Source organism: Chitinophaga arvensicola, from assembly GCF_900110835.1.
In the GTDB taxonomy this organism is placed as follows: domain Bacteria; phylum Bacteroidota; class Bacteroidia; order Chitinophagales; family Chitinophagaceae; genus Chitinophaga; species Chitinophaga arvensicola.
The window spans coordinates 1,243,007-1,358,349 of the sequence record NZ_FOJG01000002.1 but is presented as its reverse complement, the minus strand read 5'-3'; the positions used below and the strand labels follow the sequence as shown (position 1 = coordinate 1,358,349).

The 115,343-nt window shown below is 47.3% G+C and carries 99 protein-coding genes and 1 tRNA gene (2 of these 100 running past the window's edge); 68 read left to right on the top strand and 32 right to left on the bottom strand.

Translation table 11 applies throughout. From position 1 onward, the window contains the following. Positions 1-80, bottom strand: the 5' portion of a protein-coding gene (locus BMW79_RS22845; protein ID WP_089898426.1) for an AraC family transcriptional regulator. 799 nt of this gene lie to the left of the window's left edge; the window shows 80 of its 879 coding nt (coding positions 1-80); it begins with the start codon at positions 78-80; the stop codon falls past the left edge of the window. 169 nt (positions 81-249) lie between these two features. Here BMW79_RS22845 and BMW79_RS22840 point away from each other — a divergent pair, with 169 nt between their 5' ends. From BMW79_RS22840 to BMW79_RS22820, 5 genes are read left to right on the top strand one after another with little or no spacing between them, the layout of a single operon-like run. Further along, the gene (locus tag BMW79_RS22840) at positions 250-1,020 is read left to right on the top strand and encodes an SDR family NAD(P)-dependent oxidoreductase (protein WP_089898424.1); all 771 of its coding nucleotides are present in this window, start codon (positions 250-252) and stop codon (positions 1,018-1,020) included. A gap of 12 nt (positions 1,021-1,032) precedes the next feature. After that, positions 1,033-2,373, top strand: coding sequence for an alpha-L-fucosidase (locus tag BMW79_RS22835; RefSeq protein WP_089898422.1), 1,341 nt, complete (start codon positions 1,033-1,035; stop codon positions 2,371-2,373). 1 nt (position 2,374) lies between these two features. Next, positions 2,375-3,616: an enolase C-terminal domain-like protein gene (locus BMW79_RS22830; RefSeq protein ID WP_089898420.1), complete on the top strand. Its 1,242-nt coding sequence runs from the start codon at positions 2,375-2,377 to the stop codon at positions 3,614-3,616. Further along, the gene (locus tag BMW79_RS22825) at positions 3,613-5,235 is read left to right on the top strand and encodes a sodium:solute symporter (RefSeq protein ID WP_089898418.1); all 1,623 of its coding nucleotides are present in this window, start codon (positions 3,613-3,615) and stop codon (positions 5,233-5,235) included. Before BMW79_RS22830 ends, BMW79_RS22825 begins: the two co-directional genes overlap by 4 nt. A 12-nt stretch (positions 5,236-5,247) precedes the next feature. Next, positions 5,248-7,707, top strand: coding sequence for a glycosyl hydrolase family 95 catalytic domain-containing protein (locus BMW79_RS22820; RefSeq protein WP_089898416.1), 2,460 nt, complete (start codon positions 5,248-5,250; stop codon positions 7,705-7,707). A 247-nt stretch (positions 7,708-7,954) separates the two neighbouring features. On the opposite strand, the gene BMW79_RS22815 is transcribed toward BMW79_RS22820, so the two are convergent. From BMW79_RS22815 to BMW79_RS22780, 8 genes are all read right to left on the bottom strand, one after another. Then, positions 7,955-8,767 carry an enoyl-ACP reductase FabI gene (locus tag BMW79_RS22815; RefSeq protein ID WP_089898414.1) on the bottom strand — a complete coding sequence of 271 codons (813 nt, stop codon included), beginning with the start codon at positions 8,765-8,767 and terminating at the stop codon, positions 7,955-7,957. 100 nt (positions 8,768-8,867) lie between these two features. Further along, on the bottom strand, positions 8,868-9,614 hold the full coding sequence (locus BMW79_RS22810) for a DUF2625 domain-containing protein (protein ID WP_218150416.1): 747 nt from the start codon (positions 9,612-9,614) through the stop codon (positions 8,868-8,870). Further along, on the bottom strand, positions 9,614-10,795 hold the full coding sequence (locus tag BMW79_RS22805; protein WP_089898412.1) for a hypothetical protein: 1,182 nt from the start codon (positions 10,793-10,795) through the stop codon (positions 9,614-9,616). Before BMW79_RS22805 ends, BMW79_RS22810 begins: the two co-directional genes overlap by 1 nt. A gap of 136 nt (positions 10,796-10,931) precedes the next feature. After that, complete coding sequence (locus tag BMW79_RS22800) at positions 10,932-12,641, bottom strand: GMC oxidoreductase (protein ID WP_089898410.1); 1,710 nt, start codon at positions 12,639-12,641, stop codon at positions 10,932-10,934. 11 nt (positions 12,642-12,652) lie between these two features. Next, positions 12,653-13,204 carry a gluconate 2-dehydrogenase subunit 3 family protein gene (locus BMW79_RS22795; RefSeq protein WP_089898407.1) on the bottom strand — a complete coding sequence of 184 codons (552 nt, stop codon included), beginning with the start codon at positions 13,202-13,204 and terminating at the stop codon, positions 12,653-12,655. 130 nt (positions 13,205-13,334) lie between these two features. Next, positions 13,335-14,051 carry a hypothetical protein gene (locus tag BMW79_RS22790; RefSeq protein ID WP_089898406.1) on the bottom strand — a complete coding sequence of 239 codons (717 nt, stop codon included), beginning with the start codon at positions 14,049-14,051 and terminating at the stop codon, positions 13,335-13,337. A gap of 29 nt (positions 14,052-14,080) precedes the next feature. After that, positions 14,081-14,542, bottom strand: a complete 462-nt coding sequence (locus BMW79_RS22785) for a hypothetical protein (protein WP_089898403.1) — start codon at positions 14,540-14,542, stop codon at positions 14,081-14,083. 7 nt (positions 14,543-14,549) lie between these two features. Continuing rightward, the gene (locus tag BMW79_RS22780) at positions 14,550-15,071 is read right to left on the bottom strand and encodes a DinB family protein (RefSeq protein ID WP_089898401.1); all 522 of its coding nucleotides are present in this window, start codon (positions 15,069-15,071) and stop codon (positions 14,550-14,552) included. Between the two features lie 235 nt (positions 15,072-15,306). Here BMW79_RS22780 and BMW79_RS22775 point away from each other — a divergent pair, with 235 nt between their 5' ends. The 19 genes from BMW79_RS22775 to BMW79_RS22685 all read left to right on the top strand — a co-directional run bounded on the left by BMW79_RS22775 (position 15,307) and on the right by BMW79_RS22685 (position 41,283). After that, on the top strand, positions 15,307-15,945 hold the full coding sequence (locus BMW79_RS22775; protein ID WP_089898400.1) for a GntR family transcriptional regulator: 639 nt from the start codon (positions 15,307-15,309) through the stop codon (positions 15,943-15,945). A gap of 519 nt (positions 15,946-16,464) precedes the next feature. Continuing rightward, positions 16,465-19,542 carry a SusC/RagA family TonB-linked outer membrane protein gene (locus BMW79_RS22770; RefSeq protein WP_089898398.1) on the top strand — a complete coding sequence of 1,026 codons (3,078 nt, stop codon included), beginning with the start codon at positions 16,465-16,467 and terminating at the stop codon, positions 19,540-19,542. 18 nt (positions 19,543-19,560) lie between these two features. Beyond that, entirely contained in the window at positions 19,561-21,024 is a 1,464-nt protein-coding gene (locus tag BMW79_RS22765) for a RagB/SusD family nutrient uptake outer membrane protein (RefSeq protein ID WP_089898397.1), read from the top strand. A 28-nt stretch (positions 21,025-21,052) separates the two neighbouring features. After that, complete coding sequence (locus BMW79_RS22760; protein WP_089898395.1) at positions 21,053-22,312, top strand: glycosyl hydrolase family 28-related protein; 1,260 nt, start codon at positions 21,053-21,055, stop codon at positions 22,310-22,312. A gap of 53 nt (positions 22,313-22,365) precedes the next feature. Beyond that, complete coding sequence (locus BMW79_RS22755) at positions 22,366-23,682, top strand: aspartate aminotransferase family protein (RefSeq protein WP_089898393.1); 1,317 nt, start codon at positions 22,366-22,368, stop codon at positions 23,680-23,682. Next, on the top strand, positions 23,679-24,857 hold the full coding sequence (dgoD, locus tag BMW79_RS22750) for a galactonate dehydratase (RefSeq protein ID WP_089898391.1): 1,179 nt from the start codon (positions 23,679-23,681) through the stop codon (positions 24,855-24,857). The genes BMW79_RS22755 and dgoD overlap by 4 nt, the downstream gene beginning before the upstream one ends. 20 nt (positions 24,858-24,877) lie before the next feature. Then, positions 24,878-25,645: an SDR family NAD(P)-dependent oxidoreductase gene (locus BMW79_RS22745; protein ID WP_089898390.1), complete on the top strand. Its 768-nt coding sequence runs from the start codon at positions 24,878-24,880 to the stop codon at positions 25,643-25,645. 17 nt (positions 25,646-25,662) lie between these two features. Further along, positions 25,663-27,051, top strand: coding sequence for a neutral/alkaline non-lysosomal ceramidase N-terminal domain-containing protein (locus BMW79_RS22740; protein WP_089898388.1), 1,389 nt, complete (start codon positions 25,663-25,665; stop codon positions 27,049-27,051). Continuing rightward, positions 27,048-28,619: an SLC5 family protein gene (locus BMW79_RS22735; RefSeq protein ID WP_089898386.1), complete on the top strand. Its 1,572-nt coding sequence runs from the start codon at positions 27,048-27,050 to the stop codon at positions 28,617-28,619. Before BMW79_RS22740 ends, BMW79_RS22735 begins: the two co-directional genes overlap by 4 nt. A gap of 19 nt (positions 28,620-28,638) precedes the next feature. Next, positions 28,639-29,877, top strand: coding sequence for an Nramp family divalent metal transporter (locus BMW79_RS22730; protein WP_089898384.1), 1,239 nt, complete (start codon positions 28,639-28,641; stop codon positions 29,875-29,877). 13 nt (positions 29,878-29,890) lie between these two features. Next, on the top strand, positions 29,891-31,453 hold the full coding sequence (locus BMW79_RS22725) for a PQQ-dependent sugar dehydrogenase (protein ID WP_218150415.1): 1,563 nt from the start codon (positions 29,891-29,893) through the stop codon (positions 31,451-31,453). Positions 31,454-31,457: 4 nt separating this feature from the next. After that, positions 31,458-32,816 carry a putative oxidoreductase C-terminal domain-containing protein gene (locus BMW79_RS22720; RefSeq protein WP_089904108.1) on the top strand — a complete coding sequence of 453 codons (1,359 nt, stop codon included), beginning with the start codon at positions 31,458-31,460 and terminating at the stop codon, positions 32,814-32,816. A gap of 19 nt (positions 32,817-32,835) precedes the next feature. After that, positions 32,836-33,864, top strand: a complete 1,029-nt coding sequence (locus BMW79_RS22715) for a Gfo/Idh/MocA family protein (protein WP_089898382.1) — start codon at positions 32,836-32,838, stop codon at positions 33,862-33,864. Positions 33,865-33,897: 33 nt separating this feature from the next. Then, positions 33,898-35,238, top strand: coding sequence for a Gfo/Idh/MocA family protein (locus tag BMW79_RS22710; RefSeq protein WP_089898381.1), 1,341 nt, complete (start codon positions 33,898-33,900; stop codon positions 35,236-35,238). Positions 35,239-35,265: 27 nt separating this feature from the next. Next, positions 35,266-36,624, top strand: coding sequence for a sugar MFS transporter (locus tag BMW79_RS22705; protein ID WP_089898379.1), 1,359 nt, complete (start codon positions 35,266-35,268; stop codon positions 36,622-36,624). 88 nt (positions 36,625-36,712) lie between these two features. Then, positions 36,713-37,729 carry an NAD-dependent epimerase/dehydratase family protein gene (locus BMW79_RS22700; RefSeq protein ID WP_089904105.1) on the top strand — a complete coding sequence of 339 codons (1,017 nt, stop codon included), beginning with the start codon at positions 36,713-36,715 and terminating at the stop codon, positions 37,727-37,729. A gap of 24 nt (positions 37,730-37,753) precedes the next feature. Continuing rightward, positions 37,754-38,827: a dihydrodipicolinate synthase family protein gene (locus tag BMW79_RS22695; RefSeq protein ID WP_245752638.1), complete on the top strand. Its 1,074-nt coding sequence runs from the start codon at positions 37,754-37,756 to the stop codon at positions 38,825-38,827. Then, the gene (locus BMW79_RS22690; RefSeq protein ID WP_089898377.1) at positions 38,820-40,007 is read left to right on the top strand and encodes a M20 metallopeptidase family protein; all 1,188 of its coding nucleotides are present in this window, start codon (positions 38,820-38,822) and stop codon (positions 40,005-40,007) included. The genes BMW79_RS22695 and BMW79_RS22690 overlap by 8 nt, the downstream gene beginning before the upstream one ends. 226 nt (positions 40,008-40,233) lie before the next feature. Continuing rightward, the gene (locus BMW79_RS22685; RefSeq protein ID WP_177192292.1) at positions 40,234-41,283 is read left to right on the top strand and encodes a cyclic nucleotide-binding domain-containing protein; all 1,050 of its coding nucleotides are present in this window, start codon (positions 40,234-40,236) and stop codon (positions 41,281-41,283) included. A 189-nt stretch (positions 41,284-41,472) separates the two neighbouring features. On the opposite strand, the gene aspA is transcribed toward BMW79_RS22685, so the two are convergent. Both aspA and BMW79_RS22675 read right to left on the bottom strand, forming a co-directional pair. Beyond that, positions 41,473-42,882, bottom strand: a complete 1,410-nt coding sequence (gene aspA / locus BMW79_RS22680; protein ID WP_089898373.1) for an aspartate ammonia-lyase — start codon at positions 42,880-42,882, stop codon at positions 41,473-41,475. A gap of 157 nt (positions 42,883-43,039) precedes the next feature. Beyond that, positions 43,040-44,047: an RNA ligase (ATP) gene (locus BMW79_RS22675; protein WP_089898370.1), complete on the bottom strand. Its 1,008-nt coding sequence runs from the start codon at positions 44,045-44,047 to the stop codon at positions 43,040-43,042. A 97-nt stretch (positions 44,048-44,144) separates the two neighbouring features. Here BMW79_RS22675 and BMW79_RS22670 point away from each other — a divergent pair, with 97 nt between their 5' ends. Beyond that, on the top strand, positions 44,145-45,245 hold the full coding sequence (locus BMW79_RS22670; protein WP_177192291.1) for a glycosyltransferase family 2 protein: 1,101 nt from the start codon (positions 44,145-44,147) through the stop codon (positions 45,243-45,245). Here BMW79_RS22670 and BMW79_RS22665 read toward each other — a convergent pair. Beyond that, positions 45,238-45,609 carry a DUF1801 domain-containing protein gene (locus BMW79_RS22665; RefSeq protein WP_089898369.1) on the bottom strand — a complete coding sequence of 124 codons (372 nt, stop codon included), beginning with the start codon at positions 45,607-45,609 and terminating at the stop codon, positions 45,238-45,240. The genes BMW79_RS22670 and BMW79_RS22665 overlap by 8 nt on opposite strands. Before the next feature lie 100 nt (positions 45,610-45,709). Between BMW79_RS22665 and BMW79_RS22660 the strand changes: the two genes are divergently transcribed. The 4 genes from BMW79_RS22660 to BMW79_RS22645 all read left to right on the top strand — a co-directional run bounded on the left by BMW79_RS22660 (position 45,710) and on the right by BMW79_RS22645 (position 49,798). Next, complete coding sequence (locus BMW79_RS22660; protein ID WP_089898367.1) at positions 45,710-46,459, top strand: type 1 glutamine amidotransferase domain-containing protein; 750 nt, start codon at positions 45,710-45,712, stop codon at positions 46,457-46,459. A 105-nt stretch (positions 46,460-46,564) separates the two neighbouring features. Continuing rightward, the gene (locus tag BMW79_RS22655) at positions 46,565-47,575 is read left to right on the top strand and encodes an LLM class flavin-dependent oxidoreductase (RefSeq protein ID WP_089898365.1); all 1,011 of its coding nucleotides are present in this window, start codon (positions 46,565-46,567) and stop codon (positions 47,573-47,575) included. Between the two features lie 73 nt (positions 47,576-47,648). Continuing rightward, a complete protein-coding gene (locus BMW79_RS22650) occupies positions 47,649-48,590 on the top strand; it encodes a DUF6515 family protein (protein ID WP_089898363.1) in 942 nt (313 codons plus the stop codon). A 143-nt stretch (positions 48,591-48,733) separates the two neighbouring features. After that, entirely contained in the window at positions 48,734-49,798 is a 1,065-nt protein-coding gene (locus tag BMW79_RS22645; protein ID WP_089898361.1) for a 3-oxoacyl-ACP synthase III family protein, read from the top strand. A gap of 21 nt (positions 49,799-49,819) precedes the next feature. Here the strand turns inward: BMW79_RS22645 and BMW79_RS22640 are convergent, their stop codons facing one another. Beyond that, the gene (locus BMW79_RS22640) at positions 49,820-51,766 is read right to left on the bottom strand and encodes a lectin-like domain-containing protein (RefSeq protein WP_089898359.1); all 1,947 of its coding nucleotides are present in this window, start codon (positions 51,764-51,766) and stop codon (positions 49,820-49,822) included. Positions 51,767-51,895: 129 nt separating this feature from the next. On the opposite strand from BMW79_RS22640, the gene BMW79_RS22635 reads away from it, so the two are divergent. From BMW79_RS22635 to BMW79_RS22615, 5 genes are read left to right on the top strand one after another with little or no spacing between them, the layout of a single operon-like run. Beyond that, a complete protein-coding gene (locus BMW79_RS22635) occupies positions 51,896-52,321 on the top strand; it encodes a hypothetical protein (RefSeq protein WP_089898357.1) in 426 nt (141 codons plus the stop codon). 45 nt (positions 52,322-52,366) lie between these two features. Next, positions 52,367-57,394 carry a DUF4132 domain-containing protein gene (locus BMW79_RS22630; RefSeq protein WP_089898355.1) on the top strand — a complete coding sequence of 1,676 codons (5,028 nt, stop codon included), beginning with the start codon at positions 52,367-52,369 and terminating at the stop codon, positions 57,392-57,394. A gap of 29 nt (positions 57,395-57,423) precedes the next feature. Beyond that, positions 57,424-58,335 (top strand): hypothetical protein, encoded by a 912-nt coding sequence (locus tag BMW79_RS22625; protein WP_089898353.1) that lies wholly within the window; start codon positions 57,424-57,426, stop codon positions 58,333-58,335. Positions 58,336-58,360: 25 nt separating this feature from the next. Continuing rightward, a complete protein-coding gene (gene rluF, locus BMW79_RS22620; RefSeq protein WP_089904097.1) occupies positions 58,361-59,107 on the top strand; it encodes a 23S rRNA pseudouridine(2604) synthase RluF in 747 nt (248 codons plus the stop codon). Continuing rightward, positions 59,082-59,774: a 4'-phosphopantetheinyl transferase family protein gene (locus BMW79_RS22615; RefSeq protein WP_089898351.1), complete on the top strand. Its 693-nt coding sequence runs from the start codon at positions 59,082-59,084 to the stop codon at positions 59,772-59,774. Before rluF ends, BMW79_RS22615 begins: the two co-directional genes overlap by 26 nt. Here the strand turns inward: BMW79_RS22615 and BMW79_RS22610 are convergent. Continuing rightward, a complete protein-coding gene (locus tag BMW79_RS22610; RefSeq protein WP_089898349.1) occupies positions 59,755-60,234 on the bottom strand; it encodes a hypothetical protein in 480 nt (159 codons plus the stop codon). The two genes, BMW79_RS22615 and BMW79_RS22610, sit on opposite strands and share 20 nt — an antisense overlap. Positions 60,235-60,332: 98 nt before the next feature. Between BMW79_RS22610 and BMW79_RS22605 the strand changes: the two genes are divergently transcribed. After that, a tRNA-Lys gene (locus BMW79_RS22605) sits at positions 60,333-60,405 on the top strand. Between the two features lie 263 nt (positions 60,406-60,668). After that, positions 60,669-61,904, top strand: a complete 1,236-nt coding sequence (locus tag BMW79_RS22600; RefSeq protein WP_089898347.1) for a site-specific integrase — start codon at positions 60,669-60,671, stop codon at positions 61,902-61,904. Positions 61,905-62,512: 608 nt separating this feature from the next. On the opposite strand, the gene BMW79_RS22595 is transcribed toward BMW79_RS22600, so the two are convergent. The 4 genes from BMW79_RS22595 to BMW79_RS22580 form a co-directional block, all read right to left on the bottom strand. Then, positions 62,513-62,932, bottom strand: coding sequence for a hypothetical protein (locus tag BMW79_RS22595; RefSeq protein ID WP_089898345.1), 420 nt, complete (start codon positions 62,930-62,932; stop codon positions 62,513-62,515). Beyond that, a complete protein-coding gene (locus BMW79_RS22590; RefSeq protein WP_089898343.1) occupies positions 62,916-64,058 on the bottom strand; it encodes a nucleotidyltransferase domain-containing protein in 1,143 nt (380 codons plus the stop codon). The genes BMW79_RS22595 and BMW79_RS22590 overlap by 17 nt, the downstream gene beginning before the upstream one ends. Continuing rightward, the gene (locus BMW79_RS22585) at positions 64,058-64,867 is read right to left on the bottom strand and encodes an SMODS-associated NUDIX domain-containing protein (protein WP_089898341.1); all 810 of its coding nucleotides are present in this window, start codon (positions 64,865-64,867) and stop codon (positions 64,058-64,060) included. Before BMW79_RS22585 ends, BMW79_RS22590 begins: the two co-directional genes overlap by 1 nt. Positions 64,868-65,572: 705 nt before the next feature. Then, complete coding sequence (locus tag BMW79_RS22580) at positions 65,573-65,986, bottom strand: helix-turn-helix transcriptional regulator (protein WP_218150413.1); 414 nt, start codon at positions 65,984-65,986, stop codon at positions 65,573-65,575. 182 nt (positions 65,987-66,168) lie between these two features. On the opposite strand from BMW79_RS22580, the gene BMW79_RS22575 reads away from it, so the two are divergent. The 4 genes from BMW79_RS22575 (at position 66,169) to BMW79_RS22560 (ending at position 69,133) form a co-directional block, all read left to right on the top strand. Further along, a complete protein-coding gene (locus BMW79_RS22575; RefSeq protein WP_089898340.1) occupies positions 66,169-66,639 on the top strand; it encodes a hypothetical protein in 471 nt (156 codons plus the stop codon). After that, a complete protein-coding gene (locus BMW79_RS22570) occupies positions 66,636-66,869 on the top strand; it encodes a hypothetical protein (protein WP_089898338.1) in 234 nt (77 codons plus the stop codon). The genes BMW79_RS22575 and BMW79_RS22570 overlap by 4 nt, the downstream gene beginning before the upstream one ends. A gap of 137 nt (positions 66,870-67,006) precedes the next feature. Beyond that, on the top strand, positions 67,007-67,549 hold the full coding sequence (locus BMW79_RS22565) for a hypothetical protein (protein ID WP_089898335.1): 543 nt from the start codon (positions 67,007-67,009) through the stop codon (positions 67,547-67,549). 636 nt (positions 67,550-68,185) lie between these two features. Then, positions 68,186-69,133 carry a tetratricopeptide repeat protein gene (locus tag BMW79_RS22560; RefSeq protein WP_089898333.1) on the top strand — a complete coding sequence of 316 codons (948 nt, stop codon included), beginning with the start codon at positions 68,186-68,188 and terminating at the stop codon, positions 69,131-69,133. Positions 69,134-69,227: 94 nt separating this feature from the next. Here BMW79_RS22560 and BMW79_RS22555 read toward each other — a convergent pair whose 3' ends face one another. After that, positions 69,228-70,361: an NAD(P)-binding domain-containing protein gene (locus BMW79_RS22555; protein WP_089898331.1), complete on the bottom strand. Its 1,134-nt coding sequence runs from the start codon at positions 70,359-70,361 to the stop codon at positions 69,228-69,230. Between the two features lie 782 nt (positions 70,362-71,143). On the opposite strand from BMW79_RS22555, the gene BMW79_RS22550 reads away from it, so the two are divergent. The 6 genes from BMW79_RS22550 (at position 71,144) to BMW79_RS22525 (ending at position 74,981) form a co-directional block, all read left to right on the top strand. Continuing rightward, a complete protein-coding gene (locus BMW79_RS22550) occupies positions 71,144-71,491 on the top strand; it encodes a hypothetical protein (RefSeq protein ID WP_143059256.1) in 348 nt (115 codons plus the stop codon). A gap of 65 nt (positions 71,492-71,556) precedes the next feature. Further along, positions 71,557-71,928, top strand: a complete 372-nt coding sequence (locus BMW79_RS22545; protein ID WP_143059255.1) for a hypothetical protein — start codon at positions 71,557-71,559, stop codon at positions 71,926-71,928. Positions 71,929-72,764: 836 nt separating this feature from the next. After that, positions 72,765-73,172, top strand: a complete 408-nt coding sequence (locus BMW79_RS22540; protein ID WP_089898325.1) for a hypothetical protein — start codon at positions 72,765-72,767, stop codon at positions 73,170-73,172. Positions 73,173-73,640: 468 nt separating this feature from the next. After that, the gene (locus BMW79_RS22535; RefSeq protein WP_089898324.1) at positions 73,641-73,991 is read left to right on the top strand and encodes a hypothetical protein; all 351 of its coding nucleotides are present in this window, start codon (positions 73,641-73,643) and stop codon (positions 73,989-73,991) included. 293 nt (positions 73,992-74,284) lie between these two features. Continuing rightward, on the top strand, positions 74,285-74,638 hold the full coding sequence (locus tag BMW79_RS22530) for a hypothetical protein (RefSeq protein WP_089898321.1): 354 nt from the start codon (positions 74,285-74,287) through the stop codon (positions 74,636-74,638). A gap of 43 nt (positions 74,639-74,681) precedes the next feature. After that, positions 74,682-74,981, top strand: a complete 300-nt coding sequence (locus BMW79_RS22525; RefSeq protein ID WP_089898319.1) for a hypothetical protein — start codon at positions 74,682-74,684, stop codon at positions 74,979-74,981. Here BMW79_RS22525 and BMW79_RS22520 read toward each other — a convergent pair. Next, a complete protein-coding gene (locus BMW79_RS22520) occupies positions 74,978-75,307 on the bottom strand; it encodes a hypothetical protein (RefSeq protein WP_089898317.1) in 330 nt (109 codons plus the stop codon). The two genes, BMW79_RS22525 and BMW79_RS22520, sit on opposite strands and share 4 nt — an antisense overlap. A gap of 153 nt (positions 75,308-75,460) precedes the next feature. Between BMW79_RS22520 and BMW79_RS22515 the strand changes: the two genes are divergently transcribed. Beyond that, positions 75,461-75,970, top strand: coding sequence for a DinB family protein (locus tag BMW79_RS22515; RefSeq protein ID WP_089898315.1), 510 nt, complete (start codon positions 75,461-75,463; stop codon positions 75,968-75,970). Here the strand turns inward: BMW79_RS22515 and BMW79_RS22510 are convergent, their stop codons facing one another. Continuing rightward, a complete protein-coding gene (locus tag BMW79_RS22510; RefSeq protein ID WP_089898313.1) occupies positions 75,971-76,960 on the bottom strand; it encodes an erythromycin esterase family protein in 990 nt (329 codons plus the stop codon). Positions 76,961-77,201: 241 nt separating this feature from the next. Here BMW79_RS22510 and BMW79_RS22505 point away from each other — a divergent pair, with 241 nt between their 5' ends. The 15 genes from BMW79_RS22505 (at position 77,202) to mug (ending at position 99,313) form a co-directional block, all read left to right on the top strand. Beyond that, positions 77,202-77,810: an RNA polymerase sigma-70 factor gene (locus tag BMW79_RS22505; RefSeq protein WP_089898311.1), complete on the top strand. Its 609-nt coding sequence runs from the start codon at positions 77,202-77,204 to the stop codon at positions 77,808-77,810. A 152-nt stretch (positions 77,811-77,962) separates the two neighbouring features. Further along, positions 77,963-78,919 carry a FecR family protein gene (locus BMW79_RS22500; RefSeq protein WP_089898310.1) on the top strand — a complete coding sequence of 319 codons (957 nt, stop codon included), beginning with the start codon at positions 77,963-77,965 and terminating at the stop codon, positions 78,917-78,919. Between the two features lie 73 nt (positions 78,920-78,992). Further along, positions 78,993-82,433: a SusC/RagA family TonB-linked outer membrane protein gene (locus tag BMW79_RS22495; RefSeq protein WP_245752636.1), complete on the top strand. Its 3,441-nt coding sequence runs from the start codon at positions 78,993-78,995 to the stop codon at positions 82,431-82,433. 13 nt (positions 82,434-82,446) lie between these two features. Then, entirely contained in the window at positions 82,447-84,360 is a 1,914-nt protein-coding gene (locus BMW79_RS22490; protein WP_089898306.1) for a RagB/SusD family nutrient uptake outer membrane protein, read from the top strand. A 31-nt stretch (positions 84,361-84,391) separates the two neighbouring features. Then, a complete protein-coding gene (locus BMW79_RS22485; protein ID WP_089898304.1) occupies positions 84,392-85,570 on the top strand; it encodes a DUF5000 domain-containing lipoprotein in 1,179 nt (392 codons plus the stop codon). Between the two features lie 18 nt (positions 85,571-85,588). After that, the gene (locus BMW79_RS22480) at positions 85,589-86,725 is read left to right on the top strand and encodes a DUF4998 domain-containing protein (protein ID WP_089898302.1); all 1,137 of its coding nucleotides are present in this window, start codon (positions 85,589-85,591) and stop codon (positions 86,723-86,725) included. Positions 86,726-86,801: 76 nt separating this feature from the next. Then, positions 86,802-87,743, top strand: a complete 942-nt coding sequence (locus tag BMW79_RS22475) for an NADP-dependent oxidoreductase (RefSeq protein WP_177192290.1) — start codon at positions 86,802-86,804, stop codon at positions 87,741-87,743. A 92-nt stretch (positions 87,744-87,835) separates the two neighbouring features. Beyond that, positions 87,836-88,684, top strand: coding sequence for a hypothetical protein (locus tag BMW79_RS22470; protein ID WP_143059254.1), 849 nt, complete (start codon positions 87,836-87,838; stop codon positions 88,682-88,684). Positions 88,685-88,828: 144 nt separating this feature from the next. Beyond that, complete coding sequence (locus BMW79_RS22465) at positions 88,829-89,833, top strand: substrate-binding domain-containing protein (RefSeq protein ID WP_089898297.1); 1,005 nt, start codon at positions 88,829-88,831, stop codon at positions 89,831-89,833. 125 nt (positions 89,834-89,958) lie between these two features. Continuing rightward, a complete protein-coding gene (locus BMW79_RS22460; protein ID WP_089898295.1) occupies positions 89,959-93,042 on the top strand; it encodes a SusC/RagA family TonB-linked outer membrane protein in 3,084 nt (1,027 codons plus the stop codon). Positions 93,043-93,064: 22 nt separating this feature from the next. Beyond that, positions 93,065-94,780, top strand: coding sequence for a RagB/SusD family nutrient uptake outer membrane protein (locus tag BMW79_RS22455; RefSeq protein WP_089898293.1), 1,716 nt, complete (start codon positions 93,065-93,067; stop codon positions 94,778-94,780). A 28-nt stretch (positions 94,781-94,808) separates the two neighbouring features. Further along, complete coding sequence (locus BMW79_RS22450) at positions 94,809-96,185, top strand: sugar porter family MFS transporter (protein ID WP_218150412.1); 1,377 nt, start codon at positions 94,809-94,811, stop codon at positions 96,183-96,185. Positions 96,186-96,206: 21 nt separating this feature from the next. Next, a complete protein-coding gene (locus tag BMW79_RS22445; protein ID WP_089898289.1) occupies positions 96,207-97,682 on the top strand; it encodes a family 43 glycosylhydrolase in 1,476 nt (491 codons plus the stop codon). A gap of 14 nt (positions 97,683-97,696) precedes the next feature. Continuing rightward, on the top strand, positions 97,697-98,665 hold the full coding sequence (locus BMW79_RS22440) for an ROK family protein (protein WP_218150411.1): 969 nt from the start codon (positions 97,697-97,699) through the stop codon (positions 98,663-98,665). Positions 98,666-98,725: 60 nt separating this feature from the next. Further along, positions 98,726-99,313, top strand: coding sequence for a G/U mismatch-specific DNA glycosylase (mug, locus tag BMW79_RS22435; RefSeq protein WP_245752634.1), 588 nt, complete (start codon positions 98,726-98,728; stop codon positions 99,311-99,313). A gap of 87 nt (positions 99,314-99,400) precedes the next feature. Here mug and BMW79_RS22430 read toward each other — a convergent pair whose 3' ends face one another. From BMW79_RS22430 to BMW79_RS22410, 5 genes are all read right to left on the bottom strand, one after another. Then, positions 99,401-100,000: a YceI family protein gene (locus tag BMW79_RS22430; protein WP_089898285.1), complete on the bottom strand. Its 600-nt coding sequence runs from the start codon at positions 99,998-100,000 to the stop codon at positions 99,401-99,403. A gap of 157 nt (positions 100,001-100,157) precedes the next feature. Next, a complete protein-coding gene (locus tag BMW79_RS22425; RefSeq protein ID WP_089898284.1) occupies positions 100,158-100,907 on the bottom strand; it encodes a LytR/AlgR family response regulator transcription factor in 750 nt (249 codons plus the stop codon). A gap of 3 nt (positions 100,908-100,910) precedes the next feature. Next, positions 100,911-101,981 (bottom strand): sensor histidine kinase, encoded by a 1,071-nt coding sequence (locus BMW79_RS22420; protein WP_089898282.1) that lies wholly within the window; start codon positions 101,979-101,981, stop codon positions 100,911-100,913. Positions 101,982-102,124: 143 nt separating this feature from the next. Then, positions 102,125-102,448: an EF-hand domain-containing protein gene (locus BMW79_RS22415; RefSeq protein WP_089898280.1), complete on the bottom strand. Its 324-nt coding sequence runs from the start codon at positions 102,446-102,448 to the stop codon at positions 102,125-102,127. A gap of 303 nt (positions 102,449-102,751) precedes the next feature. Further along, positions 102,752-104,374, bottom strand: coding sequence for an NADP-dependent glyceraldehyde-3-phosphate dehydrogenase (locus tag BMW79_RS22410; protein WP_089898278.1), 1,623 nt, complete (start codon positions 104,372-104,374; stop codon positions 102,752-102,754). A 189-nt stretch (positions 104,375-104,563) separates the two neighbouring features. Between BMW79_RS22410 and BMW79_RS22405 the strand changes: the two genes are divergently transcribed. Next, positions 104,564-105,400, top strand: a complete 837-nt coding sequence (locus tag BMW79_RS22405; protein WP_089898276.1) for a hypothetical protein — start codon at positions 104,564-104,566, stop codon at positions 105,398-105,400. A gap of 75 nt (positions 105,401-105,475) precedes the next feature. Continuing rightward, positions 105,476-107,083: a hypothetical protein gene (locus BMW79_RS22400; RefSeq protein ID WP_143059253.1), complete on the top strand. Its 1,608-nt coding sequence runs from the start codon at positions 105,476-105,478 to the stop codon at positions 107,081-107,083. A gap of 61 nt (positions 107,084-107,144) precedes the next feature. Here the strand turns inward: BMW79_RS22400 and BMW79_RS22395 are convergent, their stop codons facing one another. The 4 genes from BMW79_RS22395 to BMW79_RS22380 all read right to left on the bottom strand — a co-directional run bounded on the left by BMW79_RS22395 (position 107,145) and on the right by BMW79_RS22380 (position 110,648). Next, positions 107,145-107,336, bottom strand: coding sequence for a hypothetical protein (locus BMW79_RS22395; RefSeq protein ID WP_089898272.1), 192 nt, complete (start codon positions 107,334-107,336; stop codon positions 107,145-107,147). Positions 107,337-107,366: 30 nt separating this feature from the next. Beyond that, on the bottom strand, positions 107,367-107,693 hold the full coding sequence (locus tag BMW79_RS22390) for an import component protein (protein ID WP_089898270.1): 327 nt from the start codon (positions 107,691-107,693) through the stop codon (positions 107,367-107,369). Positions 107,694-107,787: 94 nt separating this feature from the next. Next, a complete protein-coding gene (locus tag BMW79_RS22385; RefSeq protein ID WP_089898268.1) occupies positions 107,788-108,411 on the bottom strand; it encodes a response regulator in 624 nt (207 codons plus the stop codon). Next, positions 108,408-110,648 carry an ATP-binding protein gene (locus tag BMW79_RS22380; RefSeq protein ID WP_089898267.1) on the bottom strand — a complete coding sequence of 747 codons (2,241 nt, stop codon included), beginning with the start codon at positions 110,646-110,648 and terminating at the stop codon, positions 108,408-108,410. Before BMW79_RS22380 ends, BMW79_RS22385 begins: the two co-directional genes overlap by 4 nt. Positions 110,649-110,769: 121 nt before the next feature. Between BMW79_RS22380 and BMW79_RS22375 the strand changes: the two genes are divergently transcribed. Further along, positions 110,770-111,252 (top strand): LIC11966 family surface protein, encoded by a 483-nt coding sequence (locus tag BMW79_RS22375; RefSeq protein ID WP_089898266.1) that lies wholly within the window; start codon positions 110,770-110,772, stop codon positions 111,250-111,252. 90 nt (positions 111,253-111,342) lie between these two features. On the opposite strand, the gene BMW79_RS22370 is transcribed toward BMW79_RS22375, so the two are convergent. Next, positions 111,343-111,876 carry an NAD(P)H-dependent oxidoreductase gene (locus tag BMW79_RS22370; RefSeq protein ID WP_089898263.1) on the bottom strand — a complete coding sequence of 178 codons (534 nt, stop codon included), beginning with the start codon at positions 111,874-111,876 and terminating at the stop codon, positions 111,343-111,345. 146 nt (positions 111,877-112,022) lie between these two features. Between BMW79_RS22370 and BMW79_RS22365 the strand changes: the two genes are divergently transcribed. Further along, entirely contained in the window at positions 112,023-112,400 is a 378-nt protein-coding gene (locus tag BMW79_RS22365; RefSeq protein WP_089898262.1) for a winged helix-turn-helix transcriptional regulator, read from the top strand. Between the two features lie 50 nt (positions 112,401-112,450). Next, positions 112,451-113,176, top strand: a complete 726-nt coding sequence (locus tag BMW79_RS22360) for an ATP-grasp domain-containing protein (RefSeq protein WP_177192289.1) — start codon at positions 112,451-112,453, stop codon at positions 113,174-113,176. Here the strand turns inward: BMW79_RS22360 and BMW79_RS22355 are convergent. Further along, a complete protein-coding gene (locus BMW79_RS22355; protein WP_089898260.1) occupies positions 113,171-114,895 on the bottom strand; it encodes a GMC oxidoreductase in 1,725 nt (574 codons plus the stop codon). The genes BMW79_RS22360 and BMW79_RS22355 overlap by 6 nt on opposite strands. 185 nt (positions 114,896-115,080) lie before the next feature. Between BMW79_RS22355 and BMW79_RS22350 the strand changes: the two genes are divergently transcribed. After that, positions 115,081-115,343, top strand: the 5' portion of a protein-coding gene (locus BMW79_RS22350; RefSeq protein WP_089904088.1) for a sugar phosphate isomerase/epimerase family protein. It continues 679 nt past the right edge of the window; 263 of the gene's 942 nt are visible here — the first part of the coding sequence; it begins with the start codon at positions 115,081-115,083; the stop codon falls past the right edge of the window.

Genomic DNA, 115,343 nt, shown 5'->3' with positions numbered 1-115,343 from the left:
AAGGGTTGTGTTATTTCCTTTATCAGGTACACACTTTGTTCCAGGGCTTTATCGCCCGGTATAGCAAAAAGAGGCTTCATATTGTCCGACTAAAATAGTTAAAATAAAGAATAAAGTCAAAATAGTGTTGATTTAAGTCAATTTCACCGGGATGATCTACCTTTTCCCGGCTTACTTTTGGAAACAGGTGCAGCACAGTCACCCGTTTCACGTATGAAATAACGATCCATTATCCACGGAAAAAGAAACATGATGATACTGAAAAACAAAATTGTCCTGATTACAGGTGGCGCCTCCGGCATAGGCCAGGCCTGTGCGGAAGCATATGCGCAGCAAGGTGCAGTAGTAGCGGTGATAGATAAAGATGAAGCAGCATTGCACCGTTTGCAGGAAAAACTGGGCGCCCCGCATAGCTTCCTGTCGGCAGATCTGAACAACAGCAACGATATACAGGCCGCCATCGGCAAAGTGCTTCAAACCCACGGACAACTCCATGCCATTCACAATAACGCAGGTGTGGCCAGTCCCTCGAAACCTTTGCACGAAACCTCGGAAGCCGAATGGGAGCAGGTGATGAATGTAAATGTGCGCGGCATTTATTACACCACCCGTTATGGCATCGCTGCCCTGAAGGTCACCAAAGGCTGCATTCTCAATACCAGCAGTATGGTAGGAGACATAGGGCAGGAGAACCATGCCGCCTATGCCGGCAGCAAAGGCGCGGTGAATGCACTCACCAAAGCCATGGCGCTGGACTATGCACCTTTCGGTATCCGCGTGAATGCGGTAGCACCCGCAGGAGTATGGACACCCATGCTGCGCCGGTGGAGCCAGGAGCAACCGGAACCTGCCAGGATTGAACAATATCTGGACCAGATCCATGCACTCGGCTATTGCCCCGAAGCTACGGAGATTGCCGACGTATGTGCGTTCCTGTTATCCGAACAGGCCCGTTTCGTAACAGGCTGTATTATGCCCGTGAGTGGCGGCGCTGAACTGGGATACAAACATTCGCTATAAAAGAACAGAACAATGAAAAAAATTGCCACCTTATGTTTACTGCTGCTGGCATTGTATGGCCATGCGCAAACAAATGCGGAACTGCCGCCGGGCATCCTCACCAGCAAAGCGGTGATGGACAGGTTCATGAACCTCCGTTTCGGTATGTTCATTCACTGGGGCCCCGTTACCCTCCGGGGTACGGAAATAGGCTGGTCCAGGCACCGGGAAGTGCCCGGTGCGGATTACGACACCCTGTACCGGCAGTTTAATCCCGTGAAATTTAATGCGGATGAATGGGTGAAAACAGCCAGCGAAGCGGGGATGAAATACCTGGTCATCACCGCGAAGCACCATGATGGCTTCTGCCTGTGGCCATCTGCCTATACTGATTATAATATCATGGCTACTCCCTTTAAAAAAGATGTAGTAGGTCTGCTGGCCAAAGCATGTAAAAAGTATGGCATTCAGTTCTGCATTTATTATTCGGTGCTCGACTGGCATCATCCCGAATATCCTACCGATAATATTTACGATACAACGGGAGCGGGTATACGAAAAAATGCACATATAGAAAAATATGTGGCCTATATGAAAAACCAGCTGAAAGAACTCGTGAGCAATTACGATCCTTATATGCTGTGGTTCGATGGTCCCTGGGAAAGTGTATGGACCAAAGAAATGGCGCTGGATATGTACGCATATCTTAAAACGCTGAAAAAGGACCTGATCATCAATAACCGCCTGGGTAAAGCGTTTTCAGGGGTCGATGCTTCCGGTACTGCTACCTTCCTGGGTGATTATGATACGCCTGAGCAACGGATCGGCGACCTGAATATGAACATGCCCTGGGAAACCTGCATGACCATCTGCGAACAATGGGCCTGGAAACCCAATGATAAAATGAAATCGCTGCGCACCTGTATCGAAACACTGGCCAAAGTAGCCGGTGGTAACGGTAACCTGTTATTCAACATCGGCCCGCGCCCGGACGGCGCCATAGAACCGGAACAGGTAGTCCGTTTAAAAGAAATGGGTAGCTGGTTAAAGCAGTACGGCGCTGCTGTGTACAATACCCACGGCGGACCTTACGAACCTAATCCGGCGTATGCGGCTACACGCAGCGGGAATAAAATATACCTGCATGTTTTTGAGGCCGCCAAAGGGAATCTCACGATACCTGCCCTGCCAGGCGTGAAAATAAAGAAAGCATACCTGCTGAAAGGCGGGGCCGTAAAGCTGACTGTCACCGCTGATCAGCTCATCATACCATTACCTGCGGTATTACCTGATCCTAACGATACCGTAGTGGTATTGGAAACAGATAAACCCGCCATCAGTATTGCACCTATAAAAAACGATAAGAAAAAATAAGATGATCACGAAGATAGTTGTTAAAGATGCCCGGTTTCCCCTCACAGGCGGCGCCGGTAGTGATGCAGTGCATCAGAATCCCGTATATTCCTACACGGTAGCCTGCCTCTATGACGATAAAGGCAATTGCGGTACAGGCCTGGCTTTTACGCTCGGCGCAGGGAATGAACTGGTTTGCGCAGCAGCCAGGTTCTATGGCGAAAAACTGGTAGGAAAGGAACTCCCCGAAGTAATGGCTACTTTCGGCGACTGGTTTAAGCAGCGCTCGGACGAGCAGCAGTTCCGCTGGCTCGGGCCTCACAAAGGCGTAGTACACCTGGCGCTGGCTGCGGTCACCAATGCCTGTTATGACCTGTGGGCCAAACAACAACAGGTGCCGCTGTGGAAACTGTTGCTGGATCTCACACCTGAACAGGTGGTGAATACCCTCGACCTGTCGTATCTCGAAGAAGTACTCTCCAAAGAAGAAGCGATACAGATGTTAACGGAGATGCAAACCTCCAGAACGGCAAGAGAAGGCGTACTGCGCACGGGTTACCCGGCCTATGATACTTCTGCCGGCTGGTTTAATTACCCGGATGAACAACTGGAAGCCAACTGCAAACGCGCATTGGACAATGGTTTTAAAGCATTGAAATTAAAAGTGGGCGCCAAAGACCCGGACACGGATATACGAAGAGCGCATATTGTGAGGAATGCTGTCGGCCCGCAGATCAAAGTAATGGTGGATGCCAACCAGCAATGGAATCTGCCGCAGGCAATTGCTATCGGGAAAAGACTGGCAGATATTCAACCTTACTGGATTGAAGAACCTACGCATCCGGATGATATCCTGGCGCATAAAACGCTGGCCGACGCCCTGAACCCGCTGAAACTGGCACTGGGCGAACATGTACCCAATAAAGTGATTTTCAAGAATTACCTGCAAACCGGTTGCGCCGGTTTTATACAGGTAGATGCCGTAAGGGTAGGAGGTGTCAGTGAATTCATTACCGTGAGCCTGTTGTGTAAAAAGTTTGGCGTGCCCGTAGTACCGCATGTGGGAGATATGGGACAACTGCATCAGCATCTTGTTTTGTTCAATCATATCGGTATGGGGCATGATGCGCTATTCCTGGAACATATTCCGCACCTGCGTGCGCATTTCACCCACCCGGCGCAGATTACAGACGGCTTTTACCAGACGCCTGAGGCGCCGGGCAGCAGCTGTGACCTGCTGGCCCTTAATACTTTTGCCGGATGATTTCCACTACAGATATAATTATCAGCATTTGCTATATCGCCTTTATTGTGGCGCTGGGCTTCTGGGCCGGACTATCCGGCAAGAAGGACGGCGCCGCTGCCGGCGAATATTTCCTGGCGGGAAAATCGCTCAAATGGCCCATGATAGGCATGGCGTTGTTTGCCACGAATATCTCCTGCCTGCACCTGGTGAGTCTTGCCCAGAGCGGATTTGATACGGGGCTGCTGGCGGGTAACTTCGAATGGATGGCGGCTTTTACGCTCATTCTCCTGGCCTTATTCTTTATTCCTTTTTACATCCGTTCCGGTGTGGCCACCCTGCCGGATTTCCTGGAACGGCGTTACAACCGGGCCTGCCGCGACTGGCTCGCCGTGGTGTCGGTGGTATCGGCGGTAGTGATCCATATTGCCTTTTCGTTCCTGGCGGGTGGTATTGTGCTGGAAACGTTGTTCGGCATCAATATGTTTACCAGCATCATCGCCATTGCATTGGTCACAGGCGCTTACACCATTGTGGGCGGCCTGCGGGCGGTAGTGGTCACGGAAGCCGTGCAAACCATTGTGCTGCTCACGGGTGCGGTGATCATTACGGTGTTGTCGTGGTGGAAAGTAGGCGGCTGGCAACCCGTGATGCAGGTATTGCAGGACGGCGGGCAACTGGATAAACTCTCCATGCTGCATTCATCCGGCGATCCCAGCGGATTGCCCTGGTATGCGGTGTTCCTGGGGTATCCCGTGATCGGTATCTGGTACTGGTGTGCAGACCAGACCATTGTGCAGCGCGTACTCGGTGCAAAGGATGAAAACCATGCCCGCACCGGCGCTTTGTTCTGTGGTTTTATCAAAGTGTTGCCCGTATTCATTTTTATTCTCCCCGGTTTACTCGCCTACGTGTTATACAAACAGGGCCATCTCGACCTGGAAGTATTGCGGCAGGCCGATGGACAGCTGCATACAAAGGGGATCTATTCCGTGATGATCACGAAGCTAGTACCTCCCGGCCTGGTGGGCGTACTGGTAGCGGCATTGCTGTCGGGGCTGATGAGCCAGATCTCCGGCGCACTCAACTCCATTGCCACGCTTGTGAGCTATGACCTGTACAAAAGGAACCGTCCGGAGGCGACTGATCAACAACTCGTGAAAACTGGCCGTATTGCGGCCGTTTTAGCGCTTTTATTGTCGATTGGGCTCCTACCCCTGCTGAACAGGTACGAGAGCCTTTTTAACGGCATTAATGATGTGATATCGCATATTGCACCACCTATCACCTGCGTGTTCCTGTTGGGCGTATTCTGGAAAAAGGCCTCTTCGCAGGCGGCGCAATATACCTTGTGGATAGGATCCGCACTGGGTGCGGGTGTATACCTGCTGGGTAAGTTATACCCGATCAATATCCCTCCGCTGATGGTGGCGTTTTACCTGTTCGTAGTGTGCGTGGTATTACAGGTGATGTTGTCTTTTGCGTTTCCGATGCAGCATACCGCTGAAAGCAACCGCCTTTACTGGGAAAGTCCGCTGGCGCCTTTACGTGTGAAAGGCTGGCCCGGACTGGCCAACTATAAAGTATTATCCACTGTATTACTGCTGATGATGGCAGTATTGTACTGGGTGTTCCGATAATAATTTCCCGTTATGAAGAAACTGTATGGTATTGTACTGGCTGCACTCTGTAGTCAGGTCCTGGATGCACAGGCGCCGCTGTCTGCGGAGCAACTGGCCGCAAAACATGCGCTGGTGTACAACAAGCCCGCTCCCGATTTTTTTGAAGGCGCCCTGCTGGGCAATGGCGGCATGGGCGTGGTGGTGACCACCCGGCCCGATGCCGTGGTATTGTATTTCGGACATAACAACGTCTGGGATATCCGCATCGCGGAAAATCACCGCGACTCGCTCCGTGATTTCAACTATGTGTTCAACCGCGTAAAAGATATTCCCGATCTGGCCGGAGATACCTGGTACCAGCAGTACAATGCCATGGCGGCAGATAACTATCACCAGCCTTATCCCCGGCCCTTTCCCTGCGGGTCGCTGGTGCTGGGATTCGACCGCCGTACCGCAGAACTCATCGGGCACACCCTGGATATTTCCAGGGGCGTGTGTACCGTGAAATTTTTAATGGAAGATAAACGCACCGTGTTGCTGGAGTTATTTACGGACATGCAGCACGATCAGCTCTATATGCAGCTGACCGATGCTGCCGGCAAACCCGCCGCCAATATTTTTAACCGCGTGAAAGTGATGACGGATCCTTCCACGCCGGCGGAGTTTCCCCGTCATACCACCGCAGAGGAGCTGGCTGCCGGTAGTTTGTCTTTCCGGCAGATATTGCCCTCAGAAGAACCCCGGAAATACAACCCGGTGACCGGTGCGCCCAAAGACAAAGCATTTCGTTTAACCGTACAGGTGAATACATCGCTGAAAAAGACCTCCCGCATCAACTGGAGCGGCGACCGCGAAGAAATGGGCGCCCTGGAAGCTGCGCTGGCCCCGCAGAATAATTTCAATGCCGTGGTAACGCTGGAAGAAGGATTAAACAGCAAAGTGAGTAAAGCATTAGCCACTGCTGCTGCGCCTACCGCAAGTGCTTACCAGCAGGCCGCTGCGGAGAGTCGCCGGGTATGGTCTGCCTACTGGCGCAAATCTGCCGTACAACTCGGCGATGCGTTCCTGGAAGAACTCTGGTACCGCAATCTTTATTTCCTGAACTGTGCGGCCAGGGAAGGCGTTACCTGCCCCGGCCTGTTTGCCAACTGGAGCTACAACAAAATAGGTACCGCCTGGCACGGCGATTACCATATGAATTACAACACCCAGCAACCTTTCTGGGTTACTTTTTCCAGTAATCATACCGAGAAAAACCTGCCCTATGTGCAGCTGATCGAAGACCTCATGCCGGTAAGCCGGAAATGGGCACAGGAATATTATCATCTGCCCGGCGCTTATTTTCCGCACTCCGCCTACCCGGTGGAAATGACCATGAATCCTTACCCGGTGCCCGACTGGGGCTGGGAAGTCAGTGAAACACCCTGGGCTGTACAGGGTTTGTGGTGGCACTATCTTTACTCCGGTGATACCAGTTTCCTGCGCAGCAGGGCCTATGAGCCGATCCGTGCAGCAGTACAATTTCTCGTGGCTTATATGAAACGCCCCGATGCGCATGGCGGCTCCCGCTGGAAAGACGACCGCTATCACATTTTCCCGACCGTACCGCCGGAGTTGTATGCACTGCGAACCGGCTTTAAATACAACTACGATTGCACCGTTGATCTTACCCTCACAAAATTCATCTTTCATGCCTTTGAACAGGCAACAACCATAATGGGTACTACCGCTAACGAACAAACGTTATTGACTGATATCCGCGACATACTGGCGCACTACCCCGATTATCCTACGGCTATGTCGCATAAGTACGGCAAGGTGCTGGTATCTGTACCGGAAGAACATGACCAGGTAGTATATAATCTCCCAAACCCACTGGTAACAGTATTCCCGGGCGAAGAACATGGATTGCACACCACCGGCGAAACCGCTGTATTATTAAACAACACCTTCCTGCACCAACAGAATGAAGGTGGCAACGACCTCGTGATGCAGCACCTGCAGGCCGCCCGTATAGGCCAGCTGGATCTCGACCGCTTTAGCCGTCAGGTACGTTATTCCCTGCTGCCAAACGGTACCGCCACCGATATGGTAATGCAGACAGGCGGCCGCTACAACGATCAGACGCCTTTTAACTACATGGCGCCCATGGGCATCTGGTTTGAGAATTTTGCACTGCCCGCAGTCGTCAATGAATGCCTGATGCAGGGCTACAATGGCACCATCCGTTTATTTCCCAACTGGTCGAAAACCAAAGATGCTGCCTTTGACAACCTGCGTGCCGCAGGCGCTTTCCTGGTCAGCGCCCGGCAGGCGAAAGGACAGGTGACTGCGGTAAATATTCTCAGTGAAAAAGGACATCCATTGAAAGTAATGGTACCCTGGGGCGCAAAAGGAAGTTATACCAACGCCAGCGGGAAACATGCCATTACAAAAGGAGTACTGGAGTTGAACACTGCTCCCGGAGAGCGGATCAGTTTAAGGCCGTAGGATATTTCGTTTCCCATACATCGTCTAAATAATCTATTGTTTATTGCCAGATAAACCATATATTATGGAGGTGCTTACATAGGGCTTATGTACGGGGGAACAGGGACTGACCTGGGACTGAGGCCATAATTTTGTTATATGGCAGACCGCCTGAATGGGAGGTAAATGCTGTAAAAAACAACGAAGCCGGACGAGTATAACCCGTCCGGCTTCTACAGGAATGCATCCCTGTCAATTATATTGTTTTCTATTTAGACATCTGTTGAATGACTGCTTCTGTTACACCGGTACTGGAAAAACCACCGTCGTGAAAGAGATTCTGCATAGTCACCATTCTGGTGTAATCGGAGAAGAGGGAAACGGTAAACTCCGCGCACTGGTCGGCGGTAGCATTTCCCAGTGGCGACATTTTTTCGGAAAAGCTCACAAAGCCATCGAAGCCGGAAATCCCTTGTCCTGCGGTGGTCATGGTGGGTGACTGTGACACCGTATTGATACGCACATTCTTTTTCATGCCGTACTGGTATCCGAAACTGCGGGTAATGCTTTCCAGCATCGCTTTGATGTCGGCCATTTCGTTGTAGTTGGGGAATGCCAGGTGTGCAGCGATAAAAGTCAATGCCACTACGGAGCCCCATTCATTGATGGCGTCGTGCTTAATGGCGGTTTGCAATACCCGGTGAAAGCTCATGGCGGAGATATCCACCGATTTATGCATGTAGTCGTAGTTCAGATTCGTATAGTCGTTGCCTTTACGTACGTTCACACTCATACCGATAGAGTGCAGGATAAAATCCACACCGCCACCGAAATGTTCTTTTGTTTTGAGGAACAGGTTGTCCAGATCGTCCATATTGGTGACGTCTGCACCAATTACGGGCGCCTTGCATTGCTCTGCCAGCTTGTTGATTTCACCCATCCGGATGGCTACGGGTGCATTGGTTAAAACAATTTCAGCACCTTCTGCTACGCAGCGCAGCGCTGTTTTCCAGGCAATGGATTTTTCATCCAGCGCACCAAAAATAATTCCCTTCTTACCTTTTAATAAATTGTGAGACATGACTAAGTTTTAGTGTAAGGATTGATTAGCTACAGGCAGCTAATGTAGGGTAATTAATGTTGCAGAAAGAGCGCCGGATAAATTTTAACATTTTGTGATATCAGTGGCCGAATTGTTTTTGCAGGTCCATTTGTAACGACCATAATTCCTGCACTGGTACGGCCTTTTTACTCACGTTGTACAGATCTTTCCCTTCTTTGGTAAACAGGAAAGGCGCAAAGCTGAAGGCCTGTGTGCCATTCAGTTTTTCTACTTCGGCCTGCCATCCTTCCCAGCGGAAAGCGCCGTAGAAGCCATCTATATCGCCGGAGCAGCAGAAGGAGATAAAATCACTGTAGTTGATCTCCATGTTTTCCCATTCCAGGGTATCGGGTGCAAAGTAAAATACGCTGCCAATGCCTTCCTGTGGTGCAAGTCCACCGGCATTGATGGCAAAGAAACCACCGATCACATCGTCGGCGATGAGCAGGAACGCCGGAGGATCACCGATGTTGTCAAACGATTTTCCTTCGTTCCATCGCGGAAGGGTGCGGTCCAGTTTTTCGGAGCCGGAGCCCAATACCCTTATCCATCCATGATCTACGAGCAAACCACCGGTTTCATAGATAATGGCGCCCATAGGAGAACGGGTGCTTACCTGTGTTTCATATAAAGTCTGCTCTGCACGGGCACTATCTTTCGGAAGAATTTCAATATGGTTTTTACCATTTTTAATCCAGTCCTTTACCAGGTCCCAGCCTGGTTCTTTCGTATTGATCAGTTCATTGACAGGTTTCATAGCTGCAATATTAAATAAAAAAGCGGTGACACCGGATGGCGCCACCGCTTTTATGCCGGTAACGGGCATTATTGTTTTTTAATGAGACTTTTTAATTCATTGATCTCTTTTTGTTGCTGGATCAGGTAGAGGGTCAACTCCTCGACTTTTTGCAACAGCAGTTTATTCATTTCTCCCACATCCACACCATTCTCTTTCACCTCCGCAGCAGTAGGGATTTCCGGCAGGTGGCCATTTTTTTGAATGAATTGTTCTACAGCGGATAGTTGTGGCAGTTGATAGTCGGGATGAAATACAAAATCAGCCCAGTTGCCCTGCTGGGTAATTTTTAATCGACGCGCGCCCAGGGCGCCTTCTACAACTAATCGATAGTTGTTGTTGGGATTGGTTCCTATCCCTATGCTTCCATTGTTGTTGATGATCATATGATATCTGAGCGGTGCTAACGAGGTGTCAGAATCGGAGGAGAAGAAAGTGAGCAAGCTGTCGAAAGATGCACCAATGCCAAATTTCTTCATGCCTGCTTCCAGTTCAAATGATTGCGCCCGACCAAGTTTAATAGCTTTGCCCCAGCCGGCAGCTGTCCATGGAGCGGATCCGGCAATTTCCAGTTTAGCCGTTGGCGATGGAACGCCAATGCCTACATTGCCGTAAAAGTAATTAATCGGACCCAGTGAATAGGTGCTGCCGGAATAGGTGGAACCATTTGTATTAACGTACCAGTCGGCGGTCGTTTTGAAAGTATGGGTCGTACTGCTTAATGGTTCTGTGTAAGGAAGGGGGCCGTTTGCGGAGCCATCATAAACAGAAACTTTATCATTGTACCTGGAACTAAAGCTATAACTGGTGTTTCCCCTTAGCCAGATGATAATAATCTTTGCATTATTCACACCTGTGGCATCTTTCCAGCCAGCTACGAATTTATTATAATCATAGGGAGCAACTGTATTGATGTACTGGCGGATATCTGCATCAATAAAATGGGAGCCACCGCCCCAATTTGTAGTGTGATACCTGAAGGTAGCAATAATCGAACCCCACCAAAGACCGTTCTGATGAACATAAGACCTGCCAATCTGTAGTTCCGAAACGTCATTGTGGTCCCAGGCAGAATCTGTAAAAACAACGGGGTAATATTTGGTGATATCACCACCAACAGAAAAAGCGCCTTTTACCTGCGCATGACCGGCTACCGTCATAAAGGTTAAGAAACAGCCTATTACCAGGCGTGCTACATGGATGAATTTCATATGTATAGGTTTTAAAAAGGTAAAAATAGAAAATTATTGATGCGATGGAAATAGCATCTTCATGGCAGGTGCCAAAGAAGAAGCCCTTCTGCAGATACACTTATCTGCAGAAGGGCTTCTAAAAATATAACTGAATTTAAATTTCTCCTTTCTTGAGTTGTTGCACGGCGTAATCTACAGCCCTGGCGGTGAGCGCCATATAAGTGAGCGATGGATTCTGCGTAGAGGTGGAAGTCATACATGCACCATCTGTTACGAATACATTGTTGCAGGCATGCATCTGGTTCCATTTATTGAGCATGGATGTTTTGGGATCATTGCCCATACGCACCCCGCCCATTTCGTGAATATCCAGTCCTGGCGCCTGTTTGGAGTCGCCTGTGGAGATATTGGTGAAACCGGCTTTGGTATACATTTCAGTCATCTGCTCGAAGAAATCTTTCAGCATTTTTTCATCGTTATCGTCGTAGTCTACGTCGATATTGATGATGGGAATGCCCCATTCGTCTTTCTTCTGTGCGTCGAGTGTAACGGTGCTCTTTTCTTTGGGAATGGTTTCTCCCATCATGTGTGAGCCAACATACCAGCCTCCGGTTTCGCTGTTGAACAGCTGATCTTTCAGCGTGGTGCCAAATCCATCGGTGTTGGTATGTGATCCTCTACCGGAAGAGAAACCGGCGGCATAACCGCGCAGGAAGTCTGTTTCCTGCTTCTGTACGTTCCGGAAACGTGGCAGATAGGCGCTGGTAGGGCGACGGCCATCTGTGGTGGAGTCTTTGAATCCTTCGTATTGTCCGCCGATATGTCCGCGATAATTGTGGAATGCGAAGTATTTACCGAGCACGCCGCTATCGTTGCCAAAGCCGTTAGGGAAGCGATGGGAAGTGGAATTGAGCAACAGCGCATTGGTGTTTACCGCAGCGGCGTTCACAAAAATCACTTTGGCATAATACTCCATCATTTCTTTGGTGTTGGTATCGATAACGCGCACGCCGCTGGCCTTTCCTAATTTTTCATCAAAGATGATGGAATGTACAACGGAGAAGGGGCGCAGGGTGAGGTTACCGGTTTTTTCTGCCCAGGGGAGGGTAGAGGAGTTGCTGCTGAAATAGCCGCCAAACGGACATCCACGCTGACAAAGATCCCTTTTCTGGCACTGGCCTCTGCCCTGGTCCAGGTGCACTTGCTGCGGTTGCGTTAAATGGGCGCAACGGGCGTAGATGACCTGTCTGTCTTTATAATTGTCTTTTACAAAATCCTTGAAATAATTCTCTACGCAGGAGAGTTCCATGGGTGGCAGGAATTCGCCATCCGGGAGATGTGCCAGGCCGTCCTTATTACCGGAGATGCCCACAAATTTTTCGACATAGCTGTACCAGGGTGCAATGTCTTTGTAACGGATGGGCCAATCGGTGGCAAAGCCGTCGCGGGCCGGGCCTTCAAAGTCGAAGTCGCTCCAGCGCTGTGTCTGACGCGCCCACATCAGCGATTTACCGCCTACCTGGTAACCCCGGATCCAGTCGAACGGTTTCGGTTGTCCGTATGGATGATCGGTGTCTTTCACAAAGAAGTGCATGGCATCTTCTTTATAGGCGTAGCAGCGGCTGATCACCGGGTTCGCAGATTTGATGGCTTCCGGTACCTGGCCACGGTGGGGGAATTCCCAGGGGAACTGGCTGGTAGTGGGATAGTCTTTTAAATGCTTTACATCACGGCCTCTTTCCAGCACCAGTGTTTTCAGCCCTTTTTCTGTGAATTCTTTTGCTGCCCATCCGCCGCTGATGCCGGAGCCAATAACAATGGCATCGAACGTACGGTTTTGCAGACTGGTATTATTGGTACTCATATCGTTGATCGTTAGGAAAGCTTATGGGTAAAAGGTTTCAGCGGTACACATCCGTGGTAGCGTGCAGGTACCAGTTCGTAGACATTTACGTTTGTCAGGAAATATTTGGAACTGGTATAGGCCTGGATGGTGAGTCGTTTGGTAGTCCGGTAGAAAAACGCCACATCGTCTTTGTCATCTTTGGCAGCTTCCATGGAGGTGAGTAATGCGGCGCGTTGCGTAGCATTGCTTTCCAGGAAACTTTTTCCATTCATTTTTTTACTGGCGGCTTCAAAATCTTCCATGCCTTTCAGCCATTTTTGCTGGTCTTCTTTATTGTAGCAGTCGTCCAGCATCAGCAGGGTGAACAAATGGGCAGAAAGCTCTTTGGCGCCTGGGGTGCTGGTAGCCGGGATAATCGTTTCCACGAGTTCTGCCAGCATTTTTCCCTGCTCTCCATCTACCTTGATATTTTTAATCTCCAGGGAAGTTCTGCGGGTGTTCTGAAGACAGGCAGGTAATAACGCCATGCCTGCCGATACATACAGCAACTGCTTTATAGCTGATCGTCTGTTCACTGCCATTGATAGGAATTTTGTGTAATTAAACGGGAATTGGTCTGCATTATTTTGAATCTTAAGCCTCCGCAAAAACGTTATTCATCAGCGTTTCTGACTTGAAATAAGGACTAAATATAAACGAATCCGGGAGTTTTTACAAGGTTTTTTGTAGCAACGGGAAAGTGGTAAGGGCAACCGGTGGTGGCGGGTTTTGTTTTTTAAAGGAAAAATTGACGATGGGGGTAATCCGTTTACCGATGCGGTTAAATAGTCCCAGTTGCACCAGCTGGCCGCCTTTGCTGACATTGATCAACCCTATCTGTAAACCTTTGCCGGTAGTGGTTTTATTACGTAACCCGGCGATGATCACGCCCCGGAAATCATAATGGAGGTTCATGATACCGGATATTTCCAGTCCGCGTACATGAGGGGCCATAGACACCAGGCCGTTGACGCCAATGCCATCCAGGTTAGCCATCAGGCCGCCTCCGCTCAGGGAAATGCCCCTGACGATGGCGCCGTGACCGCTGCTGTCGTTGGGAAAAACATGCGGACTTCCCATTTCACCGAATGGTTCCACCTTTTTTTTGTTGCCGAAGGGAGAAAGTACCACGCCCATTACTGCGTAAATGCTCGCGAATGTGGTAAGGGGATTGAACTCCAGGTTCAGTCCATTTACCTGCAGGGTGTCGGCTTTTTTCCAGGGCAGTGTAATCAGGCTCAATGCATTACCGTTGATGGTGGTGTTTCTGGCTACAGGGGCGGTCCAGATAATGGGCCGCATGTAATGCTTTTTAGGAAGGCTGTCCTGTGCAAAGGCAGGAGGAGCGAAGTACAGGAACAGGAGGCACAGTGTTACAATACGTTTCACGGTAGTGGGATTTAAAACGGGAAAATCGTTTATTTTTTAACCAGGTCTATTAATCCACCGACGATGACAAAGGCAAAACTGCTGAAAGGTACAGTAACTAAGGCTGCCATCAGGTATTGCCCGTCAGCGCGGTTCCATGCTTTGTGATAAGAAAAAATATAAAAAACAAATGGGTGAATGATAAAATACAGCAGCAACATCAGCAGCATGATTTTCCCGCTGCTGACAGGTTCGCCGGGAAGGGTGGATGACCGGATCAGGAGCATGCCAGGTATCAGTATGAGGAGCAGTATGCTACCCAGCAAGCCGATTGTCAGCAGTTGCAGATGGTTGTCTGTTAAGCCTTTTACGATATTACCTGCCAGTTTTTCCATCGGGAAAACAGGTAGTACCGCAATGGCAGGCACAATAATCGTAGCTACCAGCATCAGAGAAACAGCAGTAAAAAGGGCCCCGATGATGAGGCCTTTACGTTTCGGATTTATTTTCATAATTATTTTACTTCACGCCTTTCTCCGGATTCCAGTTACCCCGCATTTTCCGGATGAAGATAATTTGCCCGGTATGATATGCATTATGCGTATTCAGGTCGGCAATGGTGGCATAATTGGAAGATAGTGTTTTTTCATCTGCCTGCGCTATGGCATTCTCCCAGGCAGTGAGTACACTGTCGATGCGTTTCACGGAAGCCTCCCATTGGGCCGCAGTAGTAGCGGAAAAAGTTTCATCATTGTTGCCATTGAACGGGGCGGGTGTTTTACCGTTGAACTTTTCGAGCAGTCCCAGGTCCCAGAAAATGAGGTGATTCAGCAGTTGCGCAATGGAGTGGTTACCGCTGCTGTCTTTCCAGTTGGCCTGTTCTGCCGTCAGTCCTTCTACGGCAGTATTAACCGGCACAAACCATTCCGCTTTGTTATGCGTTGTTTTCAGTTGTTGCAGCAACACGGATTTCAGGGTGGGGGATTGACTGAAGCTACGCAGTGGCAACAACAGGAACGGCAGTACGAAAATTACTTTCATGACGATACAGATTTTGGTGAGGGGTGATGAAACCAAATATAATTCCTTTGAATTGGAAATGCGATGTGGGTCTGGTATATTTATTATGCTGTAAAATTGAAAAAAGGTCAACCACATTAACGGATCAGGTAAAACCTTCCGGCTCCTGTAAAATTATTGCTATTTAAGAAGGGTGTTTATAGGATCGCTAAAAAATGTTTACTTTTGAAAAAATATTTCGTTTACATTATTTACTATGAAAACAGACTCTTTAGCTAATAAAGTATATGTAGAATTACGCCGCAAGATCCTTTCCAACCAACTGGTGCCTGGCATGCGGCTGAAAGAAGACGTATGGGCGAAGAAGATGGAAGTGAGCCGTATGGCGGTAAGAGAGGCGCTGACCCGCCTGCTGGGGGAGAACCTGGTTGTTTTCGGAGAGAAAGGCGGCTACTTTGTGAAGTCGATGAATGCAGATGATATCCGCCAGATCCGGCAGTTAAGGGAACTGTTGGAACTGGGCGCATTACGCCTGGCGGTGCAGCGCAGTGAAGACAGCCATATCCAGGCCCTGGAGAAGATCTGTGACGACTTTACCAATATGGTGCAGAATGGCTACCTGGGCGGCGCCTGTGAAGCCGATATGAAGTTCCATGAAACCCTGGTGGCCAGCGCCTGCAATGATAAGCTGATGGAGCTGTATCAATCCAGCAATATCCCCCTGTTCCATATGAAACTGGGTAAGATGCTGCAGCAGATGGACGACTACGGAGAAACCGATGCAGAACACCGCCAGATCGTTGCCGCCCTGAAAAATAAAGACTTAAAACTCGCGGAAGAAGCGCTGGTAAAGCATCTTGTACGTGGCGAAATTACCACCCTGGAAGTAGAATAACCCCCATTTTCCCAATGCCCCGCTACACGGAATAATTTAATTGGTGAAATTGTTGAGAATATTTTTTTGTTTACAAAATAAATCTATATTTGTAAACATAATCAACGCGCACCTATTAGATCGTGTTTGTGGGTATTGGACTTGCCTTGTGAATGCCGACTGAATAATTTCTGACTTTTCCGGTAAAACCGGCAACTGACAGCTATTGTCGCTGAACGTCCAACCTGTGTCCCGTTCTTTCTATAGGAACAACCGCCTTTTGATTTACCCTCCGTTTAGAAATCGAAAATGTAAACAATATAACGGACTGCTGTAGGAGCAGATCCGTCACGTAAGAAGAACCGCCTGTAATCATCCGTGCTTGCCGGCATAAAAGAGAAAAACGACTACACTTCGCAGGAAGTGACAATGACACGCAGATTAAATGAAAAACGAACGCTGATGGCTAAAGGCCGGCGGCAAAAAAATCAACCTGTTTCGACGTTACATTATCTAAACATTTTATCTAACCAACGAATTATGAAAGGGAATCACCTCTGCCTGTTCGCATGGCTGCTCTTAACGGCCATCTCCCTCTGCCCTCCGCAGCTGCTCCTTGCCCAGGATGCAAGGGAAATCAAAGGAACTGTACTCGATGCGCAAAGCCAGGTACCACTTCCCGGCGTTACTGTACTTGTAAAAGATAGCAAAAACGGCGCGGCTACCGACGCCAAAGGACACTTTACCATCCGTGCAACGGAAACGGATATACTTATTTTCTCCTTCATTGGTTATGATAAAACCGAACAAAGGGTGGGCAACAGCAATCAGCTCTTCGTTTCCCTGCAACCCTCCAAAACAACACTGAACGAAACAGTGGTGATTGGCTACGGTGTGGTGAAAAAGACCTCCGTCACGGCTTCTGTATCCAAAGTAGAAAATACCATCCTCGACCAGGTTCCTGCCGGTCGCCCGGAAGCCGCACTGGTAGGCCGCCTCGCTGGTGTAAATATTTCCCAGACCCGGGGCACCGCCGGTACCGCTCCGTTAATCCGTATCCGTGGCGCCGGTTCCATCAGTGCCGGTAACGACCCGCTCATCGTGATCGACGGTATCCCCGGCGGCAACCTCGGTAGCATCAATATGAACGATGTGCAATCCATAGAAGTACTGAAAGATGCTTCCTCCGCCGCTATCTACGGTTCCCGTGCAGCCGGTGGCGTTATACTCGTGACCATGAAAAAAGGCATGGCAGGTAAAGCGAAATTCAATTTCAACGGGTATGCCGGTTTGTCGAAAGCCATTGTACACAACGACTGGCTCACCGGTCAGGAATATTACGACTATGCCGTGAAATACCAGAACCGCGAATTCGCCTGGGCGGGTGGTGATGTATCCATCCCGGTATGGGGCGATCCAAGAAGACCCGCCGCCTACCAGGTAAGTGATACCATCCGTAAAGGAAATGCCGTAGTATGGCAGGATGCCGTGCTGCAAACAGCGCCCATCCAGAGTTACAACCTCTCTGCCAGCGGTGGCACCGACAAAGTTTCCTACTATGTTTCCGGTACCTATAAAGATGAAAAAGGTACCCTCCATAATACCTGGTTTAAAACCTATGGCGTAAGAGCCAATGTGGATGTGAAAGCCAGCAAGGTGGTGAACGTGGGCTTCATGCTCAATCCCTCTTACTCCAAACGCCGCTTTGCGTCTGTAGATGTAGCCAACTTCTCCAAGTATCCCAGCTTCGTTCAGATCCAGCGTGCCGATGGTACTTATCCCAAGGCGCGTGACTACTGGGGCGCCGTCGTGAGTGGTCAGCTCAATCCTATGGCTACGCTCAATGGTACCGAGTATTACGGCAGCACCTTTGGCAACATCAGCGATATGTACCTGAAACTGAACCTCGCCAAAGGATTATCCTTCCGTTCTTCTGTAGGTACCAACATCGCCTTTAACCAGACCGACCGCTTCCAGGCTTCCTGGGCCAATGGCGGCGGCCAGAGTTCCGGCGGACAGGATAAATCGTCTACCATCAATATCATCAATGAAAATGTACTGAGCTATAATACTACTTTTAAAGGTGGTCATGATCTCTCCGCTATTGCCGGTATGTCGTTCCAACGCAATGATGGCGAGGCATCCAGCTTCTCCGCCACACCGGGTTCCTATAATAACGATATTATTCATACCCTCAATAATGCACTCATCAATCCCGCCGCCACGGTGGTGAGCAAATCCAGCTGGGGACTGGTATCTTATTTCAGCCGTGTGAACTACGCGTATAAAGATAAATACCTGTTGTCGGCCTCCATCAGAACAGATGGCAGCTCCCGCTTCGGTCCCGACAGCAAATGGGGGTACTTCCCATCCGCTTCCGTGGCCTGGAGAGCAAAACAGGAAGACTTCATGAGGGATTTCAAACCCGTGAGTGATCTGAAACTCCGCGCCAGCTACGGCGTAACGGGTAACTTCAATATCGGTGATTTCGCTTATCTCGGTAAGATGAAGGACGCCATCTATGCACCCAACAACACCATCGCCAAAGGACAGGCACAAGCGAACTATGGTAACCCCGAACTGGGCTGGGAAAAAACAAACGGAATCGATCTGGGTATAGAACTCGGCGTGCTCGATAACCGCCTGAGCTTTATATTTGATTACTACAACAAGAAAACAAACAACCTGTTGTATGAAGTGTCCGTACCCATCACCACCGGCTTCTCCAGCGGTTTATCCAACATCGGACAGGTAAGCAATAAAGGGATCGAACTGGAAATTACTTCTAAAAATATCATCGGTAAATTCAACTGGTCTACTTCCTTCAACTTCTCCAAAAACAAAAACAGGGTAGAAGACCTGGGAGGTGTAAACGAAAGAATTACCACCGACCAGTTTGGTATGAGCTGGATTCTCAGGGTAGGAGAGCCGATGTTTTCTTACTATGGCTACAAAACGACCGGTGTGCTGAAAGACGCCGCAGATGTAGCTAACACCCCGGTGCTGGCGGGTTCTAAACCAGGTAATCCAAAATACCAGGATACCGATGGCAACAAAGTGATCAATGCCAACGATAAAATTATTCTCGGCAACTTCCAGCCGAAAGCAATATTTGGAATGGTGAACAATTTCTCCTGGAACAGCTTCGACCTGAGCGTTGCCATCCAGGCTTCTGTAGGCGCGAAGATCTACAACTTTGAAAATGAATACTACCAGGGGGCCCTGGTAGGCGCTATGCGCCGTTCGCTGGTAGAAACACAGTGGTGGTCGCCTACCGATCCCGGTGATGGCAAGATGCCCGCCAGCGCATTGAGTACGCTCAATTACCAGGCAGGTTCCGATGTGTACATCGAAGATGCTTCTTTCCTCTCCGTACGCAATGTGAACCTCGGCTACAACCTGCCGGAAGCACTGATCCGCAAGCTGAGAATGAACAACTGCCGCGTGTATTTCTCTGCCAGCAACCTGATCATGCTGACCAAAAAAGGATTCCACGGTTATAACCCGGAAGGCTACACGAATGGAGAGATCAGTGGTATCAACAGTAAGCCCGGTTACAACACCGGTTCTGAGCCACTGAACCGCACCTATGCACTGGGCTTCAACTTTAATTTTTAATCCGCAAAAGAAACAGAGATGAAAAAGACCTTCATTGCCGTACAGATGCTGCTTTTGCTGGGAATGACCGGCTGCACCGATAAGCTGCTGAACCTGAAACCGGATGATACTTTAACCACCGGTAACTTCTACAAAACTTCCAACGATATTAACCAGGCCACCCTGGGTGTATATAACAGCCTGCAACAAAGAAAGCAGAACGACTACCTTATCATGGAGGTACCCGGCGATAACCTGTATATGTCTGGTAACACCTCCGTAGCCGGCGCCAGCGATATGGACATGCTGGCCGTGAACCAGGATAACAATATTGTAGCCGACTTCTGGGAAGCGACGTATGTAGGCATCGGCAGAGCCAATGCCCTGTTGCAGAACATCGACAATCCGACCGACTACGCCGCCAACATGAAAGACCAGTTCACCGGTGAGGCAAAGTTTATGCGGGCACTGTTTTACTTCGACCTGGTAAGGCTTTTCGGTGGCGTACCTAAAGTCACTACTTCGCTGTCGATCAACGAAGCGAAGAACATGCCCCGCGCTTCCGCAGACGATATCTATGCACTGATCATCAGTGACCTGAAAGACGCTGCAGACAAATTGCCGCTGCCTGCTGGCATTGCCAAAGGCCGTGCAAACAAAGCCGCTGCACTGGGCATGCTGGGTAAGGTATACGTTTACCGGAAAGACTGGGCCAATGCGAAAATCTGTTTTGACAGAGTGAATACGGAGTTCAGTTATAAACTGGAACCGCAGTTCTCCACGCTTTGGAGCCTGGCCACAGAAGATAATAACGAAGTGATCTTCACCATGAAGTACATTGAAAATACCAGTGGTCAGACCTTGTCAACTTCGTATACCCCTAACGGTGGGTTATTCGGTATCGTAGACAGGGGTAATGAAATAGCACTGCCTTCCTGGAGCCTGGATAAATTATTTGTGCCCGGCGACAAGCGCAAAGCGAATACCATCTCCGATATGTATACGCCTGCCAATGGCGCTGCCGCCACCTTCTATCCTTATGTAAACAAGTATGCGGTAAAACATACCATCAACTCTTCCGGCCTGGATATCCCGGTACTGCGGTATGCGGATGTGGTACTGCTCTACGCAGAAACCTTATACAACCTGAACGATAAAGGCAATGCGCTGAAGCAACTGAACCTGGTCAGGGAGAGGGCTTTCGGTGACGCTTCACATGATTATGTGGCCGCAGACATTGCCAGCGCAGATGATTTTCTCAACAAGCTGTTACTGGAAAGACAACTGGAACTGGCCTACGAAAATGAACGCTGGATGGACCTGGTGCGTACCGGTAAATTCCTTACCGTAATGACTAAAGAAGAAAGGCTGTACAACAATGTAACCGGCGTTCCGATGTCCGTTACCTTATCACCAAAGGCTTATATGGCAGTATTCCCGATTCCGAAGAGACAGATTGATCTCTATACGCCGGGTGTGCTGACACAAAACGATCAATATTAATTTTTAGAACAGATAAACAGGGAGCAGTATGTTAAAAAGGTCCGGGATGTTGTTAAAGATGATGGGAGTATGCATCATGATGTTGTGCAGTGGCGTGGCATCCCGGGCCCAATTGACAAAGGGCACCAACGTAAAATCATTTGGTGCAAAAGCAGATGGAAAAACAGATGACATACGCGCCATTCAGGCAGCCATCGATAAAGCAAAAAAACAAGGCAGCCGTGAAACGTTTATACCAGCAGGCCATTATCTCATTTCCCGGGCTATATGCCTGCCTTCGGACTTTACGCTCACCGCAAGTGCCGGCGCTTATATAGATCTCAAAAAAGGGTCCAATGAATATTTGCTGAGAAATGAAGATCTGGTGAATGGTAACAGGAATATCACCGTAACCGGTGGTAAGTGGAACGGTAACGGGTACACACAAAAGCGTACCCTCGCCGCTACCGTGGAAGATTCCCGTTTTTGTTTCGGCTTCTTTTTTTATAAAGTAAACCGGCTGAAAGTAGCGGCATTGCAGATCGACAGCACCCGCAGCTGGGGCATTGCCTATATGGAATGCGATACAGTACATATTCACGACATTCATTTTCAACAGAATCCTTTCCGTGATACCAAAGGCACCAGTGCCCTCATGAACAACGGAGATGGCGTAACTGGTGGCGGAAACCATGTTTTAATAGAAAATATTTCAGGCTTTACCAACGACGACCTGGTAGCCTTTGCAGCTGGCGGCGCCTGTTTCCAGGGAAAGATGGCGCCTTTTCCGGCATACGATTATCACGATATAACGGTAAGGAATATATTTCCGCAGATGGCTTACGATTCTGTTCCCACCTTGAAGGCCGTTGCCTTCTATACTTTTGAGGGCAGGACCGTATCAGATATTACCATCGATCAGGTGCAGGGAAATACCGCTGTCGCATCCGTCTTATTCTACAGCCTGTTCGATAAAGTGGGTTACTTCAATAATGTAACCGTGCGCAATGTCAGCGGTGCCAATGTTTATTCACGGGCGGAGCATCCCGGTTTTCCCACGCTCTATGCGGTGATCAGCGTAAAATATTCGAAGGTAAACCGCATTTCCTTTGAACATATACAGCGTACGGAAACCAGGTACACCAATTCACAGTTCTGGTTCGACGACCAAACGGTAATCGATACCCTGGAGATCCGGCACGTGGATATCAAACATAAAAACATACCGGGCAATCTCTTTATCAATGCGCCTGGCGCGATGATAAAGAACAGCCTGATCTCAGATATACAAATAACCAATATAGAATAGCAGCGCAAGTACGCTGATGAGTATTTCATCAAAAATCTTAACAGTATCTCATTATGAACGCATGGCCCAAATCATCAGCGCTGTTGAAGAGCAACGAACAGTGGATCCCCGGTGGTGTAGTATCGCTGAACCGGAAATCAGACCCTAATATTTGTTTTGAAAAAGGAAAAGGTAGCCGGGTGTGGGACCTGGAAGGCAATGAATACATTGACTACCAGGCGGGGTTTGCAGCGGCATTCCTGGGGCACAATGATCCCGATGTAAACGAAGCGGTACAGCAAACACTTGGCGAAGCCACCTTACTCATGGGTGCCGGTCCTACCAACCTGGAAGGTGAATTTGCACGCCTGTTCTGCGAATGTGTGCCTACGGCAGATAGCGTACAGATTACAACCACCGGTTCTGAAGCCACCTATCATGCCCTTCGTATAGCCCGTGCCGTTACTGGCAGGGATCATATCATCGTTATGCAGGGTGGATACAATGGCTGGCACAACGACGTAGCCTGCAACGTAATCAGCTCCCTGGCCGATGTAGGCGAAAGGGTAAGTCCAGGTGAATATCCGTTCGATTCCTTATCTGCCGGTATTCCCGCACAACATAAAGCACTGGTGCATGTAGTCAATTACAACGACATCGCCTCGGTTGAATATATCATTAAGCGTTACCCGGTAGCGGGCATCCTGCTGGAGCCGATTTTGCAGAATGTGGGTATTGTAAAACCACTGCCCGGTTACCTGGAGTCGCTGCGTAAGCTGGCGGATGAAAATGGTTTCCTGCTCATCTTTGATGAAGTGAAAACCGGTTTCCGTCATGCGCTGGGCGGCTATCAGCAGCTTTGCGGTGTACGCCCGGATCTGAGTACTTTCGGAAAGGCAGTGGCCAACGGTTATCCCATGGGCGTAATTGCCGGTAAAAAAGAGTACCTGGATTATTTTGTACATCCGGAGAAAAGTAAAAGGGTATTGATCGCCGGCACTTTCAATGCACATCCTTTAACGACTGCCGCAGCCATCGCTACGCTGCGTAAGTTATCTGCCGGAGGCGTATATGAACATGTCAATAAGCTGGGGCAGCTGCTGGAAGATGGGTTAAATGATATCTTTTCAGCTACCGGCAGGCCGTTTAATGTGGCCCGCCAGGGTTCTGCTTTCTGCGTATATTTCATGGATCATGCACCGGTAGATTTTCACGATATTGCTACGCATCACGATTTTGCTTTCGATAAAAGTTACAGACTGAAACTGATTGAGCAGGGCATCTTTAATTTTCCATTGCCAATCAAACAAGGAAGCATATCTTTCGCACATACCGTGCAGGATATTGAAGAAACATTAGCCAAAACCAACATCATTGTAGACCAGTTATGAAAATTACAGCCATAGAAACACAGGTATGTCATGCCCGGATGCGCAACTGGATCTTTATCAAGATAGTGACCGATCAGCCGGGATTATGGGGATGGGGTGAAGCTACGCTCGAATGGCACACGCGTGCCGTAGTGGGAGCAGTGGAAGATATCTCGCAACTCCTTATCGGAGAAGATCCGCGCCGTATTGAACACCTGTGGCAGATGATGTACCGCCAGCACTTCTGGCATGGCAACGGTATTGTGCGGGGTACTGCTATCAGCGGTATCGATATTGCCCTCTGGGATATTTTAGGAAAGATACATAACGTGCCCTGTCATGAATTGTGGGGTGGAAGGGTGAGAGATTATATCCGTTTGTACTGCCACCTCGGCGGCGGAAAGATGGAAGACTTTTACGAAACCCGCCCGGATGATGCCGGCCGCTTTGGTGAACTGGCACAACGTGCGGTAGAAGACGGGTTCACGGCCTTTAAATCGATGGCCGTGCCGGAAACCATGCCACTCGAAGGTTTGAAACCGATCCGTTATGCAGAAGCCTGCGTGAAAGCCATGCGGGATGCGGTAGGGGAAGACATCGACATCATGGTCGATTGCCATGCCCGCCCCAGTCCTTTGATGGGGATGCAGTTTGCCAAAGCGCTGGAGCCCTATGGCCTTTACTTCTTCGAAGAGCCTTGCTGGCCTGAAACCATGGACGATATTGCGCTGATCCAGCGCGCAGTGAAAACGCCTATTGCCAGTGGAGAGCGCCTCGTAGGACTGCATGCATTCCGCGATTTGCTGGAGAAGCGTGCGGTGAGTGTGATCCAGCCGGATATTACGCATTGCGGCGGACTTAGTGAAGCACGGCGCATTGCTACGCTGGCAGATGCTTACCGTGTTGCGGTGGCGCCGCATAACCCCCAGGGACCGGTGAGTACCGCCGCGTCTATTGAACTGGGTTTTGCTACGCCTTCCTACGCAATTTGCGAAAGTGTGCACAATGACGTCCCCTGGCGCGACGAGGTAGTGAGCGAGGGCTTTACTGTTGAGAAAAAAGGACGTATTGTGCGTCCGAATCATAAGCCGGGATTAGGCATCGAAATCAATGAGGCGGAAGTAAAGAAGCATCCGTTTCAGCAGGAAGTATTACAACGCACGTTTTACAAAGACGGCAGCGTAGGTGATTGGTAACTATTAAAACAGGACCGGGCATGAAAAAATTATTTGAACAGAAGACTGTGCTGATCAGCGGTGGTTTGGGAGATATTGGTCGCGCTGTGGCGATTGCTTTTGCAGCCGGAGGCGCCAATGTAGCCATTGGCGATGTGCAACCGGCCGCTCAGGCGGCTGCCTTACTGGAACAGCTGGGTCAGTATCCCGTAAAGTGTCACTACACCTGCGTGGATGTATCCGATGCGGCAGCAGTAGATGCCTGGATCACGGAAGCGGAAACGCAGCTGGGCATTGTTCATATGGTAGTAGCCAATGCGGCTACGGTAACGATTGCCGGTTTGTATAAAATCACCGCGGAACAGTGGTCGAAGGAGTTGCGGGTAAATCTCGATGGCGCATTTTATGTGGCCAGGGCGGTAACCAGCAGGTTACTATCGCTCGATATGACCGGCAGTGTGGTGTTTGTAGGCAGCTGGGCAGCAGAAGCAGTACATGCAAATATTCCTGCCTATGCAGTTTCCAAAGCCGGTATGCGGATGCTTTGCCAGTGTATGGCACTGGAACTGGCTCCGCATGGCATTATGGTGAATGAAATTGCACCGGGCTATGTGGATGCCGGTGTAAGCAGGCAGGTATGGGACCAGGCGCCTGATCTGCGCGAAGAGGCCCGTAAAAAGGTGCCGGTACGCGCGCTGATCACTCCGGAAGAAGTGGCGCAACAGGTGGCCCGGCTCTGCGATCCGGCCAATAAACATATTACGGGCAGTATCCTGCTCATGGATGGCGGTCTTTCATTAGTGAGGTAGCAAAAACGCATTTTAGCATGAAGCAGCAAACATATGCCCCGTTCAGAAATCCTTCCTTCAAAGGATGGATAGGAACCGGGAGAGAAGATATCACACCGCCTGCAGGCATCTATGCCCGCAACTGGGGCGCTGCAAAACATGAGGTGGCTGCCGGCATTCATATGCCGCTTACCCTCACCGCTTTCTCTTTTCAAGAGCAGTCGTCCGGCGAGCCGCTGATCCTTATTTCCGCCGATCTGGGCTGGTGGAAAAGCGCTGCCGATGAACGACGACTGCGCGAAGGCATCCTCGCGGCATTATCGTTACAGCCGTATCAGCTGATGTTTTGCTTAACGCATACCCATGCCGGTCCGAGTACCTTCACAGAAGATGTAAATAAGCCCGGTGGTGAGCTGATTGCACCTTACCTGGCACTGGTACAGCAGGCTGCCGTGAAAGCGGCTGAAAATGCCCTTAAAACGGCGACAACGGCTACCCTTACCTGGCATTACGGCAAATGTGATCTGGCCTGTAACCGGGAATTACCGGAAGCAGGCAGCGACCGTATTATTACGGGCCTGAACCCGCAGGCTGCCGCAGATGACACGTTGCTGGTGGGACGTATAACCAGTGAAGCTGGTGTGGTAACAGGTACGATCGTGAATTATGCCTGTCATCCTACTACGCTGGGTGCTGCGAACGACTTGTTATCACCCGATTATATCGGCGCCATGCGCGCACTGGTAGAGCTACATACCGGCGCCAGCTGTCTCTTTTTACAGGGTGCTTCCGGCGAACTGTCGCCGGCGGAGCAATACAGTGGCGATACTTCGCTGGCCGACCATTACGGCCGCCAGCTGGGGTTTGCGGTATTGTCGGCCCTCGAAGCCATGCTGCCGCCCGATAAGGAATTACAGTTTACTGGTGTCGTAGAATCAGGGGCTTCACTGGCCATGTGGGCCAAAGCATGCTACCATCCTGCCGGAGTAGTACAAGGTGAAATGACACGGGTACCGCTGCCGCTGAAAGCGCTGCCTTCCCTGGCAGAAATAGAAGCGGCCTGGGAAGCCTGCGAAGATCATGTGATCAAAGAACGGCTATGGCGGCAACGTGGTATCCGTAAAACCATCGGTGATGGCGAGGTATCGGAGATGCCGCTATGGGTATGGCGACTGGGAGATGGTATCCTCATAGGACAACCCAATGAAACGTATTCTGATTTCCAGCAGGAACTGCGGAAGTTATTATCGCCCGCAGCCGTAGCGGTCATGAACATCGTAAACGGCTATGCCGGGTACCTGCCGCCTGAAACTGCGTATAGCCGGCAAAGTTATGCCGTATGGCAAACGCCTTTTGCGCCCGGTGCGCTTGAACTGCTGACTGCATCTGCCACAGCTATTTCCCAACGATTGATCCTGTCTACATGAATCTGAACCTTACTGCTTTAGATGCTGTTATTTTCGGCGTTTACATATTAGGTGTAATCGGCCTGGGGTTGTATGCTTCCCGTAAGGGCACCAAAACCAAGCGCGATTATTTCCTGGCAGGGGATAAGCTCCCCTGGTGGATGATCGGTGGCAGCATCATTGCTGCCAATATCAGCAGCCACCACCTGGTAGGCGCTATGGGCGTGGCTTACAGCCGTGGCTTCGTAGCCATTGCCATGGAATGGGGTGCTATCCTCATGGGCTTTAATGCTTTGCTCTGGATCTTCCTGCCCTTCTATATCCGTAACGGATTTTATACGGTACCCGAATTTCTCGAACGGCGATATGGTACTGCTGCCAGAACTACATATGCGGCCCTGATCCTGCTCACCTATGTACTGGTGGAAATCAGTGCGGTGTTGTACCTGGGCGCTTTATCACTGCATTCCCTGCTGGGCATTTCTGTGATGACCAGCGTCATCATCCTGGCCGTTATCACCGGTATTTACACGATTGCCGGCGGTTTACGCGCTGTGATCTGGACAGAAATGTTGCAGCTGGTCGTACTCGTAATGGGCGGCATTGCACTCACGGTAGCCACGGTGAATGCCGCTGGCGGTGTATCTGCGATTACGGATACGGTGAAGGACTGGGACCTGATTCTGCCCGCCAATGATCCCGATTTTCCGTGGACCATGTACCTGGGCGGCGTGTTGTGTATCAGCGTTTTTTACTGCGCTACCAACCAGTTTATCGTACAACGCGTGATGGCATCCAAAAATGAATGGCATGCCCGCATGGGCGTGGTGTTTGGTGATTACCTCAAATTCCTGGTACCGATCATTATCACGGTACCCGCACTGGTAGCACCGAAACTTTTTCCAAACCTCGAGAAGCCGGATCTGTTGTTTCCCACACTGGTGGAAAAACTGCTGCCTTCCGGTCTCGTAGGCCTTGTGATGGCGGGTCTGATTGCCGCCGTGATGTCGCATTTATCAGGCGCCATTAACTCCTGCACTACTATTCTTACGGTAGATATTTACCTGCCGTATTTCCGCAAGGAGGCAACCGAAGCCCAGGCTGTGCGTTTTGGGCGTATAGCCGGTACCGTAATTATTGTATTGGGTATTCTTTGCACCAGTTTATTCCTGACACATTCAAATAAACCGGTGTTCCTGTACCTGATGAATGCTTACGGACTATTTACGCCGGGTATTGCAGCCATGTTCCTGCTGGGTATTCTCTGGAAACGGGCTACCCACGCCGGTGCGCTGGCGGCAGGCATACTGACCATCCCGATGTCCATTGCGATGGAAATGATTTTTCCTGCTATGCCTTTCTTTAACCGGACCGGTATTGTTTTCTGGAGCTGCATGGCATTGTGTGTGGTGGTAAGTCTGCTCACCAAACCTAAGCCGGAAGCAGAACTCGCCGGGCTTATCTGGAACCGCGCCAGCTTATCGCTGCCGCCGGAGCAGAAAGCACAGCAGCAGGGATGGCGTAATCCTACTATCTGGTGGGCGCTCATTACGGCCATTGTATTATTCTTCTATATCCGATTTGCATAAGCTCCTTATATATTCAGTTATGTCAACAACCGCATTCGAAACAAAAACGACCACTACTACCAGATCACGCGCCTGGCTGCAATCGCTCGGGCCCGGCCTCATCACGGCCGCACTGGTATTTGGTCCCAGTAAAGTGACCATTGCCTCCATCATGGGCGCCTCTTACGGCTTTTCCCTTTTATGGATTGTGGTGGTGGCTATCTTTTTCATGATCATTTTTACTACGATGGCAGCCCGTGTGGGAATTGCGACGAGCCAGTCGTTGCTCAGCACCATCAGCGACAAATGGGGTATGCCTGCGCGTATAGCCATTGGCGTTGGGGTGTTCCTGGTAACGGCCTCTTTCCAGGCAGGGAACTCTGTGGGCGCCGGTATTACATTGGCAGAGGCCACACATAGTTCCAAGGAAATCTGGATAGTGGTTTGTAACATAGCAGGGATCAGCATCCTGTTCTTCCGGGGATTTTATAAAAAACTGGAGAAGATCATGATTGCGTTGATCATCATGATGCTGTTTGCCTTTATCGTGACCATGGCCATGTCACAACCTTCTGTGACAGGCATTGCTACCGGCCTGGTACCATCTGTACCGGCGGGTTCGCAAAAGTTGGTGATTGCGTTTATGGCATCCTGTTTTTCTATTGTGGGAGCTATTTATCAATCGTACCTGGTGCAGGAAAGAAAACGCCTGCGGCCGGAGGTAAAGCAAACCGGGAAGGAAACGTTGCCGGGTATGCTCATCCTGGGATTTATGAGTGCTACGGTGATGATCTGTGCGGCTACGGTATTGCATCCTGCCGGTATCAGCATTACCTCAGCCACTGATATGGCGAAGGTGCTGGAACCGGTATTTGGTAATGCGGCGGCGGGTTTATTTCTGGTAGGCCTGTTTGGAGCTTCTTTTTCTTCCCTGCTGGGTAATGCCGCTTTAGGTGGTACTTTATTGGGAGATGCCCTCGGCTTTGGTGGTATGCTGAGTTCAAAAATGGTACGTTTATTCATTGCCGTTATCATGCTCATCGGCGCCACAGTAGCGATTGTTTTTGGCAAGCTGCCGCTGGAACTGATTGTGCTGGCGCAGGCGGTCACCATCTTCATTGTACCCTTTATAGGTATTGCCCTGTTTTTTGTGGCCAATGATGCAAAGATCATGGGGTCTTTGAAAAATAATCTCTTTACCAATATCGCCGCAGGCATCGGTTTACTGATCATGCTCGGTCTGGCGGTAAGTAATGCCATTACTTTATTTTTTAGCTGATAATACTGGTTGCATGAAAAAGTTGATGTCGGTGTTGTTGTTAATTTTATTGCTCGCGGCAGGCGGCTACCTTTTCTTCCGGAACGCCCGGAAGCCCGCTGCCGTGCAGTTTCCGGTGGAGGCGATATTAGCGTTGGATACCACCCCGGTGGGCATCAGCACTATTATATCCGACCTGAATGTACCCTGGGAAATAGCCTGGGGGCCTGACGGGCAGATCTGGTTCACAGAGCAAAGCGGTACCATCAGCAAGGTAGATCCACAAACCGGCGTCAGGAAGTTATTGCTGACTATTCCGGATGTATACCGGCAACGCACGCTGGGATTGCTGGGCATGGCGGTATCTGACAATAAACTGCTGCCTTATGTGTTCGTGGACTATACACATCTGAATAAAGATTCTTCCATCGTATCGCGCCTGGTCAGGTATACCTATACCGCCGATACCCTGAAAGATCCGCTGGTACTGCTGGAATTGCCCGGTAATACGGGGCATAACGGCTCCCGGGTAGCCATATCTCCCGATGGTAAAATTATACTCTCTACGGGCGATGCCGCCAATGGCGAAAATGCACCAGACACGGCTTCTATCAATGGCAAAACATTACGCCTGAATTTCGATGGCAGTATTCCCGCCGATAATCCGTATCCCGGAAGCCCGGTGTGGAGCCGTGGCCACCGCAATATCCAGGGACTGGTATATTCATCAGCCGGACACTTATTCGCCTCCGAACACGGAGATGCGACTGATGATGAAATCAATTATATACAAAAGAAAGCTTTCTACGGCTGGCCACGGGTAGAAGGGTTTGCGGACCGTGCCGATGAAAAGGCATACGCAGACTCGTTCCCCTTCACCGCGCCGCTGAAAGCCTGGACGCCTACCATTGCACCGGCAGGGGTGGACTATTACGCTTCCAGCCGCATTCCGGAATGGCAAAACAGTATCCTGATGGGTACACTGAAAGCTGCCAGTCTGCGTGTACTGCACCTCAATGCTGCGCAGGATGCTGTCACTGCAGAGGATATTTACTTCTCCGGCCACTTCGGCCGTATCCGCGATATCTGTGTGTCGCCCGCCGGCGATGTGTATATCGCTACGAGTAACCGCGACTGGAATCCGGGTAAGGGTTTCCCGCTGCCACACGACGACCGGATCATCCGGCTCTCCGCGCTGGACCAGCATGCTGTAACAGCTCCCGGTATTCCTGTGCTGAAAGCTTTACCCGCAGCGAAGCCTGCTGCTTCCAGGGGAGCCGCTGTTTATAAAAATTACTGCGAAGCCTGTCATAAGCCCGATGGAAAAGGCGTACCAGGCTCCTTCCCTGCGCTGGATCAGAACACATTGGTAAATGGTTCCGTAGCGCCATTGATCAGCACCATTGTAAATGGACGCAAGGGCGCAGCAGCAGGGGAGCAGATGCCGGCCTTTGGTTTCCTTCCGGATGAGGACCTGGCCGCCGTAACATCGTATATCCGTAGTAGTTGGAATAATCATACAGACAGCGTACCGGTTTCCGGGGTATTACAGGCCCGGAAAAAAATGACCGGTAACGTTCTCAATGAAAAAAAGTAACCGGATGAAGCAAAACATTATCTTTAGCGCTATGGCAGCAGCTTTGTTGTTGTCTTGTTCCCATCCATCTAAAATGCAGCCACCCATGCAGCTGATTGCACTTGATCCTGGTCATTTCCACGCTTCACTGGTACAACAACAGATGTATCCGGGAATAGATACCGTGATACAGGTATACGCACCGGAAGGGCCGGAAGTAAAGCAGTATCTGCGGCAGGTAGCCGCGTTTAATGAAAAGGATAGTCCTACGGTACACTGGAGCACCAACGTGTATACCGGTAACGACTATCTGCAGAAGATGCTTTTATGCCAGCCCGGAAACATCGTGGTGCTGGCAGGTAACAACCGCCTGAAACCACACTACATCCGCAGCGCGGTACATGCCGGCATGCATGTACTGGCAGATAAACCGATGGCAATCGATGCGGCCGGTTTTGATTCCCTGCAGGCAGCTTTTAAAGAAGCAGCTGTCAACAAAGTGCAGTTGTATGATATCATGACAGAGCGTTTTGAAATCCATAACGCGCTGCAGCGGGAGCTTTCCCTACTGCCGGAATTGTTTGGTACCCTGCAAACCGGTACTGCTGCCGCACCTGCCGTGATCAAGAAAAGTGTGCATCATTTCAAAAAAACAGTGGCTGGGAAAACTATGATCCGGCCTTCCTGGTACATGGATGTAAAGCAGCAGGGAGAAGGCATCACGGATGTAACCACTCACCTGGTAGATCTCGTGCAATGGACCTGCTTTCCGGAACAGATACTCGATTACAAAAAAGATATTCATATCGACGCAGCTACTACCTGGCCTACGGTGATGAGTTTGCCGCAGTACAGCGCCATTACCGGTGAACCCCGGTTCACCCCGGCCTTGCAGCAGGAGCTGACACCCGATAGTATGCTGAAAGTATACGCCAATGGTGCGTTTGATTATACGATCCGTGGTGTACATGCCCGCATAGAAGTGCAATGGAATTATGAAGCACCCGCCGGCACAGGGGATACACATTATTCCCTGCTGCGTGGCAGCAAAGCGGAACTCGTGATCCTGCAGGACAAAGCACAGCAATACAAACCGGTACTGTATATCCGGCCGCTTACCACGGATACGGCTACACTGAAAGCGCAATTCCAGACGCTGACACATAAATATCCCGGTCTTACGCTGAAAGAAAGCCCGGAGGGATGGGAGGTAGTCATTCCGGAAGCATTGGTGAAAGGACATGAATTATTGTTTGCAAAAGTGATGCAGCAATTCCTGGGGTATATTAAATCGGGTGAGATGCCCGCCTGGGAAGTACCTGCGATGCTGGCAAAATATTACACCACCACACAGGCTTTATCCGTTGCGAAGCGATTGGAATAATGATATAAAAACACATTTCATGACCACCCATTATAACAGACGGAAATTTATACGCAATGCTGCCATTACCGGCATAGGAGCGGGGTTGCTCAGCAGCTTCAGGCCCCTGTATGGTAGGGTGGCGGAAGATGTGATCAGGATCGGTATTATTGGTCTTGATACCACGCACGCCGTTGCATTCACCAAAGCATTCAATAATGCTACACCTGTAGCAGGACTGGAAAATATGAAAGTGGTGGCCGCTTTTCCACAGGCCAGCCCGGATATTGCGCTGAATCAGCAACGCTTACCCGGTTTTACGGAGGATATCCGGAAGATGGGTGTGGAGATCGTAGATTCCATGGAGCATTTGTTGAGCAAGGTGGATGTGGTATTACTGGAGTCCAACGATGGACGGCCTCACCTGGCGCAGGCTTTACCGGTGATCAAAGCAGGAAAGAAATTGTTTATTGATAAGCCGCTGGCGGCGTCTTTATCTGACGGGATGAAGATTTTCAACGCGGCAGCACAGTATAACGTACCGGTGTTTTCGGCGTCTTCCCTGCGTTTTATGGAAAGTGCGCAGCAGGTGGTGCGGGATCATGCCATTGGTAAAGTGCTGGGTGCAGATACTTATAGCCCGGCTGCAACAGAAAAAACGCATCCTGATTTTTTCTGGTATGGCATCCATGGCGTAGAAACATTGTACACGGTGATGGGTACCGGTTGCCGGACCGTCACCCGTTTTCATACAGCCGACACCGATGTGGCAGTAGGTATGTGGAGTGATGACCGCATCGGTACTTTCCGCGGTACCCGCAGTGGTCCTGACGATTTCGGGGGCCGTGTATTCGGTGAAAAAGGCAGTATGGTATTGGGACCATTTAAAGGATATGAATTACTGCTGCAACAGATTGCTACTTTCTTCAGAACGGGTGTGCCACCGGTAAAGCCGGAAGAAACACTGGAGATACTGGCTTTCATGGAAGCCGCAGAAGAAAGTAAGCGAAGAAACGGCGCGCCGGTAAAACTGGAAGAAATGTATAAAAGGGCCAGAAAACATTTATAGGCCACATTCCGCAACCAAAATAATTGTATAGCTATGTCATCTTCCCGCAGAGATTTTATAAGGAAAACCGCCCAGGGCACCGCTGCTATCGCTATCAGCAGCTTTCTGCCGGGCATGAGTGCAAAAAGTTATGCCAGCATTATGGGTTCCAACGATAGGATCCGGATTGGTATGATGGGAGTGAATTCCCGTGGACTGGCGCTGGCCAATAATTATGCAAAACAGGCCAATTGTGAAATAGTTTCGGTATCAGATGTAGATAGTCGCGCTGCGGATAAGTGTATAGAAAGTGTATTCAAAATTCAGCAGATCCGCCCGAAAGCAATACCTGATTTCAGGAAAGCGCTGGAGAACAAAGACATGGATGCTTTGGTAATTGCTGCTCCGGATCACTGGCATGCACCTGCCGCTATCCTGGCTGCCAAAGCCGGTAAACATGTATACCTGGAAAAGCCCTGTAGTCACAATCCGCATGAAGGCGAACTGCTGGTGAAGGTAGCCGGGAAATATAAGACGGTGATCCAGATGGGGAACCAGCGCAGATCCTGGCCCAATGTAGCCGCTGCAATCCGGGAGGTGAAAGAGGGAACCATTGGCCGTGCCTACTTTGCGAAAGGCTGGTACACCAATAACCGCGAATCCATTGGTTTTGGAAAGGAAGCGCCGGTACCGGAATGGCTGAACTACGACCTGTGGCAGGGGCCGGCGCCACGCCGTGCCTTCAAAGATAACCTGATCCACTACAACTGGCACTGGTTCTGGAACTGGGGCACCGGCGAAGCATTGAACAATGGCACACATATGATTGACCTGATGCGTTGGGGCCTGGGCGTGGATTATCCGACCCGTGTCACTTCTTCGGGGGGACGTTTCCGTTATAAAGATGATTGGGAAACACCGGATACCCAGGTGATCAACCTGGAATTTGCCAACAATACCATGATGACCTGGGAGGGCCGCAGTTGCAATGGCCGCAATGTGGAAGGCAATTCTGTGGGCGTGATTTTCTACGGGGAAAAAGGTTCGCTGGTGATCGACGGTAACGCCTACACGATTTACGACCTGGACAACAAAGAAATAAAAACGGTAAAGAACGAAGTGATCATTGATCCGCGTAACCTGACCAACCCGGCGGAGACGCTGGATGCGTTGCATATCCACAACTTTTTTGATGGTATCCGTAATGGCACTGCACTGAACGCCGATATCCTGAGCGGGCACCAGAGCACGCTGCTCTGCCAGCTGGGAAATATATCACTGCGTTCCGGCAATGCCCTGCATATAGATCCTGCCAATGGACATATTCTGCATGATAAAGCAGCGCAGCAGCTCTGGCAACGCGAATACCAGCCAGGATGGGAACCGAAGCTCTAGTATATACGAAGCAATAAAAATATAACGATGAAACAGACAGCCACCGTAACAGCAGGATCACTCAGCAGGCGAGACACGCTTATTTCCATATTCATTGTGGGACTACTCTTTTTTGTATTTGGTTTTGTGAGTTGGGTCAATGCCATCCTGATCCCTTATTTCAAAATCGCCTGCGAGCTGAGTAATTTCCAGTCTTACCTGGTGGCTTTTGCTTTCTATATCTCTTACCTGTTCATGCCTGTACCCGCCTCTTACCTGCTGAAAGCAGTAGGTTTCAAAAAGGGGATGATGACGGGTTTCTGGATGATGTCGCTGGGAGCCTTGATCTTTGTACCCGCGGCGTATACACGCACTTACGAAATTTTCCTGGTAGGATTATTTATTATCGGGCTGGGACTGGCGGTATTGCAAACCGCAGCCAATCCCTACATCACGATACTGGGGCCGAAAGAAAGTGCTGCGGCGAGGATCAGTATTATGGGTGTGTGCAACAAGGGCGCCGGGATTTTAGCGCCATTGATCTTTGCTGCGGTGATCCTGCGACCTACAGACGGAGAGCTTTTCAAGCAACTGGCACATATGACAGGCAGTGCGAAAGAAGCCGAACTGGATGCCCTGATCCAACGGGTAATTGTGCCGTATGGCGTAGTGTCTGCGGTATTGTTTGCCCTTGGTTGTATGGTGCGTTTCTCCCCTTTGCCGGAAATAGACACGGAGCATGAAGATGCGACGGTAGCCAGTGCAAACGCTACTAAAACGAGCATCTTCCAGTTTCCTCACCTGGTGCTGGGGGCCTTTGCGATTCTGCTGCATGTAGGTACACAGGTAGTGGCGATAGATACTATTATCGGTTATGCGGTGTCTATGAAAGTACCGCTGCTGGAGGCTAAAACATTTCCTTCGTATACCCTGTTCGTGACCATTTGCGGGTATTTCCTCGGTATCTCGCTGATACCGCGTGTGATCAGCCAGGTAACCGCATTAAAGATCTGTACGGTGCTGGGCGCGATGTTTACATTGGCCATTGTATTTGTGCATGGGGAAAGCAATTTACTCGGACATGCCACAGATGTTTCCATCTGGTTTGTGGTGATGCTGGGCTTTGCCAATTCATTGGTATGGGCGGGTATATGGCCATTGGCACTGGATGGATTGGGGCGTTTTACAAAAATAGGTGGCTCGCTCATGATCATGGGACTTTGCGGCAACGCACTGTTGCCCGTGGTATACGGACTGGCGGCAGATCATTTCAACGAGCAACTGGCTTACCTGGTGCTGTTTCCCTGCTATCTGTACCTGATCTTTTACGCATTTTACGGACATAAACTGAGAAGCTGGCGCAAGCAGCTGCGGCCTGAACATAGCGGCAGTATAAAAAGTATATAAACACTATAAAACGAAACACATTTCCCGATGCATGCAGCGCCGGCAGGCTTTCTGCGTCCATCATCTCCCGAAAAAAATAACAGAACATATGAAAAAACTGGAAGCTTTGGTGGACAGCCTGTTGCTGCCATCTGATGCCCTGGTGGCAGATATTGCCGCTATGGAAGGAGACATCCTGATTCTTGGTGTGGGCGGAAAAATAGGCCCCAGCCTGGCCAAACTGGCCAAACAGGCGGTAGACCGCAGTGGGGTAAAGAAACGGGTGATCGGCGTATCCCGCCTCACTGAACCCGGACTGAAAGAACAGCTGGAAGCTATGGGGGTAGAAGCCATTGCGGCGGATCTGCTGAACGAAGCAGACCTGCAGGCATTGCCAGACGTGAAAAATGTACTGTACCTGGCGGGCACCAAATTTGGCACCACCGGTAAGGAAGCCTTTACCTGGGCCATGAATACCTATCTGCCGGGCAGGGTGGCGGAGAAATTCAGGCACTCCCGCATCGTGGTATATTCTACCGGTAACGTATATCCGTTTACACCGGTGATATCCGGCGGGGCTGATGAAAGTGTGGCAGCGGCGCCTATCGGTGAGTATGGCCAGTCCTGCCTCGGCAGGGAGCGCATTTTCCAGCACTTCTCCGGAAAGTATAATACGCCTGTACTGGTATATCGTCTCAATTACGCCAACGACCTGCATTACGGTGTATTGCTGGAAATTGCCAAAGCGGTAAGGGAAGAGCGGGCCATCGATATCCGTATGGGGCATGTAAACGTGATCTGGCAGGGCGATGCGAATGAAATGGCGCTGCGTAGTTTACTGCATTGCAGTACGCCGTCGAAGATCCTGAACATCACCGGCCCGGAAACCGCGCCTGTAAGGTGGATCGCCAAAGAATTCGGGAAGATATTCGGTAAAGCACCGCTGTTTTCCGGAGAAGAACAGCCAACTGCGCTGTTGAGTAATGCCGCCGAGAGTTTCCGCCTGTTTGGTTATCCGAAAGTATCGCTGCTGCAAATGATACAGCTCACGGCTGCCTGGCTGGAAGAAGGGGGGCGTACTATCCAGAAGGCTACTCATTTCCAGGAACGCGAAGGCCAGTTTTAAATTCTTCTATTAAAAAGTATGATGATGGAATCTGCAGTTGAACAATTACTATATAGCGGCACAATTATTCCCGCACATCCGCTGGCGCTGGACCAACACCGCCGGCTAAACGAAAACAGGCAACGCCTGCTCACCCGCTACTATATTGCCAGCGGGGTAGGTGGTGTGGCGGTGGGCGTGCATACCACCCAGTTTGCCATCCGCCGCCCGGATATTAATCTCTATGAGCCGGTGTTGCGGCTGGCAGCAGAAGAGATTGCCGCTGCAGGGCTGAGCAGACCCTTTATCAAAGTGGCGGGCATCTGCGGGCCTACGGAACAGGCGCTGAAAGAAGCAGAAATTGCGCTGAAATACGGGTATCATATCGGGTTGCTGAGTTTGGGCGGACTACAGGCACAGACGGAAGAGGCGCTGTTGACGCATGTGCGGGCCGTGGCGGAGGTGATTCCTGTATTCGGGTTTTACCTGCAGCCGTCTGTGGGCGGCCGTATTTTCAGTTACGACTTCTGGGCGCAGCTGGCAGAGATCCCGGGTGTAAAAGCCATCAAAACAGCCCCTTTTAACCGTTATCAGACACTGGATGTGGTTAGGGCAGTGGCGTGTTCCTCCAGGCGCGAAAAGATCGCCTTATACACGGGGAATGACGATAATATTGTGGCGGACCTGCTCACGACCTATCGCTTCCGGGTAAATGGTGAAACCGTGGAAAAAGGGTTTGCCGGAGGCCTGCTCGGGCACTGGTCGGTATGGACCGAAAAAGTAGCAGGTCTTTTCGACCGGATAAAAAATTGTATACTTGAAGATTATAAAGGGGCAGGGGAGTTGCTGAAAGAGGGCATTGCCGTAACAGATATGAACGCGGCGATCTTCGATCCATCCCATGCTTTCCGGGGTTCCATTGCGGGTATCCATGAGGTATTGCGCAGACAGGGACTGATGGAAGGTACCTGGTGCCTGGAAGATCATGAGGTATTGTCGCCCGGGCAAACGGAAGAAATAGACCGCGTTACCGCCGCCTATCCGCACCTGACAGACGATGAATTTGTAAAAGATTTTTTATCAGAAGCGCATAATAAAAACTTACTGTTACATGCTTAAAGAGAGAATACGGCAATTAGCCAGCGGACTGCTGGAGGAGGCAACGGCCAACCGCCGCCACCTGCACACCCATCCGGAACTTTCCTACCGGGAGTACCAGACGGCACTTTTCATTGAAGAGAAGTTGCGCGCCCTGGATATTCCTTTTGAAAGGATGGCTGATACCGGTATTGTTGCTTTATTGCAGGGAGGCGCCGCTCCATCGGATAAGATAGTGGCCCTCCGGGCAGATATTGATGCGCTGCCCATTTTTGAACTCAACCAGGTGCCGTACCGCTCTCAGAACGAGGGAGTGATGCATGCCTGCGGTCATGATGTACATACAGCCTCGCTGTTGGGCGTGGCGGGTATTCTGAGCCAGATGAAGCCTGAGTTTTCCGGCACGGTGAAGTTTATTTTCCAGCCGGCAGAAGAGGTGATCCCGGGCGGCGCCAGCCTGATGATAAAGGCGGGCGTACTGGAAAATCCGCGTCCGCAGCATATCCTGGGGCAGCATGTAATGCCGGAACTGGCGGCAGGCAAGGTGGGATTCCGTTCCGGGCGCTATATGGCCAGCAATGATGAAATTTCCATTACGGTGAAAGGAAAGGGTGGTCATGGCGCGATGCCCCACCTGGGAATAGACCCGGTGGTGATTGCCTGTCATATCGTGATTGCCCTGCAGCAGATTGTGAGCCGCCGGGCCAATCCGCTGCTGCCATCGGTGCTGTCGTTTGGTAAAATGATTGCCAACGGCGCCAGTAATGTGATTCCGGATGAAGTGAAGCTGGAAGGCACTTTCCGCTCGCTGGATGAGACCTGGCGCAGTGCGGCACATGAAAAGATTAAAAAGATGGCCATCTCCATAGCAGAAAGTATGGAAGGCTCCTGTGATATTAAAATAGAAAGAGGATATCCTGTGTTAATCAACGAAGATAAAATCACCGCTGCGAGCAGGGCGCATGCCGAAGACTATCTCGGTGCGGAACAGGTAGAAGAACTGGATATCTGGATGGCAGCAGAAGATTTTGCTTCCTATTCCCAGGTGGCCGATGCCTGTTTTTACCGGTTGGGTGTTCGTAATGAAAGCAAAGGAATGGTATCGGGTTTGCACACGGCTACTTTTGATGCAGAAGAGCAGGCACTGGAAACCGGCGCCGGACTTATGTCTTATCTCGCATTAAAAACGCTGGGCAACTAATCAAGTGTGGGTTGCACGCTTATTAATTTGTTAATGGGCGGTTAACAGCGGCCGATTCTTAGCATTCACGGACAATAATTATGCGTTCACGAAATAAGGTGGGCAACTAACGTGGATGAATATATCTTTGTTTCAGGTTTTTCATAGGATATGGTTAAAATATTAAGGGGAGGTATTCTTACCACCCCTTTTTTTATGCATGAATGTTTTCCCGTATTTTTATAACATGCAAAAAATTCTGTTAATCGGGAACCTCCGGCAATTGCCTGAAAATATCGCGGAACTGTTGCAACTCAATCATTATGAGGTAATAACCGCTGCGAATGGTAAGGATGGCATTGCCCGGGCACAGGAGCAGCATCCGGATATGATCCTCTGTGAAGCGAATATGAACGGTATAGACGGATCAGGTGTCATTTGTACACTTCGTAAAGATCCCCTGCTGGAAAATGTGCCGGTGATTCTCCTGGCAGACAAATACAACGCCCGCAATTTCAGGGCAGCCATGAACCTGGGCGCAGATGATTACCTGATTTCCCCTTTTTCCAACAACGATTTACTGCTCACGATAGAAAACCGTCTGCAGCGATACCAGCGCCCACTGGCTGCTGCTACGCCAGCACCGGCGGAAGACGCGCGGCAGGACCTGAAGGCAATGATCCGTGAGTTTACCGAGAACCGCAACACGGTGCAGCTGACCCCACATGAAACGGTGTACAGGGAAGGCGGTAATCCCCGTTTCCTGTATTATATCCGGGAGGGAAAAGTAAAAACGGTAAAAACACATGAAGACGGGAAAGACCTGGTGATCGGTCTTTACCGCAAAGGGGATTTCTTCGGGTATGTGGCCATGCTGGAAGATACGCCTTACAAAGCCACTGCTATTGTGATGGAAGACGCCGAAATTGTATTGATACCGAGAAAAGATGCAGAAGAGATATTTAACAGTACCCCTTATCTCATCAAACAGTTTGTCCGTTTGCTTGCACAGAATGTTACGGAAAAAGAAGAGCGGTTACTGGGCATTGCGTATGATACGCTGCGGAAGAAAGTGGCCAGTGCATTGATCCACCTCCGTAATAAGTACCAGCAGCAGGATAGTGGTGATTTCACGATCAACATCACGCGCGACGAACTGGCTGCTGTGGCGGGTACGGCTACGGAGTCGCTGATCCGTACCCTGGGCGATTTTAAAAGCGAAAAACTCATTGCTATCCGTAACGGGGGCATTACGATCCTCGATGCCGCCCGGCTGGAGGAACTGGCTTTCCATTAATGCAAAAACCGGTACACTTCCGTATACCGGTCTGCAAGCACTCCTGCATCATTCTCACGGGCCTTTTCTCTCTGTCACCCGCAGGTTATGCCATTTATCTACTATGAACAAGCAAGTTTTTGAAGGTTGGTAATCCCCGCCTCCTTGCGGAGGCGGATCATACCTTATAGGATGCTGGTTAAGCCATGTTTAATTCAGGTATTGCGGGTGGATCATATTCTCGAAGGAATAGATTTCGTCCCACTGTGCCTGTGTGATATAATGTTTTTCGGTGACGGCGATGTCGTGTACGGATTTACCGGTACTTAAGGCTTCTTTCGCAATAGCCGCGCAGGTTTCATAACCCAGTAACGGATTCAGGGCGGTCACAATACCTACACTGTTCATTACCATTTGCCGGCAGGCTTCTTCGTTGGCCGTAATACCATCCACGCATTTTTCGCGGAGTGTATCGGCGGCATTTTGCAGGTAAGTCAGCATGTTGAACAGGCTGAAAGCGATCACCGGCTCCATGACGTTGAGTTGCAGCTGTCCTGCTTCTGCGGCCATAGTGATGGTAAGATCAGCACCTATTACATAGTAGGCGGTCTGGTTTACCACTTCCGGAATCACCGGGTTTACTTTACCTGGCATGATGGAAGATCCGGGCTGCATCTGTGGCAGGTTAATTTCGTTTAGTCCTACCCGTGGTCCGGAAGATAACAGCCTTAAGTCGTTACATATTTTCGATAACTTGATGGCGGTTCGTTTGAGCATACCGGATACCAGTACAAAGGCGCCGGTATCGGAAGTGGCTTCTATCAGGTCTTCCGCGAGTACAACCGGCAAGCCGGTGATTTCGCCGAGGTATTGTGTCACCAGTTCAGGATAGCCTGCCGGTGCATTGATAGCGGTACCGATGGCGGTAGCGCCCATGTTTACCTCAGTGAGTAGTGCCTGTATTTCCCGGAGTCGTTGTACATCTTCCCGCAGGGTAGTGGCGAAGGCGTTGAACTCAGCGCCAAGGCTCATGGGAACGGCGTCCTGTAACTGGGTGCGGCCCATTTTCAATACCTGTGCAAACTCGCTGCCTTTGCGGGCAAAAGATTGCTGTAATTCATCGAGTGCGGCAATGAAGCCGTTGATCTTAAAGTATAAAGCTATACGGAAGGCCGTAGGATAAGCGTCGTTCGTGCTTTGAGAGCAATTGACATGGTTGTTGGGATGTAAGAATTCGTACTGTCCCTTTTCATGTCCCATGTATTCAAGGCCGAGGTTGGCGATCACCTCATTGGCGTTCATATTCACGGAGGTACCTGCACCACCCTGGATCATATCGGTGGGGAACTGGTCCGTATAAGCGCCGTTGATCAGTTTGTTGCTGGCGTATATAATAGCATCTGCCACATCGGCGGGAATAACGCCCAGGTCTTTATTGGCCATGGCGGCCGCTTTTTTTACATAACCCAGTGCCCTGATAAAAACAGGTTCATTGGATACCGGCATACCGGTGATATGGAAATTTTCAATGGCACGCAGTGTTTGAATACCGTAGTAAACGCTGTCATCGATGGCTTTTTCGCCTAAGAAGTCGTGTTCTATTCTGAATGCCTGGTTCATATGATGCGATTTTTTTTGTGGAGTAATTGTTTTTCATTCAATCTTACTACACAAAAGTACATCCAGGCAAAGAGGTGGGAAATGACGATGGTCAGGGATGGGATGATCCTGGTCAGGCGGGCTGTCGTGTTTTACGAAACACAACAGCCGCCGGCAGTTACGCCTCTCCGAGCAGGAATTTGTTGGAGATAACTTTGAAGGATATACGACGATCGGCAGAGCGGATCACCAGGCCTTCCCGTTCTACTCTTTTGTTGGCTGGCGACAACAGGGCTGCACCTTCTGCGAATGACAGCAGTTCGCCGATGGTATCCGGCAGCAGGAATGTTTCTTCCAGCACTGGTACGTGTTGCAGTGTAAGTTCCTGCATCAGTGCCAGGAATGCGGGCATCGACAGGTATTCTCCTGCGTTGATATTGAACGCGTTGAAGAAGTAAACCGTTTGTCCGCGCAGATCATAAGGATTGCCTTGTATGCCTTCGCCGATCAGTTCACCCTGCACGGCGATGTTGCTGCCAAGAGCCGCCAGTTTACCGGGAATATCCAGCTTTCTGGCTACTTTCCACAGGGTATTATCATCACTTTCCCGTAGTTCCAGGTTGCGGGAACATACGCCAAATTCGCCATCACGGTGGTAATAAGTCACGGAAGAACCATCCAGTTTTTCTGTGACGTAACAGGGATGGGTACGGAAAGTATCATATTCTCCGCTGAGATTCTGTATTCTTTCTTCATCTGTTTTAGGGATAAAAGAAGGAAAGCCACCTTTCATAATCCCCGCCAGGCTGGCTGGTATCGGTGCTTCGTACTTGATAATGCCCAGTTTGGCCGTAACATCTTCTCCCAGCGTGTGGACGTGGCCGTTAAGCATATCTACCGGCAGCAGGAGGCCCTGGGAGATCTGTCCGCGCAGCTTCAGGGTTTTCAGGCGAAATCCTTCTGTATCGCCCATTTTGCGGTAAGAGCTTTTCCGCAGGAATTCAAAATCAGGTGTAACTGGCAGAAAGGAATCTATTTCACAATAGATAGCGGCGTCGCCAGGTTGGTATTCCCCTTTTTTGATCACCAGTTTCCAGCCTTTAACAGTGGCTACTTCTATGAGATCAGCGCCGGGTATTGGCGCTACGTCGTCTATCACAACGATAGACGCCAGGATTCGTTCCATTGGGTGTAGTTTTTACGGGTTAACAAATAAACGGCTGCAAATATATATTTTTTTTGCTTCGCGAAACACACTGGAATGTTATTTATCTTCGCGCCCTATGTTGATGTCTTCTAATTCTATTGATATTATTATTCCTTCTTTCCGGTTGGATGAACAATATTTATTGCCTTTATTTCATTTGCCAAAGCCTGCCGGCTGGCGGTTTAACTACTACGTGATTGTAGATAATCCGACGGTGCAGCCTGGCCAGGAAATACTGCGACTGGCAGCATCAGGCGAAATTCATCTTTTTATAAATCCTGAAAATCTGGGAGCGGCAGAAAGCCGGAATAAAGGTATTAATGCAGGTAGTGGAGACTGGATGTTATTCCTGGATGACGACATTGTAGCAGATGATGACATCTTGTTTCAATATGTGAAAGCCATCGAGGCCCATCCGGGATCGATTGGTTTTATTGGGCTGACGGATTTTCCTGCGCCCATGAATACTTTTACACGGGCGTTAACCGCTGCCGGACTTACTTCTATCTTTACCATCGCCAACAGAAAGGATGAGTTTATGTGGGGCGTTACGGCCAACATGATGTATAACCGTGCGGCCATGCAGGAACTACGTTTTTCTGCCATTTTCCCGAAGAGTGGAGGAGGAGAAGATGTTGATTTGCCCGCGCAGATCTGTCTGCGTAATAATGCCCGTTTTATTTGTGTAAAAGAAGCCAGGGCAGTTCATCCCTGGTGGCACGACGGGCAACCTCATTATAAACGTTTTGAACGTTATGGAGAGGGCATGGCGCTGTTGCTGCCCCGCTTTAAACAATTTACCTGGTACGCATTTCCCAACCCCGTGGAAGGGTTGTTACTGGTGTTGTTAAGTGCCCCGCTGTTTTTTTTATATCTCAGCTGGGAAAAATGGGTGATCCTGTTACTGGCTATTCCCCTGATAGATATGGTGATTAACTATATTCGCGCTTATGGTATGGGATTCCGGGAGTTGAAAACCGGGTATTATATGACTTTGCTGCGATGCAGTAACGAATGGGGTTTGTTCAAAACGATCATGCGTGCCGGTAAGCCGGGTTATTTCCTGAAACGGATCAATATTGACTTTACGAGACCCCGCCATTTCCGCACCAACAGGTGGCGGATTATTAAACTGGTGATCTACCTGCTGTTAATAGCCGCCCTGATCTTTATTTAAGTCGTTTCTTAGCGGCTGTTTCGTACCAGCGCAGCATTTTATCCAGGATTTCCCGGAGGGTATCCATCGGCAGATCTGCTGCAGGGGAGAGCGGGAGAATACTCATGCGTGCCCGTTCGCCGGGTTGCAGCAAGGGGTGGTGAATGTTTTTACCTTCTACTATACCGAGATAGGGCTGGCCGGTTTTTTTATCTGTCCACAGATAACAGCACATTTTTCCATCATAGCAATAGAAAGGCATGCGGTATTTCCAGGCTTCTGTGATATGGGGATTGTAATGGACGAGCAAGGTGCGCATAGCGAGCAGACAGCCTTTGGCGGGCTCAGATTTATTTTCAAACCATGCGTCTATGTCCCGGAGCATATGTGAAATTATGTGATGAAATTAGCCAATTACTAGCAGCAGACTACTTTTTTTCCTATCTTTCTTTTCTTGTTACTGCCTGCACATTAAATGTTCATGAATGAAGAAAGTCCTGGTGCCATTGCCTGATTACGGCTTCGATCCTACAGAAGCGGCTATTCCCTGGCTGTTGCTGACTGCGAAAGGATATGATGTGCAATTTGCCACCCCAGGCGGCTACAGCAGTATGGCAGATCTACGCATGCTGAGGGGAGAAGGTTTAGGTATCTGGAAATGGTTGTTGCAGGCCCGTGCAGATGCAGTGGTTGCTTGTCACCAGATGTCCAACAGTGAAGCTTTCTGTAATCCCCTGAAATATTCTGATATCCGGACAGATGATTTTGATGCATTGTTGTTGCCCGGCGGCCATGATAAAGGGATGCGGGTATACCTGGAGTCATCGTTGCTGCAGCAGGCAGTTTCCCGCTTTTTTATCCGGCAGAAGCCGGTGGCGGCGATCTGTCATGGCGTGGTACTGGCAGCCAGGAGTAAAGATCCGGTTACCGGCTTATCCGTGTTGTACGATTACAAGACCACTGCTTTACTGGCCAGCCAGGAGCGCACGGCTTGGCAGCTGACGAGGGCCTGGTTGAAAGACTACTACCTGACCTATCCCATTACCGTGCAGGCCGAAGTAAGCGGGGTGTTGCGGGAACCCGGGCAATTCCTTTCCGGTCCGTTACCATTGCTCCGCGACGATCCCCGGCACCTGGAAAAGGGCTTCACGGTGCAGGACCGTCATTATCTCTCCGCCCGGTGGCCCGGTGATGTGTATCGTTTCTCTGCGGAGTTCATCAAAATGCTGGGTTAAAAGTCCTCCTTAACGCCCATTCCTCCTGCATCCGGCATTTCCAGGTGCTTACCTAAAGGTTATCAGTCCGGTTTCCGTCGCCCACATTGTAGTAAATTTGTAAACATGAGTAAGCATGGAATAAAACGGCCGCTGTCAGTGTTAGACCTGGCACCGGTATTGGAAGGAAATACGCCTGCAGATGCTTTCCGGAACAGTCTGCGGCTGGCACAACACGTAGAAAAGCTGGGATATAAACGTTTCTGGATGGCAGAGCATCATAATATGGTCAGCGTGGCCAGTTCAGCTACTGCGGTGTTGCTGGGATATATTGCCGGTGGCACGCAGAGCATCCGCGTAGGCTCCGGCGGTATTATGCTGCCTAATCACGCGCCACTGGTAGTGGCAGAGCAGTTTGGCACCCTGGCATCGCTGTACCCCGACCGGATAGACCTCGGACTGGGCAGAGCGCCGGGTACAGACCAGGTAACCGCCCGTGCCTTGCGCCGCGACAGGCTTGGGGCCGGTCACGATTTTCCGGAGCAGGTACAGGAACTGCAACAATACTTATCGTTTGATAATCATACGAGCGCGGTGCGCGCCATTCCGGGAGAGGGCCTTGATATTCCTATCTGGATCCTGGGCTCCAGCACCGACAGTGCCTACCTGGCAGCAGCTATGGGCCTGCCTTATGCCTTTGCCAGTCACTTTGCGCCGGCACAACTGCACGCTGCCCTGAAAATTTACCGGCAGCATTTCAAACCCTCCGAATTTTTATCAGCGCCCTACACGATGGCCTGTGTAAACGTAATTGCCGCTGGTACAGATGCAGAGGCGAACCGCCTGGCGACTTCCTTTTACCAGCTGTTCCTGGGTATTATACGTGGAAAACTGCGCCGGCTGGGACCTCCCATCGATTCAATGGAGGGTGTGTGGAATGAATATGAAGCTGCGCATGCACAGCAGATGTTGTCGTGCTCCTTTATTGGCAGCGTAGATACCGTAGAAAAAGGATTACAGCGTTTTGTGGATGAGACGCAGGTAGATGAACTGATGTCTACCGCACATATCTACGACCAGGAAGCCCGTTTGCTTTCCTATGAGCTGTTAAAGGGGATTGCGGACCGGCTGGTATAAACACAGAACAATCCTGCATAGCCGCGTGTTAGGTGAGTAATAGTTGTTGTTATTTACCTATAAACGCTGAGCTATGCATTTTCCCTCATTCAGGCAATTTACCACGGGACTATTCCTGTTTTGCTCCCTGCATTTTTCCCACGAGTCTTTTGGCCAGCGAGGTGGGCGGGAAAGACCTGCCAGACAGGCGAACCGTCCTGCACCCGCGGCGAGACCCGCGCAGAACGCCCGTCCTGTAAACAGGCCAGGTGCGGCTGCACGTCCTGCAAATAATCAGTTGAACCAGACGCGGAATAATAATGAACGGATTAACCGGAATAACAATGCGCAGATTAACCGGAACAACAATGCGCGCGTCAACAACAATAACAACGCAAGGATCAATAACAACAACAGGGTCAACGTTAATAAGAATAACAACGTCAATGTTAACCGCAACAATAATGTAAACGTCAACCGTAATGTCAATGTGAACCGCAATGTAAATGTGGTGAACCGCAACGTAACGGTGATTAACCGTCCGGCTTACCGGGTGTATCCGGGCCGGTACAACTACTACTATCATCCTTACCGGCCTTATACCAGCTGGGGGCCGGTGTGGCATCCGGTTGGATTTCTGATCACAACACTGGCAGTAACCGCTATCGTGGTATCGGTGAATAATCAGAAATATCATTATGATCAGGGTGTTTATTACGCTCCGGCGCCTTCGGGCGGTGGGTATACGGTAGTACCGGCTCCTCTTGGTGCGGTAGTTACGTCGCTGCCTTCGGGTTATACCATGGTCCCCGTCTCCGGGAATAATTACTATTACTATGGCGGCGCGTTTTATTCAAAGTCAGGTTCTTCCTATACGGTGGTGGCTCCGCCGGAAGGCGCGATTGTTTCACAGATTCCTTCCGGCGCGAAAGAAGAAACGCTGGATGGAAAAAAGTATGTGGTATACAATGGTACGTACTATCAGCCGTTTTCGGATAACGGAAAGAATGCCTATGAAGTAGTAGCGGCGGAATAACGTGAACGCGTAAACGAGCTTTTGTGTGCCCCGCAGGATATTCTCCACTCAGCTGCCCGGGTATATGCCGGGCAGCTTTTTATTGTATCTTTATAGTATAGGTGGTCAGGTGGCAGCCTTAAAATCAATCTATGATTCAAACAATGCGAACAGTTATAACCGGTACTGGTAGCTTCATTCCTGCCAACAAAAAACTAAATAATGATTTTTTGCAACAGGAGTTCTACAGCGAGCGGCAGGAGCGGATACCTTCGGAAGGAGCGGACATTATCCGCAAATTTGAGGAGGTAACAGGGATTTCTGAACGCAGGTATGCAGATCTGGACATGAATGCTACGGAAATGGCCGTAGCAGCGGCCGTAGCAGCCATTAAAGATGCAGGGACAGATCCGGAGACGTTGGATCAGATTATTGTAGCACATAATTTTGGTAACGTATTAACAGAGACTATCCAGTCGGATGCCGTGCCATCGCTGGCATCCCGTGTGAAACAGGCTTTGGGGATCCGTAATCCTTCGTGTATTCCATATGATATTTTATTCGGTTGCCCGGGTTGGATCCAGGGTTTGATCCAGGCAGATGCGTTCTTTAAGGCTGGTCTGGCGAAGAAGTGCCTGGTGATAGGTACAGAAACGCTGAGCAGGGTAATCGACAAGTACGACCGTGACAGTATGATTTTCAGTGATGGTGCGGGCGCTGTGGTAGTAGAGGCGGTGGCTGAAACGCAGGCCGGGATCATCAGTGCCAGCGCGCAATCATACGCTATGGAGGAGCTGAACTATATTTATATGGGGAAATCCTATGCACCGGAAGCAGATAAAAGTGTACGTTATATCAAGATGCTGGGCCGCAAGGTGTACGAGTTTGCCCTGAAACGTGTGCCAGAAGCGATGAAGGCTTGTCTGGATGCAGGAGGGATTGATATTGCGGATGTGAAAAAGATCTTTATCCATCAGGCAAATGAGAAGATGGATATTGCCATCATCAAGGCATTCTACTTACTATACGGCATTAAAGATATTCCTGCAGACATTATGCCCATGAATATTCATGTATTGGGCAACAGTTCCGTGGCTACGGTGCCTACCTTATTTGATATGGTGAGGAAGGGACAGATTGCCAACCAGGAGGTACATGCCGGCGAGGTGATCCTGTTTGCTTCTGTTGGAGCGGGTATGAACATCAATGCGGTTTCTTACCGCGTATAGGCATAGGCGTAATGAAGTCATTTATCGTATAAGCGTTACCGTTCCTTTCCTGCTGAACCGGCGTCCGGTATAATCCACGCCCTGCACCATCCACACATAGGTGCCGGCAGGAGAGGGCTGGCCCTGCCAGGTGCCATTCCAGCCACCGGGGAGTTCTGCGCTGCGGAATACTTCCTGTCCCCAGCGGTTCCAGATAATAAAGAAGTCGAGTTTGGGTACGCCGGCGGCGATCACCCTGAAAATGTCGTTCCTCCCATCGTTGTTGGGCGTAAAAGCATTGGGGACGTAGAACTCCGGACCTTCATATACTTTCACATTAATATCATCTTCACTGCTGCAGCCTTCCGGAGAAGTAACCCGGAGGCGGTAGGTCTGGTCTTTCTGCAATACAGCCGTGGGGTTGGATACATAGGGGTTATTAAGACCGGTAGCGGGCGACCAGGCGTATTGTACCCGGTCGTTGAGCCATCCTGATTGCAGTTGCAATGGTTGTCCTTTTGCAACGATGGTGTCTTTCCCTGCCTGTGCAAATACGGAAGTAACCCTGACGGGAACATCTACGGTGGGGGATACGCACCCGTCGGCGCTTACGGCGTATAACCGTGCGGGATAGTAACCTGTATCCGCGTAGCGGTGGTTGTCGTTTTGTTTGATGAGTGTGGCGCCGTCGCCCGCGTCCCAGCGCCATTGTGCCAGCGGAATGCCGGGAGTGTTGTTGCTGCCGTAGAACCGGGTGGCAACGCCGAGGCACACATCTTCCCCGATACCGCTTACCTGCGGTGTTTCACTCACCAGGATGGATTTGGTAGCATTGCCGCTGCAACCCTGTGCAGAGGTGACGGTGAGTTGTACCTGCCGGTATCCGGGTGTGGTATAGGGCGCCATCGGATTTTTACCGGTGGCGGTAGCGCCGTTGCCAAAGTCCCATTCCCATTGTTGTGCGGAACCAACGGCGATGGTAGTACGATCTTCCATCTGCATTTTTGCATCCAGGCAGAGGGGATCCGGGCCGAAGTCTACAACGGGGTAGGCACCTATGATAAAAGGTGCTTTCAGGGTGTCTGACATGCAGCCGCTGTTATCTTCGATCAGTAGTTTCACCTGGTAGTTGCCGGCGCCCGGATACCGGTGTGCGGGGGGCTGTGGGGCCGTAGAAGTAGTGCCATCACCGAGGTCCCACCACCAGCGGGTAATGGCGCCAAAAGAGCTGGAATTGTCCTTGAACTGGATGGGGGTACCATCGCAGAATATCTGTTGCGGGTTAAAATCAAATTCGGGCCGCAAAGCGGCGCAAAATTCCTGTTTATTGGAGCTACCTCCGGTGGCGCCGGCAAATCCCCAGTAAACTTCCGGATCTCCGCTGAAAATATCGGTAACGAGGTCTTTGTCGAGGGTTAAACGGAGTTCATTGTCTATACTCACTTCCATGTGTTGCAGGGTAGCATCCCATTTTATACGGAACAGGTGCCAGTTGCAGTCTTCAATATTGGGACTATTGGCCAGTGCGGTTACGGGCGCAGTGAGGTTCCCTACGGGAGCAGCATGGTCTGATACGCCATTCATCTGGATGGCCACATGATCGTAGGGCGGATCATTTTCATCGAAGTTCTGCCAGGTATCTATAATAATGCCGAGGGAAGGTGAAATGCCTTTAAAACCGATGCCCTGGCCTGTAGCACCGAGGTTGGTGCCTTTGGTTTGCAGTATGAAGCCGATGCCATCTGCACCGTTATCATCTTTACAACCGAGGTTTACATCAAAAACATAGTTGAATGACTGGCGGAGATTGATTTTGTTCTTGTTCCATACGGTTCCGCTGACGAATTGCTGATCCGGGGTAAGTACATAGCAATTGCATGTACGCTGTGTGGCAGCGCCATTCAGTATGTAAGGGAGCAGCGTTTGCCCCGTCAGCCGGAAAGGGTGCAATAGCAGCAGACCGATGAAGAGGCATAGTAGTTTTTTCATATAGGGGAACCGGGCAGGTAGACAGATTGCCGTTAACAAGTTACATTCTTCGTTATTAAGATCAAAGCTAATTATTGGGAGACATTGCCTTTTTCTTTAGTTTTGCCCGGACCCAAAAGTGATGTTGACATGCAAATAACGATCAGTGTAAAACAACCCGGCAGGAAATATGCGCTTATAGACAGGCAGTTACTCGAAGTGGATGATATAACAGATAGCCCTTCTCTCCGTGAATTGCTGCAGGCTGTTGTAAAACAACAGGTAGCCGCCTATAACGATAAGCCACTTGAAAAGAACCTGCTGCCTTTTCTTTCTGCTGAGCAGACAGACGACCGGTTAGCTACCGGAAAAGCCGGTTTTGGTAGCATCTACAACGAACATAAAGCAGATGCGGTGAAAGCGCAGGAAACAGCCCTGCAGGCCTTTGAGGACGGCCTGTTTGCGGTGTTTATAAATGACGAAGAAATGAAGCATTTACCGGATAAAATTTCGTTAAATAACGATACAGTGATTACCTTTGTAAGGTTAACCTTTCTCGCCGGCAGTATCTGGTAGAGAGACATTATTTTAACCCGTCACGATTAGTAAAGACCTTTATTTATGGACGCAAAACAATTCCTGGAAAGCCGGGAACTCCCTGATTATTTCAAGAAAATAATAGCGGAGCTGGAAGAAGTACATGCCAGCGGCACCACGCATCGCTTGTTAACCAAAGATATGGCAGCATTAGGTTTGCTGTTATTACTGGAATCTCCTGAAGAAAAGAATGAACCCAACTTCGGCTATCGCAGACCTGTAACGTATAAGAATACACGTTATGACCGGATAGCTGCCTTATTGCCTGCACAGCAATGGAATGATCCGGCAGCATGGAACCTGCTGGTATATCTTTTCGGCGAGGAAAAAGCCGCTTATGTAAAGTATGCCTGGGAAAGGATTCCTTACCAGATGTACCAGGTAAATACTGATCGCCGCTCTTTTACCGCTCCCCATGATCCTGAAGTATATTTTGTTAACCAGTTAAACTTTCTCATCTACGCGGTACCGCAGACCTTCCAGGTAGTATACGTTCCAAAGACCCAAACCATCTGTTATGACCTGAGCATCACAGAGCAGATCCGCTATGATCAGGCCCTGAACAGTCACTATCTGTACCGGATCTGGGCAGCGGCTATCGACCTGGGAAATGAGGCGGTATTCCAGCTGATGGAAGATATTATTTTCAACAAGGACACGATTGGTAAGGTAACCCGACCTATTATCAAGGCATTGCTGAACAGTGAAAAACAGCAGGCCTGGGAACTGGTGGAGAAGTTATTACTGGCCGCGCAACGCCAGGAAGGCCTGCGGCAGACCATCCTGGAGTCGTTGGATGAAACCAGCACCGGTGCTTTGAAGTACATGATCAAAGTGCTGATAGATCATAAGATGACCCGCTTCTCTTCCGTGGTGCGTGCGGTGGATGTATGGGCCGGTCTTGGCTGGGATGCGGAAAAAGAATCTACGGTAAAAAAATTCCTGGAGAAAGCGCATGAATATCTGGAAACGCCGGCACTTATTCCTGCTGCGCTGCAAAGCCAGCATAACATGGAAGTATACATGGCACTGTGGGCCCAGGGGGTATATGATGTGGCTGTCACGAAACCTTTGCTGGAAGAGCTTTTTACTACCGGCAATACGCAGAAGCGTTGCCTGGCGCTGAAGTTTGCCCGGGAAACGAAATATTACAATATAGACATGCCCCTGCTTTACAGGGCATTGAAAGATAAAGAGGAAGTAGTGTTAGGTGCGGCCGTAACGGGCATCAACCAGTTGCTGCACGGACGTCGTGATCATTACAACCAGTATTTCCCCGAACTGTTCAGCCGCCTGCATGCTATTGCAGAACGCAGCAGCGGTAAGGAGAAAGTATTTACCAGCCAGGTGTTTTCCTGGATGAACATTACTTTCGACAGGAATGATGTGTGGCAGGCAATGCTGCACCTGATCGGTGATCAGCAGGACCGGCTGGATATCATGATGGGATATTATGATGAGATGAACCTTTCCCTGAGGGAGCAGTTGGCGCGGCAGATTTTTCCGGAACATGCTGCCTGGGGATGGAATGAGCAAACGTCGAAAGTAGCAGCGCTGACTGCCTTTCAGCGGAACTTCGCCATCCGTCTGTTAAAGGACCGGGGAGAATTTGTAGTGGATGTGGCTTTCCGGGCATTGAGCAAAGAACAGTTTGCTGTAACAGAGATGCCGGTATTTGTGGAGTTACTCAAGCGCAAAAGCGCTGGTGGCAGAAGCAAGGCCATTGCGTTGATCCTGCGTCAGCAGGAGGATGTAGTGGCAGCGGTGACTACGCAACTGCTGGAAGGGGATGCAGAACAACGTTTAGCCGGTCTCGATATAGCGGTGCAACTGAAAAAGGGCAACCGGTTGGTAAAAGAAATCAACGACTGGCAGGCATCGTTCAAGGAAAGAAAAAATATCTCGCAGCGCGAAGAGATGTTATTATTACAGTTATCCGCTGACAATGAACAGGGGAATTACACCGGGGAAAACGGCTATGGTTTATTTGACCGCGCGCTGATATCCCCGGTGGTAGCGCCTGTGGCGGATGCGGATGATTACTATGCGCAATGTCTGCAAACCGGGGAGTATGGTTTTTCTATGCCGGTAACGCAAATGCAGGAAGCCCTGAAAGCTTTGTACACGCTGATTCTTGAGAATGGTGATCATGAATACGAGGCAGAATCGTATGACGGGAGTCGCAGGAAAGTGCTGATTGCAAACGAGTTTTCGGCTAACAAGCCTTACTCGTATACCTTTGAATCACCGGAAGCGGAATATGCAGCTTACCCTTTGCCGGAGGTATGGGAGCAATGGTACCAGGAACACCATATACAGCCACGGGATATTTTCATACTGAATACGTTGTTACTGGATAAGCAGGAGCAGGGCGAAACGTGGCAGCAGTTAACAGCGGCCTACTATCCTGCTTTTGAATTGCTGATACCGGAAGCATGCCGTACAAAGCATACTTACCGGTGGTCCAATCCTTTGATGCGGGTGTTAACAGCTTTGCAGCTGATCCATCCGTTTGCGGAGCGGAATGCGTTTCTGCTGGGTGCAACCCGGAGGTTGTTTGCCTCTTTTACGCCGGAAGTATTATCGTATCAATCGGATGGTAAACAATATCCGTATACCCGTGGAGGTTGGCAAAAAGTAGGCGTATTGAATAAGCTGCCGGATCTGGTGAATACAGGTAAGCTGGCAGGCGATGAAATAGCGCAGGCATGGCAATTGTACCACTGGCGGCAGTTTACAGGTATTGAGGTAATAGAGGAGCTGCCACCGTTGACATTGTTTTGCAGCGCTTACGAGGCAGGGTTAATTTCTGAAAGTGAAATGTACCGTGGATTGATCAGCAAGGATAATCTGCGGCTGTTGTCGCAGACGCGGCAACGCAAGGATGCATTTGATTATTTCGGGCAATTTCCTTTCCTGAAAGAAATGTTTATCCGTGTGCGGGAACATTTCCTGGATATAGAATTGAAGCGGGGTGATACCGCTACAGCGGTAACGAAATTTGTTCCGCAGCTGGAAACTGTATATGGTATCAACCGCCTGGCAGAGATCCTGACGGGATTGGGTAAAACAACGCTATACCGGGGTTATATCTATGGTGGTTCGGATGATTTTACGCGGCAGCAGCAGTTTAGCACGTTATTGAAGAAATGTTTTCCTGCACCAGAAGATACGCAGGAGCTTTTTGATAAGACTTTGCAGTCGTTGAAAATCAGTGAGGCGCAGTTGATAGAAGCGGCGGTATATGCGCCGCAGTGGCAACAATTTGTGAGCAAATATCTCAACTGGAAAGGGCTGGATGCCGCGATCTGGTGGATGCATGCACATACGAAATCGTCTGGCGCGGCAGAGCAGAATGCAGAAGCAGAAAGTGAAATAGCGCGTTACAGTGCGGTAGACCTGGCCGATTTCAAGATAGGTGCGGTAGATAAAGACTGGTTCCTGAAAGCCTATAAAGAAATAGGAAAGGCCAGGTGGCAGATTGTGTATGATGCGGCCAAATATATCAGCGACGGGAACGAACATCGCCGTGCGCGTTTATACGCTGACGTTATTACGGGCGACATCAAACTAAAAGAAATTACGCAGAAAATAAAAGAGAAGCGTGACCAGGATTACCTGCGGATGTATGGCTTAGTGCCGTTGAGTAAAGCGAACCCGGATAAAGATGTGCTGGGGCGTTATGAATATCTTCAGCAGTTTAAGAAGGAAAGCCGGCAGTTTGGTGCGCAGAAGCAAACCAGCGAAGCGCTGGCTATCCGGATTGCACTGGAAAACCTGGCCCGTAATGCGGGATATGCTGATCCGCTCCGTTTAACCTGGGCGATGGAAACCCGGCAGGTACAGCAAATTTTGTCGAAGGAGACGCAGGTGCAGTATGACGATGTGAGCATCGGACTGGTGATCGATGCCACCGGAATGGCCGATGTGGTGGCGTTTAAGGGAGATAAACCCCTAAAAGCGATTCCGCCGAAATATAAGAAGGATGCGAAAGTAGAAGAGTTAAACGATTACCGTAAGATATTAAGGGAGCAGTTCAGTCGCTCGAAAAAATCGCTGGAAGATGCCATGGTAAGAGGCGATAGCTTTTTATACACGGAGCTGGCGAATTTATTTGGCCACCCGGTAATTGCGCGGCACCTGGAGAAGCTCGTATTTGTAGCGGGAGAGAAGCATGGTTTTTATCATGACGGTACCTTACATGCGCCGGGAGATCGGGAATTTGTGCTGAATGCCGATGACCAGATTTTTGTGGCGCACAGCTCAGACCTGTATCGTTTGAAGGTATGGAGCGATTATCAGCGTTATGCGTTTGAGAAACAGTTGCAGCAGCCGTTTAAACAGATCTTCCGGGAACTGTATGTGCCGCTGGCAGATGAACTGGCGGAGAAATCCATTTCCCGCCGTTATGCGGGGCACCAGGTACAACCCAGTCAGACCGTGGCTTTGCTGAAGAACCGGCATTGGAAAGTAGACTATGAAGAAGGGTTGCAGAAAGTTTTCCATAAAGAGGGCTTTGTAGCAAAAATATATGCGATGGCCAATTGGTTTTCCCCGGCAGATGTAGAAAGTCCGACGTTGGAAACGGTGATCTTCCATGATCTTAAAACGCATAAACCGGTGGCATTTGAGCAGATTTCCCCGCTGATATTCAGTGAGGTGATGCGGGACATTGACCTGGTGGTGAGTGTGGCGCATGTGGGTGGCGTGGATCCGGAAGCGAGTCATTCTTCCATTGAAATGCGGCGGGTGTTACTGACGGAAACGCTCCGGTTGTTTAAGATCGATAATGTGACGGTGAGTGGGCATCATGCCCGCATCAAGGGCCAGCATGGGGAGTACAGCGTTCACCTGGGCAGTGCTGTTGCGCATCAGTTGCCCGGTAAGTATTTGTCTGTGTTGCCGGTACATTCGCAACACCGTGGCCGTATTTTCCTGCCGTTTATCGACGATGATCCGAAATCTGCGGAATTGATCTCCAAGGTACTGTTACTCGCAAGGGACCAGGAGATCCAGGATCCGACGATATTATCGCAGCTTAGCATGAACTAACCAGTTATCTATCTCCCGAAAAAAATTAAATGGAAGTTATTACAGATTTTGAAAGCAGGCAGCTGTTTCTTTCCCGTAGCGGGGAAAAGACAGCTGCTCCGCTGTTATATAACAGCAAGGATGAACAGGTGCAGCAATGGCCGCAATATCCCGGCTACAGCGTGATTGCCTGGCATCCTGCTACCCGCAGGCTGGTATTGAATTCTCAATGGATCAAAGGATCCAGGAAGCTGGTGACGCGGCTGGTGGTGATGAATATTGATACGCAGGAAGAGGTGTACAGCACGGAACGGCATATGTACTACAATGCGCTCTTTAACGGGGCGGGTACGCATCTGCTGCTGGAAGCCTATAACCAGAAACCGTTGTGGGTGGATCTTCTTACGGGAGATGCCATTGCCGTACTGCCATCAGAAATCAGGCTGGCAAACGGTACTTACAACCCGGAACAGGACGTGTTTTATTTTCCCCTGGAAAAGAAAAAAGCCTATCTGCGTGTGGACGGGGCTGATTTCAGTAGTTCACTGGTGAAAACGCCGTATTCTGATAAAGTTGACCAGCTTGTTTTTACAAACGGGCAATACCTGGTGCTGACCGAAGGAAACCTGCTTTTTTGCTGTGACCAGCAGTTCCGGCCTATCTGGCAGCGTAATTTCTCGGATATGGGTGGCGACAGCGGCAGGGTCACCGGTACGGGTTTAGTAGTAACAGAAGATGATCAATTACTGTGTATCAGCGCCAGTTCAACCGAAAGCAACCGCTGGGGAGTGGAATATATTCTGTACAAACAAACCGGTGAGGTAAGGAATACCCTTCCCGGAGAGCAGGGGCGTGGGAGAGTAGCTGGTGGTTATTTCGATCACCAGGTGCTTTTGTTTACCATGAAGCTGCTGGATCTGCAAACGGGAGCGGTCGCGGACTTTTTGCCGGGTTTTAAGTAATTTGCAGCTGATTTCAAAGGTATATATGGATATAAGCGTTAACAAATACATCAGTGAAACAGGCTTTTGCAGTCGCCGGGAAGCTGATAAATATATTGAACAGGGCCGGGTGACCATCAATGACAACATTGCGTCTAAAGGTAACCGGGTGAAAGATGGAGATGTAGTAGAAGTAGACGGGGAGCCGTTGAAGAAGAAGAAGTCGACCGTTTATATTGCACTCAACAAGCCCAAGGGGATCACCTGCACTACGGATCTGAAAGACAAAACCAATATCATCGACTACGTCAACTTCTCTTCCCGGATTTTCCCGATAGGGCGGCTGGATAAGCGTTCTGAAGGACTGATCTTTTTAACCAACGACGGTGATATTGTGAATAAGATCCTGAGAGCCGGTAATCAGCATGAGAAAGAATACATTGTTACCGTTGATAAACCGTTTGACCTGGAGTTTCTCAAAAACATGCGCAGTGGTGTCCGTATCCTAGGTGTGATGACGCAGAAATGCTTTGTACAGCAGGAGGGAGCCAATCGTTTCCGTATCATCCTGACCCAGGGCCTTAACCGGCAGATCCGCCGGATGTGTGAAGCACTGGGCTATGAGGTAGTGGCGCTGAAACGTACCCGCATCATGAATATGACTACAAAAGACCTTGCACCAGGCAGCTGGCGGTATTTTACCAAAGAAGAGGTGAATAATCTCAACGCGCTGGTAGCCAACAGCAGCAAAACAGCAAAAGGAGGCAATGACCAGGATGGAATGGACGAATAGCCGATACCTGACCCTTCCTGTTACCCGGAATGAACAATTGGTTCCGGTGGTACTGGCTGTGACTTCGCTGCCTTTATTGGAACCTATCGGTTTCCTGCATCCGGAAGAGCATACCACCCTTACCGGTGAAGCATTACAACATTACTTATCAGGCCGCCTTGCTGCAAAGCTGGCGGCTTCTCATTTTACGCAGGTGCCAGCTGCTGAAATCTGCATAAGGACCGGTGTTTTCGGTCAGCCATTGCTGTATTGCCCGGGGCATTCCAATATACAGGTGAGCATTGCTCATAGTGGTAGTCATGCAATAGCAGTGGTGTTCCCGGAAGGACATCCGATGGGAGTGGACATAGAAGATACGCGTAATGCGCGTTTATTGTCGCCTTTAACGCCCGCTGAAGCCACGTTGGCAGCTGACCCCCTGCTTCTCTGGACAGCCCGCGAAGCGCTGTCTAAAGTACTAAAGACGGGATTGACCATTGACCTGGAGTTGCTGGCCGTGGCAGCGGTATCTTTTGAGTCCGGATTTCTGATTGTTACCTTCGCCCATTTTCCGCAATACAAAGCCATCAGCTGGATGGCGGGGCCTATGGCCTGTTCCCTCGTACTGCCGCTACGGAGCGAAATAGATCTGGCAGTATTGAAAACACTTACTTATCCTGTTTCCTGATATAGCTAAAGGAAGAATCCTGCCGGTTATAAGTGAAAATGAACTTACCTGTTACATCACGGCCCGGTAACGTTGTGCGGCCGATGCGCTGCTCATACACCGGTTTATGCGTGTACCCGACTACAAAAGAATCGACCAGTACATAATCGAGGTACAGATCCGTGAATCCGAGTGATTTCATATCCTGGAACGCGTTGCGGCTTCTGTCGTTCATATTTTGCAGGCTCCACATATCCTGCGGGAAATGGTGAAAGCTGCGGCGGAAATCTTTTACTGACTCTACAAATAAAATAGTGGGCTGTACAGCGGCGCGTTTCTTTTTTGTTTTCCAGGGGATGGTGAAGCCGTCATCGTCGCGTTGCTGCTGGTATAAAAGTCCGTCGGCACCACGGGTGTAGGTGTATGATTTCTGGGAGCTACAGGCGAGCATAGGTAATGCTAAGAGGAGGTACTTTTTCATATACTTCCTGAAGTTATTTTTATTTTTTCTGAAAAAAAATTTGGAGGATTGAAGGGATTTTCTATCTTTGCAACCCATTAAGAATGAACGTGGTAGCAGATTCCCTAGCTCAGTTGGTAGAGCAATACACTTTTAATGTATGGGTCTTGGGTTCGAGTCCCAAGGGGATCACGAAGGAGCGTAAAAATAGGTACGCTGACGTAATTAAAACCTTGTAGAAGCTGATTCTACAAGGTTTTTTTGTTTTTAGTGGTAATTGTGTGAAAAGATAAGTAAGGATAGAAAAGTGAGCGTTGAGGTTAGCAATAGATTCATTAAATTGTGCTAACCGTCACTGGCCTTAAATGCTATACTGTATTGCGTTTGATCAATGTTAAGTGATGTCAGGATAAGTGCAATTGAAACAATTTTGGTTAACTTAAAACAAGTGTCGTATGACCAGCTTTTCTGTTCTTTTCTGGCTCAACAAGAGCCGTACTAAAAACAATACGCCCGCTATCTATCTTCGCGTCAGCGTAGGCGGCAAACGTGCAGAACTTTCCACGTATCAGTATGTAACCCCGGCATTATGGAATGCCTCCGCTCAATGTGTTAAAGGAAACTCCGAAGAAGCACAGGCGATTAACCGACAGTTACTCACCCTGAAAGCCAATCTACACAAGCATTACAGCCTTTTAGTTACATCGGGTGAACCGGTAACCGCTGCTGCTGTTAAAAATTCTTTCGCGGGAATTACGGAACACTCCCGGACTTTATGCGAAGTGATAGACTTCCATAACCGCCGGTTTGCAGAGAAGGTAAAAGCCGGGAAAAAATCCGGGCGAACGCTGAAGCGCTTTGAGATCACTAAAGAAAAGGTGATCGCCTTTCTGAAAGCCCAGTACCATGTATCAGATAGACCATTATCCGAAATTCGTTTTTCTTTTGCCCCGGATTTTGAGCATTTCCTCACTACGGTGCAGGAAATAGGAGCCAACACTGCTATGAAGTATGTGAAGATTTTAAAGCAGATGCTTAAATTAGCTGTAGATCAGGGCTGGTTAGTCGTTAGCCCGTTGGCAGGGTTTAAATGTACCTATGAAGATCCGCAGCGGGAGCGGCTTACGATGGATGAAATTATGGCCTTGTATAACAAACAGCTGATTCCACGATTGGCAGAGGTACGCGATATTTATCTGTTCTGCTGCTTTACTGGCTACGCCTACACAAATGTATTGCACCTTACACCAGATAACCTCGTGATTGGCATTGATGGCGAAAGATGGATAGTGAAGGATAGAGAGAAAACCCAAACAGCCGAGCGGGTGCCGTTGCTACCTATTCCGTTGGAGATAGTAAACCGATACAAAGAATCCCCGTATTGCCAATTACATCGCCGTTTATTGCCCGTTAATAGTAACCAGCGGTATAATGCCTATCTACAGGAAATAGCCACGCTATGCGACATTAAGAAGCATTTAACGACGCACACAGCGCGGCATACTTTTGCTACCACAGTGACGCTGGAAAATGATGTGCCCATTGAAACGGTGAGCCAGATGTTAGGGCATAAATGTATCCGCACTACACAGATTTATGCGAAGATCACACAGCAGAAGGTTAGTAATAATATGCGGGCGTTGCGGGATCGGTTGGCTGCTCCTGGAGTAGGATTGCAGAGGACAGTTTAACCTGGTGTCGCTGCTGCGGGCTTGCGCCTTATAAACAAATGTTTTTTCAACGGTAGATCACTACAGGGCTTCATGAAAAAACATTTGTTTATAAGGCGCTTTTTATTTTCGCGGGTATTTTTTTTTCACCGGCATGTTATAATGTGTTAGAGGTATTCTGTCAAATTGTCCCTCAATTTCCAGCTTCGCAGAAATTAGCAAGATAACAGGTTGTATCACAACCTGCCTTTTTAGCGCTTTCCCTCCGAAGTCGGGCGCTGGTTTTAACCCCTTTAGAATTTTTAGGGGTCAAGGTTATTACTCAACATTTAATTGGTTTTGGATAGATAGTTCCACGCTTCGACCTTTATTTAGGAAACCCGAGTTAACCCGAAAGGCCCTTTACAAAATGCAAAGGTTTGTCAATGGTTCCAGGTTACAAAGCCAACCATCCACACATGGGTTAAGAGTGTGGAAATTCGTCACTTCAAAGTCAAATCCCGTGTTTTCTTCCTTCAGCAGGTGAATATTTGTCGGGAGTTTACTTTATGCTGATTTGAATATTAAAGGATCACTTAGGTTGATGCCAATTGTCTTTAATAGAAAAACGGCACCCCAAAAGCTGCATTTTAATGAGTGGTTCCTCCGCCCAACCATGATCCGGTGCTATCATTTACAGAGAGTTCATAATAATACAGCCATAATGTAATCCATGGGATAATCGTATCACCCATTAACTTTGAACTATTGAACTCTTCAAAGTCTGGAAAGAACAGGCAAAGCTTTTCACCATCGTAGGTATGGTGCAATTTTTTGAGGTTCTTATTTAGGATTAGCTTCGGAGATGTAATTTTTACCTCTGGAATTTTACCAGGAATGTACTTTATTGTAAAATTATATTGCTGACTCCGAGCCGTTGGCTGGCAGTAACCTTTTATGTGAAGTTGCCCTTTTTCAACGTAAGCTTTGAATTCAGGGTACTGTGATTTGATGTACGCCGCCTGCTCTCCAAGATTTCTTCCTTTAATTTTATTATATTTTCCTCCCATCAAAAGTGTTTTTAGGCACCGGAATTGTGCCTGCGACACTCGCGCTGGTCAAGATCCCTGTCTTTTTTTCCATCAGAAGTTTTTGATTAGCACGATATTTTTCTACCAGCTCTGCTTGTAGGCGAATCGCTTTATCGTAAGCGGCATCTCCGAACAATGATTTTATTAATTCATCTTCCTGTAAAATGGTCAACCTTCCGGTTTGTAGTTCCGACCATACGGAATTGAAATGATTGACAAAAAGCTTGAATTGAGTATAGTGCTTTTTATCATTGTTCCATTTATCGGTAAATTCTTCTGTGATATCAACTGGATTGTAAAGTTTGAACTGCGAATCCTTACTTGATGTAATTAGTTGACTTATTCCTGTCATTATCCCCGAAATTGCGCCGAAGATCGAGTCATCATTTTGATAATAATGCCCTGCTAGCGTAGTTAGTATGATGCTCGATGGTGCATAGTCTTCATCGTCATCGAAAAATACATCTCTCGCTTTTTTTATCAATTGAACTGCCCGTTGTAGCGGTTTTTTGTCCATAAACGAGTCTGGAGGTAGGTCTTCTAGTGAGTATGCCTTTTCCAGAAGGGATGTTTCAATTGAATTTGCCCTATCAATAAACCATTTGGCATAAGCACGGGGGCTACTTGGCGTCCATTTTCCCAATGCTCTGTCAGGAACCAGTATTCTATCCTCATCAGAATAAGTCCGCTGGCAACCAGGTAGAATATCCATGTGGAATTCGCCGGCATAGTTGAGTCTGATGCATCTGTTTTTTAGTTCAATCATCTCTGCATATGTTCCCGAAGCCATAAGGCGACGTTTCAGCTGATTGTATATATACGAAGGGGTATGCTTCTGCCAATCAAGTTGGAGGTGGACAACTATATCTAAATCAAATTCATCACCTATATTAGGTCGGATCGTCGTGCCTGTCTTAACCGAACCCTGAGGATAAACTTCAAAATCGACATCCTTGAAGAATTCATCATCATCTTTCAGCCAGTTGCAGACGGCTGCATACGCTTCTTCCATCTTCTCTTTTCTCGTCCTGTTTAGTTGGATGCTTTCCGCCATCTTATCCAACAGGTCATCGAGTTGTGTATTTTTTTCTTTAAATATTAACATTACAGGATTTTTTTACTGTGTTCTAGAATTACTTTCCCGCTAGCGGTATAACCCGTCTTGATTTCATCAGCGGTTGCAAAAATGTATTTTTCACTTTCCTCATTGAGCAACTTTTCAAATGCAGCTTTTTGCTCTTCATTCTCCCAATTAAGCTCAAAAATATCAGCATATAGAAACTCATCTACTGGCCACTTTTTTGAACGTTGAATTGATGTCATGTTTTTTTTGATGAAGTCGTACTGGATATATGGAAAGGTGTTCGCAGAAACCAGTCCCTCTTCAACAAGTTCCTCATGAAACTCCCGGTGGGGATCAATTTCACGGTTTTTTCTAGATTCAAACCATGATAAAAAGCGCCTCAACATTTTCCGCTTCTTTATAATCAGACGGAGGTCATTTCGGCTATGGGCAGCCACTTCCATGTACGTACAGGGGATCGCGTCGATTTCAGTAAAATCGTGAGTAGTTCCTTCCTTTGAATAACGATAAACGCCTCCGACAGGCTGATAACCCGGTTGATCCCTATGGTTTCGTACTAAAAAATATTTACCATTAATAGAGATTCTAAATAAATAAGCTATTGATACTCGTATCTCACTGTTGGGGTTAATAAACGTGGTAGACAAGATAAGTTTGATTTTCTTATGATTCTCCCAGATGTAGACGACAAATTCAATTAGTGACGCTGATAGCAAACCAAGATCGAACTTTATCCATCCAGCCCTATCTGAAGGCTCCTTTATTAGCACAAGTGTTAATATAAATGCTACACACGCGGCTAAAAATTGTATTATACTTTTTTTATTCATTAATGAAATTATTGATTTGGCGATCTTTTGTCAAAATGCAAGCCATCCATCAATTCTAACATATTATTAACAATTCATTAGTAATTTTGTATGTAAATAGTTGGTTATCAATATATGACAGTTTTGTCAGTGATTTGTTATGGCTAAATCGATATAGCTGACCTTGTTTCTGCCACAATTACATTATGTAATAATTTAATATTTATATATAATTAAAGATTAAATTATTAATTTTTTTTAAAAAATAACTCTTTTGTGTAAATATGTCAGGCCGAACCTGATCTGTATGATATCTCGCTGTAAATAATATTAACCTTTGTTTTCATGTTCTGTTCCAAAAAACAGGATTTTTTTAAATTATTGATTATCAATTTAAAATAGCCGGTTTTTTGTAAAGTAGAAATTTTTTGGAATAATTATAACGGGTGGAAGTGCTGTCGGACAGGAAGATTATACAGACGGCCTTGCCGCCTGTATGCGATGACTGAAAGGGCCGCCTTCGGCATCCCTTTCTCGGATTCGAAACGGGCTTCGCTCCGTTAGCAAGCGGTGTTTTTGCTTCGCAAAAACCGCTTGCCCTTCGCTCCCGGTGGTCGCAAAGGGGTAAATACAGCGGAGATTTAAGGGTAGATTGGGGCCGGTGAAAAGAAAAAAGCCACTGCAAAAGCAGTGGCTTAGATGTATGGATAGAGTACTATCGTAATGTTATTTCTTTGGTTGCTTGCCCTGTAGCAGCTCGTTTTTTTCTTTTTCACTGGCAAGCATCCGCTCGTAGAGTTCTATTTTCTCATCGTACAGTTGCACGATTTTGTCGATTGGATTAAAAGTAGGATTGTTATTTACTATGTAAGCACCTGCCTGTTGGTTATGTGAAAATGTGTTGGATATAATATTGATTGCTGCTTCTTCATTGAAGTTTTTAATAGCTTCGGGAGATACTTTCAATATCTTTGCTACTTGCTCTAATATCTCTTGTTCCACTGTTTCTTTCCCTTCCAATAGGGAAACTTTCTTCTGATTCCAATCATCTCCTAATTCAAAAGCCAGTGCATCCTGCTTCATGCCTAGCATCTCGCGGAAGCGTTTAATATTCTTTCCTTCGTGTACTTTATTGGGCATATCAGTGTTTATCATAGCTACAAATATAATGGTTTTCAGAGAAGCTAAAATAGGCAATATCCGGCATAAAATATCTGTATAATATTCCTTTTTCTTTCCAAGATAGATGTTTAAAGTATTGAATATGAGGTGGCTGTTCTGGACCTTGTGCTGGTCATTTTGATAATCATAAAATCAAAGCTATGGAGCAAACCAAAGAAATTCTCAATACACCTTCCTTTAATGAGGGGGAATGGTTAAAGCTACTTTTCCTCATAAGTGATACGCAAGACTGGCTTAATCATCTGGCTTACGGAGCCATGCTACAAATCCCAATAAGAGATAGGAGGCAATTGTTCAGAAAAACTTATTATTTGAGTGCAGCCGCGCTGACCCACATCATAGAGCGGCATTACTACAAAATACTGCGATATCCCGCTGCCAGCAAGTTTACCATTCCGGTTATAGAAATACTATCAGTCTTACGGGATGCCAGTTCTGCGCCTATAGAATACGTTCCGGGGTCTATAAACATTCAACGGACTGCTGATACAGGTCGAATTATCGGGGTTGATCGGGATGACCTGCCAACGAGCTTAGTTACAGTCGTTACAGATGGAGGAGGTCGCATAACAACGGCTTTTCCGGGTAACCTTAAAAAGATGATCGTATGAGTACCAAACTAAAGATCAGTAAGGAACTGGAAAAGCAGTTTAATGAATTTTTGGAATACCACCCTGCCAAACGTGTCAATCGTAGTCTACGCGAGGTTTTCATGACCTATGCGTCCTATTCATTAAACGTTGTTCCACTGAATATGGAAGAAATTATTTGGGATATGCAAAGCCTGATGGAACTATTTGATATGGCAGAGGATGAAACAAAGGACTGGCCGGAGAAATGAATTTTGAATGCGAAGCATGAGAATTTAAGGGTTTGGGTATTACCAAAACATAGCTGGCTGTACGTAGTAGATAGCCATTAGTCCTTTTTGATTAAGAGCTTATTTTTCTATAAATTGACCTAAATACTCTCGGTACCATGGGTAGACAAGTGACTTTTTTTCTTCATCCAGATGACCAAAAGGATTTCGATACTCTCCTAAAATCGTTTGGAGAGGTTCAGATTCTTTCATATTATCACTATGATAACAAAATTTCAACAGTGGATGATACATTAATCAAAGGATTAGGAAAACAGGCGAATCGGGTGTATCTAGTCAGGCCACAGGATTTTGAGTTAATGAAATTATCGCATATTGAGAAGTTTGGCTATTGGCTCCTAAAAGACAATGAGTTGCCTGTCTTACATTTTGACAGATGTAGTTTTGATGGGAATGAACTTCACCAAGGACGTTTGTATTTTCAGCCCCGGTACGCTGAAAGTATGCAAATAGTCAATAAATCAGAGGATTTTATAAAATGGGCTGATAGTATTATTAAGGTGGTTAGACGGAAGTTGAAAAAACATAAATTTGATATGGACGGTTGGGATTATACCGACCACGTAGGGAAAAATGCTTTAAACTGGATAGAAAGTAACAACCCGAAATCTTGTGGAGGAGGCTCTAGTCTTAAAATTTAAAGTATCGATAGTAAGTTATATCTTTAAATAGATTTTTCATATATTTACCTATCATTACCCTGACTATAACGTTTACACGTAATCAGGTTAGCATAACGGTTAGCAATAAACGCTCACCACTATCAAACACTCATTCTACAAGACATTACGAACATACGTGCTACTCCCAAGGGGATCACAGAAAATTTTCAAAGCTCGCGCTGGTCGCGGGCTTTTTTTTGCGCTCTAATTTACGCCATAATGATTGCGTAAAGTGATTGGGATTATGCGGCTTTACAAGAGCAGAACCGAATTTCATTTAGTGGTACATCCCGTTATGGGGACAGTTGAAGGCATTTACTCTATGCTGGCAATCTCGCGGAGAACTTTAAGCCAGAACTGGCGGAAACTCAGATCTTAATTTTCTACCACAAAGGCTAATTAATTGAAAAGGTAAAACATCCTATATAACCTCGATGCACTTTATAAAGTAGCACACCTCCTGCATCAGCATACATTTGCGAAATTCTTAGAAAGAGGCTGAAGAAATCAGATAAATTTACATAGGCTGACAGGAGTACCGGATATCTACCGATAGATAACCATAAAGCAGGAAAGCTTAAAAGTAGTATATTGGCTGTAGTTTATTCTTTATCTATGAAATCGTTCTTACTAAGCCTCCTATTAATAATAACATTATCCGCCTATGCTCAACAAAACAGGCAACCTTCCGTTCCATTATTCGATCAGGCCAGAGAGATGTATGATGCCGGAAAATATGACGAAGCATTGTTGTTGGTGAATCAATTATTGGCTAATAATATGGTCAGTGAAAAGGTTTTCGATTTGAGAGGCGAAATTTACCTGGCTAAAGGTAATACAGATTCCGCGTTGGTGAATTATAATACGGGCTTACTATTAGCCCCAACTGATCCGATGCTTTATCTTCACCGTGCATTTGCCTATTGCAGGATACACATGTATGATGAGAGCATAGGAGATTATAATACTTCCATAAAGTATGCAGGCAGTGATGCTGTAAAATATGCTATTATCGCCAACAGGGGAATGGCGCGTATCATGAGCGGAGATTTTACGGAAGCCTATAACGACTATAAAATGGTGCTTGAATTCGATTCGACCGATGTTATGGCATTGGTGGCTATGGGTTCCGTACTTAGAAAATTAAAAAGAAACAATGAAGCTACCTCGTGCTACGAAAAGGCAGTTAGTCTTGTCCCGAATGAGATTGTTGCTGTCGGGGATTTAGGGTTTCACTATATGAGTATGGGAGATTATCAGAAGGCCATCAGACAGTATGTCAGAGTACTTGAAATAGATCCCGATAATGCCCTTGCATACAATAATATGGGTCATGCAAAATATCAGCTGAAAGATCTGAAGAATGCTTTGAAAGATATCCAGCGATCTGTTGCTTTAGATCCTAAGAACTCCTACGCCTACAGGAACAGAGCTTTGGTATATCTGGCGATGAAACAGGTTGATAAAGCCTGTGAAGACCTTCATCAGGCAATTGATCTTGGTTATATTGCCATGTACGGAGACGATGTGCTGCTGTTACTCGAAAAGCACTGCGGCTTATAAACTGGCTAAACGTAATCCCAGTAGGATCACATAAAACGCTCAATCTTCTGGTTGAGCGTTTTTATTTCTAACAAATCCAAAAGCAACGTTATGCTTACAATTTGAGAAATTCAATCAACTCTTTCGCAGCAGCCCGGCCAGCACGGTTGGCTCCAATAGTGGATGCAGACGGGCCATAACCGGTTAAATGAATCCGTGGATCTTTGGCAACTTGTGTCGCTAATCTCCCGGTCATTTCGATTCCGCCTTTATCATTCATCAACTTTAAAGGAGCAAGATGGTCTAAAGAATGACGAAAACCTGTATTCCAAAAAATAACATCGGCATCGAGTATCGTTCCATCTGCCCATCTGACACCTGTTGCCGTAATCTCCTCGAACATGGGTTTCCGATCCAAAACTCCTTTCTTCAGCATTTTTTCAATGGCAGGAGTGATTGGCAATCCAGTTACAGATACTACTGAATCTGGCGGCAATCCGGCCCGCACTCTTTTTTCCACCATCGCAACAGCCTCATGTCCCAATTCAGGTGTAAATTCATATTTCCTGAAATCAGGAGGGCGACGGGTTACCCACGTGGTTTGGGTTACCTCAGAAACTTCTCCCAATAATTGAATAGCTGAAATTCCACCACCTACAATAATAACGTGCTTTCCGGCGAATTCTCCGGCATTTTTGTACTCACCCGTGTGCAGCTGCCTTCCCTGAAACTTTTCCCATCCGGGATACCTTGGACAGTTTGGCGTTTTCCAGGTACCTGTAGCATTAATCAATCCCCGTGCACTGAATTGGATTCCATTTGTCCGGATGATAAATCGTTCGTTTCTCTCTGTAACTTCGCTCACTCTTACAGGACGAATTACAGGAAGTTCAAAAGTTTTTTCATATTGCTCATAATATTTTGGAATTGCAATGTTTGCCTGTAATTCTTTATCTTTTGTATTTACAGCATCGGCAAAGCCCATTCCAGGCAGGTCATTGATACCGTTAACATTACTCAGCGTTAAAGAATCCCAACGATGTTGCCAGGCCCCACCAGGGCCGAACTCATCATCTAAAACTACAAAGCCCTTTCCAGGTTTTATGCCCTCTCTTTTAAGATGGTATGCTGCGGATAAACCCGCTTGTCCGGCACCGATCACAAGAATATCTACCTTGTAAAATATATCAGGCAGAACTTTATTTAATGCTAAAGAATCGGTATGATGTATGTCTTTATCAGGTTCCATTTAAATACATTTTTGCGCTTTGCCTGGCAGTTTCCCACCTTATTTTTACGGACTGCATGTTACCCGCAATTTAGGGAATGTATCCGTTACCTGATCTTGTACTTCATGTTTTTTTTAGTTGGAAGTTCCTGGCAGTAATTGTTTAAACTTCTGTAGCCTCGGTTTGTATAGTTTTAAGCTAAGCTATCTCTGGTACAAGGAGTATAACAAAGCGTTAAATGAATTAATTACCAGGTATCAACACTTTTGATTAACGACTTTTAGGGCTTTTACAGATAAGTTAAAGAACTTTAAAGCTACTTATAATACATGGCTAGCTTCGGTTCGAAAAAAAATTGCGGCGCATATTCATGTCAATTTCAATGACTACTAAACGACGGTGACGGATTTTAAAAAGGAAGATCCGATTGGAATTATTTCGGCCTTTCTTGATCTATTGATTCTAACTTCAACAGTTCACGACTAAAATATTACCAGAATCGATAGATAAGTATAAGATGCTGATTTCTTAAAAACGGAGGCAACTTATCAATATTTCAATAAGGAATGTCAGAAATAGTGAAAGAAATAGACATTGCAAAGGTTTATTTTGAGGAATTGTGCCATCTGCCGGCTGCTAAACTGCTGGATGGATTGGAATAGATTGAAAGGGCTGCAGTCAATCAGATTAGCACAGCCGCTAGCAAACATGTAAGTTTTAGTTTCTCAGGTAGAAGTTGTCAATAGCCTATAAACTCAACCATAAATAGCTTATTTTGGCATAAGTAAATGCAATGGTCAACATGGATAAACTTTCACAAATAGAATGGGAAGATAAGATTTTACTTCCTCAAATTTATAAGGATTTTTATAGACGTTGTTCTCGTTCTATACCGGCAGGTTTAGTAGGAACAGACCTACGCAATTATTATCCCGACTTGAACAAAGGGGCAATTGAGCTTTTAGAAGACGATGGAGCCGAAATCTTTCTGGATAGTAATGACTTTGTTTTTATGATGCATCAAGGGTACATGTTTTGGTACTTCAAAGCCGATGGTAATCCTGATCCGATTGTATTTGGGTACCATGAAAATCGGTTAGAACCGGATAATATGGGGTGTTTTTCCAATTTCATCAAAGAGTTTTTGTAGTTGATCAAATTCATGTAATAATAAAATAGTGCGCTGTATTGGTAACCCAAATCAATGTGATACTAATGATTGAATTAATTCAGGCTAAGATAACAACGGCTGTAAAGGGTTGGAATACTGACTTGCAGAACTTGGCTAATAGTAAAGAAATAATAGCTATAAATTTCGGAGCCCAAAAGGTATACAATGGATTTGAGCTTTATCTTTCCGGACATATTTGGTATGATGAGCACAATTTATGGTTATTGGATAAAATGTGGTCTCCAGATAAAGACTATATTTCATTGGGTAGGGAATCATTAGAATTTGATAGGCTTATAATTTTAGAGGAATATGAAAATATTTTGAAGAAAGAAATTACTAGTTCAAAAGATTTGTATCGGGATTTTATTGTAGCTGTAGGTCTCGTTGATGGTGAAATTAAGCGACTAAAGTAAATTTGAACACGAAAACAAGATATTACCCAGGAATTGACCTGACGAAAGTCTAACCTTTTCGGCCTTCGTCTGCGCCGTTTTAAGTTGATAGTTAACTTCGTCAAACCCATAGCGCTATTTTTATTCAAAAAATTTCCACATTGATTATATAACATTGATACATTTTAATTAATCTGGGTTAACACCGTTTGTAACAGAATGATAAAATAAGCGTCTGGAGCCTCATCATGTTCAGGTGGGCAGAGATCACTTGTTTAATCTCCAGTAGGCACATCACATGTTGGTAAGACAATGTAAAAGAAAGGCATGCACTACCGACTCCCATCACTGGAAGCATAAATATTTTAAATGTCTGGATCTCACCTATCATTCAGACAAGGGTATTCAATATTGTTGTAAAGACTATGTAGATTTACTTACCGAAAATGATATCAATATCAGTATGACATAAAACGGTAGTCCATATGAGAATGCGCTCGCAGAAAGAGTCAATGGTATTATAAAATAAAATCAGGATTTACATGACAGACTGTAAAACGATATCAGGATTATTTCTTCATCTGTATAGCTATATCAGGACGAGACAAGGACGAGACAGTGCTGGCTTAATACTAGTGTAGAGCTAGTGTAGAGCTAGTGTAATGCTAGGTTCACTTGCCTATAACTTACTTATAAGTTGTAAATAAACCCTGGATATCCCATATCAGATAAATACAGGTTATGTATAGGTAACAGGTATTTGATGCCCGTTTTTATACTATCTTAACAAACTGGCAAATTGCGCCAAATCCAAAAGATCGCTTGGCTTTTTCTTTATCACTCTAAATGGACGGAAAATGTATATAACATTATTAGATGTCAAAAATGAGAAGGAATACCCTATAGAAGGTATTACATATCAATATCTTTATTCTGTATTTTTCTTATTAGAATACGAATTTGACTTGTATCTTGAAATTGATAAACCCGTTTCTTTTTCTGGTAGAATGCTGGATCTTTTATATGATCGAATAAAAGAGCAAATGTGTGTGTTGATTAACACGCTTTATAAAGAGCCTTCTAATAAGCTTATGAGTAAGCATCCTGGATGGTTCATTAAGTTTCAGTTCGATGATAAGAAGTTTATTGTAGATTATACTACTTATGCCCCAGGGAAGTTAATGTATATACTAAGTAGTAGGTTAGATTTTATTAATTCGATTAGGATGTCAGGAGAAGAGTTAGTGATAATTGCTAAAAAATAGTTGCTACAGACTGTATATTAAAGTAAATGGTCTGCCATAATTGTCAGGTCATTTATTTTAGTATTACTTGTAATTTAGATCTGGCAAGGAAAGCATCCAGAAGGGTCTTTATCTTTATCAGGGAGGTCGTTAATCTCTTAAAGCCGCTTCATCATCTTGGAATCTTTAAGTATGTTGGCATCATTGGTTTCTCTTGGCCAATGTCAACAGTTGTATCCAGGGTAAATGCCAGTATTCTAACGACATCAATGAAGGTAGTCTCTTATCATGTTCATAGCGACCAATCACAATATGAACGGAGCCTGATTTTATAGGGTTTACCAAAATTATGAAACGTATGCGGTACCATGATCTTGGAAAAGATAAGGATGGGGAGTATATTCGGGTAGATAAATGTGACGACAAAGTTATTGAAAAGGATTATAGGAATAATAAAATTAAGGTCTTAGGGCCTGCGGCAGAAATTGTATGAATGTAACTGAATTTAGAGCCCGGTTATTGGCTATTGCTGGTCTGTATCCCAATGATGATAACTCCTGGATATACGAAATGTATCTTCCCGGTTTAAAAAGTGATAGCATTAAAGAAACGGGAGATTTATTGAATGACCTATTCAATAACTTAGATCTGTCTAATCTGAATATTACAGCAATTAGTTTTTATAATAAGGTTAGTGAAGATGCTAATTTTTATCATATTGGTTTTATTGATACGGGTAAGATTATTATTGATAAAAAAGCAAAGAAGTGTTGTTGTATGAGGATGGAGATCTGCTATTCCATCTGGCAGTGGACCTATTGGCTTATCTTGAAATATTAATTTTACTTTCTGCATATAGCATACAAGGTTATTTTGGCCATGTTTTTACAAAAGAAGAGAAAGAATTAGTATTAATGCAATGTAAAGATGTTTTAAGAATAGAAAAGTATTTTCCATATTATGAAGTGTATTTTTCTTAGGAAGGATTTAACTGGTATAATATAAATGATAAGTGGGCGCCTCAGTACTGTGAATGCCAAAAATGCTTTTTAATAACAGCAACCACAGGTACTATTCAGTCTACGCATTAGTCTGGAACAGCATCGCATTAATTAAACGAAATAGAAATATTCATGAAACTAATTAACAGCAAAGCTGAACAAGACTTCCGGATTGAGCTTATTAAATCTAAGGACTCACTATTTGGTTTTGGCAGTCGGTTGCTACCAGTATTAAAGAAGATTCATCCACAGATGACAACCGCATATATCCTTGATTGGATTCCTGAGCAGGGTGAAGATATATATACAATACTAATTGATGATGCCATTATCACTACTATTGAATTAGAGAAAAATGGTGCTGTTGAGCCTATCATAGAGATAGCAACAGTTGTACAATACCTAGATGGTCTCGCCAGGCGAAATCAAATTCAGCTGGCGGTAGCTCTTGATTTGGTTCGGGATGATATGCTAGGGAAGATGTGAAAACGGTGAGTAAACGCTTGGGATTGCGCCTTAAAGAAAGAATTTGCTGCAAATATTCTTACATAAAAAAGCAATTGCTGTTTCCGGCGAAGGGCTGGATTTATACAAAGATTATCTGCGGGGGCTGGTTGAAGCACAACCATGCCCTCCTTTATATGAGTTGGTAACCATGTTGCTGCATCAACAGGATTATTGGGCCGTTAATTTCGAACCTGAGTACGATGGCGTTGAGGTGATACAGGCCGGAACGATAGGGGATGTGATAGACGGAATTGATTACTCGTTCAAAGTAGTGGAAAGAGGATTTTTCCTGTGGAAAGAAATAAACAATAACTCTTTTTAATACCTTTCTCCATATTTAACAACTCCAATCCTGTCAAATACCATCATTTTTGTAAAATCCAGGTTACTAAGCGTTAGATTATTCTTTTGTAGCGGTTCCCGAATTGTTTGAGCGGCAGTTGCTGTTGGCGTTAGAAATGAATGATGGCGGTCTATCACCAAATAGATTGTTGAATCGGGGAAGTGTTGCGCGATAATTTTGTTAACCTTGTCTTCGTTGTAGTCGTCGCCAACCCCAATGTAACTCCATTCATTTCGGTTGTGCATCACCCATTTAATGCGGCCTGCATAGTGACTACAGGCGATGAATATATTTTTCGTATCCATTTTTGATAACCTGGTTTAAAGATACGGTGCAAAACTGAGATAGAGAGCGTAGATACCGTACTAATGTATGGCCACGCTTCATTTCTGACCTGAAATTGTTAAATTGAGATCATTGAAAGACCACTAAATTGTTAACACAAAAAATTTAACAGCATGCTCCTCCAATCCTTACTCGCAGAATTTGAACAGGAAGTAACCAGCACCCGGAAGATGCTGGAAGCCGTTCCAGAAAAGGACCTCTCTTACAAACCGTCTCCGATTTCCTGGTCCATGGGCGAACTGGCGCAGCATATAGCTACCATTTACTACTGGTATGTAGGCACCTTAACGAAGGATGTGTATGATATGGCTACCGACAAACTGGACCGTGGAAGCCCGGACGATATCAAGGCTACGCTGCAGTTGTTCGAAGACAATGTACAGAAAGCCAGAACAGCTTTACAACAGACAACGGAAGAGGGGCTTAGCAAACAATGGACGATGAAGGTGGGGGAACACACCGCGCTCGGCCCGCTTCCCAGGGCGGTAGTAGTACGCAGTTTTTTATTCAATCACGTTTACCATCATCGCGGGGAAATGGTAATTTATCTGCGTGCTACCGGCAATAAAGTGCCTGGGATGTACGGACCCACCTACGAACAAAGCGTTGGTGCCAAACAGTAGCTATTTGTCTGCGGCCATAATATTTGATGCAGTCGTTGTTTTTATAAACAGCACTGCATCAAAATCTGCACCCGGAATCATGGGCAAAGTCCTTCTGGGTGTCCAGTTGGCATAGATGTTCGTGATATTATTTTTTACACCCGTAAAAGGATTGGGTGTTTTGTGAAAAGGAATGAATAGCATAGGTTGATTTGCTGTTGCGAATATTTCAGCAAACGATTCTTTTTGCATGTCAAAGTCTTTTGCCGCCAATCCATTCTCCGTGATAACAGTCACCGACCCCTTGAAAGTATCAAAACCCAGCACATAAAAGTTATGCTTGAATGCCTGCTGCAGGTAATATCCCATTGCTTTAAATTGAGCCATGGTAGTATCTTTGGCAATATGTACATTGTGTGCCCAGATAATTGTTTTAAGCGGATGTGCTGCCTGATCCGCAATAATATTATCCGCCATAAACTTATCCCGGTTAAACGGATCGCCGGCGTATTCCTCCCTGTCAAAGCCAAACAGGTTGACTTTTTCGGAAGCAGGCTGCCCATCATTGTACCGTTTTATAAACTGGAAAAGGTCATAAATTTCAGTTGTGTTATAAAGCATCATATCTTTCATCAGGGTTTTCAGATCGCCGGTACCATTGATGACGTATTGATTGAGCGGATCGATATAGCTACTGTTGAATTCAAAGCCCAGTCGTTTGTAATTGAGATGAACAACCAGGTATGCTACGATTCTGCGTTTCTGGTTGAAGAACTCTTTGGTACCATGAGAGGCTTCCCCCAGTCCAAATACAACATTGTTTTTTAGCTCGCCGTCAAGGAAGTGAAGGTCTGCGGTAGACGAGGTGGTATCAGCTGCTACCACATAGGCGTTTTCATTGATCCATTGTGTACGGGCATCCTGCGAATATCCTGTGATCACATGCGTCAGCAACAGCGCGCTGACAGTAATCAGTTTTTTACCGGACATCCTTACTGGTTGATTTCTCATTTTGGAAGGGTTTAATGATTCAAGGATAGATGCAGACCTGTGCCGTTTCCATAAAAGTATTTTTTACACTACCCTCCAGGCGCTATACGCGGGTTTACTTTAACTATTCATTTACAAAAAAAAATACGACTTTGGTTGCCGGGTTCCGAAAGAAATGACTGGAATAATCTCACATAATGTACTTTAGCTGTTAAATAAGACCAAAACGGGACGTAGCATACAAAATTGATTTCTACAAAAAATGAAGCTGAATAGAAGAAGAGATTACGCTAATCTAAGCGAAACTGACCTTGCGCAATTGATGGTGGCAGGGGAAGACAACGCTTTTACAGAAATTTATTCCCGGTACTGGGATAAATTACTTGCCATCGCCTTCCAGCTAACCAGGGACCAGGTACAGTCCGAAGAGATTGTACAGGAAGTGTTTGTAAGCCTGTGGGATCGCCGGAAAGAATTCATCATACATTCGCTGAGCGGTTATATGGCTACCGCTGTCAGGTATTCCGTCTTCAAAAGTGTATGCCGCCACCGCCGCCGTGATCAGATTATACGCGAGAATTGTGAGCTGTCCTTTAATATAGAAGAACAGGAAGAAGAAATCTTTGCCCGGTTTCTGAAAGAGTATCTAAGTAAGGTGGTGGAACAACTTCCTGAAAAATGCAGACTGGTATTCCAGTACAGCCGGAACGACGGTATGACCATTCCTGAAATAGCCAACGCTATGAATATCTCCCCGAAAACTGCAGAAGCCCATCTCACAAAAGCTTTAAAGTCAATACGGCTCCACCTGAAAGATTATACACCACTATTAATTAAATGTATGATTTTAATGAACGCAGGAAAGCTTTAAAAAATAACCTGAACCATCCTGTACTATCCTGCACTGTCCTGTTCCATCCTGCCTGTAAATAAGGCGTTCACTTGTTTTTTTAAGAAAATTTTTATTCAGAGTAAGGGTTACGTTTTAGTTGTGGTACATGCATATGCTAAACTAACTTTGTTGTGAAAGATAATACGCTATTATCTCTGATAGAAAAATATTTCCTGGATACCGCTACGCCTCAGGAAACAGATACCTTAATGGAATGGTATCGTCATGAAACAAACCCGGGTGAAAGCCTTACCTGGCCCGGTACAGAAGAACCCGGCGTGATTCGCGACCGCATGCTGATGAATATCAATAAAAGAAGGAAACGTTTATCCCTTTACCATGTTTTTCTTAGTCGTTTAAAATATGCTGCTGCTGTATTGCTGTTACTGGGAGCTGGCATATTGATAAAGTTTTTTTTACTACCCCGTCACCTCCCTGTACAACAAATAGTATGGACCACCCGCTCAGGCCAACGAACCATTTTCACACTTCCTGACAGTTCCAGGGTATGGATGTCGCCTAACACGGAGATCAGGTATGATGACGCTTTTGCGGAGGGTAACAGGGTCGTACAGCTTTCCGGAGAAGCCTTTTTTGAAGTGGCTCCGGATGCGAAAAAACCGTTTCTCGTTCGCACAGGACTGCTAACCACTACCGTGCTTGGTACCAGTTTTAATGTAAATGCATACCCGCGCGATACTATCTCGAAGGTTACTTTACTGACAGGAGCAGTACTGGTAAATGATGGACAACATACCCATACGCTTTTACCGTTACAACAGGCCGTTTATAATAGTAGCAATAATAGTCTTACCAGCCAATCTTATCCGCAGGCAGCGCTGATGCTGCAAAGAAGAATGGGTGAAATAGAATACCAGGGGAGCCATTTAAAGGAAGTAGCGGCGGACCTGGAGCATATTTTTAATATCCGCCTGACTATCAGCGACCACATTCAACACCTGGTTTTTTATGGGAGAATACGTCCCGATGAAGATGTAGATACTTTCCTGGAAAAACTGAAAGTGGTACTAAAAATTAAAATCATCAGACGAAACGACGATTATATCCTGACATCAATTAATTCCTGACTTTTCAATCCCGTTAAAAACAAATCAACCAAATCATAATTCTTATTCATTAACATCTAAATACAGCTACTGTATGACAAAAACGTATGCCTTTCTACGTAAGGGGGGAGTATTGTGCCTGAGAAAATTCCACCTGGTCCGTTTGAAAATATTCTGTGCAAGTGTCCTGGTTACTTTTTTTATGACTGTTACCGCGCAAGGTCCTTTGAACAAGCGCATTTCCATCAACCTGAATAATGAGCCTTTAACTGCCGCTATAAAGGAAATATCGAAGGCTGCGGGCGTCAACTTTACATTTGGTGGTGATGTGGCTGCCAGCAATGTACGTCTGACGGCAAAAGCAGAGAATGAAACCCTGAAAGATTTCCTTAACAGGTCATTCCTGCCCAAACAGCTGACCTATCTTTTGATAAAGGATGAAATCGTGATTTCCCTTTTAAAAGAAGAACCGCCTGTGCGTCAGCAACGCATCCTGACCGGCCGGATCTATGATAATGAGAACAATCTCGCGGGAGCGACCGTTCAGGTAGAAGGAACCAGCCGGGGCGCAGTTACAGACCAGGATGGTAAGTATACACTCCAGATCAATAACGATAACGAAGTGCTCATCTTTACATTTATAGGCTATCTCCAGCAAAAAATGACGGTAGGTAAAAGAACGACCCTGGACGTGAAAATGGGCCCCGATCCAACTAAGGCATTGAATGAAGTACAGATCGTAGCTTTTGGTACGCAAAAGAAAGAAAGTGTGATTGGTGCTATTACCACCATCAATCCCAAAGAACTGAAAGTGCCGTCGAGTAACCTTACTTCTGCACTGGCAGGACGGCTCGCGGGTATTATTGCTTATCAGCGCAGCGGCGAACCCGGTGCAGATAATGCGGATTTCTTTGTACGTGGTATCACTACCTTCGGTAACAATACCCGTCCGCTGATCCTGATAGATGGTATCGAATTAACCACTACCGACCTGGCGCGTTTACAACCCGATGATATCGCCAGCTTTTCTGTGATGAAAGATGCCACCGCCACGGCGCTCTATGGCGCAAGGGGCGCCAATGGCGTTATCCTCGTTACCACGAAGCAGGGAGCTGTGGGAAAGGCGAAGATTTCTCTGCGCCTGGAAAACTCTGTGTCTACGCCCACTAAAAATATAGAACTGGCAGATCCTGTAACGTTTATGAAGCTGCATAACGAAGCAGTGCTTACAAGAGATCCGCTGGGTACATTGCCCTATACGGAAGAGAAAATCGCCAATACCACCGCAGGTAAAAACCCGCTCGTATACCCGGCTAACAACTGGCGGGAGATGTTGTTTAAGAACTATACCATGAACCAGCGTGTAAACCTGAATGTGAGCGGCGGAGGTGGAGTGGCCCGGTATTATGTGGCGGGTTCCTTCAATAAGGATAACGGTATCCTGAAAGTAGATAACCGCAACAATTTCAATAACAACATTGATCTGAAAAACTACTCGCTGCGTGCCAATGTGAACATAAATGTCACCAGTAGCACCGAACTGATTGTCCGGCTCAGTGGCAGCTTCGATGATTATAAAGGCCCTATCGACGGCGGCAGCACCATGTACCGCAAAGTAATGGCAGCCAACCCGGTGTTATTCCCTGCTTATTTTCCGCAAAACGAGAAAACGAAGTTTGTAAGACATATCATGTTCGGAAACTTCGGCGACAACGGCGAATACCTGAACCCCTATGCAGATATGGTGAAAGGGTATAAAGATCAGTCGCGCAGCCAGATGCTCGCGCAATTTGAGCTGAAGCAGGACCTTAGCTTCTTCACAAAAGGGCTGTCGTTCCGTACCATGGTAAATACCAACCGTACTTCCAATTTTGAAGTAAGTCGTAACTACGATCCTTTCTGGTACCGGATCAGCAACTACGATGCGCTGACAGATGAATACAGCGTATCCCGCATCAATCAGAACGGCACAGAATACCTGGGTTACCGGGAAGGCGGTAAAGTGCTGAACTCCACTTTCTACATGGAGTCTATGATGAACTACAACCGGGAGTTTCAGAAACACGGCGTGAGTGGCTTGCTGGTATTTATCACCCGGCAAAGCCTGAACGCCAACGCAGGCGATCTGCAGTTGTCGCTGCCTTATCGTAACGTGGGACTGTCGGGCCGCGCTACTTACGCCTACGATAACCGGTATTTTACCGAATTTAACTTCGGATACAATGGCTCCGAACGTTTCTATAAAACAAACCGCTATGGCTTTTTCCCTTCCGGCGGTGTGGCATGGGCCATTTCCAACGAACGCTTTTTTGATGAGTATAAAAACACGATCACGAATCTGCGTCTCCGGTATTCCTATGGTTTAGTGGGTAATGACCAGATCGGCAGGGCGGAAGACCGTTTCTTCTACCTATCTAACGTAGACATGAACAACGAAGGCCGGGGGGCCACTTTCGGCCGTGATAATACCGAATACAAAAGAGGCGTCTTTATTTCCCGGTATGCCAATGAACAGATTACCTGGGAGAAGGCAACCAAGCAGAACCTCGCATTGGAAGTGAACCTTTGGAGCAAATTGAATTTTATTGCAGAATACTACACGGAATACCGCCGCAATATCCTGATGGACCGCAGTTCTATTCCTACCACGATGGGACTGTCGTCCGGTATCAAAGCCAACCTGGGTGAGGCTTCCGGAAAAGGAGTGGACCTATCGCTCGATTACCGTGAAAGCTGGTCCAAAGACCTCTGGGCATCTGTGCGGGCCAACTTTACGTATGCTACCAGCAAATACCGCGTGTTTGAAGAACCGCAATATGCAGAACCCTGGCGTTACCGTGTAGGTACGCCCCTGAACCAGAACTTCGGATTCATCGCAGAGCGGTTGTTTATCGATGATAAAGATGCGCGGAATTCTCCCCGGCAGGACTTTGGCGCCGAATACGGCGGTGGCGATATCAAATACCTGGATGTAAACGGTGATGGCCGTATTACCAATGCGGACCAGGTGCCACTTGGTTTTCCATTGGTGCCACAGGTGATTTATGGCGCCGGTTTCTCCGCAGGATATAAACAATGGGATATCTCCGCCTTTTTCCAGGGAGCAGCTAATCAGTCGTTCTGGATTGATCCGGTGGCTACAGCGCCTTTCAAACAGGATGGTGGCGTAAGTGGAAAGAATAACACCCAATTGCTGAAAGCCTATGCCGATAGCCACTGGTCGGAGGATAACCAGGATATATATGCGATCTGGCCACGACTGAGCCCTACCGTGAATAATAATAACACGCAGCCGAGTACCTGGTTTATGCGCAACGGATCTTTTGTAAGATTGAAGCAGGTGGAAATCGGTTATTCCTTTTCTGCGAGACTGCAGCGCAGGTTGCACACCAACCAGTTAAGACTCTATGTGAATGGTACCAACTTACTGCTGTTCAGCAAGTTTAAGTTGTGGGATGTAGAAATGGCGGGAAACGGCCTGGGCTACCCGATACAAAGGGTATTTAACATCGGTGCAAACATTGTTTTTAATTAAAAAAGAGGATGTAATGAAGAAAGTCAACTTATATATACAACTCCTTACCTTATTTGTGGTGATCCTGGCAACAAGTGCCTGCCGCAAATACCTGGATGTGGTGCCGGATAATATTGCCACGCTTGAAAATGCTTTTACGATGCGTTCGGAAGCCGAAAAATTTCTCTATACCTGTTACTCTTATATGCCCCGGGATGGAAACCTCGAACAGGACCCGGCTATGTTGGGCGGAGACGAAATGTGGGCGATCAACAACGCCGGGTTTCCTGAGTTCAATCACACGATGTTCGGCATCGCCCGAGGCTTGCAGAACCTGGTCAGCCCCATTGCAGACGATACCTGGAACAATATGTACAAAGGCCTCCGCGATTGCAATATCTTCCTGGAAAATATCAGTAAGGTGCCCGACCTGGAAGATAAGGAAAGGGCACAATGGATCGCAGAGGTGAAGTTTCTCAAGGCCTACTATCATTTTGTACTGCTGAGAATGTATGGCCCGGTACCGTTAGTGAAAGTGAACCTGCCTATTGATGCCAGTCCGGAAGCAGTAAAGGTATCCAGAGATCCGGCTGACTCCTGTTTTGCCTATATCGTATCGCTGCTGGATGAGGCAAAACCCGGATTACCGCCTATCATCAATAATCCGGCAAAAGAACTGGGACGTATTACACAGCCGGTGGCTTATGCCTTAAAAGCCAAGGTATTGGTTACCGCTGCCAGTCCGTTGTTTAATGGTAACAGCGACCAGGCAGGGTTGAAAAACCGCGACGGCAAACTCCTTTTCAACAGTACCATTCAGCCGGAGAAGTGGACAGTGGCAGCTACAGCCTGTAAAGAGGCGATCGACATCTGTGAGCAGTCCGGGATGAAACTCTATAATTACAACCCGGCCTACCAGCAGTATAAATTAACGGATACCAGCAGGGTGCAATTAAGCATCCGTTCTGTTATTACTGAAAAATGGAACAGCGAGGTGATATGGGCCAATACGCAGAGTATTGCAGATGTTATTCAGCGGGTAGCTACACCCAACGTTGATTTCCGTTATGTAGATAACCCCAGGATTGCCTCAGAACTGGCGCCGCCGCTGAAAGTAGTGGAAATGTTTTATACCGATAAAGGTGTTCCGGTGAATGAAGATAAAACATGGAATACAACGGGTGCCATCACCCGGGTATCCACAACCGCAGAACAGTTGTTCATCAGGAACGGCTATACGTCGGGCGCCCTGAACTTCAACCGGGAGCCACGTTTCTATGCCAGTCTTGGTTTTGATGGAGGGGTGTGGTACGGACAGGGATCTTACGACGACAGCAAACCCAATACACTTTATTATGTGTCTGCCAGGAAAGGCCAACCTAACAGTAAAGTACAAACGGACAAAGGATCTGTTACGGGCTATTTTGTCAAGAAACTGGTGCATTTCCAGAATACACAGGGGGCAACCGCCAACGACTATACGATTACTTCCTATCCGTGGCCGGTGATCCGGCTGGCACAGCTGTATCTCTGGTATGCAGAAGCGCTTAACGAGAGCGGAGGACCGGATGCGCAGGTATATGATTATGTAAATAAGATCAGGACCAGAGCAGGTATTCCTACCGTGCAGCAGGCATGGGGCAACTACGCAAAGAACGCCGCTAAGTTTACCACGAAGGATGGCATGCGTGATATTATTCAACAGGAAACGATGATAGAGTTTGCATTTGAGGGGCAGCGGTTCTGGGATCTGCGTCGCTGGAAACGTGCGCTGAATGAGTTCCGCCGCGCTATTGAAGGATGGGATATTGAGCAATCCGACCCGGTATACTACTATCGGAAAAAGGTCATTTTTAACCAGTTGTTTACTGTTAAAGATTATTTCTGGCCTATCCGGGAAGAGAACCTGGTGGTTAACCGCAACCTGGTACAGAATGTAGGCTGGTGATTCATTGTTCATTACTTTAATCAGATAACTCATGAAAATATTATTACCGATTCTGGCAGGAATCATTTTACTCACAGGAAGCAGCGGTTGTAAAGAAGAAGCGCGGCTGGATCATTTCAATGGTGCACTGGATGCGCCGGCGCAGGTTACCAACGTACAGGTGACCAGTACGCCCGGTGGTGCTTTTCTCACCTATGATATCCCTAAAGATCCGAAGCTGTCTTATGTGAAGGCAGTGTATGAAATCCAGGAAGGCGTAAAAGAAGCCAAAGCCTCCATATACACAGATACGCTGACGCTGGCTGGCTATGGCGATACCAGCCTGCACGAAGTGAAAATATACAGCGTAGGCAGAAATGAGAAGATGTCGCAGCCGGTGGTGGTGAAATTGAAACCGAAGGTGGCGCCTGTGTATACCTCTTTTGATTCGTTAAAACTGGATGCCGCTTTCGGTGGTGTGAAGATCCGTTTTCAAAACCCGCTGGCGGCTAACCTGGCAGTGGTATTAATGGCAGATACCCTGAATAATGGTGTGTGGATACCATTGAACACTTTTTACACAAAAGCGCCGGCAGGCGTATTTTCTTATCGCGGGCTTCCGGCGAAGAATATGAAGTTTGCCGTTTACTTAAGAGATAGATGGAATAATAAATCTGAAATGCTGGTTAGATCGTTAACCCCGTTATTCGAAGAAAAAGTACCGAAGCCTTTCAAGGCACTGATACTTCCCTCTGACGAAACCATTCCGGTGGAAGCAGGTTACCCCATGGAACGGATGTGGGACGATAAGGTGGACCAGGGCATCTTTGCCACCAGGCATAATTCTGCCACGCCTCAATGGTTTACGATCGATCTGGGAACAAAGATTGTGATCAGCCGCATGAAAATGCATCAGCGTGGAGAAAGCTATACCTATACCGGCTCCAATGTAAAAGCTTTTGAATTGTGGGGTAGCAACGAGCCGGATGCAGATGGGAGCTGGTCGAAATGGACCCTGCTGGGCTCATTTAAATCTTACAAACCATCCGGTTTGCCATTAGGCAAAACCACGGCAGAGGATTTTGATTACGGACATACGAAAGGGGAAGATTTTGATATGCCTGATATTCCCAAGGCATATCGCTACTACCGGTTTAAGACACTGGCCACCTATGGCGGTGGTCCGCAGATCACCATTGCAGAATTGTCTTTCTGGGGACAGATTAAATAATTCAAAAAAGATATTCCGATGAAATATTTATCCTACATCACCTTCATCTTCGTGGCTGTTTTTCTGTGCCTGCCGGCCTGTAAGAAGATGGACTTTAATTATAAGAAGTATATAGATCAAACCAATAGCTATTATCCCGGGAAGCCCGTCAATGTAAAGTTTCATCCGGGAAAGAACAGGGCTATGATTTCCTGGAACCGGGGAACAGATCCTAAAGTGGTGAAGGCCCGGATTTACTGGAACAACTTTACGGATTCCGTAGAGGTATTGCTGGATCCGAAGCAGGATAGCGTGGCACATATTTTTACCGGGTTGTCAGAAATGGTGTATACGTATACCCTCTGTGCTATGGATGAAGAAGGACATAAGTCGGTGCCCATTGAATTAAGCGGCGCTGTTTACGGCGACCGGTACCAGGGTACGCTATTAAGTCGCCCGATGCTGGCAGCGGTGATTTCAGCGGATAAAAAACTGCGGATGGTATGGGGGAGTGCAGATACCACCAACGGCGCTGTAGGTACACAGGTAAAGTACACCGATGCAGCCGGCAAAACTATCGTGAAACGCTATCCTGCAAAAAAAGATACCAGTGTCGCGGAAGACGTAAGATCCTCCGCCGGATTTGAATACCGCACGCTGTACCTGCCCGATTCGCTGGCGATCGATACCTTTTATACAGCATATGAAAAGGTAAACAGTGAGCAGATGCAGGTAGACAGATCCACCTGGATCGCAACGGCAGACAGCTATGAGTTATATGGCCAGCTGCCGAGCGGCCATCCCAGAATGGTGCTGGATGGCAATGTGGATACTTACTGGCATACCAATCACTCGCAATCACCGGTAACAGGTTATCCGCATTGGCTGGCCTTTGATATGACCGCCAAAGTGAAGGTACAGAAGATAGTGCTGCAGTCGAGGGCTGCTTATTTCAAAGAGGATTTTACAAATTTCAAGATGCAGTCGAGCAACGATGGCATTACCTGGGCAGATGAAGGCAGCTTTGTGTTGGCGGAAACCCCCGATCCGCAGTTCTTTATATTACCCAATGCGCCGGTAACGCGTTATATACGTATTTACCAGTTGGGCAATGCCACTGGTTCACCGCATTCACACCTGGCCGAATTTTCCATATACGGCAGTTACGTTGAATAACGCATTGATCATTTATTTGAATAAAGACAGGGCCATAAAAGGCCCTGTCTTCCAAAGACCATATAGCGATTTAAAGGTGAATGCTTATATATTAAACAGATCGGGGAAAAGGATCAGCCAGCAACTGGTATGCACGGATATTGATATCCCTTCGCCACAATGTGATGAAGTACTCATTAAAACGATGGCGATCGGTATAGCGCCTTTGTCGGCGCGGGTAGGAAGAGAGGACTGGCAGAGTGGTAGTCAGACGCTCATTCCGGGATGGAATATTGCCGGCGTTATTGTAAAAAAAGGAACGGATATTTCAACGCTTGATCTTGGAGAAGCTGTATTCGGGCTGGTAGATTTTCCGGGATCGGGAAAAACATATGCAGAATATGTGATTGCCAAAGAAAGACACCTCACCGGTAAGCCTGGTCATCTTAGCTTTGAAGAAGCCGCCAGTGCGCCGTTGGGCAGCCTTTTTGCCTGGCAGTCGCTGTTTTATGACGCGAAGATCAACGGGAAATCGAAGGTCATGATAAGGGGAGCGGCGGGATGTATCGGCCATTTTGGAGTGCAGATCGCCAGGTACCTGGGAGCGCATGTCATTGCATCGGCGTCTGCCTATAAAAGTAAATTTCTCGCACAACTGGGAGCAGATGGTTTCCTTAATCAATATGCTCCTGTGCCGGGAAAGCTGTGCGGAGCCATAGACGTGGTATTGGATGATATCAGCACCAGCACGGGGCAGGCGCTCCGGTCGGCAGCTGTGTTGAAGCCGGGAGGAAGATTGATCGTTACAAGATTTGCATTAAATGCAGAGGCGGTAGAGCAGGCCCGGGAAATGGGAATCATTGCCGGCCCGGCATACCTGCATCCTAATTCTGATGACCTGCGACTGGTGGCTAACCTGATGGCCCGGGGGGATATCCGCCCATTTATTTCGGCTGTTTTTCCTTTTGATAAATTGCCGCTTGCACAAAGACGAGCTGAAATTGGCCGCTCCTCAGGAGCAATTGTGGTACGTCTGTAGCCCTTCATTACAACTGAATATTCCATTGATATTTTCCCGTTCGTGGTAACGAATGATTGTTAATCGTAGTGACACACCTAAACCCATTGAAGATGAGTGAGAACCCAATGAAACCCTTCCTGGCAGATAACAGGTTAATTGAAAAATCAGTACTTTTTATTGAGAATAATCTGAACAACCGATTTTATGACTACAAAAGATCGACCGTTGTTATTAGTCCGTATCATAGCTGCAAAAAAGCAGGTGCGCTTTGCCAGGTGGGCTTACTGGTTCAGATTACCAGTGGCCGGGACTTTCAGTTTCAGGTGATATACGAATACGGCCAACAGGACAGTGCCGGCATCGAAGAGCTCAGGTGCTTTATCCGTAAAATTGATCAGTATAGGGCGTACCAGGGTTGTTATATAGCCCATGGTTTTTTACCTGGTTGCGTAGCATTGGCCGCTTCAGATCCCCGTATAAAAATATTTGCATCCGGCGGAATTGAATTTTACCCGGAAGCGTTTGATGACCGCCTGGATTATTTTGTAAGAGAGCCGTATATGCTGGTACAAGTAATACTGAGATCCGGGAATGCACTGTTTGCAGATGTGAATGATTACTTTGAAGACAGCACAGGGGAGCGGATTTCCTGTCATAATTTCATTAACTACCGTTTTAAGCTGAATGATGCTATTCACGAAAAAATTGAAGCACTCAGAAAGGATAGAGTCACGGGAACCGTAAATGTCCACTGCGTTCTTGAAGAGGAAATTGCCATGTCGGCCGCACTTATCTATGGAGGCCAGGAAATCCGTACAGTACAGGTACAGCTGCAGTTTGATTATTACCTGGCATATGCTGTTATTCAATCTTCTTTTGACGCCGCCAGGAACAGGCGTATTATTGAAAAAGAAATCCGTTATCATAACGGGGAGTCGTTGCGGATGCAATTGATTTAATTTTATCATCTGGTCTGTTGGCGTTGTTAACGGAGCACCAACTTTTTTCACATAAATTTTCAAAACCCCTTGCTTTAATCGTTTAAAGTATGTAATATTGAATCACAATCCATTTTTCCCAAAGCAGTTTCAACCAAAAAAAGAATGAAAAAGGTAGGTCTTAAAGAGATAGCGGAGCATGTGGGCGTGTCTACTGCGCTTGTGTCATATGTGCTGAATGGTCAGGCGATTGAAAAGCAGGTAAATAAAGAAACGGCGGAAAAAATACTGAGTGCGGCAGAAGCATTGAATTACCGGCCTAACCAGATTGCGAAGAGTCTGAAAATGCGCAAAACGCATACCATCGGGCTGGTGGTGGCAGAGATCAATTACAGGTTCAGTACAGGCATTACCAGGGCTATTGAAGGGGAGGCGAAGAAGAATAATTATACGGTGATATATGGTAGTTCCAATGAAAATCAGGAGAAGTTTGCGGAGCTGGTGAATGTTTTTATCAACAGGCAGGTAGACGGACTGATATTGGTGCCGGCAGAGCATTCGGAAGAACAGATCCGTTTTCTTCAAAAGGCAGAAATACCTTTTGTACTGGTGGATAGAAATTTCCCGGATATCAAAACCAACTATATCACGCTGGATAATTATAAAGCAGCATATAAGGCAACGGAGTACCTGATAGCTACGCATCACCGGAGAATATGCATGGTCAATTATAAAACCACGTTGTTTAATCTGCTGGAGCGCAACAGGGGATACAGGGATGCTTTAAAGGATCATAAGATCCCGTTTAAACAAAAGTGGTTGCAGTCGATTAACGTGGAAGATATCCCGCAGGCGCTGGACCATGTGCTGACCGCCACCGATCCGTGTGACGCCTTGTTTTTTGCAACAGATACGCTGGCGCTTCACGGACTTAAGTACCTGAACAGGAAAAAGCTGAATGTGCCAGGAGATGTGTCCGTGCTGAGTTTCGACGAATCAGACGCATTTGAACTATTTTATACGCCTATCACACATTCCAGACAACCATTGGAGGAGATGGGCAAACAGGCAGTGAACACGCTGCTCGAATTGATCGATCATAATAAGATAAGCAAGCAGATAAGCCTGGAAGCAGATTTGATTATTGGAAAGTCATGTAAGGAAAGCTGATTTTTTTTCTTGTAAACTTTAAACGTTTAAGGTGTCCCTTTTGCCTTAGACTTTTTTTGACTGTTTAATTTAAACGTTTAAAGTGAATGTAGCGGCTATTAAAGCAACACTATAAATCCAACGTTATGAAACTGATGCTATTCATCTTCCCTATGTTTTTCTGCCTGGGCGTCTTTGCCCAGCAGAAAACCGTCACAGGTACCGTTACCAGCAAAGAGCTGCAATCCCCGCTGCCGGGAGTAACGGTGAAATCAAGTCAACAGGTAGTCACCACCGGGAAAAGTGGCGAATTTACCATCACCGCCCGTGTAAATGAGTCCATCACATTTTCTTACATCGGTATGAAAACGGCCTCCGTACTGATTACCAATTCACAGGAACCGCTGGCCTTCTCCATGGAGTATGAAACCGGAAGCCTGAACGAAATTGTAGTAACCGGCTACCAGGCACAGAAAAAGGCAGATCTCACCGGCGCAGTTTCTGTCGTGAAAACGGCCGAGATCAAAGACATTCCGCTGGGTAACCCGATAAAGGCCTTGCAAGGCAGAATCCCGGGCGTTTTTATCACTACCAACGGTTCGCCGGCAAGCGACGCCACCGTGCGAATCCGGGGTATCGGAACGCTCGGAAATAACAATCCGCTGTATGTAATAGATGGGATCCCTACGGAACGCGGACTGAATGAAATCAACCAGGCGGATATCGAATCCATGCAGGTACTTAAAGACGCATCTGCCGCTACCATCTACGGCTCAAGAGCCGCCAACGGTGTGATCATCATCACCACAAAAAAAGGAAAGAAAGGCGTCAGCAAAATAGATGTCAATTCTTCCATCTCCACACAAAATTACCGCACCAAAATCCAGGTACTCAATACCGATGAAAGAGGAAGAGCTGTATGGCAGGCAGCCATCAACGATGGCACTGATCCCAACACGGCCAGCCAGATCTATAAATTTGAAACCGGCAACCAGAACGGAAAACCTGTGCTGAATAAAGTCATCCTGCCGGAATACCTCGATGCTGCCAAAACCATGCGGCCCGCTGATACAAAATGGTTCAATGAAATTTCACAGACTTCCCTGATCAAGAATAATGATATCACCATTTCAAACGGTAGCGAAAAAGGAAGTTCGCTTTTCTCTGTCAGCTACTACGACAACACCGGTATTATCAGGGGCTCCTCGCTCAAACGCCTTACCACCAGAGCCAATACAGAGTATCGCATGTTTAACGACCGGCTCGTTGTCGGCGAAAACCTTTCCTTTACGCATTCAGTGGGCACCGCCGTGCCGGCAGAAGATATTGTGGGCCTGTCGTTACAGGCGCAACCCATAGTACCAGTGCATACGATAGATGGCGGCTGGGGAGGCCCTGCACCCGGTATGACCGATCGCCAGAATCCCGTAAGACTGATCGAAGACAACCGCCAGAATAAATCACATTTCTATCGCCTGTTTGGTAATGCATACGCTGCCTTGAAAATAACCCCTGACCTGGTGTTGAAAAGCAGCATCGGGGTAGATTATAGCGGTAACTATGCCCGCACCCTCCGCAAATCTTATGTATCAGGCTTTCTCACCGATCCTTCCAACCAGGTAAGAACGTCACAGGATTACAGTGGCAACTGGGTATGGCAGAATACACTGAATTATAATAAAGTTTTTGGTGAAAGTGCCATCGAAGCATTGCTGGGTAGTGAACAGATCCAGTTCATGTCGCAAAACTTCTTCGGATCAAGGCAGGGCTATGCGCTCGAAAACATTGACTACGCCTATCTCGACGCAGGCTCCTCCAATAAAGACAACGGCGGATCCGGCGCCAATAACTCGCTGATGTCGTTTTTCGGCAAAGTCAATTATGCTTACAAAGCACGTTATCTCGCTTCCGCTACCATCCGGAGAGATGGTTCCTCCCGTTTCGGTGCCGATAACCGCTACGCTTATTTCCCCGCTTTTTCCCTTGGATGGAGATTAAGTGAAGAAGGATTTATCAAAAATAATATGCCATTTGTGTCTGATCTGAAATTAAGATACGGATGGGGTAAAACCGGCAACCAGGCCATTGCCAACAATGCTATCTATGACCTGTATTCTGCTATCTATGGCACTGATCCTACCTGGGACAGGGATCGTGGCAGTGCATATGATATCAATGGCGGTAATTCGGGCCAGCTGCCCTCCGGGTTTACCAAAACACAACGTGGCAATAACACGTTGAAATGGGAGTCTACCACACAATCCAACTTCGGTATCGACTTTGGATTCCTGCAACAGAAAATTTCCGGATCAGTCGATTATTTTATCAAGAACACCGCAGATATATTGCTCACGCCACCCAGCCTGGCGGTGATCGGAGAGGGCGGCGACCCAACTGTCAACGGCGCTTCAATGAGTAATAAAGGTTTCGAAGGCGTGATTAATTATGATGGCAAGATAGGAAGGGAGCTGAGGTTTTCTATCTCTGCAAATGTCGCCACTTACCGCAATAAAATAACCAAGCTTCCGGAAAACTCGCTGACGGCTTTTCCCGGCAACGGCAACGATAAAATCATTATCAACAGATCTGTAAGCAGCTACTTCGGCTATGTAGCAGATGGTATTTTCCAGGACCAGGGAGAAGTGGATAAACACGCTACACAAAACGGTAAAGGCGTTGGCAGGATCCGTTATAAAGATCTTAATAACGACGGCATCATTAATGGCGCCGACAGAGATTATATCGGTACCAGCGATCCGGATTTTACTTACGGACTCAATATCAGCGCTTCGTATAAAAACTTCGATATCAGTATTTTCTTCCAGGGCGTACAAGGGGTGATGGTCAACAACAGCAGCAAGATCTACACGGATTTCTCTTCTCTCTGGCCGGGAACCAACTGGGGCAAAAGAACCCTGGATGCATGGACCCCGCAAAACACAGGCGCCAGCATTCCCGCACTCACACTGGTTGACAGAAATGATGAAGGCCGCTTTTCTACCTATTACCTGGAACCCGGATCCTACCTGCGTTTAAGGAATGTACAGATTGGATATGATCTGACCAGCCTGGCCAATAAGATCAGCATCAAAAGAGCAAGATTCTTTTTACAGGGAAGCAATCTCCTGACATGGAAGAGCAGCCGGTATACCGGTCCTGATCCGGAAGCGCCCAACAGCACATTTCCGATTCCGTCCATCTACACTGCTGGCCTGAACATTACATTATAGTACTGACTTTAAAAACAGGAAAATGAAACACTTTATATATATCATCATCGCCTTTTCACTATTAGGTACCTCATGTTCCAGGTCGCTCGAACAAACGCCGCAGGGCGTTATCTCCGGGAATGACCTGAATACGCCCGAAAACATCGACAAAATGGTGATCGCTGCCTATGCCGGGCTGGGTAACGATAACATACATACGTCCTTTTCACTGTGGCCCTGGGGCAGCATGCGCAGCGGCGACGCCTACAAAGGAGGGGATAGTCCGGGCGATAACACCGACTGGAACAACTATGAAATATTCTCCGGTAACAGACCCGAGATTGGTAACACCGACCAGATGTGGTATTATCTCTATATCGGCGTATCCCGCGCCAACGACGCGCTGAGAAGGATCAACCAGGTAAGCGACAGCAGCTATCCACAGAAGAAAGTGCGACAGGCGGAAGCCCGTTTTATCAGGGGACATTTTTACTTCCTGCTCAAAGTGCTTTATAAATATGTGCCTTATATCGATGAAACCATACCAGAGCTAAAGTATGGTGAAATCTCCAACAAGGGATTGTCCAATGATGAGTTGTGGAATAAAATTGCAGACGATTTCCGCTTTGGGGCCGACAACCTGCCGGTAAAACAACCGGAGGTGGGAAGGGTAAACAAAGCTGGTGCCGCTGCCTACCTTGCTAAAACATTGTTGTACCAGGCCTATGTGCAGGATGAAAGCAATAACTTAACTTCCATCAACCAGGAAAAACTGACCGAAGTGATTGCCCTGTGCGACCAGGTAACAGCAGCGGGGTACCTGTTAAGCCCGGACTTTGCCAATAACTTCCTTGCGCAGTTCGACAATGGAGTGGAATCGGTATTTGCCGTGCAGTATTCCAAAGATGACGGCACCCCCAAAGGTCGCCTGAACATGGGAGTGGCATTGAATTACCCGATGAACAAAGAGTTTGGTTGCTGCGGTTTCCATCTTCCAAGTCAAAACCTGGTAAATGCCTTTAAAACAGATGCCGCCGGCCTGCCGATGTTTGACACCTATAACAAAACCGATGCAAAGGAAGGCGCCGATTTTACCAATAACACTTTTGATCCTAGACTGGATCATACAGTGGCTATACCGGGGCATCCCTATAAATACAGTACTAATTTTATCTATGATAAAACATGGGCCAGAGCGCCGCAGATCTATGGATATTTCTCTTCCCTGAAAGAAACGGTGGCACCGGATGATCCATCTTTCCAGAAGATCCCGCCGTTTATGTCGAGTTCAAAAAACTATGAGGTGATCCGTTATGCAGATGTTTTACTCTGGAAAGCAGAAGCACTGATACAACTGAACCGCTTTAGTGAAGCATTGCCGCTCATCAATGCTGTTCGCCAAAGGGCCATGACAAGTACCGCAAAACTGAAATATCCCAATGGGACTTATTTTTCCAACTATAAAACAGATATCTATAAACCGGGTACCAATTGCAACTGGACGAAAGATTTTGCCTGGCAGGCGCTGGTATGGGAAAGACGGCTCGAATTTGCCATGGAAGGCAACCGTTTCTTCGATTTAGTGAGGTGGGGTATAGCAGCTGAATATTTAAATAAGTATTTTAAGGAAGAATCATCCAGAAGGGCTTATTTAAAAGACGCGCATTTCCAGAAAAACAGGGACGAATACCTGCCCATTCCCCTGGCACAGCTCAATTACAGCCGTGGCGTATATAAGCAGAACGTTGGATGGCAATAAATAAACCACTAAAGCAAATTAAATGAAAGTGACCAAGATTAGACCGAACGTACTCATGATCTCGATCGTTGCCGCCACCGGTGGATTGTTATTTGGTTTTGATACCGGCGTTATTTCCGGTGCATTGCCATTCCTGAAACAATACTGGCAACTGAATGATGCCAGCATTGAATGGATCACTACCACCGTGTTGCTGGGTGCAGTAGTGGGAGCAATAGGCAGTGGCCGTCTCTCGGATATTATCGGCAGAAAACAGATGATTATTGTCAATGCGGTCATATTTACCGTAGGTGCAATTGGTTGCGCTTTTGCTCCCAATCCTGCTATCCTGATCCTGATGCGGATCCTCATTGGTATTGCTATCGGCATCACTTCCTATGTGGTACCGATGTATATCGCGGAAATTTCACCCACCCGTATCAGGGGCGCATTGGTAACACTGAACCAGTTGATGATCACGATAGGTATCCTTGTGTCTTATATAACTGATTTTGCCCTCTCTGATGATAACAACAACGAATCCTGGCGATGGATGTTTCTTGTAGGATTGATACCTGCGCTGGTGCTGCTGATAGGAATGTTCTTTTTGCCGGAAACTCCCCGCTGGCTTATCAGCAGGCACCGGCTGGAGGAAGGCATCAAAGTGCTGAAAAAAGTGGAAGACCCGGATATGGTCGAAAAAACACTGGCCAATATCCAGCAGGAAGTGAAACAGGAAACGGAAAACAAAACCCGTGTAACGGAAATATTCAAGCCCTGGCTGCGTACGCCGCTGATTATTACAGTGGGCATTTTCTTCTTCCAACAGTTCTCCGGTGTAAATACCATCATTTATTATTCTCCCATTATTTTTAAAATGGCAGGTATTGTGAGCAATACACAATCTATTATTCCGGCTATTATTATCGGCGTTATGAATGTGCTGGCCTGCCTGTTGTCTGTTTTTCTGTTAGACAGAACCGGGAGAAGGAAGTTGTATATGATAGGCATCCTGGGGATGATTCCTTCACTGGCATTACTGGGCATCTGTTTCCATTTTAAAGAAGCATTGGGTGCCTCTCTGCCCATCTTTGCCGTATTGAGTATTGTATGTTATATCGTTTTTATAGCGATCAGTCTTGCTCCTTTAGGCTGGTTGCTGATCTCAGAAATATTCCCGTTAAATGTAAGGGGAGTGGGGATGAGCATTGGTTCTTTAGCGCACTGGGCTTTTAATGCTGTCATTGCTTTTACTTTTTTAAAGCTGGTAAATTCACTGGGTATCGACGCTACTTTCTGGTGCTATGCCGTAATCTGCCTGATTGGCGCCGTATGGGGATATTACTATATCCCGGAAACCAAAGGGAAATCGCTGGAAGACATTGAGAGCTTCTGGCGCAAAGGGAGTAATCCAAGGAAACTTTAATCTCGGGAAAATAATTAACGTATGAAAAGAATAATGTTCGTCAGCCTGTTACTGGCACTCTGTACTATGTCCTACGCCCAGTTAGGGGTGCAATATGATCCGTCTGTGCAAACCACGAAAAATCTGCAATACTTCAAGCCGAAGGGGAACCTGTTTGTGGGTGATTGTATTCCGTTTTCCCACAACGGTACCTATTATTACTACTGGTTACTGGATTCTGCCCATCATAAAAGTTTGGGCGGACTAGGCGGTCATCAATGGGTATTGAGTACTACTACGGATCTGGTGAACTGGAAACAGTATCCGGTAGTACTGGGCATCGATGAGGCCTGGGAGAAATCGATCTGTACCGGCTCTGTTGTTTTTCACAATAAGAAATATTATGCTTTTTATGCAACGCGTTTAATCAACAGCGAAGGGCATGTCAATGAGCAGTTGAGCTACGCTGTCAGCGACGATGGTATTCATTTTGAAAAACAGAAACCGAATCCTTTCTACACATCGGCACCGGGCTACAGCAAAAGGGATTTCCGTGATCCAAAGGTTTTTGTAGATGAGAAAACGGGCGAGTTCCATTTGTTTGTGTCCAGCTGGCAGGAAAACCCGGTGATGGGAAATGCAGGCGGCTGCCTGGTGCATCTCACATCAAAGGACTTGAAAAACTGGAAGGTGCTGGATCCGATCTTAACGGGGCAACCGTCGGTACCGGAGTGTCCGGATTACTTCTTCTGGAAAGGCTGGTATTACCTGGTATACAGTGATAACAGCGACACGTACTATGTGAAATCGCGCAAGCCTTACGGCCCATGGGAAGAGCCACGGCACCAGGCGCTGAATGAATCCTGGTCTAACGTAGTGAAAACGGAATCGTTTAAAAACGACCGGCGCATTGCGGCGGCCTGGATTCCTTCCAGAAACGAGAACAAAGATAATAACGGTGAAATATTCGGCGGCAATTCCATTTTCAGGGAAGTGATTCAGGAAGCTGACGGAACACTGGCTACCCGGTTCCCGGCAGAAATGATACCTGCCACGGCTTCGCCATTGTCGTTGAAGTTTATTCCGGATCTGAAGAGTACCGTGAGTGGCAACAATCTGCAGATCAGCTCAGCAGGAGGTGTTGGGGCTGCACACCTGGAAAATATTCCAACAGAATGTCGTGTAACGCTGGAAATAGAGCCGCAGGGCGCTAACGAAGAATATGGTTTATATCTCCGGGCCAATGAAAAAGCTACGGAAGGTTATCGCCTTAATTTTTCTGCCAATAACCGGATCGTGAGCCTGGGTAATACCAACATCAAAGCAGTGGATGGACTTGATAAAACAATTAAGGTAGATATCATCCTGGACAATGATATCATTGATGTTTGTATAGACAACCGCAGATGCATCGTAAATCGTACGCCAGAGCAAAAAGGAGGCTTCTTATGGTTTTACGCCAAACACGGAAACGTCAAATTTAAATCTATCAAAATCAGTCCGCTGGTAAAAGAATAATTAAAATTGAAAATATGTTATTAGGATTTGATATCGGTGGTACGAAATGCGCTGTTGTGATTGGCCGTTTGGATGAGGATGGAAAACCTGTCATAGAAGAAAAACAAGTGTTGCCCACAGATAAACCGGCTTATGAAATGATAGCGCAATTATTTTCTGTGGCAGAAGTAATGCTCTTTAAATACAACGCTACAGCACCATTGGAGGGAATTGGCATTAGTTGTGGCGGTCCGCTGAGTAGCAAAAATGGTACGATCCTTTCACCTCCCAATTTGCCTGGCTGGGATAACATCCCCATCGTGGAGTTGACGGAGAAAAGATTTGGCATCAGAACCATTTTACAGAATGATGCCAACGCCTGTGCAGTGGCTGAATGGAAGTATGGCGCGGGTAAAGGTGTAAATAATATGATTTTCCTGACCTTCGGCACCGGTATGGGAGCGGGGCTGATCCTCGATGGAAGGCTATATACCGGCATTTCGGATCTGGCCGGGGAAGTAGGGCATCTGCGATTATCAGCAACCGGCCCGGTAGGTTTTGGCAAAGCCGGATCATTTGAAGGCTACTGCAGCGGCGGAGGAATTGCGCAACTGGGGCAGATCAAGGCAAGGGAAAAATTGCAGATGGGAATCCCCGTGACCTTTTGTACTTCTTTGGAGCAGCTGGGAAATATTACGGCGAAATCCGTTGCGGAAGCTGCATTTCAGCAAGATGAAACCGCGTTGGAAGTGTATCATATCTGTGCGCAGCATTTAGGTAAAGGACTGGCGCTCCTGATAGACGTACTGAATCCGGAACTGATTGTTCTGGGAAGTATTTATGGACGGGCACAGTCACTGTTGGAGCCGGTGATGCAGGAGGTGATCCGGAAAGAGGCCCTGCAGAGCTCCGCCAGGGTGTGCAGGATTGTACCTGCCGGATTAGGTGAGGGGATCGGAGATATGGCCGCGCTTTCACTGGCGTTGCTGAGTGCAGAAGGGTGAAGAGAGCAGATGAGTTTTTAGCAGAGGGCTTCTTAAACTTAGTTTTAAGAAGCCCTCTTTATGTTCATTAGCTTTTCCGGTAATGAAAGAAAAGACGTTGCATGCAACCAGCAAAATATCATATATATTGCCAGCAATATGGGTAGCGACTTAACAGATATCATCAAAAAAGACCTCACCATCATTTTCTGCGGCATTAATCCAGGCTTGAAATCTGCATTGGACGGGCATCATTTTTCCGGGCGCAGCAATCGTTTCTGGCGGGTATTACACCAGGCGGGTTTTACACCTCATGAAATCCAGGCGGTGAATGATAAAACTATACTCGATTATGGGTATGGACTTACTACTGCGGTAGACAGAGCCACTGTTCGGGCCGACGAGCTTTCAAAAGAAGAGTTTGCAAAATCAATCGAAGGCTTTAAAAAAAAGATGACCTATTTCCAGCCGGAATATATCGCCTTCCTGGGTAAGCCTGCGTATATGGCCTTTTCCGGTAAGAAGCAGATAGCGTGGGGGCGTCAGGAGGAAGACTGCTGCGGGGCGAAAGTCTGGGTGCTGCCTAATCCTAGTGGCCTGAATCGGGGATTTACCCTGCAGGACCTGGTTACTCATTACAAAGAATTATATAGCGCAGTCTCCCATTAATAAATTCCCTTCTTCAACTTTGTTGGAACGGGAAGCCTTTGTAAAGACTTCCCGTTTTGAGTATAAAAATAATTTCTCCGGAAGCAGTTACATTCTCTGCGACTGAATATTCAGTTTAATTTCGACTTCGGGAAGAATGTAAAGCGCAGAATCCGGATGGTTATAGCTTTGCATACCCCATTCCAGCCGGTTTAGTTTAAAGGCTGCCCTGGTCTGGATATAATCGCCGCCAGCTTTGATGGTAGCCGGAAACCGGAGCGGATGCGTTTGACCGATCATCGAAAAATCACCTGCGATGGTTACCTGGTTGCTGTCACTTTTGGGAGAACGGTCGTAGGTAACACTGCTGATACGGAAACTGGCTTCGGGAAACAGCGCGATGTTAAAAAAGTCCGGACTTTTCAGATGTGTTAACAGCGCTATTTTAAGGGAGTCTGGCAGATCGGTGTCTGTGATGCTGGCAATGGGAATGGTAAAATGCCCGCCGGTAATGGCGCCCTGTTTGTCTGTTTCCAGTACGCCGGATACATTGAAAGTACCAATGTGAAAATGTGTGGGCGCCATGCCTTTCCAATCAATGACCGACTGATTTTCATTTACTTTGAAATCCCGGGAACGGCTGTTTTCGTGAGAACATGCCGCTAAGGTAATAAGGGTAGCTGCTGCTACGTAATGTAAAAGTTTCATTTTAAAAAATAGTTTAGTGAGGGGATAGTCGTCGGACTATTCCGTTTTGAGATTAACAGACTGCAAGATTGGCGTTATTTGCGGAGGGATACAAATAGTGTCGACACAGGGGCGGATAAGTCGACAGGAGCAGGGTTTTGTGGCTGAATAAGAAAAATTATTCCGGCGAATAAAGCATATCGTTACCCGGGTTGAATTTCTGGGCACAGATCAATTTATAATTTCTCCCGATAGGGATTTTTTCTTCTTTTATAACAATATAATTAGGGTTGTAACTCTCTATCTTATCAACCGGAATAATAAAAGAGCGGTGAATGCGCAGGAAATCGCCAACAGGCAGCAGCTTTTCGGCCACACTGATTTTTTGTTTGGTATAGAATGTTTTCTCCGCAGTAATCACTTTGATGTAATCTTTTACGCTTTCAATCCAGAGGATATCTTTTGTATTCACTTTAATCAACCGGCGTTCAATCCGGAGGTAGAGAAAATGATTGGCCGGTTGTTTCATGATTGTTTCGCTGACAGCTACCGGTTGATCGTTCTTATCGCCGTTGAGGAAATGCATTACTTTATCTATGGCCTGTAGAAACCGTTTCAGCGGAATGGGTTTGAGCAGGTAGTCGATGGCATTCAGGTCAAATCCATCAATAGCATATTCCTGGTAGGCGGTCGTGAAAATGATCATAGGCGGCTTCTTCAGGCTGCGGACCAGGTCTGTTCCGGAAAGACGCGGCATTTTTATATCCAGGAATACCAGGTCTATTTTGGAGTTTTGAATGGTCTGGAAAGCTTTCAGGGCGTTATTACAGGTATCCACGATTTCTATTTCGGGGATATTGGCCGAATATTTTTTCAGAATATCTATGGCGTGGGGTTCATCATCTACTATAAGGGTCCGGATCACCATATTTTAGTTTTTGTTGGGGGCTGATAATTGTACATTCAATTCGGTGATGAAACAATCTTCTTCATCAAAGCATTTAAACGAGTGCTGTCCGGGATATAACAGGTCCAGTCTTTTCTGCACATTGAATAATCCAATCCTGCCTGTAGCCTGCTGGCTGTCGATCACAGCGCCTTCCGGCTTGCTGTTGCTGATTTTTAATAACAGGTCATTTTGGGAGATGTATAACTCGATATTGATCCAGGGGGTATCAATCGTTTCGGCGGCGCCATGTTTAAAAGCATTTTCCACCAGCGGAAGCATCAGTAATGGTGCGATTTTCCGGTTGCCGACATCATCGCTGATATTGACGTTGAGTTCCAGGCGGTCTTCATAACGGAGCTGCTCCAGTTTTATATAATCGTTTAATACTTCAATATCCCTTTTCAGCAATACCTGGTCGGCGTTGCATTCATAGAGTACGTACCGGAGTATATTGGAAAGTCCCAGGATAATGCCCGGTGTTTGCGGGGCGTTATCCAGTGAAAGTGCATAGAGGTTATTCAGCGCATTGAAAAGAAAGTGAGGGTGCAGCTGTCCTTTCAGAAAATTTAATTCCGCCTGTAGTACGGCCTGTTTCCGCTCATGCCATAAGGTAAACAGTTGCAGGGTAACACCAATCCAGACAACGACGTTGCTCCGCTCTATGGCGTTTACAAAATCAAGGGGACTGGTAAATTGTGCCCACCTGGATTTATTGATTTTATCCCATGTGAAGCTGGCGTCGCCTGCTTTATAAAACCGGTATATATAGGGATCCGTGATAAAGATTTCCGCGAGCCGGTATAGAACAGCGACCGCAAACAGGATGGCAACGGACGCAAAAAATACACGGATATACTTTCCCGGGAAGAAATACCTTGGCATCACCCAGTTGGCGATCAGGTAAAAGTAACACATATGTACCGGCAATAGCATCAGTATTACTACAGCCCCCAGTTGATAGCTGCCATAGGCCGTTCCATAGATAAAAAGGAGCAGGCTGAATGCCAGCAGCCAGAAAATGACGTGTTTGAGTATGTTGTATCGCTTTGTCAATAAGCTGTTTTTGTAGTGTTTACAAAGGTAAGCCAGGGCGCTATAGTACTTGTTTTTGGTAGACGAAAAACCATTTCCGTCGATAAATTACAAAAAAAGCGGACAGCTTTGGGCCATCCGCTTTAAAAATACTTAACAGGCAATTATTGCTGTCCGCCTTCTTTCTTACCAGCACCCTGTTTCTTCCGGTAAGCTTTTAATTCGTCTTTGTCAATAAAAGTATCTTTGTTACTGTCTATTGCATCGAAATTCTCTTTCAGTTTGGAAAGTCTTTTGTCACCGCCAGCTACTGCTGCATCTACCTCAGCTTTGCTGAGTTTACCATCTCCGTCTGTGTCCAGTTTCTTAAAGAATCCTTCGCGGTCGTGCTGTTGTTGCGGTTGCTGTTGCTGCGGCTGTTGCGCATAAGTTTTTACAGAAACAAGTGTTGCCATTAACAAACCTGCTACAAGAAAGTGTTTCTTCATAATTGTACATTTTGAATGTTGATGATTTAGTTCCTAAGGTTGTATACTGAAACGTTCAGCATATAGGATTAGATAGTCCGCCTATTCCGAAGTTTAATGTGGTGCAGGTCGTCAGGAAAGGGCCGGACGAGCGGGGCGGTAGTGGAAAGTCTTTCTGGCGCTATGTTTGGGGCGAATATAAGCGAAGGGTTTACCTGGTTATCTTAATACTATTTAACACTCGTTGACACTAATTAACGATTGGCCGTACAGATAACGGGCTTTGCAGTCAGCTGCTGCAAAGCCCGTTACAAGACAATTATATCAGAAAATGAAATTGGTACTGAGGAAGTCGGAGGTGTGTCCGTTTACAATATCTTCCAGCAGTTTTTTGTTGGTATCATTCATCTTGGTGGCCACCAGCGAGCGGATGGAGAAGGAGCGGAGGGCATCATGTACAGAGAGTGTACCTTCTGCGCTATCTTTTCTACCCGTGAAAGGGAATACATCCGGACCGCGCTGGCACTGGCTGTTGAGGTTTACCCGGCTTACCTGGTTTACCAGCGGATCAATCAGCGTAGCCACTTCATCCGGGTTGTTGCTGAAAATGCTTACCTGCTGGCCATGTGGCGATTCAATGAGGTAATCGATTGTTTCTTCTATCTCATCGTAAGGAACAACAGGGATCACTGGTCCGAATTGCTCTTCGCGGTAGAGTTTCATTTTATCATTCACCGGGAATACTACTGCCGGGAATACAAAAGATTCGTTCGTGGCACCGCCGTTTTCATTTACGATGGCAGCACCGTGTGCAATGGCATCATCCAGTACTTCGCGGATATAGGCCGGTTTGCCAGGTTCTGCAACCGGCGTGAGTTGTACGCCTTTCTCCCAGGGCATACCAAACTTCATTTTACTGATGGCTTCACTGAGACGCGCATTAAATTCAGCTGCTATGGAGCGGTGTACAAACAGGATTTTGATGGCAGTACAACGTTGACCGTTATACGATAATGCACCCAGGATACATTCATTCACGGCTACGGTGATATCCGCATGTTGTGTGATGATGGCTACGTTCTTGGCATCCAGGCTGAGTACTGCCCGCAGGCGGTTTAGCTTGGGATGGTGCTTGCGGAGATCGTTGGCTACCTTACTGGAGCCGATAAAGGCAAGTACATTGATTTTTCCGGTGGACATGATACCTGGTATGACGGAGGCGCCACGACCATAGATCGTATTCACCACCCCTTTAGGGAAAGACTCCATAAAAGCGCGCAACAGCGGATAATGTACCAGGGTGCCATGTTTTGGCGGCTTGAAGAGAATGGTATTGCCCATGAGCAACGCCGGGATCAGGGTAGTAAAGGTTTCATTCAGCGGATAGTTGAATGGTCCCATACAGAGCACCACACCCAATGGCGAGCGACGGATCTGCGCAATAGTGCCTTCTTTGATCTCGAAGCGGGAAGAGCTGCGGTCTATTTCCTTTAGGGCATCAATGGTGGCATTGATGTATTCTATGGTGCGGTCAAATTCCTTGATTGAGTCGGCATAGGATTTCCCGATTTCCCACATGATCAGTTTTACGATCAGGGCGCGTTGCTCCGTCATTTTACGGGCAAATACGGATAGGCAGTTAATGCGGCCATCCAGTCCCATGGTGGGCCATTCGCCGCGGCCGTTGTCGTATGCCGCCAGCGCGGCATCCAGGGCTTCAAAGGCCTCTTTCTCGGTACCCAGCGGGTAAGTACCTATCAGTTTGCGTTTCAAACCTTCCGCAGTGGGGATGTTGATAGGAGAATACACCTCACTCACCGGGCCTGCCCATTGTTTCATTTCCCCGTTTACCAGGTACTCTCTCTGATGAATTTCAGAAATACGGAATTCCTCGGGTATTTCATTTTCTTCAACAAAGAGTTTTTTAAGCTCATCTTGAAAACTCATGTGTTAAAATTTTATGCGTACAAATTACACAAAATAGATCGGATATTTCGCATAGATTGTTTCGATCGGGGGGCGGGAAAAATCTATAAGGTGTTCGTAAAATATGCCGTATGCGATAGCTAACTTTTTTATTTTCAACGATTAACCTTAGTTTTGCCGGATGTTTTACGGAGAAAATTAATCTAGCGCATGCCCTTGACGAAAGTTTTGATCACTGTTAAAAGTTACCCCACGTTATCTTCCCATTATGATGAACAGGTAAGCATCGCCGGTTTCCGGGAAGATGGTGTTTTCATCAGGATATACCCCATTCCATTTTCAAAAAAGACTTACGAAGAACAATACCAGTTGTACGATTGGGTGGAACTGGACCTTGAACGGAATACCCGTGATTTCAGGCTGGAAAGCTTTAAGCCCGTTAGTCTGGAGGAAACCGCAAAGAAAAAAGGCCATCTGGGTACAGAAGATCATTGGAGCGCGCGGAAGGCCATTGTACTGAAGAATATATACCGCCACCTGGATACGTTATTCATGGAGGCGAAACATGAAGCATTCTATACATCGCTCGCCGTGTTCAAACCTGCCCGCATATTGGGTTTTGTAGTGGAAGAAACCGAGCGGGAATGGAACAGCGACCAGCTCAAAAAGCTGCAGGCCGGAAAAGCCAACAGCCTGATCTTCGAACATCCCGAAGAACCTTTTGAGGTGATACAGAAACTGCCGTACCGGTTTTCTTTCCGTTTTACGGATAATAAAAATGAGGAAATCACTTTGCCGGTGGAGGACTGGGCCCTGGCATCCCTGTATTGGAAAAGCCTGAAAAGGTTTAATGGGCCTGACCGGGAACAGAAGGCCATCAACGAAGTGAGAAAGAAATACCTGCAGGAATACGCACGGAATACAGACCTGTATTTCTTCCTTGGTACCACACAGCATGTACATGCTGCCGCAAAGCAGCCATTTACCATCGTGGGTTTATTTCAACCTACAGAGCCACCCGCTGTGATACAGGGTAGTTTATTTTAACGGGCGCATAACGCTCACGTATATACAAATTGCAAGGCTTATATTATCTTACGTCTTCGTATTTGACTTTATACTATGAAGATGATATTTATGAACCACCGGAGCTGGGCCCCCATTTTCTTGTTTCCCCTGATGCTGGCAGCCTGCCACGGCAACAGTAAAAAAGACAATCAGAAAGCTGTTGTACCTACCGGTACAAAGGATTCACTGACCGTGGAAAAGGCGGTGGATCTTCCTTTCCTGTCAACGGAAACCTATGTGTCGGGCATTATCAGCCGCAGGCTGGCGATTGAAAATGCGTTGCCGGGAAAAACTCCGGAAAGCGCCGTACTGCTATACCGCTCCTTTGCACTGTATGTAGATACCGCGCTGCTGGGCATTACCGCCAATGAATCCAAATGGCTTGATGAATATGTGAACTACGGGTACTCGAAGGAAAAGCAGCAAGTAATGCCGCCCGCTAATGTGGCGAAACGCATTGAACTGCTGGCTACCGCAGGTATTGAGCCCTGGAGTATCGGAGAAGGATATACGGAGTTACGCACCCAACCGGGATTTTATACCCACCTGTTTAAAAACTCACTGCCGGCCGACTATAAAGCTTTTCTGCAATTGCAGGCAGATGAAGACACGGTGTTATACAACGCAGATGCCGGGTTAATGATATCCTTCAACGAAGTGGGAAAAAGAACCCTTAACTGGGAAAAGTTCCTGGACACTTATCCCAACAGTATCTTCGCCCCCACTGCGAAAGAATTGTATGAGCGGTATTGCCGGGACTACCTTTTCGGAGAAGATAACACCATGTCATTCGATGATAGAATGGACCTCAATTCCCTGGTTCCGGAAAACAAAAAAGAATATCTCTCTTTTATACAGTTACACGGCAACACCAAAACCGCCGCCCTGGTAAAGCAATTCCTGGATCTGCTGAACACCGAAAAAACATACGACGAATTGCAGGTGCATATGCAGGCTGCCATAGCGGGCGTTTACTCCGGGTTGGTCAGCTTATTGCCACCGCAGCCCGAATTTCGCGCAGAACAGGTAGAAGCACTCACGAAAGCGGTGTATGATACTGTTCCTGCGGAAGTAGAAATTTCACAGGGCAACAATGAGTCAATGGAACGGGCGCTTGATTCCCTGTTGTACTTTCAGCAAGACAATAATCTATACTGTGTCGCCATTTTCACCAACCGGGGAAAAAGCGGCGGCGCACCGGTTTCCGGTTGGGTAGATGTATGGGCCTTCAAAAAAACGGGCGATCATTGGCAAACGGTGGATCATCTGCTGAATGCCGGCGGGGGAGGGATGTATGGTAATTCCGGTTACTTTGATAAACTGATCAGGATGGGTAGTCGTACCACCGGTATCGTGATCTCCGGCGGCATTACACACATGGGAAGCAATGTTTCCTGGGATGACCTGATTGCACTGACAAATGATAAGCTGACACCCGTGATGAATATTGTGACCAACAATATGTATGAAGGTGGTAATGGCGTACAAAAATGTAACCTGAACAAATGGATGCTGCAGCACAACGGTGAGCAGGAAAACGACGACCTGGTGATTGTTCCCAGCAGCTGTATAGGCAGCAATGTGCCGCTGGACCGTGTAACGGTTCCGTATAAAAACGGTCGTTATAACGTGCCGGCTGCATTCCAGGATAAAGGCATTTAATATAAAAAACCAGTAGCCATCAATGCGGCTACTGGTTTTATTGGGTTGTTTCAGCGATATGTTAACTCTTTTGTGTTTTTCCACTGAACAGATAAAGAACTGCGCCTGCAACAACGAGGCTGATCTTAATACACCAGGCAGTTCCTTCTCCCCATTTATAGATCCACATTAGTATTTTGGGAACATGGTTAAAAAATCCGGCAACAATGGAGGAAAGGCCAACGATCACTAATAAGGAACCTATTCTTTGCATATAATAGTGTTTTCAGTAAGATGGATAGGGTTACAGCAGGAAAGGGAATTTATCCTCAAACAGGGAGCCAACAACAGGTACAGGCTTTTTCTGGCCGTTTGCGGCATTGATGATACCAGGGATCCACAGTGCGAGTATCGCGATATTGGCATACACCACTACGGATAACGCGGGTATCATCCGCACTACAATACTGATCACAATACCCAGGATGGTACTGATAATAGCAATGCCCAGCGACTGCTTCAGGTGATAACTGACAAACGGGTCACGCGCTTTGTTTTTAAACTGGAAATAGGCAATCAGCCATCCGATGAGCGAAATATAGGAGACGATAGCGAGTGTTTTTTTGTCCATGCTGTTTTCGTTTAGATTGTTATTTTTTGTTTTAACAAAGCTACGCCCGGAGGCAGGGCGTTTTTATCCCTGAAAACAGCTATTTTCTATCGTATTATATCAAACCGAACTGGGTGGCCAGTTTTATGACAGCAGTCATCGTGCTTACATCAAATTTTTCAATGAGGTTTTTGCGATGGCTTTCTACGGTATGCGGACTGATAAACAGCTGATCTGCTATCTGCGCAGTGGTGAATCCTTTGCTGACCAGGCCCATGATTTCTTTTTCCCTGCGGGTGATCCTGGGTATCGATGTTAGTTCTCCTTCTGATACCTGGCTTACAATATCGCGCGTAGCGCGGCACAGGTAAGTTGCTCCATTTAAGGCCGCATTAATGGCCATGATGATTTCCTCGCCCACAGAGTTTTTGAGCACATAACCATTGGCGCCGCTGTTAAGAATATTCTTGATCACCAGGCGTTCGTTGTGTACGCTGAGGGCAATAATACGCACGTCTTTATCCTGTTTGCGTACCTGCTGGCAGATCTCTATGCCGCTGATATCCGGCAGGTTGATGTCCAGTAACACTACATCGGGTTGCAGCGTGGTGATGCCCTCTAATCCGGCTTTCCCCGTACTGAAGCAACCTGCTACCGTTAAATCTTCCTGCCGGGTCAGCAGGTTTTTCAACCCTTCCATTACAATCGGGTGGTCATCTATCAGCAATACTTTTATCATATACTATCTTGGTTTACGGAACATTCCATGTTAAAGGCGGCGCCGGTGCCGGGAGCAGAGGTTACTTCGAGGGTACCATGCAGCATTTCTACCCGCGACTGGATATTCGCCAGCCCGGCGCCTTTCAGAGCCTGCATCTGTGTGGTGTCAAAGCCTTTGCCGTCGTCTTCCACTACCAGGAAGATGCGTTGACCCCGCTGCTGCAATTGCACCAGGATTTCTGTTGCACCTGCATGTTTGATGGCATTATTGACCAGCTCCTGTACAATCCGGTACAGCGTTACCTGCCGGCCCGGGCTCATATCATTTTTATAGTTGTATACCTGGCAGGAAACCGGTACGCCGGATTTCCTGAGACCGTTGCAATACTCTTTGATGGCTTCTCCCAGGCCATAAGTGAGCAGCACTTCCGGCATCATACTTTTGGCGATCCGGCGCAATTCGTCTACCGCGTTATCCAGGTGCCCCATCGTTTTGTGAACAATCGTATCCGGGGAGGATACTTTGATGGGCGCCTGCAAAGCAGACAGTTCGATCTTTACACCAGACAACAATCCCCCAAGGCCATCATGCAGGTCACGCGCGAGCCGCGTGCGTTCTGTTTCCTGTCCTTCCAGCATGGCGGATAACACCGACATACGGTGTGCCTGGTTTATTTTGTCCAGCTCCAGTTCATGCAGTAGTTGCTTTTGCCGCAGGGCTTTAGAGCGTTGTTTGAACGCATAGAATAGAAACGCGGCGGCCAGGAACAGCGCGATTGTAAGGGCGGAATAGATCCTGTTCAGCTTGCGGTTATAGGAAAACCGTTCGCCCATCGATTTTAATTCCTGCTCCCGTTTGGCGGTCTTGAAATTGGCGCTGGTCAGTGCTTTCTGTTGTATTTCCGCTTCATACTTTGCATCCAGCAGTGCGTTATCTTTCACAATAGCTGCATATTTTGCGGCCAGCAAAGCCTGGTCTTTCTGCCCCGACAGGTATCTCGCCTTTATCAGTTCGCGGTTCCTCAGTTCCGCCAGCAGCCTTATTTCCAGCAGTGCTTTTTCCTTGCGGGCCATTTCATATTTCGCTTCGAGGTCTTTGGCTTTATTCATTTTTTCTACATCAAACAGCTCCTGGTAGGTAGCCATGTATTGCTTGTAGTTGAAGAAGGCCATGGCGGTATCTTTCTTTTGCTCAAAGGCTTCGGCCAAACCAAAATATGACTGCGACAGATTGTATTTATCGTACAAGGGATCTTTCATGCTGGTAGCGATGGCGCTGTAGAGGTATTCGATGGCCTCATTGTAATCGCCGCGGCCATAGGCCATATTGGCCAGCGTATTGTATACGCCTGCCTCTACGGCAAACTGTTTGGTAAGGCGTCCTTCCTCCAGTGCGATCTTGTTGTAATAGTCGATGCTGTCTTTATTGGCTGCTGTTGCGGGCATATGCTCCAGAAAAATATTGGCGATGCCGATTGCAGAGAAGGGAATGTCGCTGGGCGCCACCAATCGCACCCTGTTAGCCCTCGCCAGCTGAAGGGAGTAGCGCATGTAAAAGAGCGCAGAATCCAGGGCTTTGTGTTGTGAATTATCACTCCTGTATAGGTTGATGAAATAAGAACCCCGTTCCTGGTTGGCACTGATCAGTTTATCCAGTATACCGAGCCTGTTAGCCGCTTCCAGCGACAGGCGTGTGTATTTTTCTACGTTCAGGAGGTCATACCAGCGGAAATAAATACCGCCCAGTTCTGAATAAATGGCTTGCCGGTATTTCAGGCCATCGGGTTCTTTTTCCAGTATATCCAGTGCTTCCTGCAGGGTGTGAATGGCTGCTGTTTCCTGGTGTTCCCGGCTTTGGAGCCAGCCTTTCATATATTGCACATACCCTTTCATGAGGCCGCTGCGGGAGTGTCTGATATAGTGCCAGGCACTGTCCATACAGTTGTAAGCGGTGGTGGCGTCTCCGGTGATGTAATAGGAGGCTGCCATCATGCCGTAGGTATGTGCCCGGTATTGGCCGTCTTTCATAGGAGCCGCCATTGACAGGGATTCCCGGAGAATCTGGAGGCCTTCTTTCCAGCCGGTGTTAAAGAACACCACCTGCCCGAGTCTATCCATTGCGTCTATACGTTTTTCCAGCGGCAACTGTGGCTGCGCCACGATATTCCGCAGCGAGTCTGCCAGCAACTGCGCGCGTGCGCTGGCCGTGATGGCCAGGAAAGCGAGCGTATATATAATACGATTCAGTAGGCGCATGTTTTTCCGATCAGGTGCAAATTTACAATTGTCGTAGAATTAAAAATGGCTGATTTCAGGGATATCATCTTCCTGTTGCTGCAAGTACTTTTGCTTCATCAATCATGAAAACTGAAACAATATGAAACAAGTAAAAGCCCTTTTAGCCGGTTGCTGCGCGGCAGTAGTTTTTGCCAGCTGCGGATCAACATCCAATCCCGTAGAGTATAACAACAAGCTGATGACGGTGATCAATGATAATGAAAAAAACATCAACGCCATGAATACTGCTATGGCGGGTCAGGACTACAAAAAGGCAGAGACTACGCGTAAAACATGGGTAGCGCAACTGGATAAATCCATTGGAGAAGTAGATAAGATGGACGCCATTAAAGAAGATGACGGGCTGAAAGCGTCGGTACTACAGGGGTTGAAGGATTACAGGAAGATAGCAGCGGAAGAATTTCCTAAACTGATCGATCTGCGCACCCGGGAGAAAAATGGTGATGCTGGCGTACAACCTGATATTCAGGCTGCACTCGATAAAATTAATCATGCTTATGAATCAATAGCCGGAAACGTAAATAAAGCGGCGACCAGCTTTGAGAAAAAAAACAGTAAGTAGGCCATAGCATAAGAAGAACGCGTACTTTTAACGGTATAGAAACGGTGGTTGTCTGCATGGCAACCACCGTTTAAGCTCCATCTTCCCAAATCATATACCTGCTATAAAGGACAGGTACTCCCGCGTACCTTCCTCCATTTTCTCCACAGACGGATCGTGCTCCATTCCGTAAAAGGCAAAGAACGATTTATAATCTGCCCGGATATAGTTAAACGTTACCTCGAAAGGTGCTGTCAGCTCAGCCAGGGTGTATTTATATCTCCCGGTGGCCGTATAGTCTGCTTTGCGGATCCCGGCGGTAATGGCCAGCGCGATCTTCTTGCCGGCCAGCTGATACCCGCTGCCAACACCATAAGCCCAGCCATGTGTTAATACCTCATCCAGCCATTTCTTAAAAAACGGTGGGCAATTAAACCAATAGAAAGGAAACTGGAATATCACTTTGTCGTGGGTAGATAATAGCTCCTGCTCCCGCTGTACATCAATTTTCTCATCCGGGTATGCGCGGTGCAGGTCATGTACCGTGTATTGATCCGGAGAGGCTGCTAATGCGGCCATCCATCTTTTATTAATCACCGAACTCTCCAGGTCCGGATGTATAATGATCACAAGCGTTTTCTTCATATAACTGATCGTTTATTTGCAGGCACAAAGATGCAATGCTGGCGGTTGCAGGCCAATATGGGACGAATTAATCAGATAGTGATAAATTAATCACTATGCCACAGTAGGGCGATTTAGCTTACTTTTGTAAGGCAAAAGAGAAGTGTATGTATCAGAAAAAGATTCCAATTGATTATAACTGCGGACTTAACATCGCTATGGAAGTGGTAGGCTCCAAATGGAAGTTCTGTATACTCGATGAAATCTCAAAAGGCGCCATTCGCCCCCGGGATATGATGAATGCCATCAACGGCATCACCAGGAGAGTACTACAGAACCAGCTGAGGGAACTTGAAGTGCACGGAATCGTGGGGAAAACAATTTATACAGAAGTGCCTTTAAGGGCGGAATATTATCTCACGGAAACAGGCAAAACACTGTTACCCTTAATTGCTGCGGTAGACGAATGGGGACTGGGTTTTGGGCCGCAGCTGAAAAGCATTCTGGAGAAGGAGGAATTGGATGCCCTGGCTGTGGTAAATTAATCAGGGGATTTAGATATCTTGTAAAAAATCCGCAGACAGGAATACTTCATATGAACAAGCCTATACTACTGATTCCTGAAAAAACAGACGTTGAACTGGATGGCGTTTTTACTACGTGGAAGAATAGGGGAGGCACAATCCAGCGACTAGGGAAATACTGGATCAAAGATGAAATACTGGCAAAGCAACGGATAGCGATTTATGGCAACCAAACATTTGCGCTGGTACTGGCGCAGATTTATGGAGTAGACCTGCTTTCACCAGATGATACACTGATAGCCCGGCTGGATAATAAATGGATAAAACGGGATATCTCCCTCACACAGATCGGGCAAATACGTGAATCGGATTTCCCGGTATTCATCAAACCCGTTATACCCAAAATATTTGCTGCCGGTATATTTGATACAATCACAGACTTTAAAAAGGTAACAGAAGGATTGTCTGATGAGGAGATGATACTGGTTTCCTCCATTGTTCATCGTATCAAAGCAGAAGCCAGAGGCTTCATTATGAATGGTGTAATAAAGGACCTCGCCATCTACGAAGGCACTGCAGACCTTGACCCTGGAAGGCTTTTCTTAACGACGTTTGTAAATAGTTATAAAGACCAGCTGCCGGAAGTTGTTGTAGTTGACATTGCTTACCAGGAAGAAACAGGGTGGTTTATACTGGAGTTTAATGCCTGCTGGGGTGCAGGGCTCAATAATTGTAATGCGGAGAAGGTGATAGATTGTATTATAGGGGCAACGGTGAATAAACCCATCTCCTCATAAATTCCCCTTCTTCATTTCCGTCACCGCATAACCCGCTGCCCTGGCCGTCATCGCCATATACAACAACGACGGACTCTGATTTCCTGTACTCGCCATTGCCGCACCATCTGTCACAAATACATTTTTGCAATGATGCAGCTGGTTCCATTCATTCAGTAAAGAAGTCCGTGGATCTTTACCCATACGACAACCGCCCATTTCGTGGATATCCAGTCCCGGCGCCTGGTGATTATCATGTTGCTGAATGTTTTTACATCCTGCTTTATCCAGCATTTCTGCACTCTGTGTGAGGAAGTCCCGGATCATTTTTTCATCGTTGTCGTCATAATCTACTGACATTACCAGTAACGGAATTCCCCACTGATCTTTTTGATCTGTACTCAATCTCACGTGGTTACTTTCTTTGGGAATGGTTTCTCCCTGCATGTACATATAGGTTTGCCACTTTCCCGGAACGCTTAAGGCATCTTTGTATGCAGCGCCAATAACGCCGTCGGTATCGCCTTCGCCGCGCTGGCGGTAAGCGCCCATAAAGGTGGTGAAGCCACCTACATAGTCGGTGTCCTGCTGTTGCAGGTTCCGGTAGTTGGCAATGATAGGCTCCGTGGGATTACGGCCGTAGTAGTAACGATCTTCCATGCCTTCCATATCGGCACTCACGGAAGCGCGGTAATTATGGAATGCCACATATTTTCCCAGCAGGCCGTTGTCGTTGCCAAGACCGTTGGGAAACCGGCGACTGGTAGAATTCAGTAATACCAGGTTGCTGTTTAAGGCGGCGGCATTCAGGAAAATAATGCGTGCAAAGAAGTCGGTGATTTCTTTGGTATTCGTATCAATAACGCGCACACCGGTGGCTTTGCCTTGTTGTTCATCGTAGATGATGGAATGCACCACGGAAAACGGACGCACGGTCAGGTGTCCCGTCTTTTGTGCCCAGGGCAGGGTAGAAGACACCGAGCTGAAATAGCCGCCAAACGGGCAGCCCCGCATACATAAATTCCTGGCCTGGCATTTTACCCGGCCCTGTTGAAAGTGTATGTCTTTGGGTTCGGTGAGATGCGCCCACCTGGCATGTACCAGGTGACGGTCTTTGTAATGGGTCTGGATAGTTTGCTGAATAGCCGCTTCTGCGCAGTTCAGTTCAAACGGTGGAAGGAAATCTCCGTCAGGCATGGCGGCAATCCCATCGCGGGTGCCGCATACGCCAATAAATTGCTCTACATGCGAGTACCAGGGCGCTATTGTTTTATAGTCGACAGGCCATCCGATGCCATATCCGTAACGCTCCGGGGCAGTAAATTCGTATTCACTCCATCGCTGGCAGGCACGCCCCCAGGTCAGTGATTTGCCGCCTACCTGGTAGCCCCTGATCCAGTCGAACGGCTTTTCCTGTATGTAGGGATGATCTTTATCGCGGATAAAAAAATGCGCCGTGTCTTCTCCAAAACCAGCGGCTTTGGAGATCAGCGGATTTTCCTGAAGGAATGTTTTTGTCATTTGGCCCCGGTGCTTAAATTCCCAGGGGGCTTTCGTGGCGGTAGGATAGTCTTTTACATGCTCCACAGGACGGCCTCTTTCCAGCACCAGTGTTTTTAATCCCTGTTCACAGAGTTCTTTGGCGGCCCAGCCGCCGCTGATACCGGAACCGATGACGATGGCGTCGAAGGTGTTTTGCGCAATGCCTTTGGTGGCAATATGAAAAGAAGGAGTGGGCATAAAATGGAATTATAGACAGATGGTCGTGGAAGATGTAACCTTACGAATATAAGCAATATTTATGGCGCAGTATCCTCCTTTTCACAGGCTCACTTCCGGATAAACACAGGTCGTGCTGCTTGCATTTACAGCCGGTAATGTCTATTTTGCCTGCGAAATATATTCCACGCAAAACTGTAGATCAAATGACATTCAACCGCAGACAGGCACTTAAAACCTTTGGCATCACCGCAGGCGCCGCCCTGTTGAAACTGCCGGCAACGGCTGCCGTGAATACGCCAAAGGCCAGTCCCGCTTTTAAGTATTCGCTCAACATGAGTACTATTCGTGGACAGAAACTGGGTTTTATCAAAGAGCTGGAAACTGCGTCAAAAGCAGGTTTCAGGCATGTGGAAATATGGATAGACACTTTTCAGACCTACCTGCAACAGGGAGGTTCGGTAACAGA

Excerpts from the sequence above, each read along its gene's own strand:
- BMW79_RS22840 (WP_089898424.1), top strand. The coding sequence starts at position 250 with ATGATGATACTGAAAAACAAAATTGTCCTGATTACAGGTGGCGCCTCC.
- BMW79_RS22835 (WP_089898422.1), top strand. The coding sequence starts at position 1,033 with ATGAAAAAAATTGCCACCTTATGTTTACTGCTGCTGGCATTGTATGGC.
- BMW79_RS22830 (WP_089898420.1), top strand. The coding sequence starts at position 2,375 with ATGATCACGAAGATAGTTGTTAAAGATGCCCGGTTTCCCCTCACAGGC.
- BMW79_RS22825 (WP_089898418.1), top strand. The coding sequence starts at position 3,613 with ATGATTTCCACTACAGATATAATTATCAGCATTTGCTATATCGCCTTT.
- BMW79_RS22820 (WP_089898416.1), top strand. The coding sequence starts at position 5,248 with ATGAAGAAACTGTATGGTATTGTACTGGCTGCACTCTGTAGTCAGGTC.
- BMW79_RS22815 (WP_089898414.1), bottom strand. The coding sequence starts at position 8,767 with ATGTCTCACAATTTATTAAAAGGTAAGAAGGGAATTATTTTTGGTGCG.
- BMW79_RS22810 (WP_218150416.1), bottom strand. The coding sequence starts at position 9,614 with ATGCCCGTTACCGGCATAAAAGCGGTGGCGCCATCCGGTGTCACCGCT.
- BMW79_RS22805 (WP_089898412.1), bottom strand. The coding sequence starts at position 10,795 with ATGAAATTCATCCATGTAGCACGCCTGGTAATAGGCTGTTTCTTAACC.
- BMW79_RS22800 (WP_089898410.1), bottom strand. The coding sequence starts at position 12,641 with ATGAGTACCAATAATACCAGTCTGCAAAACCGTACGTTCGATGCCATT.
- BMW79_RS22795 (WP_089898407.1), bottom strand. The coding sequence starts at position 13,204 with ATGGCAGTGAACAGACGATCAGCTATAAAGCAGTTGCTGTATGTATCG.
- BMW79_RS22785 (WP_089898403.1), bottom strand. The coding sequence starts at position 14,542 with ATGAAAATAAATCCGAAACGTAAAGGCCTCATCATCGGGGCCCTTTTT.
- BMW79_RS22780 (WP_089898401.1), bottom strand. The coding sequence starts at position 15,071 with ATGAAAGTAATTTTCGTACTGCCGTTCCTGTTGTTGCCACTGCGTAGC.
- BMW79_RS22775 (WP_089898400.1), top strand. The coding sequence starts at position 15,307 with ATGAAAACAGACTCTTTAGCTAATAAAGTATATGTAGAATTACGCCGC.
- BMW79_RS22770 (WP_089898398.1), top strand. The coding sequence starts at position 16,465 with ATGAAAGGGAATCACCTCTGCCTGTTCGCATGGCTGCTCTTAACGGCC.
- BMW79_RS22765 (WP_089898397.1), top strand. The coding sequence starts at position 19,561 with ATGAAAAAGACCTTCATTGCCGTACAGATGCTGCTTTTGCTGGGAATG.
- BMW79_RS22760 (WP_089898395.1), top strand. The coding sequence starts at position 21,053 with ATGTTAAAAAGGTCCGGGATGTTGTTAAAGATGATGGGAGTATGCATC.
- BMW79_RS22755 (WP_089898393.1), top strand. The coding sequence starts at position 22,366 with ATGAACGCATGGCCCAAATCATCAGCGCTGTTGAAGAGCAACGAACAG.
- dgoD (WP_089898391.1), top strand. The coding sequence starts at position 23,679 with ATGAAAATTACAGCCATAGAAACACAGGTATGTCATGCCCGGATGCGC.
- BMW79_RS22745 (WP_089898390.1), top strand. The coding sequence starts at position 24,878 with ATGAAAAAATTATTTGAACAGAAGACTGTGCTGATCAGCGGTGGTTTG.
- BMW79_RS22740 (WP_089898388.1), top strand. The coding sequence starts at position 25,663 with ATGAAGCAGCAAACATATGCCCCGTTCAGAAATCCTTCCTTCAAAGGA.
- BMW79_RS22735 (WP_089898386.1), top strand. The coding sequence starts at position 27,048 with ATGAATCTGAACCTTACTGCTTTAGATGCTGTTATTTTCGGCGTTTAC.
- BMW79_RS22730 (WP_089898384.1), top strand. The coding sequence starts at position 28,639 with ATGTCAACAACCGCATTCGAAACAAAAACGACCACTACTACCAGATCA.
- BMW79_RS22725 (WP_218150415.1), top strand. The coding sequence starts at position 29,891 with ATGAAAAAGTTGATGTCGGTGTTGTTGTTAATTTTATTGCTCGCGGCA.
- BMW79_RS22720 (WP_089904108.1), top strand. The coding sequence starts at position 31,458 with ATGAAGCAAAACATTATCTTTAGCGCTATGGCAGCAGCTTTGTTGTTG.
- BMW79_RS22715 (WP_089898382.1), top strand. The coding sequence starts at position 32,836 with ATGACCACCCATTATAACAGACGGAAATTTATACGCAATGCTGCCATT.
- BMW79_RS22710 (WP_089898381.1), top strand. The coding sequence starts at position 33,898 with ATGTCATCTTCCCGCAGAGATTTTATAAGGAAAACCGCCCAGGGCACC.
- BMW79_RS22705 (WP_089898379.1), top strand. The coding sequence starts at position 35,266 with ATGAAACAGACAGCCACCGTAACAGCAGGATCACTCAGCAGGCGAGAC.
- BMW79_RS22700 (WP_089904105.1), top strand. The coding sequence starts at position 36,713 with ATGAAAAAACTGGAAGCTTTGGTGGACAGCCTGTTGCTGCCATCTGAT.
- BMW79_RS22695 (WP_245752638.1), top strand. The coding sequence starts at position 37,754 with ATGGAATCTGCAGTTGAACAATTACTATATAGCGGCACAATTATTCCC.
- BMW79_RS22690 (WP_089898377.1), top strand. The coding sequence starts at position 38,820 with ATGCTTAAAGAGAGAATACGGCAATTAGCCAGCGGACTGCTGGAGGAG.
- BMW79_RS22685 (WP_177192292.1), top strand. The coding sequence starts at position 40,234 with ATGCAAAAAATTCTGTTAATCGGGAACCTCCGGCAATTGCCTGAAAAT.
- aspA (WP_089898373.1), bottom strand. The coding sequence starts at position 42,882 with ATGAACCAGGCATTCAGAATAGAACACGACTTCTTAGGCGAAAAAGCC.
- BMW79_RS22675 (WP_089898370.1), bottom strand. The coding sequence starts at position 44,047 with ATGGAACGAATCCTGGCGTCTATCGTTGTGATAGACGACGTAGCGCCA.
- BMW79_RS22670 (WP_177192291.1), top strand. The coding sequence starts at position 44,145 with ATGTTGATGTCTTCTAATTCTATTGATATTATTATTCCTTCTTTCCGG.
- BMW79_RS22665 (WP_089898369.1), bottom strand. The coding sequence starts at position 45,609 with ATGCTCCGGGACATAGACGCATGGTTTGAAAATAAATCTGAGCCCGCC.
- BMW79_RS22660 (WP_089898367.1), top strand. The coding sequence starts at position 45,710 with ATGAAGAAAGTCCTGGTGCCATTGCCTGATTACGGCTTCGATCCTACA.
- BMW79_RS22655 (WP_089898365.1), top strand. The coding sequence starts at position 46,565 with ATGAGTAAGCATGGAATAAAACGGCCGCTGTCAGTGTTAGACCTGGCA.
- BMW79_RS22650 (WP_089898363.1), top strand. The coding sequence starts at position 47,649 with ATGCATTTTCCCTCATTCAGGCAATTTACCACGGGACTATTCCTGTTT.
- BMW79_RS22645 (WP_089898361.1), top strand. The coding sequence starts at position 48,734 with ATGCGAACAGTTATAACCGGTACTGGTAGCTTCATTCCTGCCAACAAA.
- BMW79_RS22640 (WP_089898359.1), bottom strand. The coding sequence starts at position 51,766 with ATGAAAAAACTACTATGCCTCTTCATCGGTCTGCTGCTATTGCACCCT.
- BMW79_RS22635 (WP_089898357.1), top strand. The coding sequence starts at position 51,896 with ATGCAAATAACGATCAGTGTAAAACAACCCGGCAGGAAATATGCGCTT.
- BMW79_RS22630 (WP_089898355.1), top strand. The coding sequence starts at position 52,367 with ATGGACGCAAAACAATTCCTGGAAAGCCGGGAACTCCCTGATTATTTC.
- BMW79_RS22625 (WP_089898353.1), top strand. The coding sequence starts at position 57,424 with ATGGAAGTTATTACAGATTTTGAAAGCAGGCAGCTGTTTCTTTCCCGT.
- rluF (WP_089904097.1), top strand. The coding sequence starts at position 58,361 with ATGGATATAAGCGTTAACAAATACATCAGTGAAACAGGCTTTTGCAGT.
- BMW79_RS22615 (WP_089898351.1), top strand. The coding sequence starts at position 59,082 with ATGACCAGGATGGAATGGACGAATAGCCGATACCTGACCCTTCCTGTT.
- BMW79_RS22610 (WP_089898349.1), bottom strand. The coding sequence starts at position 60,234 with ATGAAAAAGTACCTCCTCTTAGCATTACCTATGCTCGCCTGTAGCTCC.
- BMW79_RS22600 (WP_089898347.1), top strand. The coding sequence starts at position 60,669 with ATGACCAGCTTTTCTGTTCTTTTCTGGCTCAACAAGAGCCGTACTAAA.
- BMW79_RS22595 (WP_089898345.1), bottom strand. The coding sequence starts at position 62,932 with ATGGGAGGAAAATATAATAAAATTAAAGGAAGAAATCTTGGAGAGCAG.
- BMW79_RS22590 (WP_089898343.1), bottom strand. The coding sequence starts at position 64,058 with ATGTTAATATTTAAAGAAAAAAATACACAACTCGATGACCTGTTGGAT.
- BMW79_RS22585 (WP_089898341.1), bottom strand. The coding sequence starts at position 64,867 with ATGAATAAAAAAAGTATAATACAATTTTTAGCCGCGTGTGTAGCATTT.
- BMW79_RS22580 (WP_218150413.1), bottom strand. The coding sequence starts at position 65,986 with ATGCCCAATAAAGTACACGAAGGAAAGAATATTAAACGCTTCCGCGAG.
- BMW79_RS22575 (WP_089898340.1), top strand. The coding sequence starts at position 66,169 with ATGGAGCAAACCAAAGAAATTCTCAATACACCTTCCTTTAATGAGGGG.
- BMW79_RS22570 (WP_089898338.1), top strand. The coding sequence starts at position 66,636 with ATGAGTACCAAACTAAAGATCAGTAAGGAACTGGAAAAGCAGTTTAAT.
- BMW79_RS22565 (WP_089898335.1), top strand. The coding sequence starts at position 67,007 with ATGGGTAGACAAGTGACTTTTTTTCTTCATCCAGATGACCAAAAGGAT.
- BMW79_RS22560 (WP_089898333.1), top strand. The coding sequence starts at position 68,186 with ATGAAATCGTTCTTACTAAGCCTCCTATTAATAATAACATTATCCGCC.
- BMW79_RS22555 (WP_089898331.1), bottom strand. The coding sequence starts at position 70,361 with ATGGAACCTGATAAAGACATACATCATACCGATTCTTTAGCATTAAAT.
- BMW79_RS22550 (WP_143059256.1), top strand. The coding sequence starts at position 71,144 with ATGGATAAACTTTCACAAATAGAATGGGAAGATAAGATTTTACTTCCT.
- BMW79_RS22545 (WP_143059255.1), top strand. The coding sequence starts at position 71,557 with ATGATTGAATTAATTCAGGCTAAGATAACAACGGCTGTAAAGGGTTGG.
- BMW79_RS22540 (WP_089898325.1), top strand. The coding sequence starts at position 72,765 with ATGTATATAACATTATTAGATGTCAAAAATGAGAAGGAATACCCTATA.
- BMW79_RS22535 (WP_089898324.1), top strand. The coding sequence starts at position 73,641 with ATGAATGTAACTGAATTTAGAGCCCGGTTATTGGCTATTGCTGGTCTG.
- BMW79_RS22530 (WP_089898321.1), top strand. The coding sequence starts at position 74,285 with ATGAAACTAATTAACAGCAAAGCTGAACAAGACTTCCGGATTGAGCTT.
- BMW79_RS22520 (WP_089898317.1), bottom strand. The coding sequence starts at position 75,307 with ATGGATACGAAAAATATATTCATCGCCTGTAGTCACTATGCAGGCCGC.
- BMW79_RS22515 (WP_089898315.1), top strand. The coding sequence starts at position 75,461 with ATGCTCCTCCAATCCTTACTCGCAGAATTTGAACAGGAAGTAACCAGC.
- BMW79_RS22510 (WP_089898313.1), bottom strand. The coding sequence starts at position 76,960 with ATGAGAAATCAACCAGTAAGGATGTCCGGTAAAAAACTGATTACTGTC.
- BMW79_RS22505 (WP_089898311.1), top strand. The coding sequence starts at position 77,202 with ATGAAGCTGAATAGAAGAAGAGATTACGCTAATCTAAGCGAAACTGAC.
- BMW79_RS22495 (WP_245752636.1), top strand. The coding sequence starts at position 78,993 with ATGACAAAAACGTATGCCTTTCTACGTAAGGGGGGAGTATTGTGCCTG.
- BMW79_RS22490 (WP_089898306.1), top strand. The coding sequence starts at position 82,447 with ATGAAGAAAGTCAACTTATATATACAACTCCTTACCTTATTTGTGGTG.
- BMW79_RS22485 (WP_089898304.1), top strand. The coding sequence starts at position 84,392 with ATGAAAATATTATTACCGATTCTGGCAGGAATCATTTTACTCACAGGA.
- BMW79_RS22480 (WP_089898302.1), top strand. The coding sequence starts at position 85,589 with ATGAAATATTTATCCTACATCACCTTCATCTTCGTGGCTGTTTTTCTG.
- BMW79_RS22470 (WP_143059254.1), top strand. The coding sequence starts at position 87,836 with ATGAGTGAGAACCCAATGAAACCCTTCCTGGCAGATAACAGGTTAATT.
- BMW79_RS22465 (WP_089898297.1), top strand. The coding sequence starts at position 88,829 with ATGAAAAAGGTAGGTCTTAAAGAGATAGCGGAGCATGTGGGCGTGTCT.
- BMW79_RS22460 (WP_089898295.1), top strand. The coding sequence starts at position 89,959 with ATGAAACTGATGCTATTCATCTTCCCTATGTTTTTCTGCCTGGGCGTC.
- BMW79_RS22455 (WP_089898293.1), top strand. The coding sequence starts at position 93,065 with ATGAAACACTTTATATATATCATCATCGCCTTTTCACTATTAGGTACC.
- BMW79_RS22445 (WP_089898289.1), top strand. The coding sequence starts at position 96,207 with ATGAAAAGAATAATGTTCGTCAGCCTGTTACTGGCACTCTGTACTATG.
- BMW79_RS22440 (WP_218150411.1), top strand. The coding sequence starts at position 97,697 with ATGTTATTAGGATTTGATATCGGTGGTACGAAATGCGCTGTTGTGATT.
- mug (WP_245752634.1), top strand. The coding sequence starts at position 98,726 with ATGTTCATTAGCTTTTCCGGTAATGAAAGAAAAGACGTTGCATGCAAC.
- BMW79_RS22430 (WP_089898285.1), bottom strand. The coding sequence starts at position 100,000 with ATGAAACTTTTACATTACGTAGCAGCAGCTACCCTTATTACCTTAGCG.
- BMW79_RS22425 (WP_089898284.1), bottom strand. The coding sequence starts at position 100,907 with ATGGTGATCCGGACCCTTATAGTAGATGATGAACCCCACGCCATAGAT.
- BMW79_RS22415 (WP_089898280.1), bottom strand. The coding sequence starts at position 102,448 with ATGAAGAAACACTTTCTTGTAGCAGGTTTGTTAATGGCAACACTTGTT.
- BMW79_RS22410 (WP_089898278.1), bottom strand. The coding sequence starts at position 104,374 with ATGAGTTTTCAAGATGAGCTTAAAAAACTCTTTGTTGAAGAAAATGAA.
- BMW79_RS22405 (WP_089898276.1), top strand. The coding sequence starts at position 104,564 with ATGCCCTTGACGAAAGTTTTGATCACTGTTAAAAGTTACCCCACGTTA.
- BMW79_RS22400 (WP_143059253.1), top strand. The coding sequence starts at position 105,476 with ATGAAGATGATATTTATGAACCACCGGAGCTGGGCCCCCATTTTCTTG.
- BMW79_RS22395 (WP_089898272.1), bottom strand. The coding sequence starts at position 107,336 with ATGCAAAGAATAGGTTCCTTATTAGTGATCGTTGGCCTTTCCTCCATT.
- BMW79_RS22390 (WP_089898270.1), bottom strand. The coding sequence starts at position 107,693 with ATGGACAAAAAAACACTCGCTATCGTCTCCTATATTTCGCTCATCGGA.
- BMW79_RS22385 (WP_089898268.1), bottom strand. The coding sequence starts at position 108,411 with ATGATAAAAGTATTGCTGATAGATGACCACCCGATTGTAATGGAAGGG.
- BMW79_RS22380 (WP_089898267.1), bottom strand. The coding sequence starts at position 110,648 with ATGCGCCTACTGAATCGTATTATATATACGCTCGCTTTCCTGGCCATC.
- BMW79_RS22375 (WP_089898266.1), top strand. The coding sequence starts at position 110,770 with ATGAAACAAGTAAAAGCCCTTTTAGCCGGTTGCTGCGCGGCAGTAGTT.
- BMW79_RS22370 (WP_089898263.1), bottom strand. The coding sequence starts at position 111,876 with ATGAAGAAAACGCTTGTGATCATTATACATCCGGACCTGGAGAGTTCG.
- BMW79_RS22365 (WP_089898262.1), top strand. The coding sequence starts at position 112,023 with ATGTATCAGAAAAAGATTCCAATTGATTATAACTGCGGACTTAACATC.
- BMW79_RS22360 (WP_177192289.1), top strand. The coding sequence starts at position 112,451 with ATGAACAAGCCTATACTACTGATTCCTGAAAAAACAGACGTTGAACTG.
- BMW79_RS22355 (WP_089898260.1), bottom strand. The coding sequence starts at position 114,895 with ATGCCCACTCCTTCTTTTCATATTGCCACCAAAGGCATTGCGCAAAAC.